The sequence below is a fragment of the Streptococcus suis genome (assembly GCF_046032515.1).
Classification (GTDB): Bacteria; Bacillota; Bacilli; order Lactobacillales; family Streptococcaceae; genus Streptococcus; species Streptococcus suis_AL.
The window spans coordinates 1-87,537 of the sequence record NZ_JARQPJ010000008.1 but is presented as its reverse complement, the minus strand read 5'-3'; the positions used below and the strand labels follow the sequence as shown (position 1 = coordinate 87,537).

Sequence of the window (87,537 nt, the reverse complement as noted above, 5' to 3'; positions counted from 1 at the left end):
AACATCCATTCCGATGAAAAGTGTGGTAAAATGAAACATATAAGACCTCCAATTGAGTGTGGTAATTCCTGTTAGAAATTGATTGTTTTTTTATTCTAGTGTACAGGTAAATCCACGAATTCTCAACTGGGGGTCTTTACATATTGTCTATAGATAGAACTGACGTTCATCAAATCAAGTCAACAGCGTATGATTTTGATTTTCTAAGAGTATTAATTAGTTGTCATATTGATAGGCCTCTCTGGGCATGAAAAGATGGACTTATTCATGAATTTCTAGAGGGAGGCCATCTGGATCAAAGAAGAAGGCCATTTTTTTACCATCAAAATCATCTGTACGAAGGGCTTCGTGTCGAATGCCCAAACGGTCAAACTCTTCCAGACAGGCTTCCACATCTGCAACCTGGAAGGCTAGATGGCGTAGACCTGTATGTTCAGGATTGGGCATGGCCGGACGCATTGGTGCATCTGGTTTGATGAAGATTTCCAAGACCAGATTTCCTTTTTTAACATTGAAGAGAATATCATTTTTTTCTGGGCGAATATGTTCATCCACCTGTTCAAAGCCTAGTTTTTCAACATAAAATTCTCTTGTTTTGTCATAGTCACTACCGATAATTGCAATATGATGAACAGCATCAAATTTCATTATTGTGTTTCCAATACCTTTCTAGGTTTTGTTCCTTCAGCTGGACCAATGACACCCGCTGCTTCTAGCTCTTCCATGAGGCGTGTTGCCCTGTTAAAACCAACAGACAAGCGTCGTTGAATCATAGAGGCGCTGGCTTTTTGTGTCTCAACTACCAAGGCACGTGCTTCGTTGAAAAGTGGATCTCCTCCAGCATCACCAAAACCTGCATCGCCATCACCTTCTGCCACTTCACCAGGATCAAAGGATTCATCATAATCTGCATCTGCCTGATCCTTGATAAAGCCAACTATCGCTTCTACATCATCATCGGATATAAAGGAACCTTGCAAGCGGACTGGATGGTTTTCATCAATCGGTTTAAAGAGCATGTCACCGCGACCCAAGAGTTTTTCAGCACCGTTTTCATCTAGAATCGTCCGACTGTCTGTACCGCTTGATACGGCAAAGGCGATACGAGATGGTACATTGGCTTTAATCAAGCCTGAAATAACATCAACAGATGGTCGCTGGGTAGCAAGAATCATGTGGATACCTGCCGCACGAGCTTTCTGTCCCAAGCGAATAATGGCATCTTCCACTTCCTTGCTGGCTACCATCATCAAGTCTGCCAACTCATCTACGATTACCACAATGAGAGGAAGAGGAATCTGTTTCTCTTCTGAACGGCTATTAAATTCTTCGACCTTCGCATTATAACCTTCTAAGTTTCGGACACCAATTTGACTAAACAACTCATAGCGTTTCTCCATTTCATCCACTACTTTTTGAAGAGCTCGAGCAGCCTTGCGTGGGTTGGTCACAACGGGAATCAATAGGTGGGGAATATCATTATAGACCGATAACTCGACCATTTTGGGGTCAATCATCATGAACTTAACTTGGTCTGGACCAGCTTTCATGAGAATTGAAGAGATGATACCGTTGACAGCAACAGACTTCCCTGAACCAGTTGAACCAGCCACCAATAGATGGGGCATACGTGCTAGGTTAAAGGAACGGACGGAGCCATTTACAGCCTTACCGAGAGGAATTTCCAGAAGCTTGTCTGGGTCTGTTTTAGATTGTTCCCAGAGCTCACGGAAAGGTACTGTAGCCACTTCGGAGTTTGGAACTTCAATACCGACCAGAGATTTTCCTGGGATAGGAGCTTCAATACGGACATCTTTAGCCGCAAGAGCTAGAGCCAAGTCATCAGCTAGGTTAGAAATCCGATTGACTCGGACACCGACTGCTGGTTTGACTTCATACTTGGTTACCGATGGTCCAATCTCAGCACGCTCAACCACCACCTTGATTCCAAAACTGGCAAAGGTGTCTTCTAAAACTTTAATATTCTGGCGAACAATCCGTTTTTCATTGGACTGACTCTTAGCTTTTATAGGAGCAAATAAGTCTATGGACGGAAGTTTATATGCTAGTCTCTGCTTAGGCTTGAAATCAATCTGCACATCTGCCTCGTCCGTCTCAAACTCATTTGGTTCAGAATCCTGGCTTGCCGAGTTTGATTGTGCTGGTTGGTCATCTTCTGCCAACATAATAGGAAATTCATCTTCTATGTCTAAGTGGTCATATTCTGAAATAATCGGTACTTGAACAGGCTCTTCTTCTAGGATTTCACCCGTTTCTAAATCGACATGTCTATCTACCAGTGCCAAAGCCCGAGCTGACTCTTCCTCTTCCTCTAGACGAAGGCGTTCCTCTTCTAGACGAGCTAATTCTTGCTGGCGTTTTTCTTCTCGTTCTGCTTTCTTCTGTGTTCGAAGCTCTGCTCTTTTTACCTGCGTCTCCGCCAACTTATCTTTGGCAACCGCCAAGCCATCGGCAACATCATAAACAGACCATGGGCTTACAAAAAAGATACCAAATGCTATCACTAGAAGACCGATGAAGAAGGAACCGACATTTGCAAAGAGGAAGGAGACTGGCAGATAGAAGATGCTTCCAATCATCCCTCCGCCTAGAAATGCTGTTACCTGAAACTTAGCTAGGTCTGACAAGGCCAATTTTAGAGTATGACCGAATAGGTCACTCCCTTGATAGGTCCAGTCTAAATAAGCCTGAAATTCAATTAATAACCCGATAACAATCAGCCAGAAGCCCGATATGGTCCCTTCTCTTTCGCGTAAGACTTTGGGAATAAGAAGGTAGATAAATGCACCCGCCAATAATAGATAGGCCAGACTACCAAATAATAGCCGGAAAATATTGTAGCTGGTCACTCCAAACACACCTAAGCGACTGGCTGCAAAGGCAATGAATAAAAGCCCCAATACTCGAAGGGTGATATTTTTAACACGTTCTTGCTGTGCTAATTCTGCCTTGGTTGGTCGCCTCGTAGCCTTTCCTTTTTTACTTGTTTTTGCCATAAAATCCTCAACTTTCTCAATCTCTTTATTTTATCATAATCGGGAAGAATTTTCATGATAGAAAAAACCCTGCAAATACAGGGTTTCTCTTGGAGTGAAAGAATAATTTAGGGGAGACAATATTATTTAATTGCTCGCTCACCTTCTACATAGAAGGTTGAGGTCAAGGTTTCTTGACCGCCGTTGACAAGGATTTCCACACAGTTGGTGTCAACCAAGACCAACAAGTCTGTCGCTTGAACAGAAACTGCTCGGCGAACCGTTGACCATTCCTCTTCACCAGCTTGCTGGATCTTAAGGTGACTACGGTCAATGTAGACTTCTTGGCTTTCCTTATCGTAACCGAATTGCAGGTAATCTTGGTCGCTTCCAAGTTTTAGATCCAGACTGTCTTCCAATTTAAGAGAGAGCTTGCTTGGACCTTGGATACTTTGTCCAATTTCAATATCCTTGAAGGCTTCCAAGACACTTGTTGGCAGAACTTGGTGCAATCCGTTTTCAGTCTTCTTGAGAATGCGTGGAAGGGTCATCTGACCGTACCACTTATGGCCTAGGTCATTGGTCACCAACTTGCGACCCCATGTATGCATCCAGGCAATCATAATACGTTCCCCTTCTGGACATTCGGTAGTCTGAGCTGCGTAGAAGTCATGTCCGTGGTCAATTTCTTTGAAGGATTCTGCCACAAAGACCTTTTTATCCCAGTCTACATGACCTGTCACAAAGATATTGGAGTTGATATTGATAAAGTCATTCCCGTCTTTTTGGTAACGCATTGGAGAGATAATCAGGTACTCTTGACCGTCCACTTCAAAGTAGTCAGGACATTCCCAGACAAACCCTTGGTTGGCCTCGCCTTTCAAGAAGATAGACTCAAATTTCCAATCCGTCAGGTTGGGAGAGCTGAGTAAGACGATACAGCCGACATTGTCCTTGTGCTTGGTTGCGACAACAGAGTAGTAGTGACCATCTTTCTCAAAAATCTTCGGATCGCGGAAGTCATTGGCAATGACTTCTTCTGGCAGTCCATCTGCTGTTGCGACTGGATTCTGCTCTATTTTTTCAAAGTGAATACCGTCAGTTGAGAAGGCCATGTTCTGAACTTGACTAACCGTCCCGTCTTCATTGACGATGTGACCTGTGTACATGAGCCAGAGGACATCATCTTTGACAATGGCAGAGCCCGAGAAACAGCCGTCTTTATCGTAAGCTTTATCAGGAGCTAGGGCAACTGGAAGTTGTTCCCAGTTGACCAAGTCCTTACTTTTGGCATGGCCCCAATGCATTGGTCCCCAAACACTTTCATAGGGATTGAATTGATAAAAGAGGTGGTATTCTCCTTTGAAATAGACAAATCCATTCGGGTCATTGATCCAGCCAATTTCTGGAACAAAATGACGCTCTGGTCTAAATGTCGGATCAAGGGTTACTTTTTCTGTTTGAATATATGCATTGGCTTTTTCAACTGTTTTCACAGGCCGCCTCCTTTTTGATTACTGATTTTCTTTGTATTGATCGTAGTATTTTTGCTTGATAGCTAACCAGTCAGACAGACCGTAGCTTTCCAATTCTTTCAAATAGCTATCCCATTCTTCTTCAATGCCGCCGTTAACAATCCATTCTGCACGCTTGCGGTAGATGAAGTCGTTCATATCTGCTTCAACTTGAGCAATCTTATCCAAATCTTCTTGTTCCATGAAGACACGAGGGTAAATATCATCGTTTGTTACATAGTCAAGATAGGTTTCGTGCATCAAATCCAAACGCCATTTAGCATCGTCTGGCATGGTTGTCACTGTACCGTAGTATTCATCAAGAATTGCAAGCGGTCCACCAACTTCTGTCTTCTGACGCAATTCACCCGGTGCAGTACCGTTCAACGGCAAATGTTTCAAGCTATCTGTAGCTTCATCGTATTCGAAGATGTTTTGTTGGGTTTCATCACCATAGGTACCCCAGTTGTTTTGAACAGATTGGAGCGGAGCGTATTGGGCATCAATCCACTTGGCAGTTAATTCCAAGTTTTTATTAGCTGATGTGATGACCATGCGGTCACGTTGGAAGCCCATACCGTTTGTACGAGTAATGTGCTTGGTTCCATCAGGACCCGCCAAGACTGGCAAGATGTCATAGGTATCATTCATACCAGTGATATTTGCCTTGTCCCAAGTGAAGTAAACACCATAGAGATTTTCGCTTCCCTTAGCCAAGTAAGTATTCCAGTCATGCTCAAAGGCTTCTGGGTCAATGAGTCCTTTTTCTTGAAGGGTACGCATAAATTCAATACCTTCTTTGTAATCTTCATTGTCCGCTGTAAAGTCAACGGTACCGTCATTGTTTACGACGATATGTTCATCGTTATCACCGACGCCAAAGGCACCAAAGAGAATCTTGAAGTCTTCGCCGCCGTTACCGTTGACAAAGGACATTGGGATTTCATCTGCCTTACCGTTGCCGTTTGGATCTTTTGTCTTGAAGGCTTCCAAGACCTTGATCAAGTCATCTGTTGTTTTTGGCATGTCAAGACCAAGCTTGTCCAACCATTCCTTGTTAATCCAAGCAATATCGCTGACAGTATGGATAGACTCCTTGCCTTCACCTAGCTCTTCAATCCATGGGAATGAGTAGATATGACCGTCTGGTGCTGTAATCATGGAACGGTACTCTGGATTTTCATCCAAAATTTTCTTGAGGTTTGGCATATGCTCATCAATCAAGTCTTCAACTGGTACAATAACACCTTGTTTTGCCCAGTTCATCAATTCCACATCGGAAGCACCGTCGTTATGGATGGCATCTGGCAAATCACCTGAAGCGATGTCCAAGTTCCGCTTTTCACCAAAGTCTGACTGGTAGTTGGTCCAATCAATATGAACGCCAGTTTCTTCCTCAAGACGTTGGAAAATCAACTTGTCATTCGGATCAGCTGGAGCTAGAGGTGAACTAGCTGTCATAAACTTAAGTGTGACGGATTTTTCCAAAGGGAACTGAACATCCTTTAATTCATAATCAGGGCTTGATGCAGTATTTTTTGAACCACAAGCAGCTAATAAAACGGTACTTGCAAGAAGCGTAACAACTGTTTTTCCAAATTTGTGTTTCATCAGAAACAACCTCCTATAATTTGTAAATTGATTTTTTAGAATATCTTTCATTTTCCTTTTATTACTAGGCAACGAGCTGAAGGCTGTACTGAAGTACGGCAAAGTGAGTTAACGACGTAAGAAAAGAGAAAATGGAAGATGTTTATTAACCTTTTAATGAACCAGCCATAATCCCCTTGTCAAAGTATTTCTGGAAGAATGGATACATGACAATGAGTGGCAAGCTAGAGATGACAATAGTCGCATACTTAATCATTTCTGCGATTCGTTTCATTTCGTTCATAGCAGCCTGGGCCCCAATCATATCCTTAGCAGGCTCACTTTGAATGAGGATTTTACGAAGTACTAGTTGGAGTGGCTCCAAGTCTGGATCCTTGATGTAAATCATGGCATCAAAGTAAGAATTCCATTGACCGACAAAGGCATAGAGGAAGAGCACAAACATAATTGGCTTAGCTAGTGGAATCATGATTTTCCAGAAAATCTGAAATTCATTGGCACCATCCATTACCGCTGCTTCTACTAATTCATCTGGCAAGCCTTGGAAATAGGTCCGTGCCAAGATGATATTCCAAACATTGACCGCACCAGGGATAATAATGGCCCAGACGGTGTTCAGCATACCCAAATCTTTGACCAATAGATAGGTCGGAACAAGTCCACCACCGAAGAACATGGTGAAAACGAGGAAGGCATTAATCCATTTTTTCCCAACCAAATCTTTTTTAGAGAGCGGGTAGGCAGTCATGACTGAGATAGCCACGGTCACAAAGGCAAAGGAGAAGGAATAAAAGAGGGAGTTGAAAAATCCGCGTAGGATAGACTTGTCTGAAAATACCCGTTGATAACCTTCTACGGTCCAATCCTTTGGATCAAAGCTAATTCCCTTGCTGACCAAGGCCTGCGGATCCATGAAGGACGCTACTAAGATATAGACCATAGGCACAACTGTTATGAGAACAAGAAATGCCAGCAAGATTTTATTGACAATCAGCATTCGCTTGTCAAATTTTGTGTACATTTGTGTATTCATACGAACCTCCTATAAGCCTTGTCCGTCATTGACTCGTTGGACAATCTTATTCACTGCAATCAAAAGAATGATATTGATGAGGGCGTTGAAGAGACCAACCGCTGTTGAGTAAGAGTAGTCCCCTGACACCAAACCGATTTTATAGACATAGGTTGAAATGATTTCAGAGCTAGTCAGATTGAGGGAAGTCTGCATCAGAAAGGCTTTTTCGTAACCAACGTTCATGATGCCCCCAGCTGCTAAGATAAACTGAATGACCATAACTGGTTTCAGTGCCGGTAAGTCAATATGCCAGATACGTTGGAAGATATTGGCACCGTCTAGCTTCGCTGCTTCAATCAAGGCCGGATCGACATTGACCAAGGTAGCCGTGTAGAGTGTTGACGCCCACCCCATTCCCTGCCAGATACCACTGAGGATGTAGAGGGGTCTAAAGAAATCAGGGTCTGTCAGGAAGTTGGCTTCAATGCCAAACATACCTAGGATGGAATTGACCGGTCCTCCTACTGAGAAGAAGAGGAAAATCATACCGACGATGACCACGACTGAGATAAAGTTTGGAGCATACAGCACCAACTGAATCCGTTTTTTAGCCTTGTCGCTCAATAGTTGATTGAGCATGATAGCCAAAATTATCGGAGGAAGAAATCCTAGGAGCAGACCGTAGACACTCAATTTCAAGGTGTTGGCAAGTAAAGTGCCGAAATTTGGAGAAGAGAGAAACTTGGTAAACTCTTCAAACCCAATCCACTCACTACCAAGCACCCCTTTTAAAGGATTATAGTCTTTAAAGGCAATCAGCACCCCGTACATAGGAATGTAACGGAAGATGAAGGTCAAGACCAAGCCAGGTAGTAACATCAGTAACAAGAGTTTCTGTTGCTTGATTCTATCGAATAGACTAGCTTGTTGCAGTTTTGATGTTTTCATAAGAACTCCTTTTTGAAACGTTTCAAATTTTTTGATTTTAGAAAGAGGATGTGAACCTCTTTTTGAAACGTTTCATTTTTCTTGTAAAAATAAAACCAACTGTTTATTGATGATTTTATTTTACCATTGTAACCGTTTTCTGTCAACCCCTATTTTCAATTTTTTGTAGTTTTTCCTTCAACATAGGAAATCGGCAAGGTGATTTGTTGTGGTTGCCCTTTTCTATCAATGATATCAATCAAACAAGCCACTGCTTCTTGAGCCATTCTTTCTAACGGTTGACGAATGGTCGAAAGGGCTAAAGATTTTTCACTTGCCAACTGAATACCATCATAGCCAATCACCTGCACATCTTCTGGAACCCGTCGTCCCAGTTTTTCCAAGACAGCAAGTGTGTCTAAAGCTACAAAATCATTGATGGTGAAAATGGCGTCAACCTGTGGATTTTTAAGCAAAAAGGCTTCGACTTGAGCGACAAAGTCATCATAAGGCTCTTCCATGTCCAAGACCTGACAAGGAAAACCTGCTTCTAAAATCCGCTTTTCAAAGTATAATCGACGCTTTTTGGTTTCATTGATAGTTTTATTGTGCCCACCGATAAAGGCAAAATGTCGACCTCCTTTTGCAATCAAGGTGTCCGCTGCCAGCTCCGCTCCTGCTTGGTTGTCCGAACTGACACAAGGGATGGCCTTATTTTCGTAGGTACGGTCGATACTCACAAAAGGAATATTGGACGATAGGTAATCATCAATCGGGCTATAGGTGATAGCGATAATGCCGTCTACCTTGTTTTGTTGCAGCATAGTCAGATAATCCAGTTCCCTTTTTGGACCAGAAATGTTGCAAAGGAGCAACTTGTAATTTTTCTTACTCAGTTCCACTTCAACATGATAGGCAAATTCTCCAAAAAAAGGATGCCAAACTGTCGGAATAATCAAAGCGATGGTTTCGGTTTTGTTCTTCTTCATGCCACGAGCATAGACATCTGGGATGTAATTCAATTCCTTAATGGCTGTATTGACTTTTTCAAGCGTACTTTCCTTAATACCTGGCTCATTGTTGATAACTCTTGATACAGTCCCAACGCTTACACCAGCAACCCGCGCAACGTCTTTCATGGTGATTGATTTTTGCTCTTCCATGGTTTACCCCTTTCTTTTGAAACGTTTCAATAATTTACACTAGAATATCATTGATAGCGTTTTCTGTCAAGAAAAATTGACTTGTTAGCAAATAAAAACACCCAAAAAGCTAGAATGATTCTAACTTTTGGGTGCCGTTTAAAAATCTTTCCTATTTTATTTGTACATCTTCTTCATTGGGTGTTTTGCAAGCACTTCTGGGTGATTATCGAGTGCAGCTCTGCCTTTTTCCGTCAGGGCATAACCTCGGACAGTAAAGTATGGAGCTAACTTTTCTTCCGTCAAGTTGTCCTTGAGGGCAGTGTCAAGGTCGGCCGCCTTCATCTTGGATAGGCCTGTCACACCCTCTGCTTTGAGGATATTTTTCTTGGCAGTGGAGGTGATGTGGTCCAGCGAATCAAAGGCTGACTCCATATAGGCATAACCGTCTGCGATCAACTGCTCCATGTGAGCAGGACCATTGATACCATACATGTACTCAAAGTACTTGGAGTAGGGTGTCGTCGTTTCAAAAGAACCCAGGCTAATCCGCCATAGCAAAATAATATCTCCTGGCAAAATTCCTTCTTGCAGACGAATCATATTGCGTTTGGGAACGGGCTTGGCCTCCAAAAGCCAGGCTGCCAAGTCACGCTCAGGGGAAATATAGGGTTTGACCTCGTGGTCTTTATACATTTCTTCAACACGATTCTGGAGTGACATTTACTTTACCTCACGAATTGCGTAATAATTTCCATCATTGTCTGCAAAGCTAATTACCTTCATGAAACCAAGGTCCATGACTGGATTCGTTGTGACACCACGTTCAACAAGTTCTTCGTAAGTTTTGGCTACATCTACTGATGTCATTAAGATTGATGGTGTACCTAAGTTTAATTCTGACTCCATTTCAGCAACCTCTGCCTTATCATGAAGTACAAATTGTACCTCACTGTCTGATTTAGGTGCAATAATGTAAGAAGTTTGGGGGCCTTGCACTTGTTTTTCTACACGTTCAAATCCCATTTTCTCTTTCCAAAATTGAGCTGAAGCCTCAATATCATTCACATATAACATAACTTGTCCGATTGATTGAATCATCTTAAATACCTCTTTTGCGTTGTACGAACATGTGTTCAAACCATTATACACTAGATAGAGATATTCTCCAAAGAAAAACGACTCTTAGAGCCGTTCAAAACCTAGGAAACGAGTCCCCTGAAAATGCAGGGTGCCTACATCTCCCTCTGCTAAAAGGGCATATTCATCTGAACGAAGGCGAAATTCCTGCCGTTTTCCCTCCCATTCAAACGTTACATAATAATTGGTTCGTGCTACTTCGTTACCAAAAACATGGGTTCGTTTAGAGACAAGCTTAGCCTTGCAAGATTCTTTGGGCGCCCGATTGTTGTGGTGCCATTCCATAAAATTTTTAATAATATGGAAACAAACCGTCGCTAATATGATTGCGGAAAAACTGTAGAAAAGGACCGTATGCCATACTAGGCTTCCATCTGGGCCAAACAAGTTCTCAAACATCATTATTCTCCTTTCGCATCTGTAAATATAGTATATCATATTATTGTTTTAGATACGCTTTTTATACTAGATAAAAATTGAAAAAATCCATATTTCATGGTAGAATGAGCATAATTTTGAACAAGACAAGAAAGGATTTTCAATGAAAAAAATACTAGCTCTTGCTCTAGCTTCGAGCATCTTGCTAACTGCCTGTACAAACAACTCGACAGCTAATAGCTCATCTTCTACAGCATCTAGCTCTAGTTCAAGCTCGACTACGACAGCTGACACAACTGCTTCTAGCCAATATGCCAAAGATTTGGCATACGCCATTAACAATCCTAAAGCTACATTCCCCCAACTTTCCAATGAAATTGGTGAAAATGAGGCTGCTGTTAAAATAAAAACAACCGAAGGCGACATCACTATCAAACTCTTCCCCGAGCAAGCTCCGCTAACTGTGGAAAACTTTCTGACTCATGCCAAGGAAGGGTACTATAATGGAATAATCTTCCATCGTGTCATTAAGGATTTCATGATTCAAGGTGGCGATCCTCTTGGAAATGGTACTGGTGGAGAGTCTATCTGGGCTGGAAAAGATACTACTATCGATGATGGAAATGGTTTTAAAGACGAGATTTCAGCTTTCCTTTATAACATTCGTGGCTCACTTTCTATGGCAAATGCTGGTGCAGGAACAAATGGAAGTCAGTTTTTCATCAATCAAAATACAACAGACATGTCTAGCCAACTCTCTAGTTCTAGCTATCCTGGTAAAATCATTGACGCTTATAAAAACGGAGGCAATCCAAACTTAGATGGCAAGCATACCGTATTTGGTCAAGTCATTGAAGGGATGGATGTCGTCGACAAGATTGCTTCTGTTGAGACGGATAACAATGATAAACCAAAAACAGATGTTAAGATTGAGTCAATTGAGATCATTAAAGACTACACTAACTAGGTCAGACCAATAAAAAATGAAAACTTGAGAATTTCCTCAAGTTTTCATTTTTTATTACAATTGCTTTCCTTGTTTTCCATTATATAAACCCTTGAATACTTGATAGAGGATTGGTACAGCAATGATGGTCGTAATTGCAGTGCCATAGGTTCCTAAGATTCTACCCAAAGCTGCGAGGAAGGAAGCTGAGAAGGTTAACCCTCCGACAAAACTTCCCGTTAATGTATACTTCAATAGGTTCAAGATAATTTTTGTAATTGCCGCAACAATTCCAACCAACATAATATTTGATAGACTATCGTTTGCCTGTAGGAATTTCTCATAAAATAGGTGGAGGACAAAACAGACAATGAGTGATTCTAGAATGGTAATCCAAGCAACGGAAGCATATCCCGACAGTAAATCGAAGATGCCTAGACCGAGTGAGGCTGCCAGCGCCCCTTTTTTGGCACCAAAGATTAGTACTCCTACTACCACCAGAGCATTGCCTAGATGGACAAATTGACTCCCAAAAGGAATACGAATAAAGAAGACAACCACACAAATAAGGGCTGCAAATAGGCTAATTTCTGTTAATTGACGCAATTGATTCTGTTTCATAATTTCTCCTTTAATGTTTGAAATGCCTGCTGTAATTCTGCTAGAAAAGGTTCAAAGGAAATCCCAAATTTCAAGTCTCTATCCAAAGCAAGAGTACGCTCTAAACTCTTGTCGATAAAATCTAAAGCTAGAGGGATAGCTTGATGGAGATTGATTTGTTGGATGGTTGCTACTGCCAACAAGGTAGATAGAATGTCACCTGTTCCAAAGAAATTTGCTGGATATTTTTTAGACATATAGGTAGTTATTTCCCCTGTTTCCTGCTGAAAATAGGCTACACCTATTTGGCTATCATCAAAGGAAATCCCTGTCAGTACAATATCTGCAGACACCTGCTCTGCTAAAGCTTCCAGTAAGTCCTCAATAGCCGCCCTATCGTAGCAAGCTCCCAAATAATCCCTCCCTGTCAAAAAAGCTGCCTCTGTTACATTGGGGAGAATGAGCTTGGCTGACTGGATCAACTCTTTCATGGCTTCTACATAGGTAGATGTGAAACCTGAATACAACTTCCCTCCATCCCCCATGACCGGATCAACAATCAATGGTGTCTCTGTTTGTTTGGCATACATAGCCAATTGACTTAGTTGCTGAGGATTTCTACAGTAGCCAGACAAGATACCTGCCAACTCCAAATTCAAGTTCTTCCACTGTTCAAAATAGGCTTGATTCAAGTCAGTCATATCTTCAACGACAACATCTGGAAAACCACCCGTATGAGAAGAAAGTAGTACCGTTGGTAAAAGAATCGTTTCTACCTGACAGGCTGCTGCAATTGGGATACTAGTGGCTAGGGCAACCTTACCCACACCAGGCAAATCATTTGCAAGCAATAATCGCTGAACCATAACAACCTCCTAAATTATTTTTCTTAAACAAAATTGTAAAGTATTTTCACGAGCTTTTCAATAACTCTTATCAGAAATTGTATGGGGACAGATGGCTGAAACCTTATAATATCGGACTCAAATTACTGCATAAGAAAAACAGTAACAACTTTTTGCTACTGCCATCCTATTTCAATGTATTGTTGTCAAAACCTGCTTAATTTTTCTCCAGAAAGGCAATCAGTGTCTGGGCAGAACGTTCTCCTGCTTGAATGATAAATTCATCAAAGGTGATATTGGCATCTCCCTGAGCTGTGTCACTCATGGCACGGATAACCAAGAATGGCTTACCTGTATTGACAGCTGCTTGAGCAATAGCTGCTCCTTCCATCTCTACTGCAAGGACTTCTGGAAAATGAGTTTTGATCGTAGCAATTCTCTCCTGACCCGCGATAAAACTGTCACCTGTCACAATCAGACCCACATGACTAATCATTTCCTGCTCTGCTAAAACGGTTCTTAGCTGTTCTAACAAGACTTGGTCTGCTGGATAATACAATTCCTGCCCTGCCATTTGCCCGTAAGCATAGCCGAAAGCCGTCACATCCACATCGTGGTAAGCCAATTGATTCGCTACAACCACATCACCGATGGCAATACCTTCGGCAACAGCTCCTGCCGAACCTGTATTGACAATGACATCAACCGAAAAACGATCTGCCAAAACAGCCACGGACATAGCTGACATAACCTTACCGATACCTGACTGAACAAGAACGACTTCATGTTGACCGATTCGTCCCTGATAGTAAGTTCGACCCAAGACATCGATTTCAGTTGCATCTTGTAGATGCTCGACCAAAATCTTTAATTCCTGTGGCATGGCTGCGATAATTCCAAATTTCATCTCTTCTCCTAAATAAATAATACTGCAATGATAAACATTATCAGTAAGATGATGACCCAAAAAAGGATTTTGTTTACCTTACTGCGGAAAGCTTCTCGCTTGATGGTTTCGATACGGCGACTTTTTACTACAGTAGGTTTGACCGAGATTCGGATGGTTTGTCCCTCTTCATATCCCTGATAATCTTCTTCTAGATATGGATCGAATAGAGCATCATCCATTGATATATCCTGGTTTGGACGATAGTGTCCAAACTGGCTAGATTGGTCGGAATACTGTTTCTTTTTCACTTTCTCTAAAATTTCATCCGTCAACAAGGGCTTGCCCATTGCTAGTTTCCTACTTTCTCATGAGTTGTAAATATTGGATAGCCATGATGGTCTTTGCATCACAAATATCGCCAGTAGCCAACAAGTTCAAAGCCTCTTCCAAGGTTACCTCATGTAATTCGATCACCTCATCTTCATCCATTGGACGAGGATTTTCAACCTTGATAAGGTTATCTGCTAAATAAAGGCGAATTCGTTCATTACAGAAACCGATGGCTGAATAGAAATCTGCCAACAAGGTCAGTTTGTCACTAGTATAGCCGGTTTCTTCTTCTAATTCACGCAAAGCAGCATCTTCAAGCGTATCTTCTTCGCCCAGCTCCAATTTCCCCGCCGGAATTTCATAAATAGTACGTTCAATAGCCTTGCGGTATTGTTTGACCAAAATCATTTTACCTTCTGAGGTAACGGCTAAAACGCAAACTGCTCCCTTGTGGAAAATGAGTTCGCGCTTACCAGTTCCACCATTTGGCAAGGCAACATCATCTACTACTACATCAAAAATGTGCCCTTTAAAAATTTCTGTCCGCTCAATGGTTTTTTCTTCAAAATTCATATGATTACCTATTTTTGACTTGGATGGAACGGAAAACGAGTCGCATAACCTTCTTTGTTTTCTTGACGACCACGACCAATACCGATGGCATCCTCTGGAATGTCTTTTGTAATGACAGAACCTGCAGCCAACAAGGCGTTGTCCCCAATAGTTACTGGTGCGATGATGGTTGAGTTAGAGCCAACAAAGGCATTATCTCCAACGGTTGTTTTAAATTTATTTTTACCGTCGTAGTTGACCGTGATGGTACCAGCACCAACGTTAACATTATTGCCAATCGTTGCATTTCCTAGATAGGTCAAATGACCAGACTTCGTTCCTTGACCAAGCGTAGAGGCCTTGATTTCCACAAAGTTTCCAACGTGAACATCTTTTTTCAAAAGACTACCTGGACGAATATGGGCGTATGGTCCCACCGTCACACCTTCTTCAATGACAGATTCTTCAATGTCTGAGTTGCTGATGACGACATCTGCTGCAATTTTCGCATCACGTACACGAGTACCGTTGGTTAAAACAGTACGTTCACCAATCACCGTTTGCCCTTTCAAGACAACGTTGGCTTCGATAACAGCTTCTGCACCAATCTCAACATCAATATCAATATAGGTAGCATCTGGGTTGATAAATGTCACACCATTGACCATGTGTTTTTCATTGATTCGTTTACGCATAACAGCTTCTGCAGTCGCAAGAGCGACGCGATCATTGACACCCAAACTTTCATCAAAATCACGCAAGACATAAGCACCAACCTTCTCGCCTGCCTGACGGAAAATCGAAATAACATCTGTCAGATAGTACTCACCTTGGGCATTGTCCGTATTAATATCTTTAAGCGCTTCAAAAAGACGTTTATTATCAAACAAGTAGGTTCCTGTATTGATTTCTTTCACTTGTTTTTCAAAATCGTTGGCATCTTTTTGCTCCACAATTTTCAAGACTTCGCCGTCTGCATTGCGGATAATCCGACCGTAGCCGAAGGGATTATCAGCCTGGGCAGTCAAAATTGTCGCAACGTTTTTATGGCTGATATGAAAATTGATTAAGTTCTTCAAGCTTTCGCCTGTAATCAGCGGTGTGTCACCTGCAATGACCAGTGTTTGTCCTTCAAGACCTGCCAAGGCTGGTTCAGCCATCATGACCGCATGACCTGTTCCCAACTGTTCAGATTGGAGGGCAAATGCTGATTGACCTTCTAAAACAGCCTGTACCAATTCTGCCTTGTGACCAACAATGGTTACAGTCTTGGCAGGCTCCATGGCATCCACTGCACGTTTGACATGCTCCAACATAGTAATTCCGGCTACCTTGTGTAAAACCTTTGGCAAATCAGACTTCATGCGAGTTCCCTTACCCGCTGCTAGAATAATTGCATAGTTATTGCTCATAAGTATCTCTCTTTTCATTTGTATATGACCCTATTATAGCAAATTTTGTGTTTTTTGGAAAATACCAGAAGTGTGCCGAGTTTTATGTCAAGCAAAAAGGAGCCTGAGCTCCTTAGATTGTTAAGTGAAGACCTCGCAGGCCGTCCTCTCCTGCTTTTTCCGTCAGGGCTTTTAGTTCTTCCCAGACGGGATTTTCTTGGGTTGTAAAACGGAGATTGGTTCCTGGCAAGCTAGCATTGGAAATGGCCTGAACAAAGCCTGACAAACTGGTTGCCAAGGCCACCCCATCCTTACTGGCCACATCTTCCTTGGTCACAAGCAAGGCTGACTGCAATTTCTCCGTCAGTTCTTTACCGATTGTTTCCTCTTTTCCAGACAGAATGGGAGAAAGCTGGTCCAACAAATCAATAGCACGCTGTTTATCCATAGGATCCTCCTTGGTTTTGTTTTTTATATTATTATATCAAAAAACTAGGGACGAACAAGAAAAAACTTACATTTTAGGGTAAACCAATTCAAATTCTTCACAGACGACTAGCATATCTTCTGAGAAGGACAGACCTGCTTCTGCCAGCCAGATAGTGAAAAGCTCTTCATGAACCTGTCTCCAGTGGATTAGACTTTTCTCTCTTATGACAGACAAATCGCCTTCCTGACGGAACTCGCCCTCCTTATAGGCATGCTCTTCCGTCACTTGGGAAAAGGGTGTCACATAGACCTTGGTGGTCTGGATAATGCAAACAGCCTGCCCCTGACCATCGAGAATAATGTCGTAGCCACCAGCTGTTGGGATTTCTTCTCCCTCTACTGCGTAGAGGGCATGGGCAGAGCTGGTTGAGGTTTTGATGCCCTTAGCTACCAAATCAGCCAGTCGATTAGCTTCCGCCCCAAAGGCCCAGGCCTCTGGCTCAGGACCTGCTTGGGGATTGATAGCAAGAAATTCTTGCCAGAGTTGTGTTGGTGTCATGGGTTTTCCTTTCTAGCCTGCCATTCCTCCTTGGTCAGTAAGCTCACGCGTTCAGTACGGATCTCATCAATGAGCGAGAAATAGACATCTTCCAATAGGTATTGGTAAATAAAACCCAGCTTTTCTTGGACACGAAGAGACTTGGTATTGCCTGCAAAAGAACGACACCAGATCTTATCTAAATCCAACTGGTTAAAGCCGTAGTCCAGTAAAACTTGGCCCGCCTCTGGCACCAGTCGCTGTCCCCAAAATCCCTGTCCAAGCCAGTAGCCTAGCTCAGCTTCTGAGTCGGGCAAATCAAGACCACCTTGTTTACCAAGCATGAGCCCGATACTGCCAATCACCTGTCCTGTTTCTTTGAGAACAAGGGCGTAGGTTTCGGGTCGGCTAAGGACTGTCTTGATAATTTCTCGACTTTCTTCCACGCTCTGATGAACAGGCCAACCCGCTGCAGGACCAACTTCCGGATGACTGGCTTGAACAAATAAATCAGTTGCATCTGTTTCACTCCAAGGTCGGAGCAAGAGACGATTAGTTTCAAGAATCATAATCTTCCTTTCTACTTCAAACTCCAGCCGCCGTCGATGGTGATAATCTGGCCTTGCATGGAAGCGAGTTTACCAGTAGCTAGCATAAAGGTCAGCTCTGCGATTTCGCTGGGCTGGGACCAGCGTCCGATAGGTGTCTGGTCTGCCACCCAATCCGCTAGACCACCAGGCTCAAAGTCCTTCTGGGTCATGCCTGTCTGAACGGCACCTGGGGCAATGCCGAAGATCTGGACCTTGTCCTTGGCATAGTCCAGTGCCAACTGCTTGGTAAAACCTGCCAAAGCATGCTTGGAGGCGGTATAGGCTGAGCCTCCTCCACCTGCTAGACTGGAGGCAATGGAGCACATATTGATAATGATGCCGGACTGTCTGTCCACCATTTGCTGCAGATAGGACCGGGTCAGTCTGGTCACCGCGAAAAAATTAACCGCGAAGATACGAGCTAATTCATCCTCCTCAATATCCAGGTGGGGACGGTAATCGTCTAGAATGCCTGCGGTGTTACAGAGGACATCGACTGACTGACACCAAGAAAAGACCGACGATAAATCGCTTGTCAGGTCCAGCTGTAGAAAGTGGAAATCGCCTGCCAAATCAGGCTTGCTAGCCTGGTCAATCCCGAAGACACGCCAGCCATTTTCCAAAAAAATCTTCGCCTGTGCTAGTCCGATACCGCTGGAAACGCCGGTGATGAGGGCTGTCTTAGTCATGGACTTCTACCCAGTCGGTCGCGAGGACATCGCAAGGGGTCGGGCTCCACATGGAGAAACCCTCGCCCTCTCCGGTCACGTTGATGAGGAAATAGGGCGTCGCCTCCAGCTTTTGCCCGTGAACCTCGATGGTGTCAAAGAGCTGGACGTAGTTCTCCGCCCCACCCCAGCCTGTGCGAACGTACTTTTTCTTGGCCTTGAGGCCGGGTAAAATTTCTTCGAATGTCATTTGAAACTCCTTGTTCTTCTATCTTACAATCATTATACCAAAAAATCAGACTACTCTAAAGAGTTGCCTGATTGTATTTCTACCCCATATTCTCCTTTTTCAATAGGAAAAATGTGCCTGAAAGCGTTGATAAAAAGGCAAGACAATCAGCCCTACAAAGCTAAGCCCCCACATCCCCATCAGCAAGTAGGACTTGATTTTTGACCGTTCATAGACTAGGTTCTTTAGGATGAAAAATGCAGAGCTGGGCAGAATAAGGGCAAGGAGCAAATCGCACAGCAAGCCCCGCCATTCTAGAACCATTTCACCAGTCACTCCAAACAAACCTAAGAAAAACCAGCTAATATAGACCAAGGAAATCAATCCTGTTAACCGCAAACCATAGTACCAGCGAATGGGCGGTAGGTCAGACAAGAGTTCATCCGCCATCTGCTTACTGTCTTTGCCTAAAAAATCCTCTGCCGACTGACCGTCTGCTTGGGCATCCAAGACATCTTGGTAGATAGAAAGCAAGAGTTCAGTCGCTCTTTCCTCCTGCTCATGGAAGGCTGATGCCAGTATCAAGTAAGCATGGAGCTTGCGCATATAGGCCTTATTTCCCTTGGCCAACTTCCCCTGTAAGCTGCTAATAGCGTTCAAATTTTTCTGTTGCTTGTTCATCTTACTTCTCCTTCCTCACCAACAAAACCGCAGTTCCAATCCAAAAGGCCATAGCTGGCAGAATGACCAAAACCAGATTGAGCCAAACTGGGACGGTCATGACCATATTCACCACACCGCCAACCATCATGAACAGATAACTAGGCATAAAGACATAGCGGACCAACTTTTCCTTTTGGAAAAATAGCAGAGCTAAACCAAGTAAAGTAAGTGGCACTGCAAGTCCCCAACCAGTCAAGACTAGGTCAGGTTCCTTGGGGATTGCCCAGAGACGAAGTCCACAAATCACGAGAAAAAGAAGGGGGATGCAGAGAAAACTTGCCCAGACCTTGATTTTGCTGGTCTGGTAAATCAGACCGCGAATAATGAGGAAAATCCCTGCTGGCAGGAGGAAACTGAGAGCCGTGTCACACATCAAGCCTAGCCAGTTGAGCGAAATGGTGCCTGTCCCTGCAAAATCCATCAACCATTGGCTACCAAGGTAAATGATGAGCATGAGGCCACTCAGGTTTGCGACTTCCACGAAACCAATCGGAGGAAGGTAGCTGAGTAGGTCGTCCGCCATCTGTTTGCTGTCTTTGCCCAGAAAATCCTCCGCCGAAAGCCCGTCTTTTTGAGCTTCCAGAACATCTTGGTAAATGGATAAAAGCTGGGCAGTCACTGCTTCTTCCTGCCTATGAAAGACAGAGGCAATCATCATATAACCATTGATACGGCCCATGTATTCCTTGTTTTCCTTGGTCAGCTGGCTTTCAATCACTTCAATCTGCTTGCGGTATTCCATTTGTTTGCTCATCTTATTCTCCTTTCAATCGCTGAACCTTTTGGACCAATTCCGTCCACTGGCTCCAAAAATCTTCTAGATAAGCCTTGCCCTGGTCTGTAAGATAAAAATACTTCCTGTCTGGCCCGTCTGGCGAGGGCTTGTTCTGACTAAAAATCAGGCTATTTTTCTCTAACTTCTGGAGCAGAGGATAGACTGTTCCCCCGACCATGTTTTCAAAGCCCTGATTTCTCAATTCCTGAACCAGCTCATAACCATAAATCTCCTTCTGACTGATAATTTGTAAGACACAGCCGTCTAGGACACCTTTGAGCATCTGGGTTTCTTTCATAAGCCCTCCTCTTCCTCTACAAAAAATCCAAACAATAGGCCTGATGCTAACAGGATACCTAAAATCACAATAGAATCCAAGGCCCAGCCTGTTACAATGGCCGTCACAAGCGTGATACCTGCTAGTTTCCAATCTTCTCGTCTCATCTTGTCCAATTTCATCTTTAATCTCCTATCTAGTTTGTAATGCACACTAGTCTTGTAAAAATAAAAGTGATTTTCTTTGTCTTCTATCACTAGTTTGTTTTACCTATTAGCTTTGTATCTATAGTATAACACAAAGCAGCTAGTATGTAAAACAAAATAGTGGAAAATGAGTAAAAAAATCAACACTACTACTCAAAGTTAGCGTCAACATCTCAGCACAGTGATAGATTGCTTCAACAGTCTGGGGAGAGACTGTTGAAGGTGGGAAATAAAACAAACGCAGTTTGTGTCCAAACAATCTGGGAATTTGTTGGAGGTTGGAAATAAAAAGTTGCGGTAGCAACATATCTAAAAACATATAAAAAACTTGGGTTGCCCCAAGTTTAGGAAATAATTTGTTTGTAAGATCGTGTTGTAATGGCATAGACCACTAGGTAGAGGAGGAGATAGCCTCCACAGATGCCTGCTGTCACCTGTAACATAAGCCCTGCATTAACCACGCCGATAGACAAAAGAATGGATGATAGCATCTTGTAGGCAAAGGCAAGATGGACAAAGGCAAGTAGGATAGGTAGGAAAAAGACGGTCAGCAATTGCTTGCGAATGGACTGTCTCGTCTGATCCTCATCCAGACCAACCTTGGTCATAATGACGAAGCGATCTCTGTCTTCATAGCCTTCTGAAATCTGTTTGAAGTAAATCACCAGCACCACCGCCATCAAAAAGATGAGTGATAGCAAGAGGCCGATGAAGAAAAGTGAACCTGCAAAACTGAAGAAACTACGCATCGCATAGGCACGGTAGGCGAGACTGATCGAGTTGGTACCATCTGAAAGAATATTAGAGCTCCACAGTTCGCTTTCAAAGTTTCCAAATACGAAAGCATCATAGCGATCTACCTGCTCTTCTTCTGATAGACTGCTTTCAAAGCCCATATAATAGTGATCCTCAGCTTGATTTTCAAATATCGTCAAATCTTGAACCACAACGATTAAGTATTGTCTGACATTGAAAGACACATGGTCAGGCAGATGCCCCAAGGTCACATTCTTAGGCAAGACTTGAGCAACTTCCATCTCCTTTTCATCAATGGTAAGGGTTTGACCTTTTTGATATTGAACTCCCTTGTTATAAATAGCTATTTGATGTTGAGCTAGTTGGAGTTTTTCTCCCGTCATCTTTTCATAAGTGATTAGGTCAATAATATAACCCACACCCACTTGGTCAGTGAAAGCCAAATCTGAAGCTTCTGCTTTATTCAAAAATTCTACTTGTTTATCCGTAACATTAGAGAAATAAGCCTGCTGGTAATGATAACTAACTTGGTTTTCTACTGGAATCCCTGCTTTTTCCAAGATAGCATCCGCCCACTCCTCCACTTGTGTTTTTGAAGTGGTTGGCTGCATTCCAACATCAATCGAATAATCATTTGGATTCTGGTTGGCGATATAATCTTTACCACCGATGTAAATATTGAGTCCTCCAACCATGGTCACCAAGAACATGCTAGATAGGATGGTAATGGTCGCAAGGCCCAGAGCATTTTTCCGCATACGGAAAATCAAGTTGGATACAGAAATAAAATTCTCAGGCTTGTAGTAATAGGTCTGACGGTTCTTTAACCAGTTTAAGAGACTGATAACACCTGCGTGGAAGAGCAGGTAGGTCCCAAAGATAACCAGAAGAGTCGCTCCAAAGAAACTTGGAATTGCTGTCAGCGGACTGGTCACTAGTTGGGCAATGGCGTAGCCTGCCCCCAGTAAAATAAGAGCTAAAAGAGTTTGCAACCAGAGGAATCCTGTTTTCTTATCCCCACGCTTCTTGCCCTGAACTAGTTTGAGCGAGTCGGTCAAGCCAATTTTCCCAATATTAAAGAGGCTGACCAAGGCAAAAATCCCAAAGAGATAGATGACTACAGTTACCAGACTTTTCAACTGGAAAGTTGAAGCCAAGACCACTGGCATCTGCATGACCTTGAGCAAGAGGGCGTAGAAGAGTTTATCTAGAGCCAAGCCCAGCAACAAGCCTGTCAAAATACTACTGGCTGCGAAAACCAGATTTTCCAAGAAGGTCATCAAGAGGAGGTGTTTTTTCTCCAAGCCTAGAATGCTATAGACACCAAACTCTTTTGACCGCTGCTTCATGACAAAACTATTTGCATAGAAGACCATGATGGCAACTGCCAACATGACCACAATCATACCGAAGCCCAAAACCATGGTTACCCCATTGGCTCCCTTGACCTGACCTAAATCAGGATGAAAGGTAAGAGAAGCAAATATATAGGCTATAGCGGTTGAAACAGTGGTCATTAAGGCATAGGGAAAATAGAGCCTGCGGTTCTTTTTGAGATTGGTCAGAGCCAATCGAACGGTTAGTCCAAACATATTACTCACCTCGATTCGCCATGACTGTCAAGGTATCTGAAATCAGCTGATACATTTCCTGACTAGTTCGTTCACCACGGTAGATTTGATTGTAGAGAATGCCATCCTTGATAAAAAGGACCCGTTTGGCACGACTAGCTGCAGCTGTCGAGTGAGTCACCATCAGAATGGTCTGCCCCTGCTGGTTAATCTGCTCAAAAACATCCAATAAGGTTGCAGATGATTTGGAATCGAGGGCCCCAGTCGGCTCATCTGCCAAAAGGATTTCAGGCTGGGTAATGATGGCACGTGCTACCGCAACCCGTTGCTGCTGACCACCCGAAATCTCGTAGGGCATTTTGTCTTGTAAGGTCGCAATTCCCAGACTATTTAGTGTATGAACCAGTCGCTTGTTCATCTCATCAATCGGATAGCGAGACAAAACCAGAGGCAAGAGCACATTGTCCTTGACCGAGAGGGTATCTAAGAGGTTGAAATCTTGGAAGACAAATCCCAGTTTCTCCCTGCGAAAAGCTGCCGCTTCCTTGCTCTTGATAGCTTGGGTATCCAAACCATTGAGCAGGACCTTGCCCTGCGTTGGCTTATCAAGGGTTGCCAAAATATTGAGCAATGTGGATTTTCCAGAACCAGATTCTCCCATGATGGCGACATACTCACCCTCTTCAACGGCAAAGTGAATATCCTTCAAGGCCTCGACCTGTCCCGCCTTAAAGCGAGAACTATAAATTTTTTGAACGTGTTGCACATCTAAGAGCGTCATCTTACTGCCTCCTTTTCTTTTTCTACCCCCATTCTAGCCCATCCTCCGACAAGCTGCCATAGCCCTAGCTTTCATTTGCGTGACAATTTTGTAAGATTAGTCAAAAATCATCTCCACTTCTTTGATACCGATTCGCACTTCTGTGCCCTGACCCACTTTGGAACTTAGTTTGAGGGAATAGCCCAGCTCCGCAGCGATTTTACGAGAGAGATAAAGTCCCAGACCCGAAGACTGCTGGGTTCTGCGGCCATTGAAACCTGAAAAACCACGCTCAAAAACCCGCTCCAAGTCACTCTCTGCAATCCCAATGCCTGTATCACGAATGACCAACTCATCTCCATCCATAGCAATCGAAATACTTCCCCCCTGACAATATTTGAGGGCGTTGGATAAAATCTGCTCAATCAAGAGACTCAGCCAGCGTTTGTCGGTCTTTACTGTCCTATCCAGCGGTCCCAAGTCCAAGCTGGTACTGGCCTGAATAAAAAAGAGGGAATATTTCTTGACCAAACTTCTGACCAGTTCTGCCAAATTGACGGATTCAATAACCAAATCATCATGGAAGGATTGTAAACGGAGGTAGTTCAAGACCAAACCTGTGTATTGCTCAATCTTGAAGAGTTCTGTTTCTAACTGATGACGGACTGAACTACTGCCTACTTCCTTGGCCAAAAGTTGACTGGCTGCGATAGGCGTTTTCATCTGGTGGGCCCAGAGGGTGTAGTAGTCGTCTAATTCTGTCTGTTCCTGACGTTGTTTTTCCAGCAGGAGCTTGTTTTGGACTTCTAGCCGCTCCACTCTCTCCTGCAAACAACGTTCACTGGCTGTCCCAGTGGCTACTTTCTGACCACGCCAGATTTTTCCAAAGCGGGAAAATTCCCTGACAAAATCCCAGAGGAGGGCAAGGAGCCAACAAATGCTCAGGAGGATGAGAGCATAGCGAGCAAGGTCCCTCTCGATGTCAAAGATGCTACTGATAGCCAAAATGGTCGTGGCAAAAAGACCGTAGCTGGCCAGAAAGATCCAACGATGACGGAGCCAAGTGGGTAAAAATTCTGATACTAGTGGGCTAAAATCATCCTTATTCATGTGTCCACACCAGGCCGTAGCCCACTCCTTTCTTGGTGGCAATCACATCTGGCAAACCCAGTTCTGCCAACTTTTTACGCAGGCGAGCAATGTTAACCGACAGGGTATTGTCATCCACAAAAATATCGCTGTTCCAGAGTTCTCTCATCAGCTCCTCACGACTAACCACTTCCTTGCCATGCTCAAAAAGTACCCGTAATATCTGAAATTCATTTCGCGTCAACTCCTCTACAGCCTGTCCATATGACACCTGCATAGTCTTCAAATCCAAGGAAGCCTCTTCAAACCAGAGTAAACTTTGTTCACCCACGAAATCGTAAGTTCTCCGCAAAAGCCCCTGTATTTTGGCTAGGAGAACCGTCATTTCAAAAGGCTTGGTCACATAGTCATCGGCTCCCATATTGATCGCCATGACAATATCCATGGGCTGATCATGGGAAGACAGAAACATAATGGGCACACGGGATGTCTTGCGAATTTCCTGACACCAGTAATAGCCATTGAAAAAAGGCAGGCCAATATCCAGTAAAATCAAATGGGGCTGAAACTCTTCCATCTGTTCCAAAACCATCTGAAAATCGTTGACCTCTTGCACCTGATAACCCCAGTTTATCAAGTTTTTAGCAACTAGTTGGCTAATCGTTTTATCATCCTCGATAACTAAAATCTTTTGCATCGCTCTCTCCCTTTTTCATATATACTATATATTATAGCCTATAAATCACAAAATGGTCCGATTTTTCTAACAAACAATCTCAAACTAAGATTTGTCAGACCAAGCATATTTCGTTATACTAGATAAAAAAGGAAAGGACTGCTATGCCGAATTTATTAACTTATCTTGAAGAAACTCAATACGATAATTTTTATGATAAACCTATCAATAAGCTAGATATTCTGGCCCTGACCGAGCTTTCCTACCTCCCTTTTGATAATCTGGTTCCCTACTCTTTTACAGCAAATGGTGTACGACTTGATCGGTTGGCAGCGTCCTTTGAAGAGACCTACAAAAATAATTTCCCTCCCTTTTCTATGGTGACCAAAAACCGCCTAGCCTTACTAGGACTTCTAGCCAAATCCAAACGCTTCAAATCTATCAAGGCATTTGGCTTCGTTGACGATTATCAGTTGGAACAGGAAAAGCAGTTTTCAGCAATTAGTTATCGCATTGACCGAAAAACAATTGTGACTTGCTTCAGAGGGACAGATGATACTATTATCGGTTGGAAGGAAGATTTCCACATGACCTATATGGATGAAATTCCTGCCCAACGTGCAGCAAGTGGCTACTTAGAAAAACTTATGATGCAGCAGGGGGGCCATTTTTATCTGGCCGGTCATTCGAAAGGCGGAAATTTAGCCCTCTATGCAGCATGCCAGCAAGCTACAGACCAACAGGATAGAATCCTAGCTATCTATCCCTTTGATTCACCTGGGCTTCATAAAAAACATTTAGATGCCCCTGGCTACAAAAACATCCAAGACCGCATCCACCCTATCATTCCTCAAAATTCTATTGTAGGAATGATGTTGGAAACACCAGAAAATGCTCAAATTGTTCAGAGCAATACCCTCGGCATTCTACAACACATCAGCTTTTCTTGGGAGGTTGACGGAAGCGACTTCAAACTAGCCCCTGCCCTGACCAGCGATAGCCTACAAACAGACCAAGCCTTAAAAACTTGGACGGCTAGTCTAACAGATGATGAATTACGAGACTTCTTCGATTTGTTTTTCGGCATCTTCATCAAAGCAGGTATTGAGCGTTTCAGCGACATAACTGTCAATCCGCTCCAAAAATTACAGGAAATGGACCGATTAAGGAAAGAATTTTCTCCTCAAGAAGCTGAAATGGTGGACAAACTCATTCGGCTCCTCTTTGATACCCGTTATCAAATCTGGAGGGACAATATTAGCACTTCCATTCCAAGCCCTGAAATCTCTCTACCAGATTGGCGGAAACTTTTCCAAAGAAATACAACTGAAAATAAAGAAAACTAGCTCAACCACCTGAGCTAGTTTTCTTTATCAAATCTTCTTAAAAACTGGGATAATTTTTCTAATCCTTTGATTAGAGTTTCTTTTTCACAGGCAAAACCCAGACGGACATAGCCGTCACGTTCAAATCGATTGCCAGGAACTAGAAGAACACCGTGTTCTTGCAAGAGTTGCAAGCAAAAATCTTCCATAGGCATATCCACTGCAATCTTGACAAAGCTAGTGGAAACAACCGCTGGACGGATATAGGAAACGAGGGGTTCCTTCTCAATCCATTGGTCTAGAATAGCTAGATTTCCTTCTAAAATACGCCGATTTCGTTCTAGAATTTCTTGATAATGGGCCAAAGCTAATTGAGCCACCATGTCATCAAAGACACCTGCACAAATCATGGTGTAATCCCGATAATCTCTCAGAATATCGGTTACTTGATGATTGGCTGCCACCCAGCCGACACGAATACCTGGCAGAGAATAGGTCTTAGACAGACTATTAACCGCAATACCCTTGTCATAGACATCAATAATAGACGGCACATCCAGCTCAGAAAAGGAACGATAGACCTCATCCGATAGGATGTAGGCTCCAACCTCCCCAGCAATTTCCACCAATTCTTCCAAATAAGTCCTATCCATGACAGCACCAGTTGGATTATTAGCATTATTGATACAAATCATCTTGGTATTAGGGCGAATGAGCTGACGCAGTTTTACCAAGTCTGGCAACCAGCCATTTTCCTCCTCAATCTGCCACAAATCCACTTCTGCTCCCAAGGACTTTGGAATATCATAGAGTTGTTGGTAACTTGGGTAGAGGGAAATGACATGGTCTCCTGGTTCAATCAAACTATAAAGAACTAACAAGTTGGCCCCTGTTGCCCCATTGGTTTGGAGAATTTGTTCGGGACTGACCTGTTCGTAGAGCTGACTGACAGCTTCTTTAAATGCTGGCGAACCTTCTATCCAGCCATAGTTGAGCTTGGTGCCCTGCAATTTCTCATAAAAATCCTCAGGATTGGTGCCCGACAAAGCAAATAGTTCCTCCAAAGTCAATGAAGAAATGGACACCCCTGCTATATCATAAATCGCGCTGTTTTCATGGACATTCAGCCATTCCTCAACGCCAAAACGTGGTAATTTCATAAGACTTCCTACTTTTATTTATCCTGCTCTTATTGTACCATATTCTTTCAACAATTGTATAAATATGCGGTATATCATAAAAGGAATATTTTTAAAATTGAAAAAGCAGACTTTCTCAAACGAGACTGCCTGCTCTGCTTTTTTCCCTTAAAACTTCCCAAGATTTGTCAAGTCTTTTTTCTCTGGCATGACTTCCTTGTTGTCCCAATGCTCGACAATCTTACCGTCTTTGAGGCGATAGATGTCAAAGTGAGCGTAGTCCCGACCTGCAATCCAAACTTTCGAGTAAGCCACCACATAGTCACCCTGTCCCATCACCTTGAAGACAAAGTCGTAGTTGACTTGATTGTCGACAAGATAGTCCTTATAGGCCGCACCGCCTTGGGCAATCTCTTGGTTGTGCTGAATAAGATCAGCTGCCACATAGTCGTCAAACTTGTCGATTTCCCCATTTTGAAGGACATCGACCAAGAAACGACGGACGATTTTCTTGTTGTCCTCGGTCTTGTCTAGTTCTGTCAACTCAAAGTCTGCGTAGATAGGGTCTGTTTGGCCAATGGTTTTCGGATAGGCATCAATGACATCCCAATGCTCGACGATACGGCCGTTTTCATCTGAACGGAAGATGTCCGCCGTCACCCACTCAGCCTCACCGTCATTGAGTTTCTGGTGTACATGGACGAAGACAAAATTTCCGTCTTCAATGGCACGCACAATGCTGATTTCCCGCTTGGGATTGCGTTTGAAAAAGTCCTCAAAGAAAGCCGCAAAGCCCCCTTTCTCATCAGGTACACCTGTACTGTGCTGGGTGTAAGTAGCACCCATATAGTGCTCATGGACTTCCTTGATTTCCCCGTCGCGAATGCCACGGAGATAGAGATTTTTAGCATTTTCTAGTTGATTAGTCATGATTTTCTCCTATTTTAGTAGATTTTCTTTCTTGAGGTATTCCCTGGCCACCTGCTCTGCTTTTTTCCCTTAAAACTTCCCTAAGTTCGTCAAATCTTTCTTCTCTGGCATGACTTCCTTGTTGTCCCAGTGCTCGACAATCTTTCCGTCTTTGAGGCGGTAGATGTCAAAGTGGGCGTAGTCCTGACCTGCAATCCAGACTTTCGAATAAGCCACCACATAGTCACCCTGTCCCATCACCTTGAAGACAAAGTCGCAGTTGACTTGATTGTCGGCAAGATAGTCCTTATAGGCTGCACCGCCTTGAGCGATTTCCTGGTTGTGCTGAATAAGATTAGCTGCCACATAGTCGTCAAACTTGTCGATTTCCCCATTTTGAAGGACATCGACCAAGAAACGACGGACGATTTTCTTGTTGTCCTCAGTCTTGTCTAGGTCAGTCAACTCAAAGTCTGCGTAAATCGGATCTGTTTGGCCAATGGTTTTTGGATAGGCATCAATGACATCCCAATGCTCGACGATACGACCATTTTCATCCGAACGGAAGATGTCCGCCGTCACCCACTCAGCCTCTCCATCATTGAGTTTCTGGTGGACATGGACAAAGACGAAATTTCCGTCTTCAATGGCACGAACAATATTTATTTCCCGCTTGGGATTGCGTTTGAAAAAGTCCTCAAAGAAAGTCGCAAAGCCCTCCTTCTCATCTGGTACACCTGTACTATGCTGGGTGTAAGTAGCACCCATGTAATGCTCATGGACTTCCTTGATTTCCCCGTCACGAATGCCACGGAGGTAAAGATTTTTAGCATTTTCTAGTTGATTAGTCATGATTTTCTCCTATTTTAGTAGATTTTCTTTCTCGAGGTATTCCCTCGCCACTTGCTCTGCCGACTTGCCTTCCACATCGACCGCATAGTTCATCTGAGTCATTTCCTCGGTCGATATTTTACCCGCCAAAGCCTCCAAAACTTGCTCCAACTCGGGATATTTGTCTAAGGTTTCTTTGGTCAATAGCGGAGCGGCCTGATAGGGTGGGAAAAGCTCTTTGTCGTCTTCCAGGATTTTCAGCTTGTAAGAAACAATCTTGCTATCCGTTGAGTAGGCATCAACTAGCTGCACATCTCCATTTTTAATGGCTTCGTAGCGAAGGGCAGGCTCCATGGTTTTAACATCGAGATTGAGCCCATAGAGATTAGTCAGACCGACATTCCCGTCCTCACGGTCATTAAACTCCAAAGAGAAGCCTGCGACAGCTGTCTGCTGCACTTTTGCCAAATCCGAAATCTTCTCAAGAGCATTTTTTTGAGCATAGTCTTCCGTCACAGCCAAAGCATAGGTATTCTGGAAGGCCATTGGTGCCAAATACATCAGACCATCCTGTTCCAAAATCGCTTCTTTTGCGTAGGTATAAACCTCCTCAGGATTGTTGGACAGGTCAGACGGTGGACTAGTCAAAAGAGTGGTCGTAATAGTACCAGTGTACTCAGGGTAAATATCAATCGAGCCAGACTTGAGGGCTTCATAGAGGAAGCTGGTCTTGCCAAAGTTTGGCTCCAGCTCCACCTCGATATCCGTCTGGTCTTCAATCAAAAGCTTATACATATTGATGAGGATTTCAGGCTCTGCCCCTAGTTTCCCAGCGATGACTAGCTTTTTCGATGAAGACTGGCTGAGCGGAACATAGCTAGCTCCGACTGCCAAAAGTGTCACTAAGAGAGCCGCCAGAATGGTACGAGGCTTCTTGTCCTGCAAGAACTTGATGACTGAGCCAAAGAAGACTGCCAAGACTGCCGACGACACCGCACCAATCAAAATCAGAGCCGAATCATTGCGGTCGATTCCCAAGAGGATAAAAGAGCCCAAACCGCCCGCACCGACCAAGGCAGCAAGCGTTGCCGTTCCAATAATCATAATGGAAGCCGTCCGAATACCAGACATAAGAATAGGCATGGCCAGAGCCAACTGAAACTTATGCAGTTTTTCTAGCTTGGTCATCCCAAAAGCCGTCGCAGCCTCTTCCAGCGAGGGATCGATTTCCGAAAGTCCGGTCAAAGTTCCCTGCAAAATGGGGAAAATGGCATAAATAACCAGAGCCACCACCGCAGGCAGCGTTCCGATACCCATAAAGGGAATGAAGAGCCCCAGAAGTGCCAAGGAGGGAATGGTCTGGAAAACGCCTGTCATCTGCAAGCTCCACTCGGTCAACTTTTTCTTGTTAGACAAGACCAAGCCAAGCGGCACCGCAATGGCAATAGCAATAATCAAGGCCAGAAGGGAAATCCGCAGGTGCTCAAAGAGGGCTGTCAGCCAGTCCGCCTTACGTTCCAGAAAGGTTGTTACCAACTGATCCATTAGGCACCTCCCCGATTTTTCATAAATTCAACAACAAAGTCATTAGCAGGCTGGTTGCGAAGCTCATCAGGCGTGCCCAACTGGACTACCTCACCTGCCTTCATCAAACAGATACGGTCTGCCAGCTTAACCGCTTCGTCCATATCATGCGTGACGAAAACCGTTGTCATCTTGAACTCTTCATGCAAGTCTTTGATTAAGTCCTGCAACTGCCCTTTACTAATAGGGTCTAGGGCTGAGAAAGGCTCATCCATCAGCAAGACCTTGGGATTGGCAATAATCGCTCGCAGAATCCCAATCCGCTGTTTTTCTCCTCCAGATAAGTCCTTGGGCAAACGGTCCAGGTAACTGTCTGGATCCAAGCCTACCTTGGTCAAGAGTTCCCTGGTTTTGGCTAAGATTTCAGTCTTGTTCAAGCCCTTCATCTCAGGAATAAGAGCGATATTTTCAGCCACTGTCATATTTGGAAATAAAGCAATCTGTTGCAGGACGTAGCCAGTTTCCAAGCGTAGCTCACGTAGGTCAAAGTCTTTCAGCCGCTTGCCCTGAATCCGAATATCTCCGTCTGTCTGCTCAATCAGGCGATTGATCAGTTTCAACGTCGTTGTTTTTCCGCTACCGCTTGGCCCAATCAGGACAAAGAATTCTCCCTCTTGAATGTCAAAGGTCAAATTCTTCAAGATTGGCCCGCTGACCTGACAGGTCAAGGACACATTTTGGTACTCAATCATTCGTTTCTCCTCCTAAAATTTCCGTCAGGACCTGCCCATAGCGACCAAAGAGGTCTAATAACTGCTCCTGTTCTTCCAAGCTGAACTGGGACAGGGCTGTTTTTTCCGCTTCTTCCAAGGGGTCCAAAATCCGACTGGCAAAGACACGGCCTTCCTCGGTCAATTTGACCTTCTTATGCCGTTTGTCTGCTGGATTTTCCTCAAAAAAGACATAGCCCTTGTCCAGAAATTTCTTAATGGTGGCATTGACCACCTGCTTACTAGAGTAAGTCTTCTTACTGATCCAATTCTGCGTCACACCTCTGGATATATAATAAATAAACATCAAAATGGATAAGGACTTGCTGTTTAGCCCATGCCTCCTTGCATAGTCCTCATATAGACCATCCTGATTGTAAAAAATCCGAGCAAGTATCTTACTCCGCTGTCTCAATTCTGTCATCATCTTCCTCCCTATTGAGCACAATCACCTTGCCAAAAGCCTCCGCCCCCTCTAAATAGCGGTGAGCCTCCTGTATGGTATCCAAACTAAAAATCTTCTCAGGCCCAACCGGCACCTGATAATGAGCCAGGTAGTCAAACATCTCCTGCAACTTGTCCTGATTGACATTGCCCGAATAAAAAGTAGTCAAATAGACATTCTGCCGCAACTGCTCAATGGGGTCAAAGTCCTCCAGATACCACTTACCACCCAGCTGCCCTGTCGAGCAGACAATGCCGCCCTCCTCCAGATGAGCTAGGGAATCCGCTAGAGTAGCAGGACCAACCAGCTCAAGAATCTTGCTGAAGGTCAAATCCGTCTGCAATCGCCCCTCTTTTTCGAGGATGACTTGGCTGAAACCAGAGGACAACAGTTGATCGGTCTTTTCTAGCTTGCGGACAGAAGCGCAGATAGGCAGGTCTGGAAACTGGCTCCGCACTAATTTGACAAAGGCCTGTCCAACCCCGCTAGCCCCCGCCCGCACCAAGATTCGATCTAACGCTTCCAGCTTGAGATTTTTCATGGAACCGTAGGCAGTGTAGTAGGTTTCAGGGACGCTAGCTAGCTCCGCCCAGCCCAAATCGGTCTGGACAGGATAGAGGATTTGATTAGGCACCAGGGCGTACTCTGCATAGCCACCGTCAAAGGCCCGACCCAGCTCGCCCATGATGGATACAACCTTTTGCCCGACTGGTAACCTGTCTGGCTCTGTCGTTTCCTTAACGACACCAACCAATTCAATCCCTAAAATCCGTGGAAATACTACACTTGGTGACAGACCCTGTCTAGTAAAAATCTCCGAATGATTGATACCAAATCCCTTAATCTTTACCAAGGACCAACCTGTTTTCACCTGCGGTTTGGCAACTTCTTTTACTTCCAAAACCTCTGGCCCACCAGCCTGTGATACGACAACAGCCTTCATAGGAACTTCCTTTCATTAGTCAAACTTTTTTACTATTATAACAGAAAAAGAAAGATAGTCAATATTTTTGACTATCTAACTCCCAGTAATTCTTGATAAATTTCCCTATCCTCATCTTTGAAGACATTGAAAATGACATTGATTTCCGAATGTTCTGTGATAAAATTCCGAAAAGTTCTGACCGCAATCTCCGCAGCACGTTTTTGTGGAAAATGAAACTCACCCGTACTGATGCAACAAAAGGCGATACTGGTCAGTCCCTTTTCCACTGCCAATTCCAAGCTTTTTTGATAGGAGGAAGCAAGCAGTTCCTCGTCTTGAAGCCGGACCTCCGTCTGAATAATCGGCCCAACCGTATGAATGACATAGTTGGCTGGCAGATTGTAGGCTGGCGTTATTTTTGCCTGACCTGTTGCTTCCAAGTGCCCCTGAGCCTTCATGAGTTGGTAGCAAGCCAACCGCAGTTGAAGCCCAGCCTGCGAATGAATCGCATTATCAATACAACGATGATGAGGTACAAAGCACCCCAAGAGCTGACTGTTGGCCGCGTTGACAATCGCATCAACTTCTAGGCTAGTAATATCGCCCTGCCAGAGATAAATCTGTGGCTCCACCTCCTGTAAGTCGGAAAGGCCTGTCACCCTTTTCTGAGCTAATGTTTCCTGTAAATAGGCATCTTGCAGGCTCCAAAACTCCGCCGGCATGACCTTGGGCTCCCAAATGTTCATCAAGGCTCGCAAGACCCATTCCTGCTCTTCCTGAGTCTGAGGCAGGTCCAGGTCAGGTGCAAGATAAGCAATCAATTTTTCAAGTCTTTCCATGCTCTGATAACCTCCTGCATATCTTGGTTAATGGTGATAATGCCCTCACGTTCTGGGTCTTCAAGATTAAGCCGAATCAGACTAGCAGCTGGCAGAGCCTCATTCAAACGTTCAAAGGGGAATTTGATAATAGTTGGCGTGTTGAAGCCCACACCCAGTTCCAAAAAGACAATGTTCTTGTCAGCATTCCCCTGCAAAAAATCCAGATAAGCCTTTTCTTGCCTGTGCCAATTAGCATCTTCGACAAAACGGTGGTCAATTCTCAAGCGGCTCATCATGTCTGCCCCACACTTAGGACATTTGGGGATATCTTCACTTCTAACCTCCAAACCCTGACGATTGGCAAGCAGGATTTCCAAGGCAACTTGATTATTATAAACGCCATCATGACAAGGCACTGAGCATTGAAACTCACCGTAATTGCCCTGAACTTCAAAGAGTTTCTCTTTGTCAAACCCCGCCTTTTCAAACTGACTATCTACATTGGTGGTAATAACAAAATAATTCTTATCTCCCACTACTTCATACAAATCCTGATAGAGTGGCAAGCTGTCTGTCTGATAGCGATTGAGGTAGAGGTGTTGGCTCCAGTAGCCCCACTTCTTCTCCTCAGTCGCAAAGGGATAAAATCCAGCGGAATACATATCTGTCAGCCCATATGCCTTGATAAAGGGTGCAAAATGTTCCTCAAATCGTTGGCCTGAGTAGGTCAAGCCCGCAGCACTGGACAGACCAGCACCCGCTCCAATCACAATTGCATCCGCTTCTGCGATTAATTTCTTAGCTTCCTTTATTTTTCTATCTTCTATCATCTTCGTCCTCCTTCTCTAGTCTTTCCTTGCTTTTTTTAAGCTCTGCCATTATACTAACACTAACAGTATCTTTTGGAAAGTATGCACCTTAAAGTAGGGTAGTTACCTCAAGGTAAGAAATGCATATTTTCAAGTACTAACCGACTTATATTTTTTGAAAAACATTTTGGAGAAAGCTATGACCAGTAAAAAATTACCATTAGACTTGCCAGCTTGCCCTATTGAAACAACCTTATTACTGATTAGTAGCAAGTGGAACATTCTCATCCTACGCGATCTGATGGAGGACACCAAACGCTTTAGCGAATTACAACGTTCCATTGGCTCCATTAGCCAGAAGGTCCTGACCAGCAACCTGCGAGACCTTGAAGCAAAAGGCATTGTGAAACGAAAGGTTTATCCAGAAGTCCCGCCCCGTGTAGAATATTCTCTGACAGAACTGGGGCACTCCTTGAAACCCATCCTTGATTCTATGTGGGACTGGGGAGAATGGTACAAAACACAACAAAACTAGCCTAGAATCTTCTAAGCTAGTTTCTTTTTATCCTTCAACTGTTTCTGAGGCAGTTTCGCTTGCTACTTCTGAAACGGTTTCTGATACAGGTTCGATGATGACATCATCAATTGTAAGCTCAATATCTTCAGACACAACTACAGCATCCTCAATATCTTCTTCTGTCAAATCCACTGTCGGAGCTTTAGCAGTTTTTGCCTTGATAGCTTCCAAAATGTCAACCGTTGACAAGTTTTGTTCCGCAATTTTTTCCTTGATTTGCTCAAATGTTTCCAAGGATTTTTCCTTACCAGACTTGACCAAATCTTCTACTGTCAATTCACCAGTTTCAAGTTGAGTTTTTACTTCGGTAAATCGTTCAGTCGCTTGTTTGCCTAAATCTTGTGCCTTAGTGACAAAATCAGCATTGATTTCTTCATGGTTTTCTTTATAGTCATTAGCAAAGTTTACAACTTTTTCTTTGACTGTTTTACCAGTTTTACTTGCTAGAAAGGCAGCTGCAGCAGCTCCTCCTGCTGCCCCTAACAAAAGGCTAGTCCACACGCTACTAGATTTTTTTACCATTTTTTTCTCCTTTCTTACCTAAGAGAGATGAGAGAGTTGACAGAGCTGAAAGAGCTCCGCCGGCTTTTACAGTACTTGCTCCAGCAGACTTAGCTTTGACTGTCAAATCACGCGCTGAAGCATTCAAATCAGATACAGAAGTTGACAAGTCCGCAACCGCAACGAAGAGGGGATCCAAGGTCGAAACCTTACCATTGACATCTTCCACCAGAACATTGGTTTTAGCCAAAAGCTCATTGGTCTGATAGAGAGTCACATTGACATCGCTGGTCAAGACCTTAAGCGTTTGCTGGGCTTCATCCGTTACCGTACCCAATTTTTTCAACAACAAAACAATATATACTGCCACCGCCGCGATGGACAAGGCAATAATCAAGACTGAAATTTCAATAATCATATCTTCTCCTTTAGGGTTGATAGAATGGAATAGAAGACTTTCTTCTCCGCAACACAACCATGATAATACCAACGAGGATTAACACCCCAGATAGCCATTGGGAAACACGTATTCCCAAGAACATGAGGCTATCTGTCCGCAAGCCTTCTATCAAGAGACGACCACAACCATACCAGACTAGGTAGAAAGCCGTTATTTCTCCCTGTTTAAGGAATTTTGGCCGTCTACGTAACACACAAACCAAGCCAAAGCCTAGCAAATTCCAGAGAGACTCAAACAAGAAGGTTGGTTGACGGTAGGCACCATCAATATACATCTGGTCTCGGATAAAGGCTGGCAGGTAGTTCAAACTTTCTACTGCTTTACCATAGGCCTCTTGGTTAAAGAAATTTCCCCAACGACCAATTGCCTGAGCAATCATAACCGATGGCGCTACAATATCCAAAAAATCCAGGGTATTAATAAAGCGATACTGGGTAAAGAAATAAAGGACGATTGCACCTGTAATCAAACCACCATAGATGGCAATACCACCGTTCCAGATAGCGAAGATAGATAAAATGTTATCCTTATATTCACTCCATGAAAAGGCGACATAGTAGATTCTGGCTCCAATAATGGAAAGTGGAAAGGCCAACAAGATAAAATCCAAAATATCATCCTGCAGAATCTTCTTGCGTGGTGCTTCCTTAGTCGCCAAGTAAACACCCAAAACCAAGCCAATCAAGATACAGATGGCATACCAGCGGATTTCTAAAGGACCTAATCTAATCGCAATTGGATCCATATTAGACCTCTTCTCTGTTCTGCTCGATGAGATTACCTAGACGCTCTTCAAAGATTTTCGTTGCATCATAGCCCATTTGCTTGGCACGGTAGTTCATAGCTGCAGCCTCAATAACCACAGAGATGTTGCGACCAGTCTTAACAGGAATACGGATTTGAGGTATTGAAATACCTGCAATTTCAATGGTATCACCAGAATTCCCCAGACGGTCAAAGACCTTACCCGTTTCATAATTTTCAAGATAAACAGCTAATTGCACTTCTGATGAATCTTTCACGGCACTAGCACCGTATAGACTCATGATGTCGATAATGCCGACTCCTCGAATCTCTAATAAGTGGCGCAGAATTTCCGCAGGTTCACCCCAGAGAGTAACATCGTCTTTTGCATAGACATCAACACGGTCATCAGCCACCAATCGGTGTCCTCGTTTAACCAACTCAAGACCAGTCTCACTCTTACCGATACCAGAATCACCCTGGATAAGCACTCCCATACCGTAAATGTCCATCAAGACACCGTGTACACTCGTCCGCTGAGCCAGGCGACTATCCAAGTAAGAAGACAATTCTCCCGATAGACGACTGGTTGCTGTCTTGCTTCGGCAGATAGCAATTTGTTTTTCTTTTGCAGCCTTGTACATCTCCTCAGGGATTTCCAAGCCACGTGCCACTATGACAACAGGGGTTTCTGGCTGGAACATCTGAGAAAGAACCTGATAGCGGTTATGGGCAGTCATGGCCATCAAATAAGACCACTCCTTCATCCCCATCAACTGGATGCGCTCTGGAGCATAGTAATCAAAATAGCCAGTCATTTCCAATCCTGGTCGGGTAATATCTGCCGTCGTAATTTGCTTTTGCAGGAGCTCTTCCGTACTGTAAGCACATTCAATCCGCAGATTATCGACCAAATCTTTCACATAAACGGTCATTTCTTCCCTCACTTTCAGTTTTATTATATTATACCATAAGCAAGGGGTTGTGGGAAAAACAAGGGGCTGATTTGGTAAAAAGAATGTGTTTCTCTCTTTTTCTCACAAAATTAGCAAAACTTCCACAGATTAAATGCACTTCTCTTCCTTCGCTACATATTTTTAACAAATCTGTTATACTTTATATAGCTCAATACTTACTACTAAGGAGAAAATCATGGAACCCTTGTTTCTCACACCTGTTATGCACGAAAAAATTTGGGGGGGCAATCGCCTAAGGACCAACTACCACTACGACATTCCTAGTGAAAAGACTGGGGAATGTTGGGCAATCTCTGCCCACCCAAACGGCGTAACAACTGTCTCAAACGGTCAATATAAAGGAAGAGGACTGGATGACCTCTATAAGAATGAAAAACATTTATTTGGTAATCCAACAGATGATGTCTTTCCATTATTAACAAAAATCCTTGATGCAGACGATTGGCTTAGCGTCCAAGTTCATCCCGATGATAGCTATGGCTTGGCTCACGAAGGGGAACTGGGTAAGACAGAATGTTGGTACATTTTAGAAGCCGAAGACGGAGCTGAGATCATTTATGGTCACAATGCCCAATCCAAAGAAGAACTCCGTCAGCAAATCGAAGCCGGAGATTGGGACAAGCTGTTGACCCATGTACCTGTCAAAAAGGGTGATTTCTTCTTTGTACCAAGCGGCACCATGCACGCCATCGGTAAGGGAATCCTGATTTTAGAAACCCAACAATCTAGTGATACAACCTACCGTGTCTACGACTTTGACCGCCGTGACGATGCAGGCAACCTCCGTGAACTACACATTGAAAAATCTATAGATGTCTTGACCATCGGACCTGTTGCTAACTCAACACCTGTCCACCTCAAAGCAGGCAATCTTGACTCGACACTTCTGGTTGCCAATCCCTTCTTTACCGTATATAAATGGAATATCCAACAAGAAATCAAAATGGAACAGACAGTTCCTTACCTGCTTGTCAGTGTCATTGAAGGGGAAGGTGCCATCCAAGTCGGTGAAACCAGCTACCCACTTCAAAAAGGAAGCCACTTTATCTTACCTGCCGATGTAACTAACTGGACCTTTACAGGCCAAATGGATTTAATCGCCAGTCATACTAACTAAGCATAAAAAAACTTGAGCCTTTAAACTCAAGTTTTTTTCAATCTATCCAAACCAAGACTTATTTATCTTTTCCGCATCTTTTATCTTACGAGGGCCTGTTCCATAGCGTTCCGCGTCCTGATCTTCTTTATAGGGTAAAAAGTAGGCTGCTGCTACGTAAAGAGCAACCAACAAGAGAAAAGATTTTCCCAAAAGAAGGCCTGCAATAAATATTGCGCGTGTCACCCAGGCTTCCCAGCCCAGTTTATGAGCTAGCCCTGCAAGGACACCCGACAAAATCTTGCCCTGTCTTACTTTATACAAATCAATCGACATCTTTTATTCCTTTCACATAGAAGGCACCTTGTCCAGTCTGTGCCTTGATAAAGAGTACATCATTGCCCGATTTTTCAAATTGGTAGGGACTGGCTTTCTTTTTTCGGTTGACCAAAACCTGACCAGATGGCGACTCTATCTGCCCACGAATCCCTTGTCCCTTACTCGTTTGTAAGGTCAATGGTGCCTGGGCCAACTCTACATTCAAATGTTGTGGATAACCACCGCAAGTCGTCAAGCGAATATCCTGTTGTTTTTTATCCCTTGAACTGCGAATAGAAATATCCTCAAACGGTAAGTAATCCAAGCGAGCATCTGCCTGACCAAGTTCCAAATCCAAGACAGACATCCAAACCTCTGGTAAACTAATTGAAACACGGCAAGGCAAGCTACTACTGAAATACAGCCCACATTTTTCAACATATATACTAGGAAGTTTATCTTCCGGCGCATCCTGATTATAACTAATTTCTACTCTGATTTGATCTGTTTTTGACTTAGTCAACGACAGTCTACCCTCAGTTAATTTTAGATAGAGTGATTCAATCCCTTCAAAAGTATAGGCTTGTTTCAACTTTGAAGAAGCAAAGACCTTGAAATTTGGCAAGGTAAAATTCATTTTGGCTTTTTCTTCCACGAAAAGAAAGTCAGGCTCCTGATTCATTTCCTTGAAACAGGCACGCGCCTCTTCCTTGGTCAAGACACCTTTTTCATATAACTCAATTAAGCGTTCTTCTCTCTTTTGCGTCATAGACTCACCTCAATTCCATTCTAGTATATCATAAATCCCTACAAAAAAATCAGCCCGAAGGCTGATTATCTATTCTTTCAAGCCCTCTTTAAAGGGCTTTTATGTTTATTTTGAGAAAGATATAAAATCAATATATCCCTTTTCTCCGATTTTTACAACGGCATTGTAGGACTTTCTATCTTTCGTTTTGATTCCTTTTACCAGGGTTTCTTTTCCCTCTAGTAATTCTTTTACATTTGTTTTGGTGAGTTTTTTCTTTCTAAAATGTTCAGCTAAAGTGAAGGTACATTCAGGATAATTTGAACAACCATAAAACGATTTTTTTAATACAATATTGTTGCCACACTTAGGACATTTTCCTACAAGGGGTCCCGAGCGCTTAGTGGGAATTTGTACCCCTTATCGATACAAATTCCCCGTAGGCGCTAGGGACCTCTTTAGCTCCTTGGAAGCTGTCAGTAGTATACCTAATAATTTATCTACATTCCCTTTAGTAACGTGTAACTTTCCAAATTTACAAAAGCGACTCATAGAATTATTTCCTCCCGTTAAATAATAGATAACTATTAAAAATAGACAATACTTGCTCATAAGTAACGGTACTTAAATTGTTTACTTTGGCGTGTTTCATTGCTTGATGAAACTGATTTTTAGTAAACAGTTGACGATATTCTCGATTGACCCATTTTGAAACAAAGTACGTATATAGCTTCCAATATTTATCTGGAACATCTGTGGTATGGCGGGTAAGTTTTATTAAGACACTGTTTACTTTTGGTTTAGGATGAAAGCATTCCGCTGGCAGCTTAAGCAATTGCTGAATCGAGACTTGAGTGTGCAAGAGCAACCCTAGTGTTCGGTGAATATCCAAGGTACGCTTGTAGAATCCTTCTTCAACAATCAGATAGATGTCAGACGCATGGCTTTCAAAAACCACTTTTTTAATAATTTGTGTGCTTAAATGGTAAGGAATATTCCCAACAATTTTATACCTCTGTTTGTTAGGGAATTGAAACTGTAGAATATCTTGGTGAATTAAAGTGACACGACTGTTCAGTTTTAATTTTTCTGACGATAAGTTGAATAGATGACTGTCTAATTCAATAGACGTTACCTGTTTACTTATTTTAGCCAGTTTCGTCGTTAAATGCCCTTTACCTGTTCCAATTTCGTAAACGGTATCGGTTTCTTTTAAATTCAATTGTTTTATTATTTGGTTGAGTACTTTTTCACTCGTTAAAAAGTTTTGAGAATATTTTATATTTTTGTTCATGTAATCACTCCTGAAGTGATTACATCTGTAAATAAATACAGAAGTTAAACGATTTGTTTGTAATTTTAGTTATCTGTTTAAAAAGTCATAAGATTAGTCACTGGTAGGAATTAATCTAACGTATTTATTTATCTGCGTAATCACTGTTTTTAGTCTGTTTCAAAACAGTAGATGTTTTATCTACATTACGCATTTGGAATACCAACATGACGAATCCCTCCTTCTTAATTACAAATTTTTAGCATCTAATTTAACTTCAATTCCTATTATACAAAATTTTATGATATGGTGCAAGTCAGCACGAACACGAACCGTCTTATCTCCCATTATATCTTTTTTTGCACTGATTGGTGTATCATTTCGTTTTTCTTTTTGTGCGCCTAAATTTCCCACAATCACTCACTTCTTTCTATTTCTTCTTATTCTTATTTTATCATCAACAATCACAAATCACTTGTGATTTGTGATAAGTGATTTGTGATTAATATATAAAGTAAGTTTACCCCTACACATCCCACATCGGTATTTTTTTAGGTCAATGCGGCGCTTGCGCTGGTAGACTTGTCCACAGGACTGACATCTGTAAATCAAACTCGGCTTGGCAGTTTGTTCCAGTTTGGGAGCGTAGCGCAGGCCGTCCACCGCAGCCAGCAGTTCCTTGAAGTCCTTATCCCCATGCCGATAGCCCTTCTTCTCATAGTAGAGATGGTAATGGCAAAGCTCGTGGCGGACAATCTTCCGAAAGACTTCTAAACCTTGCTCCTCCAAATGCTTAGGATTAAAGTCCAAGTGGCCATCTTTAGGAAAAAAGCGACCACCCGTTGACCTCAAGCGTCTGTTCCAGACTGCGACATGCCGAAATTCCTTACCGAAGTCTTGCAGGGAAACTTCCTGCACATACTTATTCAGATCCATTTGGTTTCAAGAGGCTAAGACCGATACGGTTGCGTTTGATGTCCACTTCAACCACCCAGACAGTAACGATTTCCCCAACAGCAAGGACTTCACTAGGATGAGGCAAGGCTTGTTGGCGTCCATTCTTATCCCGTTTTCGCTTGACCATGCGTGAAATGTGGACCAAGCCATCTTCATGGACACCGATATCCACAAAGGCTCCAAAGTCCACAATATTGCGGACTGTACCTTGCAATTCCTGTCCGACTACCAGGTCCTTGACATCCAAGACATCTTGACGGAGGACTGGTGCCTCAAAGTCATCCCGCAAATCACGACCTGGTTTGAGCAAGTCTGCAATGATGTCCTTCAAGGTTTCCTGACCAACACCGATTTTTTCAGCAGTATCTGCGATAGCCACCTGCTTCAATTTTTCCTGCGCAGCTTCATCTAAGTGGTCAATAGCTAGAAGTTCTAACAGGTTTTCCACAGCCTTGTAAGACTCAGGGTGCACGCCAGTATTGTCCAAAAAGTTAGTCGCATCTGGGATGCGCAAGAAACCTGCCGCCTGCTCAAAGGCCTTGTCACCCAGACGAGGCACCCTTTTAAGCTGCTGGCGAGAGGTCAGGGCACTATTTTCCTCGCGGTACTTGACGATGTTCTCCGAAATGGTCTTGTTGAGACCAGCCACGTGAGCCAAAAGGGCAGGGCTGGCCGTATTGACATTGACCCCGACCTGGTTGACCACTGTATCGACTACAAAATCCAGACTTTCAGACAGAGATTTCTGGTTGACATCGTGCTGGTACTGGCCGACACCGATCGACTTGGGATCGATTTTGACCAGCTCAGCCAGAGGGTCTTGCAGACGGCGGGCGATGGAAATGGCAGAGCGTTTTTCGACGGGGAGGTCTGGAAACTCATGTCGTGCCAGTTCAGAAGCTGAGTAAACAGAGGCTCCGCTTTCATTGACGATGACGTAAGAAACTTCTGGGAAGTCCTTGAGCAAATCAGCAACGAAAGCTTCAGATTCACGGCTGGCCGTTCCATTTCCGATAGCAATGATTTCCACTTGGTATTGCCCAATCAAGTCTGCCAAGTCTTTCTTGGCCTGGGCAATTTGTCGCTGACCAGCCGGCTCAACTGGATAGATGACCTGGGTTGTCAAGAGTTTACCAGTCTGGTCCACCACTGCCAGCTTAGCCCCTGTCCGAAAAGCAGGGTCAAAACCAAGAACAACCTTGCCTTTGAGGGGAGATACAAGGAGCAGATTTCGTAGGTTTTTAGAGAAGAGTTGGATTGCTCCTTCTTCTGCTTCTTCCGTCAATTCTGTCCGAATCCGACGCTCCATAGCAGGCAAAATTTTCTTCTTGATGGCCTGCTGGATAACATCCTTTATGTAGCTATTGGACTGTGGAAAACGCAGTTCAAAGAAGCGAATCATTTTATCCACATTGTGTTCAAAAGAAACCTTGAGAACGCCTAATTTCTCCCCACGATTGATAGCCAAGGTCTTATAACCCTGCATTTTTGCCACTTTCTCAGAAAAATCATAATAAATCTGAAAGACTTCTTTCTCGTCTGCTTCTTGATCTTTTAGCTCTGAGGTAAGGCTTGAATTAGTCTGTACTTCATGGTAGACCCAGGCCCGAAGTTTATTGTCTTCTGAGATAGCTTCGACCAAAATATCCACAGCCCCAGCCAAACAAGCCTGAGCAGTGTCAAAGCCCTCACAGATAAAACCTTCAGCCTGTTCTTCCAAGTCAGCCACATTCTGCAAAATCAGACGAGCCAGTGGGAACAGCCCTGCCTCACGCGCCACCGTTGCCTTGGTCCGACGTTTTTCCTTATAAGGCAGGTAGAGTTCTTCCACATCTGCTAATTTTTCCGCTTCCTCGATAGCCTGACGGAGCTGGTCTGTCAATTTACCTTGTTCTTCAATCTTGGCAAGGACGGTAGCCTTACGGTCAGCAAGAGCAGTCAAGGCCTTATCCCGATCAATGATAGACTTGATGACCACCTCGTCCAAGTTCCCCGTCACATCCTTCCGATAACGAGCGATAAAGGGAATAGTGTTGCCTTCAGCTGTCAAAGCCAAAACCGTATCAATCTGTTTTAAACTAACGCCCAGTTCCTGAGCGATTTTCAAATATTTTTCTTCCATAGCTACTATTATATCATGAAAGCGGTACAAGTGACTCAATAGAAAAAGCACGTAGATAAACTACATGCTCTCAATAGCTAATTAAAATTCAGCCTGATCCGGGTCAAGTCGACCTTTCACTCCTTCTAGTTTATCCAACTTTGCAACTGCTGTCGGACTAATAGCCAAGCCATCAATTTCCAAATTCGCCTTAATATTTTCTGGGCTGGTTGATTTTGGTAATGGTAAAAAGCCTTTATCTAAAGACCAAGCCAGTGCCAATTGGGCCACGCTGCAGCCTGCTTCATTAGCTAGTTCTGCTGCTTCTTGACTTTGGAAAAGTGTTCCTGTACCAAATGGGCTATAGGCCTCCAAGAGAATGCCTTTGGCTTTGCAGTAGGCCACTAATTCTGACTGTGGAGTACCGGGTGCCAACATAATCTGGTTGACCATGGGTTTGATTTCAGCCGTTTCCAACAAGCCTTCCAGGTGATGTTCAATAAAGTTCGAAACACCGATGGCTTTGACCTTACCTGAACGGTAGAGCTCTTCCAAGGCCTTCCAGACCTGAGCATTGCGCTCCTTCCAGCCGATACCGTCACGAATAGCCTGTGGATTGGGCCAGTGAATAAGGAGCAAGTCCAAATAGTCCACCTGTAATTTCTTCATAGACTCCTCAACAGACACCAAGGTGTCCTCATAGCCAACCTTGTCATTCCAAACTTTTGTCGTTAGGAAAATATCCTCCCGTGCCACACTACTGTCCGCAATGGCCTGACCGACACTGGCTTCATTGCCATAAATCTGAGCTGTGTCAATATGACGATAACCAGCTTCCAATGCATAAGAAACCGCACCGTACGCCACTTCACCATCAGGTATCTGCCAAGTTCCAAAACCAATTTTAGGAACAGTTACACCATTTGAAAACGTATATCTTGTCATAAAAGACCTCCTATTTCTTCTATCCCCAGTATAAACTAAATTGTCAATCAATACAAAATAATGCGACCTAAAAATAAAAGACACCCGAAAGTGTCTGCTCACATTTATTGTATACTTACTTTTCAAAATTTATTTTCTTGGATAGTTTATCGATAACAACAGCTCCAACTAATAGAGAAAGCAATTCTCCACCTGCTGTTGTCAACCAAGTTAGAAAGAATGGTAAATCATATAAGACTTTTAATTCTAAAGCAATGGTAAACATAGTTGCCGCAAAAAAGAATGAGAAATAAAAGAAAGCCTTGTTAAATAATCCACCGAATAGATAGTCCTTCTTGTATTTTTCAAACAGAATAACTCCCAACGTAACGAAAATTAATGTCGAGAATCCACCCACAAAAAGGTCAATCACGCCAAAACCAATCAAGTTGGAAATCATGCAGCCAATGGTCACAGCGATAATATACTTACGATTATAAAAAGCCAAGAAATTGAGCATTTCAGACAAACGAAACTGAACAGCCCCGAAGGAAATAGCATTCAATGGCGGTGTCAGAGTCAAAGCCACATAGATGGCCGCGACAAGAGCAATTTCTGCCATATCTCTGGCAGTCCATTTATTAGATGTATTCATAAAATTCTCCTTTAGCGAAAAAGCTTAAAATATGCTTGGGTAAAGTGAGCAAGCCCCAAGGGTCATTGAATTTGTCAACAACGTTGATTAGTATAGCATATTTTTCCTAAAAATGATAGACTAGTCCTATGAAAAAACTATTTTATCAACTCATCAATAACGAAGTGATTCTCTATTTGATTGCAGGTGTGGCAGCAACTCTTGTTTATATGATTACCCGCATGGGACTCTTTCTGTTCATCCCATCCATTCTGCTAGTAACTCTTTTAGCCAATGCAGTAGCTATCCTCTTTGCCTTTTGGACAAATGATCGCTTTGTATTTAAGCAAGTAAGGGAAGGCTGGTTCAAACGCCTCATCAAATTCACTACCGCTCGAATTGTCACTCTTGTTTTGGATATGGCTTTAGCCTATATACTCGTAGCTGCCTATCCACAATTGATTGGACAATTTGTACATAACAACATCAACCTGGTCAATGCCATTGCGACACTTTTCTCGCAAGTCTTAGTTATTGTCCTAAACTACGTTTTAAGTAAATTATTTGTATTTAAAGATAAGAAATGAGGTGGGAGTTCTCCTACCTCATTCTTTATCTATCGCTGTAAATCTTGCCTTGAGCCTATTCAAGATAGAAACAATATCCCCATCTCTGGCATGAAACTCTTCTACCTGCATACTTTGAACCGTAGCATTAATCATTGCACCAACGATGAGTACCTGAGCCATAAAAATGAACCAAAGCATAAAAACAAGAAAGACGACAGCTGTTACTATTGTAAAATCCAGCAACTTATTGGCATAATTATCAACATAAATCGAAAATAACTTTCCAATAGAAGTCATCGTCAACAGAACAAACAAGGTTCCTGGAAAAACATATCGAACTTTTTTTATCCGAACATTTGGCAAAAAGAAATAAAGCATAACCAAAGCGGCAAACAGAGCCATTAAACCTACTAACTGTGTTTGACTAAGAAGTCCCTTCAGCCAGGCGTCTTCAATAGGAACCAGCTTATTAATATAAGAAAAAACTGCCTGCCCGAAAGTCAAAAGCGTAATACTTAAGAGGATAATTACCTGCAGACCAATTCCTAAAAATATGCCAATCAAGTGCCCAATAATAAAATCACGGTGTTCATTGATGCCATAAGCCTTATTAAAGGTCTTCTGCAAAATGGTCATACTACGTGACAGGGTCCAAAGAGTGGTCAGAATTGAAATCCCTAACCATGATGACGACGGCTTTGTTAATACGGAAGTGATAAAAGATGAAACCGAAGGATAGAGCTTGTCTGGCACAAATTCAGCTACAACCGATAAAATCATATCCACATCAAATGGATAATAGGGCAGTAAATTCGCGAGAGTTAGAAGAATAGGGAAAATAGAAATTAACAAATAGTAAGCTACCGCAACACTTGTTACATCGCTATCAGCAGAACGATAAAAAGAAAAGAAGGTTGAGCAGAATGTTTTCAAACCTTCAACTATTTTGGTTTTCTTCATTCTCTCCTCCTTCCTCATTCACCTATTATTCACGACCTCTCCGAGAATTAATAGGTCCCTTCTTCACCTTGACTCGTCAAAATGACTGGACCATCCTTAGTAATGACAAACTGATGCTCATATTGGCAAGATAAGCCACCATCAAGTGTTTTGTGAGCCCAACCAGTCTTCATATCCGTATCAATTTCCCAAGTCCCTGTATTAATCATAGGCTCGATAGTCAAAACCATGCCCTCACGCAAACGGAGTCCACGCCCTTTAGTTCCATAGTGAGGAACCATCGGCTCTTCGTGGAAGGTTGGTCCAACGCCGTGACCCACCAAGTCACGAACAACACCGTAGCCCAAACCTTCTGCATATTCTTGAATGGCTGCACCAATATCACCGATACGATTGCCAACAACGGCTTGCTCGATACCACGATACAAACATTCCTTAGTCACGTCCATCAAGTTTTGAACTTCCTCAGAGACCTGACCAACCGCATAAGCCCAGCAGGAATCCGCACAACCACCACGATAGGTCTGGGTGATTTTCTTCATAGCCTTAACATCATTAAAGTTGAGCTTAGAAACATCAATTACCGCTTTGTCTAAGGGCTCACTCAAAACCATATCGACCTTCAGCAAATCACCTTCTTTAAGTTTGTAATGACGCGGAAAAGCATGAGCGACCTCATCATTCAATCCACAACAAGTCGCATAAGGATAATCCATCAATTCTCCATCAACACCAATTTGGAGTGGCAAAACATTCTTTTCCTTACACGTTTTACGGACATATTCCTCTACTTCCCACATGTCCACGCCTGGCTTGATAATCTCTCGCAAACCAATATGAATACCAGCCAGAACATCTCCAGCACGGTTCATTGCATCAATTTCTCGTTGTGATTTAATGGTAATCATTCATTCTCCTCATACATTTCTAATTTAAAATCTGTCTTCTTCAAGCTAAATTTTAGATAATTTCTTGTTTTATGGCTATAGCGGTCACTTCCACGATACTGCGCAACCTGTACCAAACCAGCTTTTTTCGCCACCATCTGACTGGCCACATTTTCCTCATGTGTGACAATAATCAGCTCCCTCAGACCAAACTCATAAAAAGCTAGATAGACTAAAGTCCGCACTGCTTCCGTCATCAAACCTCTTCTCCAGTAGTCTTTTTTTAGGAAATAGCTGAGCTCCGCAGAAAGTTGACGTTCATCTATCTTTTCAAAGCAAAGCGCACCAATCATCCTCTCCGAATGCTTATCAACTAAGGCCCAGTTTCCCAATGGTGAACGCATAAATTTTTCAACCATTGTCGAAAAAGCAATATTTCTGTCCTCCAAAGCTGGAAAGATAAAAGGAAGATTTTCGGGATTTGATACAATTTCATAGAAACTTTCTCCATCTTCAAAAGAAAATGGTCGTAAATACAAACGGTCCGTTTCAAAGCAAGCAAACTTCGCTAGTCTTGTCCAAAGTGTCATAGTGTACCCAAGGGGCTGAGAATTACTCCCAGCCCCAGATTGTTTTGTTTTTAAATCGTTTACCTTTTGAGAAAGTAGTTCTCAATTAGACTCTCTAATCCTCAATCAATTGAATATCTGCACCTAATTCTGTCAGCTTATCAATAATATTTGAGTAACCACGTAGAATAAACTCAATGTTTGTAATTTCTGTACGCCCTTGAGCCATTAAACCAGCGATAACCATTGCGGCTCCCGCACGCAAATCAGTAGCTTTAACAGATGTACCAGTCAGTTGATTTGGACCTTCAAAGGCAATATGGTTGTTACGAGTAGAGATTTTTGCTCCAAGATTTGCAAGCTCCTGCACATGACCAACACGTTTTTCATAAATCGTATCAACAATCGTACCAGTCCCTTCTGCCTTAAGCAGTAAAGGTGTAATGGGTTGCTGCAAGTCTGTCGCAAAACCTGGATAAGGTGAAGTTTTCACACTTACCGCCTTCAATTTCTCTTGCTTTTCAACAAAAATACTATCTTCAGAAATGGTCATGCGAACACCCATTTCTTCCAACTTAGCGATATAACTCTCTAAGTGTTCATAAAGGACATTATCAATGCGAATACCTTCACCAACAGCAGCAGCAAGGGCAATATAAGTCCCTGCTTCAATACGGTCTGGAATCACTTGATGACGTGTTCCTTTTAGACTGTCTACGCCTTCAATGGTGATAATATCTGTACCCGCACCACGGATACGTGCCCCCATATTGTTAAGCAAAGTTGCCACGTCAATAATTTCAGGTTCACGCGCCGCATTTTCAATAACTGTACGGCCTTCTGCTTTGACAGCTGCTAAGATAGTATTAATTGTCGCACCGACGCTGACAACATCCATGAAGATATGTGCCCCTTGAATACGCTGACCATTAGTTGCCAAGCGCATATATTCACCTTCATAGGTTGTTTTCGCACCCATGGCTGCGAAGGCCTTCAAGTGCAAATCAATCGGACGCGGACCCAAATCACAACCACCTGGCAAGCCAACAACAGCTTGACCAAAGCGACCAAGGAGGGAACCGTAAAAATAGTAGGATGCACGCAAGCTATTAATTTTACCAAATGGCATAGGCATGTCTTTTACACCACGAGGGTCAATCTCCAAGCTTTCACCATCACGCTTGACCGTCGCGCCCATTGTTTCCATAATATCAACTAAGCTATCTACATCCGAGATTGCAGGTACTCCGTCCAGAGTAACAATCCCATCTGCAAGAATAATGGCCGGAATAAGAGCAACAACTGAGTTTTTGGCACCACTAACGGTAACCGACCCTTTCAGTGTTTTTCCACCATTAATTACAATTTTTCTCATACTAACATTCACTTTCTTAGTTTGCCTAAAAAGGCATACGTTTCATTTTACCACAATGGGTGGTAAAATGCTAGTTATTTGATATATAAAAAAACAGGAGGCAAGTCTGTCTCCTGTTTTGAAAATATTCCTAGTTTATCTTTTGTAGTACTGCTTGTAAAGCATCTACTTTATCCAAGCGTTCCCATGGCAAGTCAATATCCGTACGTCCCATGTGACCATAGGCTGCAGTTTGTTTATAAATTGGACGTTTGAGATCTAACATTTGAATAATACCAGCTGGGCGCAAATCGAAAATCTGACGAACAGCTGCTTCTAATTTACTCTCAGCCACTGTACTTGTACCAAATGTGTCGATGCGAACTGAAACTGGTTGAGCTACACCGATAGCGTAGGCCAATTGAACCTCAGCCTTTTTAGCCAAACCAGCTGCTACGATATTTTTAGCGATGTAGCGTGCCGCATAAGATGCAGAACGGTCCACTTTGGTCGCATCCTTACCAGAGAAAGCACCGCCACCATGACGAGAATAACCACCATAGGTATCCACAATAATCTTACGACCTGTCAAACCAGAGTCCCCTTGAGGTCCGCCAATGACAAAGCGACCAGTTGGGTTGATAAAGTAGTTGGTTTGGTCATCCAGATAATGAGCTGGAATGATGTCCTTAATCACACGTTCAATGACATCCTGACGAATTTGCTCCTGGCTAACTTCTGGATCATGCTGGGTCGAAATAACGACTGTATCCACACGAACAGGTTGATTGTCTTCATCGTATTCAACTGTTACCTGTGACTTAGCATCTGGACGGAGATAAGCAATTTCACCAGATTTTCTCAACTCGGCCAAACGACGCACCAATTTGTGACTAAGTGAAATTGGCAAGGGCATAAGTTCAGGCGTTTCATCTACTGCAAAACCAAACATGAGCCCCTGGTCACCTGCACCAATCAAATCCAATGGATCTTGACTAGCATCTTGACGAGTTTCCAAAGCTTCATTGACGCCTTGGGCAATATCTGGCGATTGCTCTACAAGTGACGGATGAACCCCAACCGACTCAGCTGAAAAACCATACTCACCTTTTGTATAGCCAATCTCCGCAATCGTATCCCGTACCACACGGTTAATATCCACGTAGGCAGTGGTTGAAATCTCTCCAAACACATGAACACTACCTGTATAAACAGCCGTCTCTGCCGCTACGTGCGCATCTGGATCCTCTGCTAAAATAGCATCCAAAATGGCATCTGAAATCTGGTCTGCAATCTTATCCGGATGACCCTCCGAAACAGATTCAGACGTAAACAACTTACGTTCTGACATAAACATGTCCCCCTTAAAATAAATTGTTATCAAGGTTACAAAGCACCGACTGAAAGGAGGGGATTTGCGAAAGACGCCAGTCTTGAGCAAAGAAATAGCATCTACTATCAGCAAGCACTTCCTTCAGTCGCCTTTTCGGGACTTAATAACGTTTCTAGTATATCATAGTTCTTCCAGTATGTGCAGTTCTTTATTGAAAAATAAAAAAGAAGTTACCATACTCTGATAACTTCCTCCTTTTTTAAAATGGCAAGCAATAACTAGTCTCCGACTAGTTCTTTGCGAAAGACTTTTGTCTTGAGCAAAGGGAAATTCCCAGATACATAACGAGAAAGCAATAACTTCCAAGTATGTCTGCGAAAGTTAACTAGTCTGATAACTACCTTTTCGGGACTTAATAACGTTTCTAGTATAGCATATATTAGGTGACTATCCTAGTATTTTTCTAAAAAATAAAGAGAGGTGTGCAAGACAACCTCCCTCACTAAATAAATTCTGCTTCTGCAATTGCCTGTTTAACCACCTCTAGAGGCAAATGAACCAACTCGCATCCTTTTTCCTTATAAAGATACTGAGCATAGTCATCCATGCGGTATTCATTGATATAGACAACCCGCTTACAACCAACCTGTAACAATTGCTTGGAGCAGTTGAGACATGGGAAATGGGTCACATAGGCAGTAAAACCTTTTGGAATTCCCCGCTCCGCTCCTTGTAAAATGGCATTGACTTCCGCATGCAAGGTTCTAGCACAATGACCATCAATCATAAGGCATTCCTGCTCCAAACAATGTTCGGTTCCTGAAACAGAACCATTGTAGCCTGTTGCGATAACCTTATTGTCCTTAACCAAAACCGCACCGACCTTGGCCCGCTTACAAGTCGCCCGATTGGCAATTAAAAGCGCCTGAGCCGCAAAATACTCATCCCAAGCTAAACGATTTGTTGACATGATTTCTCCTTTCTCCACTCAATCCACCATCCCATAAATCTCTGCCAAGTCCTGGGCTGTGACAATACCAACAAGATCCTCTGGCGAATGAAGCTTCCCACTCGCCTGACGACTGACTAGGACGGTTGTGCGCTTACGCCCCTCAAAATGATTAATTACCTGATAAAGATGGGCTGTTATTGGTAGAACGATCACCTGAATACTATCTTCCTCACAAGCTAGTACGTCTTCAAGACTAGCCTCCACCAATTTTTCACGTATAGAGCCCGTTTCCTTACTTGCCTTGGCCAACCAATTTGTCAATCCCTTGTCAGAAACCAGGCCTTGATAAACCTTGTCAGAAAAAATAGGAAACTTAGAAAAATGCTCTTGCTCCACAATTTCTAAAGCCTTTATCAATTTGTCCTTGCCCTCAAAAATAACCGGCTTAATTTTCTGGGTCTTTTGCAAATAGTCGGCAATGGTAATCGGTTCTTGGTACTGGGCTATCACTTTTTCCAAAACAGTGATCAATTCCTGCGAAGGTTGGGCTACTTCCTTCAAACCTGTTCGTTTCTCATGAACCATGAGATTACGCAACTGACGAGCCACATAGAGTTTATCCCAGTTCGCCTCAACGGGATTATGTCGCGTCAATTCCTTTGCCTTGGTCAACATAGAGCCTACATCTGCATATTCCCCATCCGCAACACCGCACACCTTACGCAAGACCTTATCCAAGTCATTGAATAACTCTAAAAAACGGGTTTCATTCATCTTAATCTACCATTGCTGATTTCAAATAGGCATCTACCATCCGCTCAGTCGCAACTACAGAATCCAAATGCGTCCGCTCGTAGGAATGGCTAGACTCAATCCCCGCACCAAGCAGGGCGTGCTTGACATCCGCACCTGCTCGCATAGCCGCTGAAGCATCGGAACCATAATATGGATAAATGTCTAATTTATATGGAATACCATCCCTCTCTGCCAAGGCTACCAAGTGCTGACGGAGTTCATAATGATATGGGCCTGAACCATCTTTGACACAAATAGAAACTGTGTACTCATCCGTCTGCTGGTCATCTCCCATTGCCCCCATATCAACTGCCAAATATTCAACCACCTGAGCAGGAATGCTGGAGTTGGCACCGTAGCCAATCTCTTCATTGTTTGAAAAATAGAAATGTGTCGTATAAGGCAGAGTAATCCCCTCCTCTTTATAGACCTTCAATAGATGGAGCAAGATAGCTGCGGATACCTTATCATCCAAGTGACGACTCTTGATAAAGCCAGTTTCTGTCACAATAGTCCTTGAATCAAAGGAGATAAAATCTCCGACTTCAATACCTAAGGCCCGCGTCTCGTCCGCATTGGTCACTTTTTCGTCCAAACGAATTTCCATATTGGTCTGGTTCCGCTCGGCTGTACTGGCATCTCGATAGACATGGACAGAGGTCTGGTGCATGAGAATAGTACCTGTAAAGGTCTTACCATTTTTAGCACAATGAATTAAGCAGTTTTCTCCCTCAATAGAAGGATATCCAAATCCTCCCACCAAATCCATTTTGAGTCGGCCATCTGGCTTCACTGCACGAACCATGGCCCCCAGTGTGTCCAGGTGAGCAGTCACCATGCGGTGTTCCTGGTCATTTTCCCCCGGAACTGTCACCAAAACACCACCTTTAGCGGTCTTACTAGCAGCATAGCCGAAACTTTCAACCTCTGCCTTGATGTAATTCATAATATCCGTCGTAAAACCAGTTGGCGACGGAGTGTTGGTCAATGTAACAATGTAATCAAGTGTCTTCATGAAAACCTCCTTATTTGAAACTATTATATCACGTTTTAGGTGAATTTTTTGCTATAATGAAGACATGAAAACCTACCAGAAGATTTATTTACTATTAAAAGAAAAAGACGACTATATGAGCGGAGAAGATTTGGCTCAGGAATTGGGTATTTCTCGGACTTCAGTTTGGAAAGCCATTCGCCAGTTAGAAACGCATGGTTTAACTATTGAGGCTGCCCGCAATCGTGGCTACAAATTGGCCGATGGGGATTTGCTACTGCCAGACTTGATTGCAAAGGAACTCCAACTGCCTGTCTACCTGAAAGCTGACAGCGATTCGACCCAGCTAGATGCCAAACAAGGTATTGAATCAGGTCATACTAGTCCTGCCCTATATCTAGCTCCCTATCAGAATAAAGCCAAGGGGCGATTTGGGAGACCCTTTTATGCCTCCAAGTCAGGCGGCATTTATATGTCGCTTCGTCTCTCTCCCAATGTTCCATTTCTAGAATTTAAGCCCTACACCATTTTAGCTGCAGCTGCTGTTGTGAAGGCCATTCAATCTCTTTGCGACTTGGACGTCCAAATCAAGTGGGTCAATGACATCTATCTCGGACACAAAAAGGTCGCTGGCATCCTCACTGAGGCTATCTCTTCTATGGAAAACCAACGGGTAACCGATGTCATTATCGGTGTCGGCATCAATGTTCGCATAGACGATTTCCCTAAGGAATTACAACAATCTGCAGGAAATCTTTTCGAGGAACAACCACCATTTACCCGCAATCAACTCATTACTGCCATCTGGAAAGCCTTCTTAGAAACCGATGAGAAGGAACTAATTGCCCTTTACAAAGAAAAATCACTTGTCGTTGGCCAACAAGTGAGCTTTGTAGAAAATCAAGTTGAATTTAAGGGGACTGCCATCGCTGTTACTGATACAGGAAACCTGGTTATCCAGTTAGATAACGGCAAAGTAAAAATTATCTCCAGTGGAGAAATCAGCCTTACTTCTTGGTCTGCTTCTCCACCAAACGAATAAATTTAGTCACCTTGTAAGCAAAATGAAGATTCCGATAGGCGATAAAGGCGTAGATACCTGCAATCAAGAAATCTCCTGTCAAAATCGATGCATTCATAAAATAAACAGCTAAAATAGTTGTAATGGCTAAAAAAAGAAATTGTGGAAGTTTCATAAAATAGATTATACCAAAAATTCAGTCAACTGGCTGAATTTTTATATGCTTTCTTGATAGGTTTCGATTCTTTTCTAAACAAGAAAACACCAATCTAATTGGTGCTTTCTTAAGGAGATATGAAAAATATTTAGGATTGAAAATAGTATAAAATATCTATCAAAACTATTCGGGAGTGGGAAAGAACTCGACCATTCATAGAAGAGTTCGTCAACAAGTCTTTATTTCTAGTTGTTGAGCTGAAACAGTCTATTCCCAGACTGTTTCACTCCCACCCCCGCACAGTTGATTAGGTCAGATTTGGAGTGTAAAACACGAACAAATCTGCCAATCAACCACTGCGCTGAGATGTTGACACTAACTTTGAGAAGCGGTGCTGAGCTTTTTGCTCAGCCTCATTTTCTAATCATTTCTAATCTCAACTGTATCTGCGAGAAAGCCAAATTCTTCTGGGACTGGACTGGCTTCTTTTTCGATTTCCTGTGTCTTTTGACCTTTTGCTTTCGCCGAAAATTCAGCACGAATACTTACCCAATCTTCCTGAGCAATAGCTAAAATCTGTGGAGAAAAACCTGCGGCCTTGCTGAGAATATTTCCAAACATGGTATTGAGATTGTCACGCTTCATCGTCTGTTCAGCATTAAGCGGAGAATCAAAGGCTAGAATCGCATGATTTTCATTGGCAGCGACTGGCTGGGAACCAACCAACAAGGCACGATCTGCACCTGACAGACTCTCGATAATTTCTCCCCAAGCATTCTGCAAGCGAGTCAAATTTTCACGCGCCAAGGTTGGATTTTCCATAGCTTCCTGCAAAATGGCATGAACCTTGCTGGTATCCAATCGGTACTTCTTCGGAGCCTGTGGCTTGCGTGAAACTGACTTAACAGTACTTGGTTGACTAGATAATTGACCTAGTTGTTTCTGTAAATCCGCAACTTGTTGTTGCAGACTGGCTAGTTGACCCAGTAAATCAGCTGGCAGCTCTGCCATTGCCCCCGAAGGAGAACTATCTTCAGCCAACCGAATAGTCATCATTTCAGCGTAAATCTTGGGTTGAGGACTGGACTTGATGTCCGCCAAACCCCTGGTCACCATCTCAATCATGGTAAAAATCCGTGCCTGCTCAAGAGCTAGATTTTCTGAAAAACCTGTTGTTAAATGCGTATCCTCACCACCCGTCTGCACGATAAGGACATCTCTCAAATAGTGCAAAAGATCTGTCGCAAAACGGCTCATACTCTTTCCTTGGTCAAACAAGGTTTGTAGATGCTGGAGAGCTGTGACACTATCCCCTTGACGCAGACTTGCCACATAGTCATCCAAGGCACGCAAGCTGATAGAACCCGTAATTTCCTCAGCAATTTCCAAGGTCACTTGCTGGTCCTGACTAAGGCTGAGAGCCTGATCCAAAATGGATAGGGCATCCCGCATCCCCCCTTCTGCCCGACGCGCAATGATCGTCAGAGCCTGCTCGTCAAAGATTAGCCCTTCCTTGGTCAAAATTGCAGCCAAGTGCTCCTGAATGTCCGTCACCTTAATGGACTTAAATTCAAATCGTTGCACCCTTGACAGAATGGTAGCAGGAATCTTGTGTAATTCCGTCGTTGCTAGAATAAAGACCACATTTTCAGTCGGCTCTTCCAAGGTCTTCAAGAGGGCATTGAAGGCTCCAGTAGACAGCATGTGGACCTCGTCGATGATATAGACCTTATAGGTCGCAAGACTAGCTGCATAGGTCGATTTATCACGAATATCACGGATTTCATCCACACCATTGTTGGAAGCAGCATCAATCTCAATGACATCTTCCAGACTGCCCTCGGTAATGGCCTGACAGATATAGCAATCGTTACAAGGCTCGCCTCCAACCTGATTAGGACAGTTCATGGCCTTGGCAAAAATCTTAGCTGCCGATGTCTTACCCGTACCACGAGGACCTGAAAAGAGATAGGCATGACTGATTTTCCCCTGTTCAATGGCCTGTTTGAGTGTGGTCGCAACCACCTCCTGCCCCACCATCTCCCCAAAGGTCTGGCTTCGGTACTTCCTATATAAAGCTTGGTACATTAGCGTTTTTCTCCAAACATAGCAAAATTCCAGTCCGTCTTCTCAACCAAGTGAGCAACGAACTGCTCTAGGTATTCTTGATCAATGGCATCGTAATCAGCTACCAATCTCGAATCCAAGTCCAAAACGCCCAGCAACTGGTCGTTTTTCACCATTGGCACAACGATTTCTGATAGGGCTGTCGCATCGCAGGAAATATAGTTATCATGTAGACGAACATCGTCTACGAGAATAGTCTGGCGCTTAGCTGCAGCCTCACCGCAGACACCCTTTCCAAGTTCAATATGAACACAGGAAACGCCACCCTGAAAAGGCCCCAAAATCAATTCCTGACCATCATACAAGTAAAATCCTGTAAAGACAGAGTTTGGTAGAGCTTGATTGAGCAAAGCAGAAGCATTTGATAGATTGGCTAAAGCATTGGTTTCACCATCAAGAAGAGCTTCCAATTGAGCCAATAATAGTTGATAATTTGAAATTTTTTCTTGTTTTGTCATAGAAACATTATAGCATAGAAAGACGGAGCATGACAGTGCCGACTGTTAGAAATCAGCAAAAAACGAGACCTGTCGATCTCGTTTACAGGGTTCTTAATTAAGATGACTTGCCTGAACGTCTTTTCACAACTAGACCTGCTAGTCCCAATAAGCCCAGACCTGTCAGATGTAGGACGGAGCTGACTTCACCAGTGGCTGGTAAAGTTTTTGTCTGTGACTGACTAGTTGATGCAGGTTTGACAGTTGACTGTTTGCTTTGGCTTGCTGGTGCCGCAGGCTCCTTATCTCCCTGTTTGGTTGCTTGTTTTTCTGATGCTGACTGTTCAGTTGGCTTCGCAGTTGGTCTTTCAACCGACTTCTCAACTGGTTGTTCGGTTGGGGTTTCAACTAGCTGTTCGGCCGGTTTTTCAGTTGGAGTTTCAACCGGCTGTTCAACTTGCTTGTCTGTCGGCATTGTGTAGTCTTTCAAGTAGTAGAAGGTGTATCTCTTGCTAAGGCTATTTTTAGCGTCTTCATACGTAACTGTTTGTCTTTCGTGAGCTGATGTCCAACCTTCAAATGCTAGGGGTTCTAGAACAACACTCTCCCCTGGTTTGAGTGTATACTCAATTTCTTTTAACACATCAACTTTTTGGCCAGGTTCAATTTGTTCCTCAGTATAGACAGCCTTAATCGTGATCGATTGATCTACTGGAACTGTCGGAATTGCCTTTGATGCAGCAATATTAGCCATTGCTTTTTCAAGTTTTTGAGTAATTTCTTTATGGTAAGCGATTTGATGATCCCAGTATTCAGGAGTCCAACCTATAGCGTTGATAATATCTTGATCTGTCAAGACTAGACCTACTGGTTTAGCAAATAAGCGTTGCTCCAATACTAATTCCGAATGGAGTACAGATAAATTACTGTCCGCAAATATTTTTTCTAAATCATTCGCTTCATACGTAATATTATCAACTCCTAGCTCTTTCTTATAAACTTCGAATGCTTTTAATATCGTAGTATGAAATTCATCAAATACTTTCTGATATTCCACACGTTGTTCAGGTCTAATTAAGGAGTCAATAGAAGGAGCTTTGTCATAGTATACCTTAACAGTCTTATTAGCAACTAGTCTGAAAGTACCACCTTTCCCATAGGTCCATGAGTCAAAGCCCTCAGACTTACCTACTCTATAACCTGATATTACCGGAAAGTCAAAGCTTACCTCAGTTCCTTCAACTCCACTCTGCTGAATGGTTTGGAGAACTTGACCGTCTTGATCTACCAACTCAATGGTATACGGAACCGTTGCCTTATCCTTACTCACCAAGTCAAAGCGATAATAGTTTTCACCAGCCGCTACTTTCTCATAAGTAATTTCATAGTACTGCGGACTATTTTCTGCCAAATCTGCGAAATCAATCCATACTGGAATACCACCTTTATCAATAACCCCTCTGTCATATAACTCTCCAGGGTTAATATAGCTTGTATAGCCATCATAGTATTGGCCATCTACATACCATTCAACCGTATAGGGGAGTCCCTGTTGTTTTGGAGTTTCAACTTGTGTATACGAATACATTAAGATACCTTCAGAGAAAGCAGGCGGTGTATAAGAGGTTTCCTTTAGCGTATATCCTTCAAACTCTCTAGGTGCAGCAATCTCTTGTCCTGGCTGGACTTCTATGTAACTCCCCCAGCCTTCAAGTTTTACTCTTGTGCCATCTAGATTTTGCCCACTGTAGTATACAACCACCCCAATGGGCTGGTCAGAAGTATTTACATAGGTCTCTGCATAAACCTTGGTCAAACCAAAATTTGTCAGTCCCACCGGCTCAACCAAGCCTCCCAAGACAGTGACCGCTGCCAAACTCAGACCCAGCTTGCTCAACTTGGCAAGTCGCTTCTTCCTAGAACTTCTTTTCATATGAAAAACCTCCATTTATATAAAACTTTTATGCCAAAAGGCACGCTTACCAGTATACTAAAAAAAAAAAGCAAACTGTCAAGCAATTATGCCCTTAGTATGCAAATATTCGGTTCTTTCATGGTTTTCAGTAGATTTTTCATATTTTCAGAAAAAGAAAAAGGCTTGCGCCTATTTCCACATCCAGTACATAATCACTGCATCAATCAATACCCCTATAGCCCAGGCTAGTTGAAAATACTTTTTCTGTGTCTTATGCCGAAAATGGGTGCCACCTGCCCAGGCACCCAGCCCGCCACCAAAATAGGACATGAGTAATAAGGTCTTTTCTGAAATCCGATAGGCGTTCTTTCTTGCCTTACCTTTATCCATACCATAGGTGATGAAGACAAGTAAATTCCACACTACTAGCGCCATACTAACCATCTGTTTGATTGACATACATTCCTCCAATTAAGTCACATTTCTTCTTACTCTAACATAATCCAAAACAGGACACAAGAAAAAACGATTCGGAAATCCGAATCGTTACATTTCTGCCAGTGTATCCTCTAACCATTTGAGCTGGGCACGGTTGCGTTCAATAGACCGTGTCAAAATCAAATAGTGTCCATAATTGTCTTGGATACTTTCCTTGGTTGAGAACAGCTCAACTTTACGACTGTCTAGGTGTTTTAAGTGCTTGGTGACTAGTTCAATTTGACTCTGCAACAAACCAGGAATCCGTGGGTCATCCTTTTCACGGATAAAAAACATCTTGATTGAAAACAAGTCTTTTTGCTGAGGCGTTTCTTCATTTGGAATGGATAGCCATTCGTCTAAAATCTGACGACCAGTAGCCGTCATCGCATACTGCTTTTCCTTTTCATTTCCAGGTACTGCATGACAAGTAATCAATTCTTCCTTGGTCATACGTTTTAATTCTGGATAGACTTGGCTATGGGCAACCTGCCAAAATTCGCCTAAATCACGTTGAACATAGTCGGTAATCTGTTTGCCAGTTACCATTTGACCGCTAGCACCCATAATCCCTAATATAATATGAGGTAATATCCTTTGCTTCGGCATCTTAACCACGCTCTCTTAATATACTCTCCACCTTGGTGTTAATCAAGTCGATGGCTACAACGTTGCTGACGCCTTCAGGAATGACGATATCTGCATAGCGCTTGGTTGGCTCGATAAACTGGTGATACATTGGTTTCACCACCGAGGTGTACTGCTCAATGATACTATCTAAGCTACGGCCACGCTCTTCCATGTCTCTCTTAATGCGGCGAATGATACGAATATCGTCATCAGTATCGACGAATATCTTAATATCCATTAAATCCCGCAACCGTTTGTCTTCCAATACTAAAATACCTTCCACAATAAATACATCTTGTGGTTCCTGACGATAGGTCTTCTCTGAACGTGTGTGCTGAGTGTAATCATAAATCGGAATATCCACTGAACGTCCTGCTAATAGCTCACTGATATGATAAATCATCAAATCCGTATCAAAAGCCAGTGGATGGTCATAATTGGTCAATATCCGTTCTTCAAAGGTTAGGTGTGACTGATTCTTATAGTAAGAATCGTGTTCAATCATTGATATGCGAGCATTTGGGAAATTATCCAGAATGGCACGCGACACACTTGTCTTGCCACCCCCAGATCCGCCGGTTACGCCAATAATAATGGGTTTCTGAGTCATCATCATCTCCTTCTATTTTCAATACTATTTTACCATGAAACATGGTATAATGGAAAGGATAACACAAAAGAAATGAGAATTTATGCTAAATTTTGGTATTATTGGTACCTCAGACATCAGTCACAAGTTCATTTTCTCCGCTCATTTGAGTAAATATCTTCAATTATCAGCGATATTTTCAAGAAAAGTGGAAACCGCTATGTCATTTTCAACAAATTACGAAAATGTAAAATTATACACAGAATGGATAAAATTCCTTTCTGCACCGATTGACTTGGTCTATATTGCCAGTCCAAATGCCCTGCATTTTGAACATGCAAAAGCTGTTCTCAAGGCCGGCAAACACGCTATCGTTGAAAAGCCTATGGTGTCCACACCTCAAGAATTGGCCCAACTTCGTCAGATTGCCAAGGAAAATGGTGTCTTCCTATTTGAAGCTGCCCGCAATTACCACGAGGAAGCCATCGCTATTATTAGGGACTTCTTGAAAGATAAGACTGTTTTGGGGGCCAACTTCTCCTATGCCAAATACTCTTCCAAAATGCCTGACCTCTTGGCAGGACAGACCCCAAATATCTTTTCAACTGATTTTTCAGGCGGAGCCTTAATGGATCTGGGTGTCTATACGCTCTATACTGCCATCGGCCTCTTTGGCAGACCAAATGCAGCCCGATACACTGCTCAACAACTCCCTTCATCCATTGATTTGAATGGGACTGGGCAACTGACTTATGATGATTTTCTCGTAAGTATTCAGGCTGGAAAGAATATCACTAGCAATCTACCAAGCGAAATATATACCAGTGAGGGAACTCTCACCCTCAACGCCTGCCAGCATATCAGCTCTGCTATTTTCACAAAACATGATGGTAGCCAAGTAGTCCTACCTATCCGAGCTCAGGAAGATGCTATGCTGGAAGAGGTACAAGCAATTGCCCAAGCTATACAGACAGGCAATCACGACCTAGCCAATGAATGGCTGGATGTGGCAGAAATCGTCCATCAAACACTTTACACCATGCGTCAAGACGCAGGAATAATCTTTAAGGCGGATAACAATGAAATCTAAATTTCCCTCCAGCTGGACGGACCAGCTTACCCTACTTGGCTTTGAGGACTTTACTCCTATCCAAGTCCAGGCCTTTGAGCCTATTGCAAACGGCAAGTCCCTTCTAGCTATCAGCCCAACAGGTACAGGAAAAACCCTTGCCTACCTCTGGCCTAGTCTATTAGCCCTAACTCCTAAAAAAGCTCAACAATTGCTCATCCTCGCACCAAATACAGAACTGGCCGGCCAAATATTTGATGTTTGTAAGACTTGGTCGGAGACAATTGGGTTGACTGCTCAACTATTCTTGTCTGGTTCCAGTCAAAAACGCCAGATTGAGCGACTAAAAAAAGGACCAGAAATCCTGATTGGAACACCTGGTCGTATTTTCGAGTTGATTAAATTGAAAAAAATCAAGATGATGAATATCAACACCATCGTCCTAGATGAGTTTGATCAGCTATTCTCCGATTCTCAATATCAGTTTGTTGAAAAGATTATCAACTATGTACCTCGTGACCACCAGTTAATCTACATGAGTGCAACAGCTAAATTTGACCGTCAAAAAATTGCTGAGGACATTGAAAGCATTGATTTATCTGAGCAGAAATTGGATAATATCCAACATTGCTATATGATGGTAGATAAGCGTGACCGTTTGGAAACTCTACGTAAGTTTGCCAATATCCCTGATTTTCGTGCTCTTGCATTTTTTAACAGCCTATCAGACCTTGGTGCAAGCGAAGATAAACTACTCTATAATGGTGTGAATGCAGTTTCATTGGCTTCTGATGTCAACGTAAAATTCCGTAAGGTCATCATCGAACGTTTCAAAAATCACGAACTCAATCTTCTACTTGCTACAGATATGGTCGCACGCGGTATTGATATTGATAACTTAGAATGTGTCCTCAACTTTGAAGTTCCTTTTGACCAAGAAGCCTACACTCATCGTTCTGGACGTACTGGACGCATGGGCAAGGAAGGTCTTGTCATCACCCTAGTATCTAGTCCTAGCGAACTAAAACAATTGAAAAAGTATGCCTCCGTCCAAGAAGTCATTCTCAAGAATCAAGAGCTCTACAAAATATAATGAACAATATACAAAAGGCTTAGAACCAGTGTTTCTACTAACATGATTCTAAGCCTTTTATCATTCTTACTGGGCTGGACCAGATAATTCTTGTGAATAATAGATTAATTGAGGATTGAGAGGACTGGCGAGTAAGTCTGTTACAGTAACCATATTGTAGCCCTCGCCTGTTAAATATTGCAATACAGACTCGAGGCTATCAACTGTTGACTGATGAATATCATGCATTAGGATAATACTTCCTGGACAAGTCTGTTCTTTTATTTCTTTCAAAATGGCTTGGGGATTGCGACTCTTCCAATCTTTAGAATCGACCGACCAATAAATCGATGGAAGTCCCATCTGATTGACAACGGCCTGGTTAACCGAACCATAAGGAGGGCGAACCATTGTTGGTACAATACCTGCAGCTTCAGTAATAGCTGCCTGTGTATCTTGAATTTCTCTCTGTACTTGGTCCCCAGAAATAGTGACTAGATTGGGATGATTCCACGTATGGTTGGCGATGACGTGCCCTTCCGCTATCATTCTACAGAGAATAGCTTCATTCCCAGCTACAGCCTTACCAACAACAAAGAAAGTTGCTTTGGCATTATATTTTTTCAGTAAATCTAAAACTACCGGTGTTGTGTTCGGATTTGGTCCATCATCAAAGGTTAGAGCGACCTGTCTCAAATGTTTCTTATCCACAACTTGTGCAGCCATATACTCATCATAGCCAACCTTATCAACATCTACTAGATAATCACTCTTCACTACTGGGTACAAATCTGAAATTAGTAGAACCAACTGGTTGACGCCGTAACCATCTGGTAATTGTAAGGTTAATTGGCTGTCTCCATAACTAAAGGAAATCGCATTTAAGTCTAGTGTTTCAAATTTTTTGACAATCGCTTCTACATCAGTCTCTTTCATTCCTTGAGCAAGTAAGGCTTCTCTTAGATGATCAACAATAATACTTGCTGCAGAGGATAAATTAGGTAATAAATCTTCCAGAGTAAACAATTCATTGTCCTGCGTCAATAACACACGCTCAGACGGGAGTTTATCCTGCTTTGTAATTTGCAAGTTGTCTACTTTATAGTGCTCCGCTTGAATTTCACGAGCTGTTACATTTTTAAAATTTGTTTTTCCCTCTATTGATGAAACAAAGACCAGTTTTTGAATTTTTCCTGCTGGTTTTTTATGACCAAAGCGTCTTTGAACATAGGAAATCATTCGACTTTCTACAGGTCCTAAGACATGACCAGCATCATCTGTAGGTAAGGTAGCCACAACATGGGTCGTATCAATATTTCCCTCTTGAATTTTGCCCTTGCCTTTAGCGAGGATGGTTTGTTGTTTTTCCTCGATAAACTGACTAACCTGTCTTTCTTGAAGTCCTGCAAGTAACCATACAGCCAAACTTACCATTATGCCGAGCAAGGCGATGTTAATTCCCAACCAAAAACTAACTTTTTTCATCTCCAACCTCCCATTCAAAACATATATAAACTATGCTAAATCATTTAAAGGCTCTTGTCAAGACAGTTCTATAAAAACTCGTAAAAAGATTAGGTAATACTCTTCAAAAATCAAAATTATCCGTTGTCAAGAGCCTTGATGAGTGAAAAGCTCCAGTGGAGGTTTTCAGCCTGTTACCTTGAAATAAGAAAGTAACAGAGTTCTATCTTCGGATTCGTTTCCTAGGCTACTTTTGATTTTCATTGAGTATAAATAATTGATTTGCTTCCTAATGCCCTCCCTTCTGCCATTTTCTGATTTTTTTGAAAAGAAAAAGGCTGGGCAAAAAGCTCAACCTCACTTCTCAGGGTTCGTGTCAACATCTCAGCGCAGTGGTTGATTGGGTTTAACAGTCCAGTGGACTGTTAAAGGTTGGAGATAGGATTTGCGAAGCAAATCTCAGCAATTCGTGTTTTACACTCCAAATCTGACCATTACGACTGATGCGAACAGAGTTCGCTTCATTTCCAACCTCCAACAGTCACTACTCTGACTGTTGGAGCTATGCGGGGGTGGGAGTGAAACAGTCTGGGAATAGACTGTTTCAGCTCAACAACTAGAAATAAAGACTTGTTGACGAACTCTTTTTTAACCAGTCGAGTTCTTTCCCGCTCCCTCTAAATTAATCTGCACGAATGACTTCCACACGGTAGCCATCTGGATCTGTTACAAAATAATAACGACCTGGACTTCCTGGCAAGCCCTTGATGTCTGTCGTTGGATAGCCCAGCTCCTTATGCTTAGCATTATCACCTTCTAAATCATCTGAAGAAAGAGCTAGATGCGAGAAGCCGTCGCCTACGCTATAGGGACCATGATCATAATTGTAGGTCAATTCAATCTCAAAGTCATCTCCTTCAAGTGCTAAGTAAACCAAGGTAAACTTGTGCTCTGGATAGTCCTTGCGACGGGTTTCTTTAAAGCCAAACCCTTCTTCATAGAACTTTTGCGATGCTTCTAAATTCTCAACACGCAAACAAGCGTGCAACATTTTTTTACTTGCCATAATAAATTCCTCCTACCATTTAATACCACCAGTATACCATACTCTCTATGAAAAATCCGATATTCAAAACTAAAAAAGCCTGAGCGAACTCAGGCCTTAAATGAATTATGCTTCCAAGTAGTACTCTTTCACAATGTTCAAGTTTTCATCCAATTCGAATACAAGTGGTGGGAAGTTTGGAATTTCCACATCCATGATTTCGTCATCAGACAATTGTTTGATGTGTTTTACAAGGGCACGGATTGAGTTACCGTGTGCACCTACGAATACATTTTTACCGTCTTTCAATGCTGGAGCAATTTTATCTTCCCAGAATGGAAGGGCACGCTCAAGCGTTACTTTCAAGTTTTCTGCATCTGGAATAACTGAATCATCAAGGTGTGCATAGCGACGGTCAGTGTGTGCTGAATACTTATGATCTTTAGCCATTTCTGGTGGCAAAGTATCATAAGAACGACGCCAGATGTGAACTTGCTCATCACCAAATTCAGCAGCTGCTTCAGCTTTGTTCAAGCCAGTCAAACCACCGTAGTGACGTTCGTTCAAACGCCATGATTTTTCAACTGGTACCCACAATTGATCTGCAGCTTCAAGAGCCAAGTTTGTAGTCTTGATAGCACGTTTCAATACAGATGTGAAAGCAAGGTCAAATTCGATACCTGCTTCTTTGATCAATTTACCTGCATCGATTGCTTGTTGTGTACCTTTTTCAGACAAATCAACATCAGCCCAACCAGTGAAAAGGTTAGCTTTGTTCCATTCAGACTCACCATGGCGAGCAAAAACCAATTTTACCATTTATGGATTCTCCTTTAAATTTTGAGGTTCCCCTCTTATACTTCTCTATTTTACACGAAAAGGTAAAAAAATGCCAGCCTTTCCACAATCTGTGTACGCTTTCATTACTCTTTCATGTAAATTCAGTCTCTAGACCTATCTTTCTTCTTAGAAAAAATACAAAATAATGGTATAATAGTAAGGCTGAACACGACAGTTCAAAACGATACCACTATAGGAGTTATCATGAAAAAAGTAGCTATCGTGTCTGCCTATCGTTCTGCCATCGGCAGTTTCGGAGGTAGTCTGAAAGATATTGAAATCGCTGATTTAGGGGCGCAAGTCCTCGAAACAGCCTTAGCTAGTAAAAACATCCCTGCAGACAGCGTTGATGAAGTTATCTTCGGAAATGTTCTTTCAGCAGGACAAGGACAAAATATTGCACGTCAAATTGCTATTCGTGCAGGCATTCCTCAGACAGCCTCTGCCTATGCAGTCAATAAAGTCTGTGGTTCCGGTCTCAAATCAGTCCTCCTGGCTGCCCAGTCAATCATGCTAGGTGACAATGATGTAGTTGTGGCTGGGGGCATTGAAATCATGAGCCAGGCACCCTATCTATCCAAAACTAGCCGGTTTGGTAGTAAATTTGGTCATATTACTCTAGAAGATTCTATGCTGACAGACGGTCTAACAGATGCCTTCAACGACTATCACATGGGCATTACTGCAGAAAATGTTGCTGAACACTATCAAGTCAGTCGCGCAGAGCAAGATGCTTTTACATACAGTAGCCAAGAGAAGGCTGCAAAAGCTATTGCTGAGGGAAGATTTGTTGACGAAATTGTTCCTATTAGACTAAAAAATCGGAAAGGCGAAACTATTTTTGCCACAGATGAGTACCCTCGTCTGACACCAATTGAAAAATTGGCAACACTTCGGCCATCTTTTAAAAAGGATGGAACCGTCACCGCAGCCAATGCTTCTGGCATCAACGACGGCTGTGCTGTCTTGGTACTCATGTCTGATGAAAAAGCCAGTGAGCTAAATATCCAGCCACTCGCCTATATTGAGGCCTATGCAACAAGCGGTTTAGATCCCGCATTGATGGGGCTTGGACCTATTACTGCTAGTCAAAAAGCCCTTGAAAAAATCGGCAAATCCGTCGAAGATATTGACTTATTTGAACTCAACGAAGCCTTCGCAGCCCAATCAGTTCCAGTTGTCAAACAACTCGGCATTAATCCTGCAAAAGTCAATGTCAATGGTGGTGCTATCGCACTTGGACATCCAATCGGAGCTAGTGGTAGTCGAATCCTAGTCACTCTGATTCACGAATTAATCAAGCAAGAAAAAGAGCTTGGTCTTTGCTCACTTTGTATCGGAGGCGGTCAAGGCATCTCCCTAATCGTTTCCAATGCGCAAACAAGTTAACCTATCATTTGTACACAAAGGATATATTATGAACATCGGTATTGATAAAATCGGATTTGCGGCACCCGATTATGTTTTAGATTTGGCTGATTTAGCCCAAGCCCGCAATGTGGACCCAAATAAATTTAAGATTGGTCTTCTTCAGTCTGAAATGGCTGTAGCTCCTGTCACTCAAGATATTATCAGTCTTGGTGCAAAGGCTGCCGAAGCCATTCTGACAGAAGAAGATAAACAAACCATTGACATGGTTATTGTCGGTACAGAATCTAGCGTAGATCAAAGTAAGGCTGCTGCCGTCACCATTCATGGATTACTCGGTATTCAGCCCTTCGCTCGTTCCATCGAGATGAAGGAGGCTTGTTACGGTGCAACGGCTGGACTAAGTCTTGCCAAAAGCCATATCGCTCAATTCCCAGAATCAAAAGTCCTAGTCATTGCTAGTGATATTGCAAAATATGGAGTCGCTTCTGGCGGTGAACCTACCCAAGGTGCTGGTGCAGTTGCCATGTTGGTAACCGCAAACCCACGAATTTTGGTCCTCAACAATGATAATGTCTGCCAGACACGTGACATCTACGACTTCTGGCGTCCTAACTACGACAAATATCCACGTGTTGATGGTAAATTTTCAACTGAACAGTACACCGATTGCTTGACGACAACTTTCGACTACTATCAACAAAAAACAGGCAAAACCCTCAACGATTTTGCTGCCATGTGCTTACATATCCCTTTCTCCAAACAAGGTCTTAAAGGATTGCAAGCTATTGCTCAGGATGAAGAAACTCTTAGTCGCTTGACAGAACGTTTCCAGGAAGCTATCGTCTATAATAAAGTCGTCGGCAACATCTACACTGGCTCTATCTTCCTCTCTCTTCTTTCCCTTTTGGAAAATAGCAGAGCGTTAGAGACAGGGGATCAAATCCTCTTTTATAGCTATGGTAGTGGCGCTGTCTGTGAAATTTTCAGCGGTCAACTCGTTGAAGGTTATCGCGACCACTTACAAGAAAATCGTTTAGAACAACTCAATCAGCGTACAAAACTCAGCGTTAAGGAATACGAACAAGTCTTCTTTGAAGAAATTACCCTTGATGAAACTGGTTCATCCCTTGACCTACCAGAAGACCAAAGTCCCTTTGCCCTTATCAAAGTGGACAATCACAAACGTATCTATCGTAAATAGAAGCCAAAACGGCGCCCTTTGGCTCTCACCAAGGGGCGCTTTCCTATAGAAAGAGGAACCTATGTCAACTTTTTCCGGATTTTATAAAAAATCACGCCAAGAGCGCATTGATATTCTCCGTCAGAATCGTTCCCTATCCGAAGATAGCTTAGACATTCTATACAAAGACGAAAACCTGCCAGAAGCAATTGCGGGAAAGATGGCAGAAAATCATCTAGGAACGTTTTCCTTACCTTTTTCTGTACTTCCAGAACTTCTAGTGGATGGACAAACTTATTCTATACCGATGGTTACTGAAGAACCTTCTGTGGTTGCAGCTGCGTCTTTCGGAGCCAAAATCATCGCTAAATCTGGCGGTTTTACAACGACTATTCACAACCGTATCATGATTGGACAAGTTGCTCTCTACGATATTTCGGACCATAGCAGAGCGACACAGGCGATTCTTGACCAGAAGGAGAGTATTTTAGAAACTGCCAATCAAGCACACCCTTCTATTGTTAAACGAGGGGGCGGTGCAAGAGAATTGACTGTTGAGAGTAAGGATGAGTTTTTGATTGTCTATCTTCAAGTTGATGTACAAGAAGCCATGGGAGCCAATATCCTCAATAACATGTTAGAAGCTATTAAGGATGACTTAGAAGAGCTCAGCAAGGGACAAGTTTTGATGGGAATCCTCTCCAACTATGCAACGGAGTCACTGGTCACCGCCCAATGCCATATTGCCATCTCTAGTCTGGCTACCAGCTCTGCCATTGCTCAAGAAACTGCTCAAAAAATAGCCCTGGCAAGCAAACTGGCGCAAGTGGACCCTTATCGTGCTGCGACACATAACAAAGGGATTTTTAATGGTATAGATGCTGTCGTTATCGCTACAGGAAATGACTGGCGGGCAGTCGAAGCCGGGGCCCATGCTTATGCCAGCCGGGATGGGCAATACAAAGGGCTTTCTACTTGGTCCATTGATAGCGAGCACTTGGTCGGCTCCATCACCCTACCTCTTCCGATTGCCTCCGTCGGTGGCTCTATCGGGCTCAATCCAAAGGTAGCAGTCGCTTTTGACCTTCTCCAACAACCAAAGGCACGCCAATTAGCTTCTATCATCGCTTCTGTCGGTCTCTGTCAGAACTTTGCTGCCCTGCGCGCTCTTGTTACTTCAGGGATTCAGGCTGGTCACATGAAGCTCCACGTAAAATCCCTAGCGCTACTTGCTGGTGCCGAGGAGCATGAAGTAGACCAACTAGCCCAACTCCTGCGGAAAGAAAAGCACAGCAACCTAGAAACTGCTCAAAACTTATTAGCAAAAATGAGAGAACATTAAAAAGAGGGACTCCCTCTTTTTTAATTTATTATTTGCTCCATACGGAACTTCTGCGGTTTCATTCCTTGGCGTTCATAAAAACGGACAGCTCCTGCATTGTCAGCCCATACATCCAAGGTAAGATTGTGGCAATCCTGCTCCTTAGCATAGGAAAGAGCAAATTCATACAGTTGCTCGCCAATTTTTTGACCACGCGCCGAATTGGCTACACACAAATCATCAATAAACAAGGTTTTAACTGGTTCCAAAACATCACCTGTCGCAGTCCTAAACTCACAAAAAAGATGCCCAACCACTTGTCCCTCTAGCTCAAAGACAAAAATAGGCTTATCTGGATTTTCCAAAAGTGCTACTAATTCAACCTCAGAAAATTTTTGACCTGCACTTTTAAAAATATCTGGTCGTGCCTGGTGATGCACCTGTAAAATATCTTGAAGCAATTCATTTAAAACTGGAATATCAGATTGTCTAGCTTTACGGATTGTCATAAAAAATCTCCCCTTTTTTTATTTTTTCTATTATAACACATGTTTATTTTTTAACAAAATAGGTCTACAGACCGATGAAGAATCTGAAAATTCGAGTATACTATAGGTGTATCCTAAAATTTTTCATAAATCTCCTAAAAAATCAGCTGGCCAAGGCTGGTTTTTTTGTTGTCTTAAAACGAGAATGTGTACTGTAGAAAACTACTAATATTCTTCGAAAATCAAAATTATCCGTTGTCAAGAGCCTTGATGAGTGAAAAACTCCAGTGGAGGTTTTCAGCCTGTTACCTTGAAATAAGAAAGTAACAGAGTTCTATCTTCGGCTTCGTTTCCTAGGCTACTTTTGATTTTCATTGAGTATAAAACTTCTCCCTCTTTTGACGCAAAATGCTTTTGCCCCAAAAATGCCCCAAAACACAGAAAAAAGCCCGTCGAACAAGCTAGAAATCTTGATATGACGGGCTTTTTGATGCTGAATTATTTTACAGCGTCTTTAAGAGCTTTACCAGCTTTGAATGCTGGAACTTTTGAAGCTGCGATTTCGATTTCTTTACCAGTTTGTGGGTTGCGACCTTTACGTGCTGAACGCTCACGAACTTCAAAGTTACCGAAACCAATCAATTGTACTTTTTCACCAGCTGCAAGGTAGTCTGCTACTGCTCCGAATACTGCATCAACAGCTGCTGCTGAGTCTTTTTTAGTCAATGAAGTTGCTTCTGCAACTTTTGCAATCAAATCTTGTTTATTAGCCATTTGCTAAGTCCTCCAATAATTTTCTGAGTTATTACTCACTTCTATATAGTACCGAATTTTAGGCGTTTGGTCAAGTTTTTAACGCTATTTTACTGTCTTTTTCTGTAGATATCAACAATGAATTGGTCGTTGTACAAATCAATCGTATTCGCCTTTCCATACAGACCAAATTTGTTCTTCAGTTCTGTCAGTTGAACCTGTACTTGCGCTTGTTCTGAGTCTATTTTTACAAAGGCAGGTAGTTTATAATTTTTTTGTAAATAGGCTAATACCTCTGCTTTCGGCAAGGATAAACTGCCAGCTGATATTTCTATTATCCGTAACAAAATACTGCCATCTTCCATTTTGCTAGGTTGAAAATAAATATAGAGTGGGATAGTCACACCAAAAATCTGATAGCTGCCTTCAAAAACAACTTGCTGACTCGTTACGAATAATTGATAGGAAAACTCTTCCGTCTGATAATCTTTTAGATAGTTAGTGAGGGTTTGGTTGAGCTGTTCCCTATTAGTGGAGAAGGTTCCAACCTTGGTATCTTCTGTACTAGTCTGAACGAGCTTTGTTAAATCCTCTCTATCTGTTTGAATCCGTGTATAGAGGACTATTCCGCAACCAATCAATAAAGCCAACTGGGCTAAAAATAGCCATTTCCAAATATTAAGGTTCCCAGCTTTCCGTGGTCTCATTCATTCTCTCCAATATCGCTTTTTTCATAATCTCATATCCAGTATTATTGGGATGGAAACTGTCTTCCTCATACAGTAAATTATTGGTAACTTGGCTACCATTTTGACTAATACCAGCCTCCCCTTCCAATCCTTTATAGAGCAAATCATTAATCGGAACAAAATAGACATGTTGATATTTTTCCGTTATCTGTTCTGTCATAGTATTCCAATTATCAACTATTGTCTGCATTTCTGTCAATTCAGGAAAATTGAGGTAGAGTGGATTGTAAATCCCGACAACATAGATGGGAAGATTTTGATTATTCTTACGCGCTGTCTTAATAATTGTATCCAATCGTTTTCCGTAATCTTTTGCGGGCTTATCAAAAGTTGAAACTTTGAGATTGGCAATGTTTTTAATAATAGCCTTGCGCAAATCGTTGCCACCAACTGTCAGAGTTAACAGATCTGCTGTTTTTAAGTAGCTTATCAGCTCTCCATCTTCCTTCATTCGCTTAAGAATCTGATTACTGGTATTCCCAGAAACTCCGAAATTTTTATAATCTACTTCATAACCATAATCGTTAGTTAGAGATTGAGCCAACAAGGGAACAAAGCCCCCCTGTCCAGTTGTATCTCCAACACCTTCTGTCAAAGAATCACCAAGTGCCACATATCGAAAACTGATTTTTTCTGATACGGTAAGCTCTTGTCTGGAGATGCGAGATGAGGCAACAGGAATGAGTTGATGAAATAGAAAAATCGACCCTAGAATTGCCAGAAAAAAGAAAACAAAGCCTTGAATCAACTTCCTGTTATTCATAACGAATCAAAATAGCCCAGGCATCCTCACCGGTATGAGTTTGAATGATGGAACCTGTCTCTAAAACTGAAATTCCTTTTGAGACATACTCTTGTAATTGACTCTTCATTTCATTTGCAAAATCAGCCGTTCCTGAATAGGAAATACCAATCTCGGCTACTTTTTTATCTGCTAGAGTTGCCGTGAACTCTTCCAGCCATTTTTTAAAGGTCTTATTACCTCGTCCTTTGACAATCGGAGTCAGCTGATGGTCTTTCATTTCCATGATGACACGAATATTGAGTAGGCTACTCAGCATCCCTTGAACACGTCCAATACGACCACCCTTGACTAGATTTTCTAGGGTTGATACACCGATGTATAATTCCGTTTTTTCTTTGACTGTTTCAATAGCTGCAAGGATTTCTTCTTTGCTGGCACCAGCTTGTGCCATGCGTGCTGCTTCTACAACTTGGAATTTTTCAGCCTGATCTGTAAAGCTTGAATCGAGTATTGTCACATCAGCACCTGATAGGGTTGCTCCTTGTCTAGCAGCTTCTACTGTCCCTGACAAGGCATGCGACAAGAGAATGGCAATAATCTGACTGCCATCTTTAGCTAAATCAGCAAAAGTTTCCGCAAAGAGTCCTACTGGGGGCTGGCTTGTTTTTGGCAAGTTTTTCGACCCACGCATGAGCTCTAAGAATTCTCCTTCTTTTAAATCGTTGTCAGAGTATACGACTCCGTCAACCATTACAGATAATGGAACAACTGTTATATTCAATGCTTCGACCAAACTGGGTTCGATAGTCGTACTTGAATCCGTAACAATCTTAATCTTTGACATATTTCATCCTACAATTCTCTTCAATTTTGCCATCTATTATAACAAATTTTAACTAAAAAATAAACTTTGGACATAAGCAAAAAGGCTAGTCGCCTAACCTTTTTCTACTAATTCTTTTGCTTGATTACGGGCTGCATCTGTGATTTTGTCACCGGCTAACATCTTGGCAATTTCCTCAATACGCTCTTCTTTGGTCAAGAGACGGACACGTGAAACGGTCGAATGTTCGTCGGATATTTTCTCAATAAAGAACTGATAATCTGCAATAGCAATGACTTGTGGTAGATGAGAAATCGCCAATACTTGACCATATTGTCCGATTTTATAAATTTTCTGGGCAATGGCCTGGGCAACACGGCCTGAAACTCCTGTATCCACCTCATCAAAGACAATAGAAGTTTTACCTTCTTTACGGGCAAAGGCTGACTTAATGGCCAACATCAAACGAGACAATTCTCCTCCAGAAGCCACCTTAACCAGAGGCTTGAAGTCTTCACCTGGGTTGGTGGAGATGTAAAATTCTACCGTTTCATTTCCTTCTCGATTAAATTTTCCTTTAGTAAATCGAACTTGGAAACGAGCTTTCTCCATATACAAGTCTTGCAATTCTTGGCGGATAATATCTTCTAAAACAAGAGCCAATTCATGGCGTGATTGGCTGAGCTGACCTGCTCGTTCAACCAATTCTTTCTCTAAGTTCTTAAGCTGAACTTCCAAATCATCTCCAGATAAATCATTGCCTGTCAATAGATTGTATTCTTCACTGATTTTACTAAAATAGTCCAAAACATCATCGACAGTTCCGCCATATTTCTTCGTAATGGTATTGAGCAAATCCAGACGACTTTCCAATTGCATGAGACGATTGCCGTCAAAGTCTAGATTGTCCACCACATCGCTGAGACGCTTGGTCACATCTTCAACGACATAATAAGCTTCTGTCAGGCTAGAAGAGAGCTGTTTGTAGTCTGGATCAAATTCTTCCAGACTTTGCAAGTCACTCATAGCTGAGCGTAGGTTGTTCAAGCTTGAAAAATCTTCATTGTCTAACAGTGCATAGGCATTGGTCAGTGTATCTGCAATTTGTTTGTGGTTGAGCAGTTTATCGCGTTCCTGATTGAGTTGAATATCTTCGCCAGACTTCAAATCTGCTGCTTCGATTTCAGCAATTTGGTATTCCAACATCTCAATCCGCGCCTTGTGTTCTTGCTCATTTTTTTGCTTTTCAAGAACTCGTTTGCGAAGACTACGATAAGCATCAAAGGTTGTCTGATAACGGTCTTTAAGACTCCAAAATTCATCTTCCCCGAAACTGTCCAAAAGACGGATATGGTGCTGGGATTTCATCAATTCTTCCTGGTCATGTTGACCATGAATATCTACTAAATATTGCCCAATCTGTTTCAAGACAGATAAATTGACCATTTGTCCATTGACACGACTAACGGAACGGCCATTTTGTAGGATTTCACGACGGATAATGAGCTCGTCAGCTACTTCAATCCCCTGTTCAAGCAAAATCTGCTCGAGAGCTCTGCTATTTTCAAAGGAAAAGAGCCCTTCAATCTCAGCTTTGGCGGCCCCATGTCTGATAACATCTGTCGTCGCACGCGCCCCTAGCATCAGGTTCATGGCGTCGATGATAATGGATTTACCTGCACCTGTTTCACCAGATAAGATGGTCATCCCGTTTTCAAAATTCAGTGATACCTGCTCAATAATGGCGAAGTTTTTAATGGACACTTCTAGTAACATGACTACCACCCTCTAACCGTCTGTTCGATTTGCGAAATAATACCTTCGTTTGTAACAATGAGCAGAATACTGTCATCATCAGCAATCACTGAAAAAACATGTTCTTGAAATTGTTCCAAAATCCGGCGTTTGACCACAGCAGAGCTTCCAGGTACCAGACGGAGATTAATCATTTTATCCATCACTGAGACTTCAAAAACATTCTGCGATTTTACCTTAACAAGACCTGCCTTTGGTAAACCATAAATATATCCCTTATCCGCTGATGGAACCTTAATAATGCCAAGTTCCTTGATATCACGTGAAACCGTTGCTTGTGTCGCATTGACACCCATTGCTTCTAGACGTTCAACAATTTCTTCCTGTGTATCAATAGGAAATCGGACTACCAAATCTTTAATGACTTCTAATCGTTCTCGTTTATTCATCCTTTTTAAATTCCTCATGTGCTTGATAGACTGTAGTTGTTATGACCTCTTTATCAATCTGGTTTGGTTGTGTTGATTTTTCTAAGTGCGCTAAAAATTCGATATTGCCATGACCGCCTTGAACAGGGGAAAAGCTAAGGGCTTTGACTGAGAAGCCTGTTTCCACGGCCATTTTTGTCACATCTTCCAAGACTTTCAAGTGAACAGATTTATCCTTGACAATGCCATTTTTCCCAATCTGTTCACGTCCAGCCTCGAATTGGGGTTTGACAAGAGCAACAACCTGGCCACCATCCACTAATATACGATGGAGAGCTGGTAAAATCAGACTCAGTGAAATAAAGCTGACGTCAATGGACGCAAAACTTGGTTGACCAAGTTCGAAATCTTCCAACTCAGCATAGCGGAAATTGTACTGTTCCATGCTGATCACACGCTCATCCTGACGTAATTTCCAAGCCAGTTGATTGGTCCCTACATCCACAGCATAGACCTGCTTGGCACCAGCCTGCAACATAACATCCGTAAATCCGCCTGTCGAAGCCCCAATATCAATCGTCGTTTGACCCTCAACTGATAATTGGAAAACCTGCAAGGCTTTCTCCAATTTGAGACCACCACGGCTGACATACTTGAGTTTTTCCCCCTTGAGTTTGAGTTCAATTCCCTCGTCAATCTTCTCGCCGGGTTTGTCATAACGTTCGCCATTGATCACCGACACAACCAGTCCAGCCATGACGCCACGTTTGGCCTGCTCGCGCGTCTCGAAAAGCCCCTGTTTGTAAGCTAATACATCTACTCTTTCCTTAGCCATTGATTCGTAAACTTTCTATGATTTCTTTGATTTTTTCTGTTGAAAATGGGACTTGTTTAGCCACTTGATCTAGCTCGCTAATTGCTTGATTCAAGCTATCTTCTAGAAATACTTTTGAGGCCTCCAAGCCCATCAGAGCAGGGTAGGTAGACTTCTCAGCCACTACATCTTTTTGGGGAGTTTTTCCGATTTCCTCAAATGTGGCTGTCACATCCAAAATATCATCCCGAACTTGAAAGGCTAGACCAACTAATTGACCTGCTTGTCGCAAATGGTTGATGACCGCATTCGATAGTCCAGCAATCAAACCTGCTGCTACAAAGGGAAAGGTCAATAATTTCCCTGTCTTATTGGCATGAATGACTTGTAATTGCTCTAAGGAAAGTGATTGCCCTTCTCCTGCCATGTCTAGGACCTGCCCAGCAACCATTCCAAAGGTCCCAGATGCCTGGGAAAGCTCTCTCACGAGAGCAAGGATGGTCTCAGCTGGTAAATCAACTTGGGCTAGGAAACCAAATGGATCTAGGAAAAGACTGTCTCCTGCTAAAATAGCTGTTGCTTCATCGTAAACCTTGTGGTTGGTCAAGCGACCACGACGGTAATCATCATTATCCATAGCAGGCAGGTCATCGTGAATCAAACTTCCCGTATGGATCAACTCGACACAGGCTGCCACTTGGTAATGAGCTTGTTTTAATTCCATTCCAAAGGACTCTAAGATGGTCAATAAAAGCAAGGAACGAATTCGTTTCCCACCAGCCTGTAGCGAATAAAGAACCGATTGGTTGAGGCGTTCTGCTACCTGAGGTTGGTAAAAGTCTGCCATAGCTTCCTCAAGTCGCTGCAATTTACTGGCTACCATTAGTTCATCTCCGCTTCACTGCCATCCGCTTGCATGACCTTAACCAAGGTCTTTTCAGCTGCAGCTAGTGTCTTTTGTAGATCTTTCGATAGAACCATTCCTTTTTGAAACTCAGCAAGTGCTTCTTCCAGAGCCACATCGCCTCGCTCCAATTTGGTTACGATTCCTTCTAATTCAGCTAAGTTTTCTTCAAATGTTTTCGTCTGTTTGGACATGTTTTACCTCCACATCAAGTTGACCATCCTTCATCTGGATGGTTAGGTTTTCACCCATTTGTACATTTTCTACACTATCAATCACCCGACCATCTTGACGAATCATGGCATAGCCACGAGCCACGATGCGACTAGTATCCAGCATAGTCAAGGCCTCAATCAGCTTGTCCGCCTTGGCCATCTTATTGTCATAGATATTGGCCATATTGCTCTTCAAGAGTCGTTCCTGCTGGATAATTCTTTCTTGGAAACTCTCGACTTTACGGCCAAGTTGTAGGCCTTGTAAGCGTTGATTGAGTAATAAGCTAGCCTGCTTCTGCTGGCTATATAATTCTTTCATCCGTGTCTGCAATTGATTAGTCAAGCGGTCTAATTTTTGCAAATAACCATCATACAAGCGTTCAGGCTGGCGGAACATGACTGACTGGCTAATTTTCTCAAGCTGACCTCTTAGGAATCTCAAACGATTGGTCATGGCCTGATAGGCTCTATTTTCCTGCTGATTGAGGTAGCCCAGTAAGTCTGCCTTGGTCACAGGTGTTGCTAATTCTGCGGCAGCTGTTGGGGTGGCAGCTCGTTTATCTGCTACAAAATCAGCCAGAGTCGTATCAGTTTCATGACCTACGCTGGAAATGATTGGAATACGGGATTCAAAAATAGCCCGAACCACAATTTCTTCATTAAAAGCCCAAAGGTCTTCGATAGAACCACCACCACGACCAACAATGAGTACATCTAAATCATCACGCTCATTGGCTCTTTGGATATTGGCAACAACCTCCTGAGCAGCACCATCTCCTTGCACCTTGGTCGGATAGAGAACTATCTCTACGCCTGGAAAACGTCGGCTGACCGTAGTGATAATATCTTGAATGACCGCTCCGCTCGGACTGGTAATGACACCGATTTTCTTGGTAAACCGTGGCAAGGCTTGCTTGAATTCTTTTTTAAATAAGCCTTCCTGTGTCAGAGCTTGTTTGAGCTGTTCAAACTTGATTGCCAAGGCTCCAATACCATCTGGCTCAGCTTTTTCAATGACAATGGAATAAGAACCATTTGGTTCATAGAGCTGAATGCGCCCAATGACATTGATTTTCATTCCCTCTTCAAGCTCAAAGCCCAGATTCTTATAGACGCCTGCCCACATGGTCGCTTGGATGACTGCCTTGTCATCCTTGAGCGAAAAATATTGATGGCTAGGGCGTTTACGGAAGTTGGACACTTGACCTGTCAAATACACCTTCTCCAAATACGGATCGCGGTCAAACTTTAATTTTAAATACTTAGTTAGATGACTAACCGATAAATATTCAACCATGTCCACTCCTTCTATATTGTATCCCTACTATTATACCAAATTTTGCACTTTTATACAGAACTAGGCCTATTATTTCCGATAGCTTTCCTGTGTTTTTTCAACAATTTGCTATATAATAGTTTGTGAGAATATAAGAACCTGGATTCACAGTCCAATGCGTAAAAACACTTTACTTGTGAATATGGGTTCTAAGAATCATTATGCAGGTTCTAAGGAAATTTATATGAAAATTGATGATTTGCGAAAAAGTTCTAACATTGAGGACCGCAGGGGACAATCCAGTTCTAACTCATCTTTCTCGTCTGGTTCATCTGGCGGAAACGTTCTATTGGGACTACTCTTTTCACGACTTGGTTGGAAAGGAAAACTACTTGTTCTTGTCCTTTTAGTAGCCTTCGGAGGCATGTCAAACCTTGGTGGGCTGCTTTCCCCATCAACAGGGACTAATCCTTACCAATCGAGTCAAGTCACAAGGACTGGTACAGATGTGTCTGATGCAGATGCTGAATTCATGAGTAAGGTTTTAGGATCGACAGAAGATTTTTGGGTCCAAGAATTTCCCACTCCCGTACCACTTCTCTGATTTCGGCTTCCCGTTCCCAAAATAAAAAATACCAGCTACACCACATAGCTGATATTTCAAATAATTATTTTGCACTTCTGACACAAGCTTCATAGGTCTGTGCCATCAACATGGTAATAGTCATCGGACCAACACCACCTGGAACTGGGGTAATATAACTCGCCACTTCTGATACCTCATCGTATTTGACATCACCGATTAGCTTGCCATTTTCATCACGATTCATACCAACATCAATCACCACGGCACCTGGCTTAACAAATTCCTTGGTCACAAAATGACCACGACCAATGGCAACAACAAGAATATCGGCCTGACGAGCAAGATCTGGCAAGTTTTTAGTACGTGAATGAGCAATGGTCACAGTTGCATTGGCATCCAAAAGGAGCTGGGCCATTGGTTTTCCAACGATATTGGAACGACCGATAACCAGAGCAGTTTTTCCTTCTAAGTCAATCTGATATTCTTTGAACATTTCCATAATTCCTGCTGGGGTAGATGGAATCATAACAGGATGACCTGACCAGAATTTCCCCATGTTAGTCGGATGAAAACCATCCACATCCTTATCTGGGTCAATAGCCAACAAGACCTTCTCCTCGCTGATATGGGCTGGTAAGGGCAATTGCACCAAAATACCATGCCATTCATCATCCTGATTATAGCGCTCAATCAAATCCAACAAGTCTGACTCAGAAATCGTATCTGGAACGCGAACAACCTCACTCTTGAATCCAGCAGCTAGAGCTGACCGCTCCTTATTCCGTACATAAACCTGACTAGCAGGATTTTCGCCAACTAAAATAACTACAAGACCTGGTACCAACCCCTTTTCTTCTTTTAATCGAGCTGTTTTCTCCGCCAAGGCAGCCTGCATTTTTACACCTAGTGCTTTCCCATCAATGACCGTCATACCTACACTCCTTTTGTTTTTTCTATTATACCCTAAAATTCTCCGACTGACTATACTTGTACAAAGTAGAATATAGCATATAGCAAAAAACTCCGAACAATATCGGAGTCGTACTTATTTGTTTATTTATAGTCTTTTAGTTTACTTTTAGTACTAGGCAACGAGCTGCAGACAGTACTGGAGTACGGCAAAGCGAGTTAACGAAGTAATAAAAGAAAAACTAAATGACTATATTACAAGACCTTAGACAAGAAATCCTTAGTCCGTTCTTCCTTGGTATGTTCAAAGACTTCTTCAGGCGTTCCATCCTCCACGATGACACCACCATCCATAAAGATAACCCTGTCAGCTACCTCACGCGCAAATCCCATCTCATGAGTCACGATAACCATGGTCATCCCTGACTTAGCCAAATCCTGCATAACAGCAAGAACTTCACCAACCATTTCAGGGTCTAGCGCAGAGGTCGGTTCATCAAAAAGTAGGACATCTGGGTCCATGGCCAGACCACGTGCAATAGCGATCCGCTGTTGCTGACCACCTGAAAGGCTTTGTGGATAGGCATTCGCCTTATCTGGCAATCCTACCTTTTCAAGTAATTCCTTAGCCTTCTTCTCAGCCTCATCCTTTGCAATTCCCTTTGTTTTAATAGGTGATAAAGTAATATTATCTAATACCGTCATATTCGGAAAAAGATTGAACTGTTGAAAAACCATTCCCATCTTTTCACGCATCTTGAAAATATCATTTGACTTATCAGTAATATCAACACCTTCAAATGTAACAGTCCCCTTGGTCGGTACTTCTAAGAGGTTCATTGTACGTAAGAAAGTCGATTTCCCTGACCCTGATGGACCGATAATAACGACTACCTGACCTTGTTGAATATCTAAATCAATTCCCTTTAAAACCTCATTCTTTCCGAAGTACTTATGTAAATCCTTGATAGAAATAATCGCATTAGACATGGAACTGCCCTCCCTTGTTCAACTTTTTCTCAAACGACTGAATAATCACTGTTAGCACCGTTGTCATAATTAGATAATAGCTCGCTGCAAATACAAGTGGTGTTAAAGGAATATAAGAAGTGGATTGAACTGTCTGAGCACCGTTCCATAATTCCATCACACCGATGGTTGACAAAAGTGAACTATCCTTAACAATAGTCACAAATTCATTTCCCAAGGCTGGAAGAATATTCTTGATAGCCTGTGGCATGATAACGTAACGCATCGCCTGCTTTGGTCTAATACCAAGCGAATAAGCAGCTTCCAGCTGTCCTTTTGGTACAGCATTAATACCTGCACGAACAGTTTCAGATACATAGGCACCCGAGTTCATCGAAATAACAATGATACCTGGAATCAAGCGCGTCAAATCAACCGTCAAAATTCCTAGCTGAAAAGTTGGTGCTACAAAATGTGTCATCGCAAAAGCAATCATAATCTGGACAATCATCGGTGTCCCACGGAAAATCCAGACATAGATATTGGCAGTCCAAGCTAAAACTTTATACTTACTACGCTGAGCAAAGGCAAGCAACACACCTAAAATACTACCAAAAAATACTGAGAAAAATGCAATAATGAGGGTAACAATTGCCCCATAATTAAAATAAGCCCAATACTCAGGCAAAAAAGAAAAATTCATTCATCTTACTCCAATTCTGTCATTTAGAGTCTATTATACCATTTTTGAATATTTATGCAATACTTTTATTTATAATATTCAATTTACACAAGAAAAAAGCACCCTTAGGTGCCTCTCACTTCTTCTTAGTACAATAGCTCATAGATTTCCATTGCAATCAAGTCGATGCTGTCAAACGCGTACGTTTCACGAGCAGCAACATCACGCAAGGTAAATACTGAACCATTTTCCTCGTCATAGCTATAAGCCACTTCTGCAACAACAATACCATCACGTTCGAAATTACGTTTCAACGTACCGCCGTCATTAGCCATAGCCTCCAGACGATTGATAATTCTCACCAAATGTGATTCCATATTCGTTCTCCTAATCCTTTTTATAGGAATATTTTACCACATATTGCCAAAAAAGTCTTATTTTTTCCCTATTTTCTTCCTATCGCCCTATTTTTCATAGAAAGTTTTTCCAAGCGTAGCAGTTTCTTGATTTTTCTATGAATCTTGTTATAATAAAGCTAGAACTGACCTTTTTTGACTATTTAACAATAGGTCACATTTTTCACAGAAAGAGGTAGAATTATGCTCTGCAAAAATTGTAATATCAACGACGCAACGATCCATCTCTACACCAACTTAAACGGTAAACAGCAGCAGGTAGACCTCTGTCACAACTGCTACCAAATCATGAAAACAGACCCTAATAATGCTATCCTACGTGGGTTGGGAGATTTAACAAATCCTAACAACATGGATCCCTTTAGTGAATTCTTCAATCACCTAGGTGGCTATCCTGGCAATACCCCTGCTGGAAAAAATCGCGAACAGACTCCTCCCACTCAAGCTGGTGGGCATAATGGACGTGGTGGACAGACCCCTCCTCCGCAACAACCCCAACAACCAAATGGGCTCCTTGAAGAATTTGGTATCAACGTTACCGAAATTGCCCGTCGTGGGGATATTGATCCAGTAATCGGTCGCGATCAAGAAATTACCCGTGTCATCGAAATTCTCAACCGTCGTACAAAAAACAACCCTGTTCTTATCGGTGAGCCTGGTGTAGGTAAAACAGCAGTTGTTGAAGGCTTGGCTCAAAAAATTGTCGATGGCGATGTCCCTCAGAAATTACGAGACAAGGAAGTCATTCGTCTGGATGTTGTCAGCCTCGTACAAGGAACTGGTATCCGTGGACAATTTGAAGAACGCATGCAAAAACTCATGGAAGAAATCCGTAATCGTCGCGAAATCATTCTTTTTATTGACGAGATTCACGAAATTGTCGGTGCTGGCTCTGCAGGCGATGGTAACATGGATGCAGGCAATATCCTCAAACCAGCCCTCGCACGTGGTGAAATGCAACTAGTCGGTGCAACAACGCTCAACGAGTACCGTATTATCGAAAAAGATGCCGCCCTAGAACGCCGTATGCAACCTGTAAAAGTTGAAGAACCAAGTGTCGAAGAAACCATTACCATTCTCAAAGGTATCCAAAATAAATACCAGGATTACCATCATGTTAAATACTCCGATGCTGCTATCGAAGCTGCCGCAGTACTGTCCAACCGCTACATTCAAGACCGTTTCCTACCAGACAAAGCTATTGACCTTCTGGATGAAGCTGGTTCAAAAATGAATTTGACCCTCAACTTTATTGATCCAAAGGAAATTGACCAACGCCTGATTGATGCCGAAAATCGTAAGGCACAAGCTACACGGGATGAGGACTATGAAAAAGCGGCCTATTTCCGTGACCAAATTACTAAGTACAAGGAGATGCAAAAGGCAACTATCAGCGAGGAAGATATTCCACTCATTACTGAAAAAGAAATTGAGGCCATCGTTGAGCAAAAAACAAATATCCCAGTTGGTGATTTAAAAGAAAAGGAACAGTCCCAGCTTGTGAACCTCGCTAGTGACTTAAAAGCCCATGTTATCGGACAAGATGAAGCTGTTGACAAGATTGCCAAGGCCATTCGCCGTAACCGTGTTGGTCTTGGTGCCCCAAACCGTCCAATCGGCTCCTTCCTCTTTGTCGGACCAACAGGTGTCGGTAAAACCGAATTGTCTAAGCAATTAGCTATCGAACTCTTCGGTTCGGCGGACAGCATGATCCGCTTCGACATGTCCGAATACATGGAAAAACACGCTGTCGCTAAACTCGTCGGAGCTCCTCCAGGCTATGTAGGCTATGAGGAGGCTGGACAATTGACTGAAAAAGTCCGTCGTAATCCTTACTCACTCATCCTCCTTGACGAAGTTGAAAAAGCCCACCCAGATGTCATGCATATGTTCCTTCAGGTCTTAGACGATGGGCGTCTGACAGATGGACAAGGTCGGACAGTCAGCTTCAAAGATACCATCATCATCATGACATCAAATGCTGGTACTGGAAAAGTTGAAGCAAGTGTCGGTTTTGGTGCGGCTATGGAAGGGCGGACTCAATCAGTCCTTGGCCAACTTAGCAATTTCTTCACACCTGAATTTATGAACCGATTTGACGGCATTATTGAGTTCCAACCACTGAGCAAGGAAAACCTACTTGAAATCGTCAGCCTCATGCTAGACGATGTAAACAAACGCCTTTCTCACAATGGCATCAGCCTCCATGTAACAGATAAAGTTAAGGAGAAATTAGTGGACCTTGGCTACGATCCAAAGATGGGAGCTCGTCCACTACGCAGAACCATCCAAGATCAGATTGAAGATGCTATCACCGACTTCTATTTAGAGCATCCAGCAGAAAAAGACCTACGTGCTGTCATGTCAAGTAAAGGCACAATTCAAATCAAGGCACAAACAAAGACAAAATAAGAAAATAGAGCTGCTCCCTACGAGTAGCCTATTTTACTGTTTTGATACTCTATTTTTCTAAATTTTTCCCCCATCTCCATCCTATAAAAAAACTTTACTTTGTAAAGCCTATCACAAGGAAAAATAATAAAAAAGTGGTATAATGTATACAACTCATTCCAATTATGAAAGAGGATAGAATTGCCTATGGAGAAAATCGCTGTATTTGGAGAAAAGAAGGCTGGCGTCAGCTACCAGAGTCGCTTTGGTGTTTACGCAGTTATCCCAGATGAAAAGAAAGAACAAATCATACTCGTTCAAGCACCAAACGGAGCTTGGTTTCTTCCTGGTGGAGAAATTGAAAAGGGAGAAAATCACCTCATTGCCTTGGAGCGCGAATTGATGGAAGAGCTTGGATTCACCGCTGAAATCGGAAAATACTTTGGTCAGGCTGACGAATACTTCTACTCTAGCCACCGCGATACCCATTTCTATAATCCAGCCTACATCTATGAAGTAACTAGCTACCATCAAATAGGACAACCACTAGAAGATTTCAACCATATTGCCTGGTTCCCAGTCAATGAAGCCATCGATAAACTCAAACGTGGTAGTCACAAATGGGGCATTGAACAATGGAAATTGCAAGAAAATTCATTCAATAACTAGTAAAAACACTCTAATCGTGCTATAATGTAGCCAAAGAGATAGAGGAGGTTCCACATGAAAATCATTAACACGACAAATAGTCATCCCAATCTTGTCCAAAGCCAGTTGGCTAATACTGATGCTTTCCTAGTAGAGACTTATTCTGCAGGGAATACAGACGTTATTTTCACACAGGCACCCCGTCATTATGAACTCTTGATTAGTAATAAATACCGTGCAGTACAACAAAATGAAATCGAGCAAATTCGAGATTTCTTCCTTCATCGAAAAATTGATGAACGAACTATTAACAAGGCTGCCATTCAAACGATTCACACAGACCGTTTGATTGAAATGTCTATTCCCATTATCGCAGAAGTGTAAGAAGCCAATTGGCTTCTTTTTTTCTATTATACTCAATGAAAATCAAAAGTAGCCTAGGAAACGAAGCCGAAGATAGAACTCTGTTACTTTCTTATTTCAAGGT

The 87,537-nt window shown here is 42.6% G+C and carries 99 protein-coding genes, 1 pseudogene and 1 riboswitch; of the genes and pseudogenes, 15 read left to right on the top strand and 85 right to left on the bottom strand.

What is annotated here, in order from left to right; genetic code table 11:
* Nucleotides 1–261 precede the first annotated feature (261 nt).
* The 10 genes from P7J49_RS05285 to P7J49_RS05240 form a co-directional block, all read right to left on the bottom strand.
* Nucleotides 262–648, bottom strand: coding sequence for a VOC family protein (locus P7J49_RS05285; RefSeq protein WP_408569806.1), 387 nt, complete (start codon nt 646–648; stop codon nt 262–264).
* Entirely contained in the window at nt 648–3,017 is a 2,370-nt protein-coding gene (locus tag P7J49_RS05280) for a DNA translocase FtsK (protein ID WP_408569804.1), read from the bottom strand. Before P7J49_RS05280 ends, P7J49_RS05285 begins: the two co-directional genes overlap by 1 nt.
* 122 nt (nt 3,018–3,139) lie before the next feature.
* Nucleotides 3,140–4,492: a glycoside hydrolase family 32 protein gene (locus tag P7J49_RS05275; protein ID WP_408569802.1), complete on the bottom strand. Its 1,353-nt coding sequence runs from the start codon at nt 4,490–4,492 to the stop codon at nt 3,140–3,142.
* 18 nt (nt 4,493–4,510) lie between these two features.
* Nucleotides 4,511–6,121 (bottom strand): ABC transporter substrate-binding protein, encoded by a 1,611-nt coding sequence (locus P7J49_RS05270; RefSeq protein ID WP_408569800.1) that lies wholly within the window; start codon nt 6,119–6,121, stop codon nt 4,511–4,513.
* 145 nt (nt 6,122–6,266) lie between these two features.
* Nucleotides 6,267–7,154 carry a carbohydrate ABC transporter permease gene (locus P7J49_RS05265; protein WP_023369721.1) on the bottom strand — a complete coding sequence of 296 codons (888 nt, stop codon included), beginning with the start codon at nt 7,152–7,154 and terminating at the stop codon, nt 6,267–6,269.
* A 9-nt stretch (nt 7,155–7,163) separates the two neighbouring features.
* The gene (locus P7J49_RS05260; RefSeq protein WP_024376773.1) at nt 7,164–8,084 is read right to left on the bottom strand and encodes an ABC transporter permease; all 921 of its coding nucleotides are present in this window, start codon (nt 8,082–8,084) and stop codon (nt 7,164–7,166) included.
* Between the two features lie 155 nt (nt 8,085–8,239).
* Nucleotides 8,240–9,226: a LacI family DNA-binding transcriptional regulator gene (locus P7J49_RS05255; RefSeq protein WP_408569798.1), complete on the bottom strand. Its 987-nt coding sequence runs from the start codon at nt 9,224–9,226 to the stop codon at nt 8,240–8,242.
* Nucleotides 9,227–9,382: 156 nt separating this feature from the next.
* The gene (locus tag P7J49_RS05250) at nt 9,383–9,928 is read right to left on the bottom strand and encodes a hypothetical protein (protein WP_398590327.1); all 546 of its coding nucleotides are present in this window, start codon (nt 9,926–9,928) and stop codon (nt 9,383–9,385) included.
* The gene (locus P7J49_RS05245) at nt 9,929–10,306 is read right to left on the bottom strand and encodes a VOC family protein (RefSeq protein WP_105156762.1); all 378 of its coding nucleotides are present in this window, start codon (nt 10,304–10,306) and stop codon (nt 9,929–9,931) included.
* Nucleotides 10,307–10,390: 84 nt separating this feature from the next.
* On the bottom strand, nt 10,391–10,744 hold the full coding sequence (locus tag P7J49_RS05240; protein ID WP_408569796.1) for a DUF2500 domain-containing protein: 354 nt from the start codon (nt 10,742–10,744) through the stop codon (nt 10,391–10,393).
* A 142-nt stretch (nt 10,745–10,886) separates the two neighbouring features.
* Between P7J49_RS05240 and P7J49_RS05235 the strand changes: the two genes are divergently transcribed.
* Complete coding sequence (locus tag P7J49_RS05235; RefSeq protein WP_408569795.1) at nt 10,887–11,690, top strand: peptidylprolyl isomerase; 804 nt, start codon at nt 10,887–10,889, stop codon at nt 11,688–11,690.
* 54 nt (nt 11,691–11,744) lie between these two features.
* Here the strand turns inward: P7J49_RS05235 and P7J49_RS05230 are convergent, their stop codons facing one another.
* The 19 genes from P7J49_RS05230 to P7J49_RS05140 form a co-directional block, all read right to left on the bottom strand.
* Nucleotides 11,745–12,290, bottom strand: a complete 546-nt coding sequence (locus P7J49_RS05230; protein WP_408569793.1) for an ECF transporter S component — start codon at nt 12,288–12,290, stop codon at nt 11,745–11,747.
* Complete coding sequence (locus P7J49_RS05225; RefSeq protein ID WP_408569791.1) at nt 12,287–13,135, bottom strand: pyridoxamine kinase; 849 nt, start codon at nt 13,133–13,135, stop codon at nt 12,287–12,289. The genes P7J49_RS05230 and P7J49_RS05225 overlap by 4 nt, the downstream gene beginning before the upstream one ends.
* A gap of 196 nt (nt 13,136–13,331) precedes the next feature.
* The gene (locus P7J49_RS05220) at nt 13,332–14,021 is read right to left on the bottom strand and encodes a 5'-methylthioadenosine/adenosylhomocysteine nucleosidase (RefSeq protein ID WP_015647163.1); all 690 of its coding nucleotides are present in this window, start codon (nt 14,019–14,021) and stop codon (nt 13,332–13,334) included.
* An 8-nt stretch (nt 14,022–14,029) separates the two neighbouring features.
* Nucleotides 14,030–14,350: a cell wall synthase accessory phosphoprotein MacP gene (macP, locus tag P7J49_RS05215; protein ID WP_318806758.1), complete on the bottom strand. Its 321-nt coding sequence runs from the start codon at nt 14,348–14,350 to the stop codon at nt 14,030–14,032.
* A gap of 10 nt (nt 14,351–14,360) precedes the next feature.
* Complete coding sequence (locus tag P7J49_RS05210; RefSeq protein ID WP_044672812.1) at nt 14,361–14,906, bottom strand: NUDIX hydrolase; 546 nt, start codon at nt 14,904–14,906, stop codon at nt 14,361–14,363.
* Nucleotides 14,907–14,914: 8 nt separating this feature from the next.
* Nucleotides 14,915–16,297, bottom strand: coding sequence for a bifunctional UDP-N-acetylglucosamine diphosphorylase/glucosamine-1-phosphate N-acetyltransferase GlmU (gene glmU, locus P7J49_RS05205; protein ID WP_408569788.1), 1,383 nt, complete (start codon nt 16,295–16,297; stop codon nt 14,915–14,917).
* 112 nt (nt 16,298–16,409) lie between these two features.
* Nucleotides 16,410–16,724: a hypothetical protein gene (locus P7J49_RS05200; RefSeq protein ID WP_408569786.1), complete on the bottom strand. Its 315-nt coding sequence runs from the start codon at nt 16,722–16,724 to the stop codon at nt 16,410–16,412.
* A 66-nt stretch (nt 16,725–16,790) separates the two neighbouring features.
* Nucleotides 16,791–17,264, bottom strand: a complete 474-nt coding sequence (locus tag P7J49_RS05195) for an ASCH domain-containing protein (RefSeq protein ID WP_408569784.1) — start codon at nt 17,262–17,264, stop codon at nt 16,791–16,793.
* A complete protein-coding gene (locus P7J49_RS05190; RefSeq protein WP_408569782.1) occupies nt 17,261–17,812 on the bottom strand; it encodes a GNAT family N-acetyltransferase in 552 nt (183 codons plus the stop codon). Before P7J49_RS05190 ends, P7J49_RS05195 begins: the two co-directional genes overlap by 4 nt.
* Nucleotides 17,813–17,823: 11 nt before the next feature.
* Complete coding sequence (locus P7J49_RS05185; protein ID WP_408569780.1) at nt 17,824–18,522, bottom strand: 3-oxoacyl-ACP reductase; 699 nt, start codon at nt 18,520–18,522, stop codon at nt 17,824–17,826.
* Complete coding sequence (locus P7J49_RS05180) at nt 18,515–18,751, bottom strand: DUF2829 domain-containing protein (protein WP_004194840.1); 237 nt, start codon at nt 18,749–18,751, stop codon at nt 18,515–18,517. The genes P7J49_RS05185 and P7J49_RS05180 overlap by 8 nt, the downstream gene beginning before the upstream one ends.
* 99 nt (nt 18,752–18,850) lie before the next feature.
* Nucleotides 18,851–19,411 (bottom strand): hypothetical protein, encoded by a 561-nt coding sequence (locus tag P7J49_RS05175; protein WP_408569779.1) that lies wholly within the window; start codon nt 19,409–19,411, stop codon nt 18,851–18,853.
* Nucleotide 19,412: 1 nt separating this feature from the next.
* The gene (locus P7J49_RS05170; RefSeq protein ID WP_408569777.1) at nt 19,413–20,207 is read right to left on the bottom strand and encodes a hypothetical protein; all 795 of its coding nucleotides are present in this window, start codon (nt 20,205–20,207) and stop codon (nt 19,413–19,415) included.
* A gap of 1 nt (nt 20,208) precedes the next feature.
* Nucleotides 20,209–20,526 carry a PadR family transcriptional regulator gene (locus tag P7J49_RS05165; RefSeq protein ID WP_024384973.1) on the bottom strand — a complete coding sequence of 106 codons (318 nt, stop codon included), beginning with the start codon at nt 20,524–20,526 and terminating at the stop codon, nt 20,209–20,211.
* On the bottom strand, nt 20,523–20,687 hold the full coding sequence (locus P7J49_RS05160; RefSeq protein ID WP_408569775.1) for a hypothetical protein: 165 nt from the start codon (nt 20,685–20,687) through the stop codon (nt 20,523–20,525). Before P7J49_RS05160 ends, P7J49_RS05165 begins: the two co-directional genes overlap by 4 nt.
* 368 nt (nt 20,688–21,055) lie before the next feature.
* Nucleotides 21,056–23,059, bottom strand: a complete 2,004-nt coding sequence (locus tag P7J49_RS05155) for an ABC transporter permease (RefSeq protein ID WP_408569773.1) — start codon at nt 23,057–23,059, stop codon at nt 21,056–21,058.
* Nucleotide 23,060: 1 nt separating this feature from the next.
* On the bottom strand, nt 23,061–23,819 hold the full coding sequence (locus P7J49_RS05150; protein ID WP_408554450.1) for an ABC transporter ATP-binding protein: 759 nt from the start codon (nt 23,817–23,819) through the stop codon (nt 23,061–23,063).
* 96 nt (nt 23,820–23,915) lie between these two features.
* Nucleotides 23,916–24,908, bottom strand: coding sequence for a sensor histidine kinase (locus P7J49_RS05145; RefSeq protein ID WP_408569771.1), 993 nt, complete (start codon nt 24,906–24,908; stop codon nt 23,916–23,918).
* On the bottom strand, nt 24,901–25,584 hold the full coding sequence (locus tag P7J49_RS05140; protein WP_408569769.1) for a response regulator transcription factor: 684 nt from the start codon (nt 25,582–25,584) through the stop codon (nt 24,901–24,903). Before P7J49_RS05140 ends, P7J49_RS05145 begins: the two co-directional genes overlap by 8 nt.
* Before the next feature lie 143 nt (nt 25,585–25,727).
* Between P7J49_RS05140 and P7J49_RS05135 the strand changes: the two genes are divergently transcribed.
* Entirely contained in the window at nt 25,728–26,909 is a 1,182-nt protein-coding gene (locus P7J49_RS05135) for a DUF2974 domain-containing protein (RefSeq protein WP_408569095.1), read from the top strand.
* 14 nt (nt 26,910–26,923) lie between these two features.
* On the opposite strand, the gene P7J49_RS05130 is transcribed toward P7J49_RS05135, so the two are convergent.
* The 9 genes from P7J49_RS05130 to P7J49_RS05090 form a co-directional block, all read right to left on the bottom strand.
* Complete coding sequence (locus tag P7J49_RS05130) at nt 26,924–28,048, bottom strand: aminotransferase (protein WP_099776460.1); 1,125 nt, start codon at nt 28,046–28,048, stop codon at nt 26,924–26,926.
* Nucleotides 28,049–28,195: 147 nt separating this feature from the next.
* Nucleotides 28,196–28,957: a nuclear transport factor 2 family protein gene (locus tag P7J49_RS05125; RefSeq protein WP_408569766.1), complete on the bottom strand. Its 762-nt coding sequence runs from the start codon at nt 28,955–28,957 to the stop codon at nt 28,196–28,198.
* 69 nt (nt 28,958–29,026) lie between these two features.
* Nucleotides 29,027–29,788, bottom strand: coding sequence for a nuclear transport factor 2 family protein (locus tag P7J49_RS05120; RefSeq protein ID WP_099809683.1), 762 nt, complete (start codon nt 29,786–29,788; stop codon nt 29,027–29,029).
* A gap of 9 nt (nt 29,789–29,797) precedes the next feature.
* Nucleotides 29,798–31,312: an ABC transporter permease/substrate-binding protein gene (locus P7J49_RS05115; RefSeq protein WP_408569764.1), complete on the bottom strand. Its 1,515-nt coding sequence runs from the start codon at nt 31,310–31,312 to the stop codon at nt 29,798–29,800.
* Entirely contained in the window at nt 31,312–32,043 is a 732-nt protein-coding gene (locus P7J49_RS05110) for an ABC transporter ATP-binding protein (RefSeq protein ID WP_099809685.1), read from the bottom strand. Before P7J49_RS05110 ends, P7J49_RS05115 begins: the two co-directional genes overlap by 1 nt.
* Nucleotides 32,036–32,485, bottom strand: coding sequence for a MarR family winged helix-turn-helix transcriptional regulator (locus P7J49_RS05105; RefSeq protein ID WP_099809686.1), 450 nt, complete (start codon nt 32,483–32,485; stop codon nt 32,036–32,038). The genes P7J49_RS05110 and P7J49_RS05105 overlap by 8 nt, the downstream gene beginning before the upstream one ends.
* Nucleotides 32,460–33,449 carry a zinc-binding dehydrogenase gene (locus tag P7J49_RS05100; protein WP_408569762.1) on the bottom strand — a complete coding sequence of 330 codons (990 nt, stop codon included), beginning with the start codon at nt 33,447–33,449 and terminating at the stop codon, nt 32,460–32,462. Before P7J49_RS05100 ends, P7J49_RS05105 begins: the two co-directional genes overlap by 26 nt.
* A gap of 71 nt (nt 33,450–33,520) precedes the next feature.
* The gene (locus P7J49_RS05095; RefSeq protein ID WP_408569760.1) at nt 33,521–34,270 is read right to left on the bottom strand and encodes a protein-ADP-ribose hydrolase; all 750 of its coding nucleotides are present in this window, start codon (nt 34,268–34,270) and stop codon (nt 33,521–33,523) included.
* Nucleotides 34,249–35,082, bottom strand: coding sequence for an SIR2 family NAD-dependent protein deacylase (locus P7J49_RS05090; protein WP_099810075.1), 834 nt, complete (start codon nt 35,080–35,082; stop codon nt 34,249–34,251). Before P7J49_RS05090 ends, P7J49_RS05095 begins: the two co-directional genes overlap by 22 nt.
* Before the next feature lie 178 nt (nt 35,083–35,260).
* Here P7J49_RS05090 and P7J49_RS05085 point away from each other — a divergent pair, with 178 nt between their 5' ends.
* The gene (locus P7J49_RS05085; protein ID WP_105130201.1) at nt 35,261–35,596 is read left to right on the top strand and encodes a winged helix-turn-helix transcriptional regulator; all 336 of its coding nucleotides are present in this window, start codon (nt 35,261–35,263) and stop codon (nt 35,594–35,596) included.
* 27 nt (nt 35,597–35,623) lie between these two features.
* Here the strand turns inward: P7J49_RS05085 and P7J49_RS05080 are convergent, their stop codons facing one another.
* From P7J49_RS05080 to hprK, 4 genes are read right to left on the bottom strand one after another with little or no spacing between them, the layout of a single operon-like run.
* Nucleotides 35,624–36,160, bottom strand: coding sequence for a YtxH domain-containing protein (locus P7J49_RS05080; protein WP_408569757.1), 537 nt, complete (start codon nt 36,158–36,160; stop codon nt 35,624–35,626).
* The gene (locus tag P7J49_RS05075; RefSeq protein WP_024376744.1) at nt 36,144–36,554 is read right to left on the bottom strand and encodes a DUF948 domain-containing protein; all 411 of its coding nucleotides are present in this window, start codon (nt 36,552–36,554) and stop codon (nt 36,144–36,146) included. Before P7J49_RS05075 ends, P7J49_RS05080 begins: the two co-directional genes overlap by 17 nt.
* A 13-nt stretch (nt 36,555–36,567) precedes the next feature.
* On the bottom strand, nt 36,568–37,344 hold the full coding sequence (gene lgt, locus P7J49_RS05070; RefSeq protein ID WP_408569755.1) for a prolipoprotein diacylglyceryl transferase: 777 nt from the start codon (nt 37,342–37,344) through the stop codon (nt 36,568–36,570).
* A 1-nt stretch (nt 37,345) separates the two neighbouring features.
* Nucleotides 37,346–38,278, bottom strand: a complete 933-nt coding sequence (hprK, locus tag P7J49_RS05065; protein WP_408569754.1) for an HPr(Ser) kinase/phosphatase — start codon at nt 38,276–38,278, stop codon at nt 37,346–37,348.
* A 217-nt stretch (nt 38,279–38,495) separates the two neighbouring features.
* Between hprK and manA the strand changes: the two genes are divergently transcribed.
* Nucleotides 38,496–39,437 carry a mannose-6-phosphate isomerase, class I gene (gene manA / locus P7J49_RS05060; protein WP_408569752.1) on the top strand — a complete coding sequence of 314 codons (942 nt, stop codon included), beginning with the start codon at nt 38,496–38,498 and terminating at the stop codon, nt 39,435–39,437.
* Nucleotides 39,438–39,479: 42 nt separating this feature from the next.
* On the opposite strand, the gene P7J49_RS05055 is transcribed toward manA, so the two are convergent.
* The 10 genes and pseudogenes from P7J49_RS05055 to P7J49_RS05010 all read right to left on the bottom strand — a co-directional run bounded on the left by P7J49_RS05055 (nt 39,480) and on the right by P7J49_RS05010 (nt 46,392).
* Complete coding sequence (locus tag P7J49_RS05055) at nt 39,480–39,752, bottom strand: PspC domain-containing protein (RefSeq protein WP_029185971.1); 273 nt, start codon at nt 39,750–39,752, stop codon at nt 39,480–39,482.
* The gene (locus P7J49_RS05050; protein ID WP_024377559.1) at nt 39,742–40,503 is read right to left on the bottom strand and encodes a hypothetical protein; all 762 of its coding nucleotides are present in this window, start codon (nt 40,501–40,503) and stop codon (nt 39,742–39,744) included. The genes P7J49_RS05055 and P7J49_RS05050 overlap by 11 nt, the downstream gene beginning before the upstream one ends.
* Nucleotides 40,504–40,608: 105 nt before the next feature.
* Nucleotides 40,609–40,869 (bottom strand): annotated as a pseudogene (locus P7J49_RS05045) (topoisomerase DNA-binding C4 zinc finger domain-containing protein); the annotation flags it as partial.
* A 169-nt stretch (nt 40,870–41,038) separates the two neighbouring features.
* Nucleotides 41,039–41,776 (bottom strand): 23S rRNA (adenine(2058)-N(6))-methyltransferase Erm(B), encoded by a 738-nt coding sequence (gene erm(B) / locus P7J49_RS05040; protein WP_050047025.1) that lies wholly within the window; start codon nt 41,774–41,776, stop codon nt 41,039–41,041.
* A gap of 124 nt (nt 41,777–41,900) precedes the next feature.
* On the bottom strand, nt 41,901–41,984 hold the full coding sequence (locus P7J49_RS05035; protein WP_001814874.1) for a 23S rRNA methyltransferase attenuation leader peptide: 84 nt from the start codon (nt 41,982–41,984) through the stop codon (nt 41,901–41,903).
* Nucleotides 41,985–42,004: 20 nt separating this feature from the next.
* On the bottom strand, nt 42,005–42,169 hold the full coding sequence (locus P7J49_RS05030) for a peptide-binding protein (protein WP_002935077.1): 165 nt from the start codon (nt 42,167–42,169) through the stop codon (nt 42,005–42,007).
* A gap of 57 nt (nt 42,170–42,226) precedes the next feature.
* Nucleotides 42,227–42,691, bottom strand: coding sequence for a SprT family protein (locus P7J49_RS05025; protein WP_014638416.1), 465 nt, complete (start codon nt 42,689–42,691; stop codon nt 42,227–42,229).
* Complete coding sequence (locus P7J49_RS05020) at nt 42,678–44,834, bottom strand: Tex family protein (protein ID WP_408569750.1); 2,157 nt, start codon at nt 44,832–44,834, stop codon at nt 42,678–42,680. Before P7J49_RS05020 ends, P7J49_RS05025 begins: the two co-directional genes overlap by 14 nt.
* Before the next feature lie 81 nt (nt 44,835–44,915).
* Nucleotides 44,916–45,758, bottom strand: a complete 843-nt coding sequence (locus tag P7J49_RS05015) for an aldo/keto reductase (protein WP_408569748.1) — start codon at nt 45,756–45,758, stop codon at nt 44,916–44,918.
* A gap of 115 nt (nt 45,759–45,873) precedes the next feature.
* Nucleotides 45,874–46,392 carry a QueT transporter family protein gene (locus P7J49_RS05010; protein ID WP_408569746.1) on the bottom strand — a complete coding sequence of 173 codons (519 nt, stop codon included), beginning with the start codon at nt 46,390–46,392 and terminating at the stop codon, nt 45,874–45,876.
* A riboswitch (PreQ1 riboswitch) is annotated at nt 46,390–46,492 on the bottom strand. It overlaps the preceding gene by 3 nt.
* A 28-nt stretch (nt 46,493–46,520) precedes the next feature.
* On the opposite strand from P7J49_RS05010, the gene P7J49_RS05005 reads away from it, so the two are divergent.
* Nucleotides 46,521–46,958, top strand: coding sequence for a GtrA family protein (locus P7J49_RS05005; RefSeq protein ID WP_408569744.1), 438 nt, complete (start codon nt 46,521–46,523; stop codon nt 46,956–46,958).
* Between the two features lie 18 nt (nt 46,959–46,976).
* Here the strand turns inward: P7J49_RS05005 and P7J49_RS05000 are convergent, their stop codons facing one another.
* From P7J49_RS05000 to P7J49_RS04965, 8 genes are all read right to left on the bottom strand, one after another.
* The gene (locus tag P7J49_RS05000) at nt 46,977–47,900 is read right to left on the bottom strand and encodes a YihY/virulence factor BrkB family protein (protein WP_408556082.1); all 924 of its coding nucleotides are present in this window, start codon (nt 47,898–47,900) and stop codon (nt 46,977–46,979) included.
* 47 nt (nt 47,901–47,947) lie between these two features.
* A complete protein-coding gene (locus tag P7J49_RS04995; protein WP_024384998.1) occupies nt 47,948–48,808 on the bottom strand; it encodes a methionyl aminopeptidase in 861 nt (286 codons plus the stop codon).
* Nucleotides 48,805–49,377 carry a GNAT family N-acetyltransferase gene (locus P7J49_RS04990; RefSeq protein WP_044753953.1) on the bottom strand — a complete coding sequence of 191 codons (573 nt, stop codon included), beginning with the start codon at nt 49,375–49,377 and terminating at the stop codon, nt 48,805–48,807. Before P7J49_RS04990 ends, P7J49_RS04995 begins: the two co-directional genes overlap by 4 nt.
* A gap of 94 nt (nt 49,378–49,471) precedes the next feature.
* Nucleotides 49,472–50,731: a UDP-N-acetylglucosamine 1-carboxyvinyltransferase gene (locus P7J49_RS04985; protein WP_408556083.1), complete on the bottom strand. Its 1,260-nt coding sequence runs from the start codon at nt 50,729–50,731 to the stop codon at nt 49,472–49,474.
* 130 nt (nt 50,732–50,861) lie between these two features.
* Nucleotides 50,862–52,061, bottom strand: a complete 1,200-nt coding sequence (gene metK / locus P7J49_RS04980) for a methionine adenosyltransferase (RefSeq protein ID WP_408569741.1) — start codon at nt 52,059–52,061, stop codon at nt 50,862–50,864.
* A gap of 484 nt (nt 52,062–52,545) precedes the next feature.
* Nucleotides 52,546–53,013: a deoxycytidylate deaminase gene (locus tag P7J49_RS04975; RefSeq protein ID WP_029176832.1), complete on the bottom strand. Its 468-nt coding sequence runs from the start codon at nt 53,011–53,013 to the stop codon at nt 52,546–52,548.
* 18 nt (nt 53,014–53,031) lie between these two features.
* On the bottom strand, nt 53,032–53,769 hold the full coding sequence (locus P7J49_RS04970) for a hypothetical protein (RefSeq protein ID WP_023371069.1): 738 nt from the start codon (nt 53,767–53,769) through the stop codon (nt 53,032–53,034).
* Between the two features lies 1 nt (nt 53,770).
* Nucleotides 53,771–54,805: a M42 family metallopeptidase gene (locus tag P7J49_RS04965; protein ID WP_408569740.1), complete on the bottom strand. Its 1,035-nt coding sequence runs from the start codon at nt 54,803–54,805 to the stop codon at nt 53,771–53,773.
* A 64-nt stretch (nt 54,806–54,869) separates the two neighbouring features.
* On the opposite strand from P7J49_RS04965, the gene birA reads away from it, so the two are divergent.
* Complete coding sequence (gene birA / locus P7J49_RS04960; RefSeq protein ID WP_408569738.1) at nt 54,870–55,826, top strand: bifunctional biotin--[acetyl-CoA-carboxylase] ligase/biotin operon repressor BirA; 957 nt, start codon at nt 54,870–54,872, stop codon at nt 55,824–55,826.
* Here birA and P7J49_RS04955 read toward each other — a convergent pair.
* The 7 genes from P7J49_RS04955 to udk form a co-directional block, all read right to left on the bottom strand.
* Nucleotides 55,792–55,980, bottom strand: coding sequence for a DUF3272 domain-containing protein (locus P7J49_RS04955; RefSeq protein WP_002936839.1), 189 nt, complete (start codon nt 55,978–55,980; stop codon nt 55,792–55,794). The two genes, birA and P7J49_RS04955, sit on opposite strands and share 35 nt — an antisense overlap.
* A gap of 402 nt (nt 55,981–56,382) precedes the next feature.
* Nucleotides 56,383–58,050, bottom strand: a complete 1,668-nt coding sequence (gene dnaX / locus P7J49_RS04950; protein ID WP_408569736.1) for a DNA polymerase III subunit gamma/tau — start codon at nt 58,048–58,050, stop codon at nt 56,383–56,385.
* The gene (locus tag P7J49_RS04945) at nt 58,050–58,547 is read right to left on the bottom strand and encodes a GAF domain-containing protein (RefSeq protein ID WP_408569734.1); all 498 of its coding nucleotides are present in this window, start codon (nt 58,545–58,547) and stop codon (nt 58,050–58,052) included. Before P7J49_RS04945 ends, dnaX begins: the two co-directional genes overlap by 1 nt.
* Before the next feature lie 97 nt (nt 58,548–58,644).
* The gene (locus P7J49_RS04940; RefSeq protein ID WP_408569732.1) at nt 58,645–60,459 is read right to left on the bottom strand and encodes an LPXTG cell wall anchor domain-containing protein; all 1,815 of its coding nucleotides are present in this window, start codon (nt 60,457–60,459) and stop codon (nt 58,645–58,647) included.
* 171 nt (nt 60,460–60,630) lie between these two features.
* Nucleotides 60,631–60,900 carry a DUF1294 domain-containing protein gene (locus tag P7J49_RS04935; RefSeq protein WP_012775285.1) on the bottom strand — a complete coding sequence of 90 codons (270 nt, stop codon included), beginning with the start codon at nt 60,898–60,900 and terminating at the stop codon, nt 60,631–60,633.
* Between the two features lie 87 nt (nt 60,901–60,987).
* Nucleotides 60,988–61,527, bottom strand: a complete 540-nt coding sequence (locus P7J49_RS04930) for a PadR family transcriptional regulator (protein ID WP_024376722.1) — start codon at nt 61,525–61,527, stop codon at nt 60,988–60,990.
* A gap of 1 nt (nt 61,528) precedes the next feature.
* The gene (udk, locus tag P7J49_RS04925; RefSeq protein WP_002936217.1) at nt 61,529–62,158 is read right to left on the bottom strand and encodes a uridine kinase; all 630 of its coding nucleotides are present in this window, start codon (nt 62,156–62,158) and stop codon (nt 61,529–61,531) included.
* Between the two features lie 82 nt (nt 62,159–62,240).
* Here udk and P7J49_RS04920 point away from each other — a divergent pair, with 82 nt between their 5' ends.
* Nucleotides 62,241–63,227: a Gfo/Idh/MocA family protein gene (locus P7J49_RS04920; protein ID WP_408569730.1), complete on the top strand. Its 987-nt coding sequence runs from the start codon at nt 62,241–62,243 to the stop codon at nt 63,225–63,227.
* Nucleotides 63,217–64,299: a DEAD/DEAH box helicase gene (locus P7J49_RS04915; protein WP_002940205.1), complete on the top strand. Its 1,083-nt coding sequence runs from the start codon at nt 63,217–63,219 to the stop codon at nt 64,297–64,299. Before P7J49_RS04920 ends, P7J49_RS04915 begins: the two co-directional genes overlap by 11 nt.
* Nucleotides 64,300–64,365: 66 nt before the next feature.
* On the opposite strand, the gene P7J49_RS04910 is transcribed toward P7J49_RS04915, so the two are convergent.
* The 3 genes from P7J49_RS04910 to P7J49_RS04900 form a co-directional block, all read right to left on the bottom strand.
* The gene (locus P7J49_RS04910) at nt 64,366–65,763 is read right to left on the bottom strand and encodes a polysaccharide deacetylase family protein (RefSeq protein WP_408569728.1); all 1,398 of its coding nucleotides are present in this window, start codon (nt 65,761–65,763) and stop codon (nt 64,366–64,368) included.
* 661 nt (nt 65,764–66,424) lie between these two features.
* A complete protein-coding gene (locus P7J49_RS04905; protein WP_024380057.1) occupies nt 66,425–66,808 on the bottom strand; it encodes a VOC family protein in 384 nt (127 codons plus the stop codon).
* Nucleotides 66,809–66,913: 105 nt separating this feature from the next.
* Nucleotides 66,914–67,606 (bottom strand): phosphoglycerate mutase, encoded by a 693-nt coding sequence (locus P7J49_RS04900; RefSeq protein ID WP_024376719.1) that lies wholly within the window; start codon nt 67,604–67,606, stop codon nt 66,914–66,916.
* A 225-nt stretch (nt 67,607–67,831) separates the two neighbouring features.
* On the opposite strand from P7J49_RS04900, the gene P7J49_RS04895 reads away from it, so the two are divergent.
* The 3 genes from P7J49_RS04895 to P7J49_RS04885 all read left to right on the top strand — a co-directional run bounded on the left by P7J49_RS04895 (nt 67,832) and on the right by P7J49_RS04885 (nt 71,520).
* Nucleotides 67,832–69,016 carry an acetyl-CoA C-acetyltransferase gene (locus tag P7J49_RS04895; RefSeq protein ID WP_408569725.1) on the top strand — a complete coding sequence of 395 codons (1,185 nt, stop codon included), beginning with the start codon at nt 67,832–67,834 and terminating at the stop codon, nt 69,014–69,016.
* A 28-nt stretch (nt 69,017–69,044) separates the two neighbouring features.
* Entirely contained in the window at nt 69,045–70,199 is a 1,155-nt protein-coding gene (locus P7J49_RS04890) for a hydroxymethylglutaryl-CoA synthase (RefSeq protein ID WP_024408371.1), read from the top strand.
* 61 nt (nt 70,200–70,260) lie between these two features.
* A complete protein-coding gene (locus tag P7J49_RS04885) occupies nt 70,261–71,520 on the top strand; it encodes a hydroxymethylglutaryl-CoA reductase, degradative (protein WP_408569723.1) in 1,260 nt (419 codons plus the stop codon).
* Nucleotides 71,521–71,540: 20 nt separating this feature from the next.
* Here the strand turns inward: P7J49_RS04885 and P7J49_RS04880 are convergent, their stop codons facing one another.
* From P7J49_RS04880 to xseA, 11 genes are all read right to left on the bottom strand, one after another.
* Nucleotides 71,541–72,008 (bottom strand): N-acetyltransferase family protein, encoded by a 468-nt coding sequence (locus tag P7J49_RS04880; protein ID WP_408569721.1) that lies wholly within the window; start codon nt 72,006–72,008, stop codon nt 71,541–71,543.
* Nucleotides 72,009–72,485: 477 nt separating this feature from the next.
* A complete protein-coding gene (locus P7J49_RS04875; RefSeq protein WP_024385016.1) occupies nt 72,486–72,761 on the bottom strand; it encodes an HU family DNA-binding protein in 276 nt (91 codons plus the stop codon).
* Between the two features lie 89 nt (nt 72,762–72,850).
* On the bottom strand, nt 72,851–73,447 hold the full coding sequence (locus P7J49_RS04870) for a YpmS family protein (protein WP_024406376.1): 597 nt from the start codon (nt 73,445–73,447) through the stop codon (nt 72,851–72,853).
* The gene (locus tag P7J49_RS04865) at nt 73,419–74,252 is read right to left on the bottom strand and encodes an SGNH/GDSL hydrolase family protein (RefSeq protein ID WP_408569719.1); all 834 of its coding nucleotides are present in this window, start codon (nt 74,250–74,252) and stop codon (nt 73,419–73,421) included. Before P7J49_RS04865 ends, P7J49_RS04870 begins: the two co-directional genes overlap by 29 nt.
* A complete protein-coding gene (locus P7J49_RS04860; protein ID WP_099778247.1) occupies nt 74,245–75,078 on the bottom strand; it encodes a DegV family protein in 834 nt (277 codons plus the stop codon). Before P7J49_RS04860 ends, P7J49_RS04865 begins: the two co-directional genes overlap by 8 nt.
* Nucleotides 75,079–75,171: 93 nt before the next feature.
* On the bottom strand, nt 75,172–76,833 hold the full coding sequence (recN, locus tag P7J49_RS04855; RefSeq protein ID WP_024380050.1) for a DNA repair protein RecN: 1,662 nt from the start codon (nt 76,831–76,833) through the stop codon (nt 75,172–75,174).
* A gap of 2 nt (nt 76,834–76,835) precedes the next feature.
* A complete protein-coding gene (locus tag P7J49_RS04850; protein ID WP_002942941.1) occupies nt 76,836–77,261 on the bottom strand; it encodes an arginine repressor in 426 nt (141 codons plus the stop codon).
* Nucleotides 77,254–78,075, bottom strand: a complete 822-nt coding sequence (locus P7J49_RS04845; protein ID WP_408569716.1) for a TlyA family RNA methyltransferase — start codon at nt 78,073–78,075, stop codon at nt 77,254–77,256. The genes P7J49_RS04850 and P7J49_RS04845 overlap by 8 nt, the downstream gene beginning before the upstream one ends.
* The gene (locus P7J49_RS04840; RefSeq protein ID WP_408569714.1) at nt 78,068–78,937 is read right to left on the bottom strand and encodes a polyprenyl synthetase family protein; all 870 of its coding nucleotides are present in this window, start codon (nt 78,935–78,937) and stop codon (nt 78,068–78,070) included. Before P7J49_RS04840 ends, P7J49_RS04845 begins: the two co-directional genes overlap by 8 nt.
* Nucleotides 78,937–79,152 (bottom strand): exodeoxyribonuclease VII small subunit, encoded by a 216-nt coding sequence (locus tag P7J49_RS04835; protein ID WP_408569712.1) that lies wholly within the window; start codon nt 79,150–79,152, stop codon nt 78,937–78,939. Before P7J49_RS04835 ends, P7J49_RS04840 begins: the two co-directional genes overlap by 1 nt.
* Nucleotides 79,127–80,470 carry an exodeoxyribonuclease VII large subunit gene (gene xseA / locus P7J49_RS04830; protein ID WP_408569710.1) on the bottom strand — a complete coding sequence of 448 codons (1,344 nt, stop codon included), beginning with the start codon at nt 80,468–80,470 and terminating at the stop codon, nt 79,127–79,129. Before xseA ends, P7J49_RS04835 begins: the two co-directional genes overlap by 26 nt.
* Nucleotides 80,471–80,693: 223 nt before the next feature.
* Here xseA and P7J49_RS04825 point away from each other — a divergent pair, with 223 nt between their 5' ends.
* Nucleotides 80,694–81,053: a neutral zinc metallopeptidase gene (locus P7J49_RS04825; RefSeq protein WP_408569708.1), complete on the top strand. Its 360-nt coding sequence runs from the start codon at nt 80,694–80,696 to the stop codon at nt 81,051–81,053.
* Between the two features lie 64 nt (nt 81,054–81,117).
* Here P7J49_RS04825 and P7J49_RS04820 read toward each other — a convergent pair whose 3' ends face one another.
* From P7J49_RS04820 to P7J49_RS04805, 4 genes are all read right to left on the bottom strand, one after another.
* Nucleotides 81,118–81,966, bottom strand: coding sequence for a bifunctional methylenetetrahydrofolate dehydrogenase/methenyltetrahydrofolate cyclohydrolase (locus P7J49_RS04820; RefSeq protein ID WP_408569706.1), 849 nt, complete (start codon nt 81,964–81,966; stop codon nt 81,118–81,120).
* Between the two features lie 233 nt (nt 81,967–82,199).
* Nucleotides 82,200–82,934, bottom strand: a complete 735-nt coding sequence (locus P7J49_RS04815) for an amino acid ABC transporter ATP-binding protein (RefSeq protein WP_002943067.1) — start codon at nt 82,932–82,934, stop codon at nt 82,200–82,202.
* Nucleotides 82,927–83,616, bottom strand: coding sequence for an amino acid ABC transporter permease (locus tag P7J49_RS04810; RefSeq protein WP_002938702.1), 690 nt, complete (start codon nt 83,614–83,616; stop codon nt 82,927–82,929). The genes P7J49_RS04815 and P7J49_RS04810 overlap by 8 nt, the downstream gene beginning before the upstream one ends.
* A 125-nt stretch (nt 83,617–83,741) precedes the next feature.
* Nucleotides 83,742–83,972: a DUF1797 family protein gene (locus P7J49_RS04805; protein WP_002938704.1), complete on the bottom strand. Its 231-nt coding sequence runs from the start codon at nt 83,970–83,972 to the stop codon at nt 83,742–83,744.
* Between the two features lie 222 nt (nt 83,973–84,194).
* Between P7J49_RS04805 and P7J49_RS04800 the strand changes: the two genes are divergently transcribed.
* The 3 genes from P7J49_RS04800 (at nt 84,195) to P7J49_RS04790 (ending at nt 87,434) form a co-directional block, all read left to right on the top strand.
* Entirely contained in the window at nt 84,195–86,423 is a 2,229-nt protein-coding gene (locus P7J49_RS04800; RefSeq protein WP_408569704.1) for an AAA family ATPase, read from the top strand.
* 186 nt (nt 86,424–86,609) lie between these two features.
* Nucleotides 86,610–87,071 carry an NUDIX hydrolase gene (locus P7J49_RS04795; RefSeq protein ID WP_002938708.1) on the top strand — a complete coding sequence of 154 codons (462 nt, stop codon included), beginning with the start codon at nt 86,610–86,612 and terminating at the stop codon, nt 87,069–87,071.
* A 54-nt stretch (nt 87,072–87,125) separates the two neighbouring features.
* Nucleotides 87,126–87,434 carry a DUF1827 family protein gene (locus tag P7J49_RS04790; RefSeq protein ID WP_002938710.1) on the top strand — a complete coding sequence of 103 codons (309 nt, stop codon included), beginning with the start codon at nt 87,126–87,128 and terminating at the stop codon, nt 87,432–87,434.
* Nucleotides 87,435–87,537 lie beyond the last annotated feature (103 nt).

What these genes read in the sequence shown, in the direction of transcription:
- P7J49_RS05285 (WP_408569806.1), bottom strand. Translation starts at nt 648, where the DNA reads ATGAAATTTGATGCTGTTCATCATATTGCAATTATCGGTAGTGACTAT.
- P7J49_RS05280 (WP_408569804.1), bottom strand. Translation starts at nt 3,017, where the DNA reads ATGGCAAAAACAAGTAAAAAAGGAAAGGCTACGAGGCGACCAACCAAG.
- P7J49_RS05270 (WP_408569800.1), bottom strand. Translation starts at nt 6,121, where the DNA reads ATGAAACACAAATTTGGAAAAACAGTTGTTACGCTTCTTGCAAGTACC.
- P7J49_RS05265 (WP_023369721.1), bottom strand. Translation starts at nt 7,154, where the DNA reads ATGAATACACAAATGTACACAAAATTTGACAAGCGAATGCTGATTGTC.
- P7J49_RS05260 (WP_024376773.1), bottom strand. Translation starts at nt 8,084, where the DNA reads ATGAAAACATCAAAACTGCAACAAGCTAGTCTATTCGATAGAATCAAG.
- P7J49_RS05255 (WP_408569798.1), bottom strand. Translation starts at nt 9,226, where the DNA reads ATGGAAGAGCAAAAATCAATCACCATGAAAGACGTTGCGCGGGTTGCT.
- P7J49_RS05250 (WP_398590327.1), bottom strand. Translation starts at nt 9,928, where the DNA reads ATGTCACTCCAGAATCGTGTTGAAGAAATGTATAAAGACCACGAGGTC.
- P7J49_RS05245 (WP_105156762.1), bottom strand. Translation starts at nt 10,306, where the DNA reads ATGATTCAATCAATCGGACAAGTTATGTTATATGTGAATGATATTGAG.
- P7J49_RS05240 (WP_408569796.1), bottom strand. Translation starts at nt 10,744, where the DNA reads ATGTTTGAGAACTTGTTTGGCCCAGATGGAAGCCTAGTATGGCATACG.
- P7J49_RS05235 (WP_408569795.1), top strand. Translation starts at nt 10,887, where the DNA reads ATGAAAAAAATACTAGCTCTTGCTCTAGCTTCGAGCATCTTGCTAACT.
- P7J49_RS05230 (WP_408569793.1), bottom strand. Translation starts at nt 12,290, where the DNA reads ATGAAACAGAATCAATTGCGTCAATTAACAGAAATTAGCCTATTTGCA.
- P7J49_RS05225 (WP_408569791.1), bottom strand. Translation starts at nt 13,135, where the DNA reads ATGGTTCAGCGATTATTGCTTGCAAATGATTTGCCTGGTGTGGGTAAG.
- P7J49_RS05220 (WP_015647163.1), bottom strand. Translation starts at nt 14,021, where the DNA reads ATGAAATTTGGAATTATCGCAGCCATGCCACAGGAATTAAAGATTTTG.
- macP (WP_318806758.1), bottom strand. Translation starts at nt 14,350, where the DNA reads ATGGGCAAGCCCTTGTTGACGGATGAAATTTTAGAGAAAGTGAAAAAG.
- P7J49_RS05210 (WP_044672812.1), bottom strand. Translation starts at nt 14,906, where the DNA reads ATGAATTTTGAAGAAAAAACCATTGAGCGGACAGAAATTTTTAAAGGG.
- glmU (WP_408569788.1), bottom strand. Translation starts at nt 16,297, where the DNA reads ATGAGCAATAACTATGCAATTATTCTAGCAGCGGGTAAGGGAACTCGC.
- P7J49_RS05200 (WP_408569786.1), bottom strand. Translation starts at nt 16,724, where the DNA reads ATGGATAAACAGCGTGCTATTGATTTGTTGGACCAGCTTTCTCCCATT.
- P7J49_RS05195 (WP_408569784.1), bottom strand. Translation starts at nt 17,264, where the DNA reads ATGACACCAACACAACTCTGGCAAGAATTTCTTGCTATCAATCCCCAA.
- P7J49_RS05190 (WP_408569782.1), bottom strand. Translation starts at nt 17,812, where the DNA reads ATGATTCTTGAAACTAATCGTCTCTTGCTCCGACCTTGGAGTGAAACA.
- P7J49_RS05185 (WP_408569780.1), bottom strand. Translation starts at nt 18,522, where the DNA reads ATGACTAAGACAGCCCTCATCACCGGCGTTTCCAGCGGTATCGGACTA.
- P7J49_RS05180 (WP_004194840.1), bottom strand. Translation starts at nt 18,751, where the DNA reads ATGACATTCGAAGAAATTTTACCCGGCCTCAAGGCCAAGAAAAAGTAC.
- P7J49_RS05175 (WP_408569779.1), bottom strand. Translation starts at nt 19,411, where the DNA reads ATGAACAAGCAACAGAAAAATTTGAACGCTATTAGCAGCTTACAGGGG.
- P7J49_RS05170 (WP_408569777.1), bottom strand. Translation starts at nt 20,207, where the DNA reads ATGAGCAAACAAATGGAATACCGCAAGCAGATTGAAGTGATTGAAAGC.
- P7J49_RS05165 (WP_024384973.1), bottom strand. Translation starts at nt 20,526, where the DNA reads ATGAAAGAAACCCAGATGCTCAAAGGTGTCCTAGACGGCTGTGTCTTA.
- P7J49_RS05160 (WP_408569775.1), bottom strand. Translation starts at nt 20,687, where the DNA reads ATGAAATTGGACAAGATGAGACGAGAAGATTGGAAACTAGCAGGTATC.
- P7J49_RS05155 (WP_408569773.1), bottom strand. Translation starts at nt 23,059, where the DNA reads ATGTTTGGACTAACCGTTCGATTGGCTCTGACCAATCTCAAAAAGAAC.
- P7J49_RS05150 (WP_408554450.1), bottom strand. Translation starts at nt 23,819, where the DNA reads ATGACGCTCTTAGATGTGCAACACGTTCAAAAAATTTATAGTTCTCGC.
- P7J49_RS05145 (WP_408569771.1), bottom strand. Translation starts at nt 24,908, where the DNA reads ATGAATAAGGATGATTTTAGCCCACTAGTATCAGAATTTTTACCCACT.
- P7J49_RS05140 (WP_408569769.1), bottom strand. Translation starts at nt 25,584, where the DNA reads ATGCAAAAGATTTTAGTTATCGAGGATGATAAAACGATTAGCCAACTA.
- P7J49_RS05135 (WP_408569095.1), top strand. Translation starts at nt 25,728, where the DNA reads ATGCCGAATTTATTAACTTATCTTGAAGAAACTCAATACGATAATTTT.
- P7J49_RS05130 (WP_099776460.1), bottom strand. Translation starts at nt 28,048, where the DNA reads ATGAAATTACCACGTTTTGGCGTTGAGGAATGGCTGAATGTCCATGAA.
- P7J49_RS05125 (WP_408569766.1), bottom strand. Translation starts at nt 28,957, where the DNA reads ATGACTAATCAACTAGAAAATGCTAAAAATCTCTATCTCCGTGGCATT.
- P7J49_RS05120 (WP_099809683.1), bottom strand. Translation starts at nt 29,788, where the DNA reads ATGACTAATCAACTAGAAAATGCTAAAAATCTTTACCTCCGTGGCATT.
- P7J49_RS05115 (WP_408569764.1), bottom strand. Translation starts at nt 31,312, where the DNA reads ATGGATCAGTTGGTAACAACCTTTCTGGAACGTAAGGCGGACTGGCTG.
- P7J49_RS05110 (WP_099809685.1), bottom strand. Translation starts at nt 32,043, where the DNA reads ATGATTGAGTACCAAAATGTGTCCTTGACCTGTCAGGTCAGCGGGCCA.
- P7J49_RS05105 (WP_099809686.1), bottom strand. Translation starts at nt 32,485, where the DNA reads ATGACAGAATTGAGACAGCGGAGTAAGATACTTGCTCGGATTTTTTAC.
- P7J49_RS05100 (WP_408569762.1), bottom strand. Translation starts at nt 33,449, where the DNA reads ATGAAGGCTGTTGTCGTATCACAGGCTGGTGGGCCAGAGGTTTTGGAA.
- P7J49_RS05095 (WP_408569760.1), bottom strand. Translation starts at nt 34,270, where the DNA reads ATGGAAAGACTTGAAAAATTGATTGCTTATCTTGCACCTGACCTGGAC.
- P7J49_RS05090 (WP_099810075.1), bottom strand. Translation starts at nt 35,082, where the DNA reads ATGATAGAAGATAGAAAAATAAAGGAAGCTAAGAAATTAATCGCAGAA.
- P7J49_RS05085 (WP_105130201.1), top strand. Translation starts at nt 35,261, where the DNA reads ATGACCAGTAAAAAATTACCATTAGACTTGCCAGCTTGCCCTATTGAA.
- P7J49_RS05080 (WP_408569757.1), bottom strand. Translation starts at nt 36,160, where the DNA reads ATGGTAAAAAAATCTAGTAGCGTGTGGACTAGCCTTTTGTTAGGGGCA.
- lgt (WP_408569755.1), bottom strand. Translation starts at nt 37,344, where the DNA reads ATGGATCCAATTGCGATTAGATTAGGTCCTTTAGAAATCCGCTGGTAT.
- hprK (WP_408569754.1), bottom strand. Translation starts at nt 38,278, where the DNA reads ATGACCGTTTATGTGAAAGATTTGGTCGATAATCTGCGGATTGAATGT.
- manA (WP_408569752.1), top strand. Translation starts at nt 38,496, where the DNA reads ATGGAACCCTTGTTTCTCACACCTGTTATGCACGAAAAAATTTGGGGG.
- P7J49_RS05055 (WP_029185971.1), bottom strand. Translation starts at nt 39,752, where the DNA reads ATGTCGATTGATTTGTATAAAGTAAGACAGGGCAAGATTTTGTCGGGT.
- P7J49_RS05050 (WP_024377559.1), bottom strand. Translation starts at nt 40,503, where the DNA reads ATGACGCAAAAGAGAGAAGAACGCTTAATTGAGTTATATGAAAAAGGT.
- P7J49_RS05035 (WP_001814874.1), bottom strand. Translation starts at nt 41,984, where the DNA reads ATGTTGGTATTCCAAATGCGTAATGTAGATAAAACATCTACTGTTTTG.
- P7J49_RS05025 (WP_014638416.1), bottom strand. Translation starts at nt 42,691, where the DNA reads ATGGATCTGAATAAGTATGTGCAGGAAGTTTCCCTGCAAGACTTCGGT.
- P7J49_RS05020 (WP_408569750.1), bottom strand. Translation starts at nt 44,834, where the DNA reads ATGGAAGAAAAATATTTGAAAATCGCTCAGGAACTGGGCGTTAGTTTA.
- P7J49_RS05015 (WP_408569748.1), bottom strand. Translation starts at nt 45,758, where the DNA reads ATGACAAGATATACGTTTTCAAATGGTGTAACTGTTCCTAAAATTGGT.
- P7J49_RS05010 (WP_408569746.1), bottom strand. Translation starts at nt 46,392, where the DNA reads ATGAATACATCTAATAAATGGACTGCCAGAGATATGGCAGAAATTGCT.
- P7J49_RS05005 (WP_408569744.1), top strand. Translation starts at nt 46,521, where the DNA reads ATGAAAAAACTATTTTATCAACTCATCAATAACGAAGTGATTCTCTAT.
- P7J49_RS05000 (WP_408556082.1), bottom strand. Translation starts at nt 47,900, where the DNA reads ATGAAGAAAACCAAAATAGTTGAAGGTTTGAAAACATTCTGCTCAACC.
- P7J49_RS04995 (WP_024384998.1), bottom strand. Translation starts at nt 48,808, where the DNA reads ATGATTACCATTAAATCACAACGAGAAATTGATGCAATGAACCGTGCT.
- P7J49_RS04990 (WP_044753953.1), bottom strand. Translation starts at nt 49,377, where the DNA reads ATGACACTTTGGACAAGACTAGCGAAGTTTGCTTGCTTTGAAACGGAC.
- P7J49_RS04985 (WP_408556083.1), bottom strand. Translation starts at nt 50,731, where the DNA reads ATGAGAAAAATTGTAATTAATGGTGGAAAAACACTGAAAGGGTCGGTT.
- metK (WP_408569741.1), bottom strand. Translation starts at nt 52,061, where the DNA reads ATGTCAGAACGTAAGTTGTTTACGTCTGAATCTGTTTCGGAGGGTCAT.
- P7J49_RS04975 (WP_029176832.1), bottom strand. Translation starts at nt 53,013, where the DNA reads ATGTCAACAAATCGTTTAGCTTGGGATGAGTATTTTGCGGCTCAGGCG.
- P7J49_RS04970 (WP_023371069.1), bottom strand. Translation starts at nt 53,769, where the DNA reads ATGAATGAAACCCGTTTTTTAGAGTTATTCAATGACTTGGATAAGGTC.
- P7J49_RS04965 (WP_408569740.1), bottom strand. Translation starts at nt 54,805, where the DNA reads ATGAAGACACTTGATTACATTGTTACATTGACCAACACTCCGTCGCCA.
- birA (WP_408569738.1), top strand. Translation starts at nt 54,870, where the DNA reads ATGAAAACCTACCAGAAGATTTATTTACTATTAAAAGAAAAAGACGAC.
- P7J49_RS04955 (WP_002936839.1), bottom strand. Translation starts at nt 55,980, where the DNA reads ATGAAACTTCCACAATTTCTTTTTTTAGCCATTACAACTATTTTAGCT.
- dnaX (WP_408569736.1), bottom strand. Translation starts at nt 58,050, where the DNA reads ATGTACCAAGCTTTATATAGGAAGTACCGAAGCCAGACCTTTGGGGAG.
- P7J49_RS04945 (WP_408569734.1), bottom strand. Translation starts at nt 58,547, where the DNA reads ATGACAAAACAAGAAAAAATTTCAAATTATCAACTATTATTGGCTCAA.
- P7J49_RS04940 (WP_408569732.1), bottom strand. Translation starts at nt 60,459, where the DNA reads ATGAAAAGAAGTTCTAGGAAGAAGCGACTTGCCAAGTTGAGCAAGCTG.
- P7J49_RS04935 (WP_012775285.1), bottom strand. Translation starts at nt 60,900, where the DNA reads ATGTCAATCAAACAGATGGTTAGTATGGCGCTAGTAGTGTGGAATTTA.
- P7J49_RS04930 (WP_024376722.1), bottom strand. Translation starts at nt 61,527, where the DNA reads ATGCCGAAGCAAAGGATATTACCTCATATTATATTAGGGATTATGGGT.
- udk (WP_002936217.1), bottom strand. Translation starts at nt 62,158, where the DNA reads ATGACTCAGAAACCCATTATTATTGGCGTAACCGGCGGATCTGGGGGT.
- P7J49_RS04920 (WP_408569730.1), top strand. Translation starts at nt 62,241, where the DNA reads ATGCTAAATTTTGGTATTATTGGTACCTCAGACATCAGTCACAAGTTC.
- P7J49_RS04915 (WP_002940205.1), top strand. Translation starts at nt 63,217, where the DNA reads ATGAAATCTAAATTTCCCTCCAGCTGGACGGACCAGCTTACCCTACTT.
- P7J49_RS04910 (WP_408569728.1), bottom strand. Translation starts at nt 65,763, where the DNA reads ATGAAAAAAGTTAGTTTTTGGTTGGGAATTAACATCGCCTTGCTCGGC.
- P7J49_RS04905 (WP_024380057.1), bottom strand. Translation starts at nt 66,808, where the DNA reads ATGGCAAGTAAAAAAATGTTGCACGCTTGTTTGCGTGTTGAGAATTTA.
- P7J49_RS04900 (WP_024376719.1), bottom strand. Translation starts at nt 67,606, where the DNA reads ATGGTAAAATTGGTTTTTGCTCGCCATGGTGAGTCTGAATGGAACAAA.
- P7J49_RS04895 (WP_408569725.1), top strand. Translation starts at nt 67,832, where the DNA reads ATGAAAAAAGTAGCTATCGTGTCTGCCTATCGTTCTGCCATCGGCAGT.
- P7J49_RS04890 (WP_024408371.1), top strand. Translation starts at nt 69,045, where the DNA reads ATGAACATCGGTATTGATAAAATCGGATTTGCGGCACCCGATTATGTT.
- P7J49_RS04885 (WP_408569723.1), top strand. Translation starts at nt 70,261, where the DNA reads ATGTCAACTTTTTCCGGATTTTATAAAAAATCACGCCAAGAGCGCATT.
- P7J49_RS04880 (WP_408569721.1), bottom strand. Translation starts at nt 72,008, where the DNA reads ATGACAATCCGTAAAGCTAGACAATCTGATATTCCAGTTTTAAATGAA.
- P7J49_RS04875 (WP_024385016.1), bottom strand. Translation starts at nt 72,761, where the DNA reads ATGGCTAATAAACAAGATTTGATTGCAAAAGTTGCAGAAGCAACTTCA.
- P7J49_RS04870 (WP_024406376.1), bottom strand. Translation starts at nt 73,447, where the DNA reads ATGAGACCACGGAAAGCTGGGAACCTTAATATTTGGAAATGGCTATTT.
- P7J49_RS04865 (WP_408569719.1), bottom strand. Translation starts at nt 74,252, where the DNA reads ATGAATAACAGGAAGTTGATTCAAGGCTTTGTTTTCTTTTTTCTGGCA.
- P7J49_RS04860 (WP_099778247.1), bottom strand. Translation starts at nt 75,078, where the DNA reads ATGTCAAAGATTAAGATTGTTACGGATTCAAGTACGACTATCGAACCC.
- recN (WP_024380050.1), bottom strand. Translation starts at nt 76,833, where the DNA reads ATGTTACTAGAAGTGTCCATTAAAAACTTCGCCATTATTGAGCAGGTA.
- P7J49_RS04850 (WP_002942941.1), bottom strand. Translation starts at nt 77,261, where the DNA reads ATGAATAAACGAGAACGATTAGAAGTCATTAAAGATTTGGTAGTCCGA.
- P7J49_RS04845 (WP_408569716.1), bottom strand. Translation starts at nt 78,075, where the DNA reads ATGGCTAAGGAAAGAGTAGATGTATTAGCTTACAAACAGGGGCTTTTC.
- P7J49_RS04840 (WP_408569714.1), bottom strand. Translation starts at nt 78,937, where the DNA reads ATGGTAGCCAGTAAATTGCAGCGACTTGAGGAAGCTATGGCAGACTTT.
- P7J49_RS04835 (WP_408569712.1), bottom strand. Translation starts at nt 79,152, where the DNA reads ATGTCCAAACAGACGAAAACATTTGAAGAAAACTTAGCTGAATTAGAA.
- xseA (WP_408569710.1), bottom strand. Translation starts at nt 80,470, where the DNA reads ATGGTTGAATATTTATCGGTTAGTCATCTAACTAAGTATTTAAAATTA.
- P7J49_RS04825 (WP_408569708.1), top strand. Translation starts at nt 80,694, where the DNA reads ATGAAAATTGATGATTTGCGAAAAAGTTCTAACATTGAGGACCGCAGG.
- P7J49_RS04820 (WP_408569706.1), bottom strand. Translation starts at nt 81,966, where the DNA reads ATGACGGTCATTGATGGGAAAGCACTAGGTGTAAAAATGCAGGCTGCC.
- P7J49_RS04815 (WP_002943067.1), bottom strand. Translation starts at nt 82,934, where the DNA reads ATGTCTAATGCGATTATTTCTATCAAGGATTTACATAAGTACTTCGGA.
- P7J49_RS04810 (WP_002938702.1), bottom strand. Translation starts at nt 83,616, where the DNA reads ATGAATTTTTCTTTTTTGCCTGAGTATTGGGCTTATTTTAATTATGGG.
- P7J49_RS04805 (WP_002938704.1), bottom strand. Translation starts at nt 83,972, where the DNA reads ATGGAATCACATTTGGTGAGAATTATCAATCGTCTGGAGGCTATGGCT.
- P7J49_RS04800 (WP_408569704.1), top strand. Translation starts at nt 84,195, where the DNA reads ATGCTCTGCAAAAATTGTAATATCAACGACGCAACGATCCATCTCTAC.
- P7J49_RS04795 (WP_002938708.1), top strand. Translation starts at nt 86,610, where the DNA reads ATGGAGAAAATCGCTGTATTTGGAGAAAAGAAGGCTGGCGTCAGCTAC.
- P7J49_RS04790 (WP_002938710.1), top strand. Translation starts at nt 87,126, where the DNA reads ATGAAAATCATTAACACGACAAATAGTCATCCCAATCTTGTCCAAAGC.